This is a genomic window from Streptomyces sp. NPDC054794, assembly GCF_053611585.1.
The window spans coordinates 56,290-170,133 of the sequence record NZ_JBSHAQ010000005.1 but is presented as its reverse complement, the minus strand read 5'-3'; the positions used below and the strand labels follow the sequence as shown (position 1 = coordinate 170,133).

Below are 113,844 nucleotides of genomic sequence, written 5' to 3'. Positions count from 1 at the left end.
GGAGAACGCCGCCTCCAGGTCGTGCTGGGAGTACGTGCGGAACGCGACGTGCGTGTCCGTGGCCTCGACGCCCGGGATCTTGCTGATGCTGCCGGGGATGACCTCGGCCAGGTCCTCGTGCTGCTGGACCCGGACCATGGCGATCAGGTCGTAGGTGCCGGTGACGGAGAAGACCTCGCTGACGCTGTCCAGCGCGGCGATCTGCTCCGCGATCTCGGGGATCCGGTCCACGCTGGTCTTGATGAGCACGATCGCGGTGATCACGGCTGGTTCTCTCCCTCGGAGGCCGTCGCTGGGGCTCTCACCCTACTCGCGGTCCAGCTGGCCTGGTCGTTCTGCCGGGGGTCCGGGGGTTGTCCCCCGGGAAGACACGGCAGTCGCCCGTCCGAAACGCACCCACGCGAAGACGAAGCCCAGCGAGAAGCCCACCAGGTGCGCGAGGTAGGCCACCCCGGGCCCCTGGGGAGCGCGGCCCGCCGCCAGCCACTGCAGGGCCACCCAGAAGGGCAGCACGACCCAGGCGGGGAAGCGCAGCGGGAGGAAGAACAGGAACGGGAGGAGACTGGTGACACGGGCTCCGGGGAACAGGTACAGGAAGGCGCCGAGGACCGCCGAGATCGCCCCGGAGGCGCCGACCAGCGACTGCTCGGCGGTGGCGTTGGCGGCCGCGTAGCCGAGCAGGGCCAGATATCCGCAGCAGACGTAGAAGAGGGTGAACTGCACGCGGCCCATCCGTTCCTCGGTCATCGCCCCGAAGACGTAGAGGAAGAGCATGTTGCCGAGCAGATGCACCCAGCTGCCGTGCACGAACAGGGCCGTGATGGGGGTGAGGGCCTCCCGGGCGGGGCCGTCGAACAGGTCCGCGGGCACGACACCCCAGTGCCGGAAGTACGCCCGCTGCGTCGCGAGCAGCGCGTCGCCGGAGCCGTACGCCGGATTGAGCCCGGATGCCGGGCCGGTCACGAAGACCAGGCAGCACAGGGCGATGAGGGCGTACGTCATCGGCGCCGGGGAGGTCCGGATCGCCCTGAGGGTCCTGCCGGTCGCCGTGCTCCAGTTGCGGATCATGAACACAGAGCATGACGTAACGGGACGCACTGGCACAGACCGCCTCGCCGCCGTGGACAGACGGGCGACGAGTACCCGCCAGGCCGTAGGGTTACGAGCCACACGCGCCGGGCAGACGGCGCGTCACGGACACAGAAGGAAGCGAAGAGCCACGATGCCGGTTCCCCTGCCGACCACCACGACACGTTGGCGCTGCACCCTCTGCGGCAACCTCACCCGCTTCGACGTGACGCGCTCGTCGAAGGTCGTCGAGTACGTCCATCTCGACCTGGCCGGTGAGCCGAAGGTCGAGGAGCGCGAGGTGGTCAGTGAGACCATCGAGTCGGTCCGCTGCCGCTGGTGCAACGCGGTGGACCAGGTGGAACTCGTGGACAGGCCGGGCGCCGACTCCTGAGCAGGAGCGGCCCGCACAGGTGATGGGGTGTGACGGATGGTGGAGACCACGGGCGGGGGGCCGGGCGACGGCACCGCCGAGGTGCTTGACCGTCCGCTGCCCGACGGTGTGCGACGCAGGGTCGTGCAGATCGTCTCGGACGGTTTCGGCGGGCTGACCGTCGGCGAACTGCCCGCCCAGTTGCGGCAGTACGCCCGGTTCGCCCCGAACCGACGGGCCAAGTTCGCGGGCAACGCCATGGCCGCGGCCCTGGAGACCGACCCGCTGTTCCGGCAGCGCATCGGCGAGAAGCTGAGAGAGGCCCAGCCGGAACTCACCGGCGCTCTCGACTCCGGCTCGCCGCCCCCGGCCGCGGACCCGCTCGACGTGGCGGCCGCGGCCTATGTACTGCGCCCCACGGGCTGGGTGAAGCTGGTGACCGCGGCCGGCGAGGAGGCCCAGCGCGCGGACGCCGAGCGCGCCGACGAGGAGAGTCGGGCCGAACTGGAGCGGCTGCGCGAGGAGCTGGACCGGGCCCGCGAGCAGATCCGGGCCGAGACGGAGCGGCTGCGCGTCGAGCTGGAGTCGGCGAAGAAGGAAGCGGAATCGCTTCACCGCAAGCTGCGTGCGGCCCTGAGCGACGTGAAGCGCGGCGAGGCGGCGCTGCGCAAGGCGCACGGCGAGATGGAGGCCGTCCGCACGGAGGGGCACGCGCAGGTCTCGGCCGCCGAGAGCGAGAACCGGCGGCTCAAGGCCCGTCTGGGGGAGGCGGAGGCCACCCTGGAGGCCACCCGCCGGGCGGCCCGTGAGGGACGCAGCGTCGAGGACATGCGGGTGCGGCTGCTGCTCGACACCGTCCTGGACGCGGCCCAGGGTCTACGCCGGGAGCTGGCCCTGCCGCCCGTCTCGGTGCGCCCGGCCGAGACCGTGGACGCGGTCGAACCGGGACGAATGACCCCGAAGGACATCGCCGCACGGGCGCTGTCCGACAGTGATCCGGCCATTCTCGACCAGCTTCTCGCCCTGCCGCAGGCGCACTTGGTGGTCGACGGCTACAACGTCACCAAGACCGGCTATCCGCAGATGCCGCTGGAGAAGCAGCGGCTGCGGCTGCTCGGCCAGCTCTCGCAGCTCGCCGCGCAGACCGGCGCCGAGGTCACGTGCGTCTTCGACGGCGCCGAACTGGCCGCGCCCGTCCTGCTGGCGCCCCCACGGGGCGTCCGGGTGCTCTTCTCCAAGCCGGGCGTCACCGCCGACGAGCTCATCCGCCAGCTGGTCCGCGCGGAGCCGCCGGGCCGCCCGGTGATCGTCGTCTCGACCGACCGCGAGGTCGCCGACGGGGTCGCCAAGGCCGGTGCCCGACCTGTCGCTTCTGCGGTACTTCTCAAGCGACTGTCCTGAACGTTCAACGCGCATACGCGATGACCGAATTGGTCGAATCGTTGCTCGACGTAGCGTCAATCAGGGATCACCGCATGTGAGTTCTGTGCAAAGAATGGATTGCGGGACAGGATTTTTTGGTGTGAGGATTTGAACTGATCACAGCAAGGTCACTAGGGTCTGGGCTCGAACCTCCACACGGGTGATCACTCAAAAGAAGGAGCCCGTCTCCGTGGCGTCCCACCGTCGACCCAAGCAGCCGAGCCGCACGCGCGTGACCGTGCTGACCACCGCAGCCGCCGCTGCCGTCGCCCTGAGCGCGAACGCCGCCAACGCGGCACCGAGCGAGAAGCTCAGCAAGGACGAGGTCAAGGCAAAGGTCGACAAGCTCTACGAGCAGGCGGAGCAGGCCACCGAGAAGTACAACGGGGCCAAGGAGAAGCAGGAGAAGCTCCAGAAGGAGATCTCCACCATCCAGGACAACGTGGCCCGCGGCCAGGAGGACCTCAACAAGCTGCGCGACGGCCTGGGTTCGATGGCCACCGCCCAGTACCGGTCCGGCGGCATAGACCCGTCCCTCCAGCTCTTCCTCTCGTCCGACCCGGACGACTACCTCGACAAGGCCTCCACGCTCGACCAGTTGAGCGGCCAGCAGGTCGAGGCCCTGAAGAAGATTCAGGACAAGCAGCGCGAACTGGCCCAAGAGCGGACGGAAGCCACCGACAAGCTCAAGGACCTCGCCTCCACCCGCACCGAGCTGGGCAAGAAGAAGAAGGAAGTCCAGGGCAAGCTCGCCGAGGCGCAGAAGCTGCTCAACACCCTGACGGCCAAGGAGAAGGCGGCGCTCGCCGCCGAGCAGAGCCGCGCCAGCCGCTCGTCCACCCAGCGCGTGGACCTCGGCAACGACTCCTCCGCCTCCGACCGGGCCGCCGCGGCCTTCTCCGCCGCGCAGGCCCAGATAGGCAAGCCGTACGTCTACGGCGCCACCGGCCCCTCCTCCTTCGACTGCTCGGGCCTGACCTCCTACGCCTACGCGCAGGCCGGCGTCTCCATCCCGCGCACCTCCCAGGCCCAGGCGGGCATCGGCACCCGCCTCTCCATGAGCCAGCTCCACGTCGGCGACCTGGTGTTCTTCTACGGCGACCTGCACCACGTCGGCCTCTACGCGGGCAACGGCCAGGTGCTGCACGCCCCGCACACCGGTGCCGTCGTGCGCTACGAGGCGATCGGCAACATGCCGTTCCAGTTCGGCGTCCGCGTCTGACCCTGCGGCTGCCGCCCGAACGGGCGATTCGCGACAACCGAAACTGACTCCACGCCCCGCCGGTGACCTGCGTCATCGGCGGGGCGTCGCGCTGTGCGGCCGCTGTGGCCTTTGGACGGTGTGTGTCCGTGCGGCTACTGTCTGGCGAGCTTTCGAGCAGTCAGACGTCCGCCAGCGGAAGGAGCGCGGCTTCCCGTGGGGTTCCATCGCCGCCTTGTACCGTCCGGGTTCGACCGGGGCGCAGTCGCCCTGTGCGTGTTGTCCGCGGCCGCCGCCTTCGGCGCCGTACCGGCGAGCGCCGCTCCGCACACCGACACGCGTGCCGAGGTGGACCGCCTCTACACGGAGGCCGAGCGGGCGACCCAGGCCTACGACAGGGCCGGGGAGCGCGCGGGCGCGCTGCGCCGGGAGGTGGGCCTGGCGCAGGACCACATCGCCCGGCAGCAGGAGCGCATCAACACCATGCGGGAGGCGCTCGGTTCGCTGGCCGGCGCCCAGTACCGCTCCGGCGGCATCGATCCCACCGTGGCCCTGCTCTTCTCCGACGACCCGGCCGACTACCTCGACAAGGCGTCCACCCTCGACCGGATCGGCGCCCGTCAGGCGGCCGAGCTCAAGGAGCTCCGGTCGGCCCTGCGCCAACTCGCCCAGGAGCGCTCCGAGGCCGCCGGGAAGCTCGCCGAGCTGGAGAAGAGCCGGACGGCGGTCGCCACGCACAAGCGGACCGTGGAGCAGAAGCTCGCCAAGGCCCGAAGGCTGCTCAACTCCCTGCCGAACGAGCAGCGTGCCGCCTACGAGCGGGCCTCGCGCGACGGCCGCCTGCACTTCCCCGACGTCTCGGGCGTGGTCGCCCCGGACGCCCGGTCCGCGGCGGCTCTCGCCGCAGCCCGCTCCGCGCTCGGCCGCCCCTACGTCTGGGGCGCCAACGGCCCCTCCGGCTTCGACTGTTCGGGCCTGATGCAGTGGTCGTACGAGCATGCCGGGATCCAGCTGCCGCGCACCTCGCAGGAGCAGCGGTACGCCGGTCGGCAGGTCCCGCTCTCCCAGGCCCGGCCCGGCGACCTCGTCGTCTACCGCTCCGACGCCAGTCATGTGGCGATGTACGTGGGCAACGGCCAGGTGATCCACGCCCCCTATCCCGGCGCCGCGGTCCGCTACGACCCGGTCGGGATGATGCCCGTCTCGTCGGTCACCCGGGTCTGACCCCGCCGCGGGCCGTACGATCGGGAAGTGGCTGGTCGTAGACGGGCGTGGCGTTCCGCGGTGGCGGGGCTCTGTCTGCTGTTCGTGCCCCTGGCCGGCTGCGGCGGGCGGCCCACGGCCGACACGGCGCGCACCGAGGTGCAGCAGGTGCTCGACCGCCGGGCGGCGGCGCTGCTCGGCCACGACGAGACGGCGTACGGCCGCACGGGCACGCGCGCCCCGTACGAGAACGTCCGCTCCGTCCCGCTGGCGTCCTGGAGATACCGGCTGACCGGCCTGCACCGCGACGGCTCCGCCGCCACCGCCGACGCCGAGCTCAGCTACCGCGTCGGCGGCTACGACCGGGCCCCGGTCACCGCCGCCCGCACGCTCGGCCTCAGCCGCACCGCCGACGGGCACTGGTACGTCGCCTCGGACCGGCCCGCGAAGAAGGCCGACGAGCTGTTGTGGGACCAGGGCGAGGTCACGGCCGTCAAGGGCGAGCACAGCCTGATCCTCGGGGTCGGACAGACCGGCAACACGCTGCGCGGGTACACGGCGCTGGCCGACCGTGCGGTGCCGGCCGTGTCGCAGGCGTGGGGCACGGACTGGGCACGGCGGGTCGTCGTGCTCGTACCGGACTCCCTGGAGGACATGGCGGGCCTGCTCGGCTCGCCCGCCTCCTCCTACCGCGGGATCGCCGCGGTCACCACCGGCGAGGCGGGCGGCTCGGGCAGGGCGCCCGCGGACCGGATCGTCGTCAACCCGGAGGCGTACGCCCTCCTCGGCGCCACCGGCCGGCAGGTCGTGCTCACCCACGAGGCGACCCATGTGGCCACCCGCGCGGACACGACCGCGGCCACCCCGCTGTGGCTCTCCGAGGGCTACGCCGACTGGATCGGCTACCTCGGCACGGGCCGTACGGCGGTCCAGGCCGCGCCCGAGCTGGCGCGCGCCGTCCAGGAGGGCAAGGTGCCCCAGCAGCTGCCGCCGGACCGGGCCTTCGGCTTCAGTGGTGAGGCCACCAGGCTCGCCCAGGCCTACGAGAGCGGCTGGCTGGCCTGCCGGATGATCGCCGACCACTGGGGCGAGGTCCGGCTCGGCGAGTTCTACCGCGCCGTCGGCGAGCACGGGAAACGGGCGGGCGCGGTCGAGGAGGCGTTGCGCAAGGTGCTCGGGACGACGCCGGAGGAGTTCACCGAGCGGTGGCGCGACTACCTGAGCGCCCAGCTGGACTGAGCGCGCCGCGGGCTCAACGGGACCGGGAGAGTTCCTCGATCGCCTCGCGCAGCCACGCCCGCTCCGCCGCGCCCGTCGCCCGCGCGACCCGCAGCATGCCCTGCCGGAACAGGTCCCCGGCCTCCTCGGCCCGTACGGGCCGTCCGTCCCGGTAGAAGAAGCTCGCCGGGGTCTCCAGGAAGTCCAGGCGGCGGCGCAGCAGGGCGGCCTGCTCCGTCCGGTCCGGCAGGTGCCGCAGGAAGGCCGGCACCGTGTTGAAGGCAGTGGGGGAGCACCGGCGCCGCTGCGCGTCACCTTGCTCGGCACGGCCGTCCAGCTGCCGCTCGCGTACGTCCTGTCCGCGCTCGGCCTGCCGGGGATCTGCCTCGCGCCGGCGCTCGCGGCGGCGGTGCAGTGCGCGGCCGTAGCGGTGCTGCGGCGGCGGGCCCGGCGTCAGGAGGAGACCGGGCTCTCCTTCGTACGGGCGGCCTGAGGCGGCACGGGGATCACCGGAGCCCCGGAGCCGGTGGAGCGCCACAGCCGCCGGGCCGCCAGGACGCCGGCGACGGCCAGCAGGCCGTTGCGCAGGGCGAGGAGGCCGACGCCGTACACGTCGCTGGACACGACGTGCGCGAAGCCCGCCGGGAACTCCAGGACCGTGACGAGGGCCGCGGCGAGCAGCAGGAGGGCGGGCGGGCGCATCCGGCTCTCCCGGTGGCACAGGCAGACACCGGCCAGACCGATCAGCCACACCAGGTACTGGGGGCTGATCACCCGGCTGGTGACCGTGAACAGCAGCACCGCCGTGAAGGCCGCGTCCGCGAGCGTGTGCGGCTCGAAGCGGGTCGCCCGCAGCCGCCACAGCAGCAGCCAGCCGAGGGCCGCGCCGGCGAGCGCGAGGGCGGCCGTGCTCACCGCGCTCACGTACGGGCCGAGGAACTCCACCGAGCCGTAGTTGAGCAGCACCTCGCCGCTCCAGCCGAAGTGCCGGGCCACGTGGAAGACCAGCGCGCCCACCGACTCCACCTCGGTGCCCCGGTCGCGCTGGAAGGCGAGGAAGGCGAAGGCCCCGGGCATGGCGGTGGCGAACAGCGCGGCAAGCGCGCCCGCGGTCACCGCCGCCGCGGACCACGCCCCTCGCCGCACGACCCCCACGAGCAGCAGCGCCGGCCACACCTTCACCATCGCCCCGAAGCCCGCCAGCGCCCCCATCACCCGCGGGTGCCGGGCCCCCGCGAGCAGCGCGGCCACCGCCACCGCGGTCACCAGCACGTCGTAGCGGGCGTACACGGTCGGGCCGAGCAGCGGGACGCCCACGATCCACACCCAGGCGCCGTGCGGGCTGCGGCCGGGGCGCCGACCCGCGGACAGCAGCGCGCACAGCACGGCCAGGTCGGCGAGGAGGGTCAGGACGAAGAAGGCGATGGCGTAGTCGAGGAAGGGCAGCAGGGCGGGGGAGAGGATCGCGAGCGCGGCGGCCGGCGGGTACTGCCAGGTGACGTCGTCCAGGGGGAAGGTGCCCTGGCGGAGCGTCTCGTACCAGCCCTGGTAGATCACCCAGACGTCGGTCGTGACGTCCACGCCCGGGAAGACGAACACCCGCAGGACGTAGAGCAGCAGGACCGTCCGGGCGGCCGCCCAGACCACCAGCGGCAGGACCAGGGACCGTGCCGCGCCCGCTCTCGCCACCTGATCCCCTGTCGTCGGTCCGCCTGGGTGCGGCCACATGATCCCCCGCGCACCTGTGCGAGGCCCGTGAGGCGCGGCCGACGGCTCCCCCGAGCGGTCGGTCACCCGGGTTGGGTAGGGTCGGCGACGATGCACAAGACCCTGATCGTGACCAACGACTTCCCGCCCCGGCCGGGCGGCATCCAGGCGTTCCTGCACAACATGGCGCTGCGGCTGGACCCGGACCGGCTGGTCGTCTACGCCTCCACCTGGAAGCGGAGCCGGGAGGGCGTCGAGGCCACGGCCGCGTTCGACGCCGAGCAGCCCTTCACGGTCGTACGGGACCGGACGACGATGCTGCTGCCCGCGCCCGAGAAGACCCGGCGGGCGGTCGGGCTGCTGCGCGAGCACGGCTGCACGTCGGTGTGGTTCGGGGCGGCCGCGCCGCTCGGGCTGATGGCGCCGGCTCTGCGCAGGGCCGGCGCCGAGCGGCTGGTGGCCACCACCCACGGGCACGAGGCCGGGTGGGCCCAGCTGCCCGCCGCGCGGCAGCTGCTGCGCCGGATCGGGGAGTCCACGGACACGATCACCTATCTCGGCGAGTACACGCGCTCGCGGATCGCCACCGCGCTGACCCCGCAGGCGGCCGCCCGCATGGTGCAGCTGCCGCCCGGCGTGGACGAGAAGACCTTCCACCCGGAGTCGGGCGGCGCCGAGGTGCGCGAGCGGCTCGGGCTGACCGAGCGGCCGGTCGTCGTGTGCGTCTCCCGGCTCGTGCCGCGCAAGGGCCAGGACACGCTGATCCGGGCCATGCCGCTCATCCTGGCCAAGGAGCCGGACGCGGTGCTGCTGATCGTCGGCGGCGGGCCCTACGAGAAGGACCTGCGCCGACTGGCGCGGGAGACCGGGGTCGCCGCCTCCGTGCGCTTCACCGGCGCCGTCCCCTGGTCGGAGCTGCCCGCCCACTACGGCGCCGGGGACGTCTTCGCCATGCCCTGCCGGACCCGGCGCGGCGGCCTCGACGTCGAGGGGCTGGGGATCGTCTACCTGGAGGCCTCCGCCACCGGGCTGCCCGTCGTCGCCGGCGACTCCGGCGGGGCACCCGACGCGGTGCTCGACGGCGAGACCGGATGGGTCGTCCGCGGCGGCTCGCCGGGGGACGCCGCCGACCGCATCGTCACCCTCCTCGGGGACGCCGAGCTGCGCCGCCGGATGGGCGAGCGGGGACGGCAGTGGGTCGAGGAGAAGTGGCGCTGGGATCTGCTGGCGGAGAAGTTGAAGGCGCTGCTGTAGACATTGCTGTCGCGCGGCTCTAGGCGGAAGGAGAAAATCCGCCCATGCTGCGCACATGACAGCAAAACTGATGCAGCGTCAGCTGACTAGACGTCACATCCTCGGCATGGTCGCCCTGCAGACCGCCGCCGCGGCCGGTCTCACCCGCATCGGCCTCCAGTCCGCGCAGGCCGCCGAACCGGCCGCCACCGACAACGCCCCCGCCATCGTGGTGGGTTCGGGCTACGGCGGCGCGGTCGCCGCCCTCCGCCTCGGCCAGGCCGGCATCCGCACCCTCGTCCTGGAGATGGGCCGGCTCTGGAACACCGCCGGCTCCGACGGCAAGGTCTTCTGCTCCACCAGCGCCCCGGACCAGCGCTCCATGTGGTTCCGGACGCGCACCGAGGCACCGCTGGCCACCTTCCTGTGGCTGGACCTCGTCAACAAGGACATCGGCGCCTACCCCGGCGTGCTCGACCGCGTGCACTACGCCGACATGTCCGTGTACGTCGGGCGGGGTGTCGGCGGCGGCTCCCTGGTCAACGGCGGGATGGCGGTCACCCCGCTCCAGTCGTACTTCACCGAGCAGTTCCCGACCGTGGACGCCCCGGAGATGTACGGCACGTACTTCCCCCGCGCCCGCTCCATGCTCGGCGTGAACACCGTCGATCCGTCCTGGTTCGAGTCGACCGAGTGGTACAAGTTCGCCCGCACCTCACGCAAGGCCGCCGGCAACGCGGGCCTGAAGACCACCTTCGTGCCGAACGTCTACGACTTCGGCTACATGCAGCGCGAGGCGGCCGGCACCGCCACCCGGTCGGCGCTCGGCGGGGAGGTCATCTACGGCAACAACTACGGCAAGCGCAGCCTCGACAAGACGTACCTCGCCGCCGCGCTCGGCACCGGCAACGTCACCATCCACACGCTGGAGAAGGTGCGCGCCGTCAGCCGGGCGAGCGACGGGACGTACGTCCTGACCGCCGACCGGATCGACAACACCGGCAAGGTCGTCGAGACCAAGCAGTACGGCTGCACGTACCTGTTCCTCGGCGGCGGCAGCCTGGGCACCACCGAACTCCTCGTCCGCGCCCGGGACACCGGCACCCTGCCCGACCTGAACGCCTCCGTGGGCGCCGGCTGGGGCACCAACGGCAACACCATGCTGGGGCGCGCCAACCACGTCTGGGACACGGTCGGCGCCAACCAGGCGACCATGCCGGTGCTCGGCATCGACGACTGGGCCAACACCGCCAACCCGGTCTTCGCGGAGATCGCCCCGCTGCCCATGGGCTTCGAGCACTGGGTCAGCCTCTACCTGGCGATCACCAAGAACCCGGAACGGGCGTCGTTCACCTACGACGCGGCCTCGGGCTCGGTGAAGCTCGGCTGGACGGCGGCGCAGAGCGCGGTCTCGGTCGGCATGGCCAAGAAGCTGTTCGACCGGATCAACTTCGCCAACGCCACGATCTACCGGTACGACCTGTTCGGCTCGACGAGCAAGATATTCGCCGACGACTTCACGTACCACCCCCTGGGCGGCTGCGTGCTGGGCAGGGCGACCGACGACTACGGGAGGGTGAAGGGCTACTCGAAGCTGTACGTCACCGACGGCTCGCTGGTGCCCGGCTCGATCGGGGTGAACCCGTTCGTCACCATCACCGCGCTCGCCGAACGCACGATGGCGCGGGTCCTCGTCGAGGACACCGCGCCATGACGCGCCGTCAGGGGTCGCCCTACTTCTGGTAGAGCGCCTCGATCTCGGCCGCGTAGTCCTTCGCCACCACGGTGCGCTTGAGCTTCAGGGACGGCGTGAGGTGGCCCGACTCCTCCGTGAACTGGGAGGACAGAATGCGGAACTTCCGCACCGATTCCGCCTTCGACACCGCGGCGTTGCCGTCGTCGACCGCCGTCTGGATCGCCGCGATCAGATCCGGGTCGTCACGCAGCGACGCCGCGGTGGAGCCCGTGGGCTTGCCGTGCTCGGCGGCCCAGCGGTCCAGGAACTCCTCGTCGACGGTGACCAGCGCGCCCACGAACGGCCGCCCGTCGCCCACCACCATGCACTCCGCGACCAGCGCGTGCGCCCGGATACGGTCCTCGATCACGGCCGGGGCGACGTTCTTGCCGCCCGCGGTGACGATGATCTCCTTCTTGCGGCCGGTGATCCTGAGATAGCCGTCCTCGTCGAGGGTGCCGATGTCACCGGTGTGGAACCAGCCGTCGGCGAGCGCCTCCGCACTCGCGCCCGGGTTGTTCCAGTACTCCTTGAACAGGTGCTCGCCGTGCAGCAGCACCTCGCCGTCGTCCGCGATCCGCACCACCGAGCCCGGCAGCGGCTGGCCGACCGTGCCGATCTTCTGTCGGTCCCAGGGGTTGAACGCGGTCGCCGCGCAGGACTCGGTCAGACCGTAGCCCTCCAGGACCGTGAAGCCGATGCCCCGGAAGAAGTGGCCCAGGCGCTCGCCCAGCGGGGCGCCGCCGGAGATGGCGTACTCGCCCCGGCCGCCGAGCACCGCGCGCAGCTTGCTGTAGACGAGCTTGTCGAACGTCTTGTGCTTGATCCGCAGGCCGAGGGACGGACCCGACGGGGTGTCCAGCGCCTTGCTGTAGGCGATCGCCGTGTCGGCGGCCTTGTCGAAGATCTTGCCCTTGCCGTCCGCCTGGGCCTTGGCGCGGGCCGAGTTGTAGACCTTCTCGAAGACGCGCGGGACGCCCAGGATCAGCGTCGGCCGGAACGCGGCCAGCTCGTCGGTGAGGTTCTTGATGTCCGGGACGCAGCCCAGCTTGATCGGCGCCATCATCGGCGCGACCTGCACCAGGCGGCCGAAGACGTGCGCCAGCGGCAGGAACAGCAGGACCGAGCACTCGCCGGTGCGGAACAGCGGGCGCAGCCGCTCGACGATGTTGCCGCACTCGGCGAAGAAGGCGCGGTGGGTGAGCACACAGCCCTTGGGGCGGCCGGTGGTGCCGCTCGTGTACACGATGGTCGCCGGGTCGTCGGCCTTCGCCAGCGAGCTGCGCTCCTCGACCGTCGCGTCCGCGACGTCCTGACCGAGCCGTCCGAGCTCCGCCAGCCCTCCGGCCTCGATCTGCCAGACGTTCTTGAGCGTGGGCAGCCGGTCGCGCACCGACTCGACGGCGGCCGCGTGGCTGTCCAGCTCCACGAGCGCGGCGGTCGCGCCCGAGTCGCCGAGGATCCACTGCACCTGCTCCGGGGAGCTGGTCTCGTACACCGGCACGGTGACCGCGCCGGCGCTCCAGATCGCGAAGTCCAGCAGCGTCCACTCGTAGCGGGTGCGGGACATCAGCGCGACCCGGTCGCCGGGTCGCACGCCGGAGGCGATGAGGCCCTTGGCGGCGGCTCGCACCTCGGCGAGGAAGACGGTCGCCGCCACGTCCTGCCAGGCACCGTCCACCTTGCGGGCGATGACGGCGACGTCGGGATGCTGCGCGGCGTTTCTGCGGACGATGTCGGTCAGATTGCCGTCCGCAGGGACCTCGTACAAAGCCGGAAGGCTGAACTCGCGCAAGTCTGCTGCTCCTCATAGGGCGCCGGCGCCACGACGTTGTGCGATGCGACGGTGCGGTCCACGGCTCGGGCTCGTGCTCGAAAGTCCGCCACGAGCCACGCGGGCTCGTTGGTTGAATTCCAGAGCACGATGGGACTGCCCGGACGTTACCCGCCGGTATGGCTTCTTCGACAGGGGGTCCCGGCGAGATGTTCGCTGCGTCACACAGGTTGGTGTTCCTTGGCGTACGGTAGTCCACGCCCTTCCTGACTGGCCAGTAACCGCAGGTCCGGTCGCCACTGTTCACCTGGCCCGCACACCCCTACCCTTGATCACCATGGCACCTACACCCGTCGGCAACCGCAGGACACGCGTCCATGTGGTCAGTGATGTGCACGGCAACGCCCGTGACCTGGCCCGGGCCGGCGACGGCGCCGACGCCCTGATCTGCCTGGGTGACCTGGTCCTCTTCCTGGACTATGCCGACCACTCGCGCGGCATCTTCCCGGACCTGTTCGGGACGGCGAACGCCGACCGCATCGTGGAGCTGCGCACCGCCCGCCGCTACGAGGAGGCGCGCGCGTTCGGGGCCCGGCTGTGGGCGGGCATCGGCAACGACCGGGCCGCCGCGATCGAGGGGGCGGTGCGCAAGCAGTACGCCGAGATGTTCGCCGCGTTCCCGGCCCCGACGTACGCCACCTACGGCAATGTCGACATGCCGCCACTGTGGCGGGAATACGCCGCGCCGGGCACCACCGTCCTGGACGGTGAGCGGGTGGAGATAGGCGGCTGGACCTTCGGCTTCGTCGGCGGCGGGCTGAAGAGCCCGATGCGGACGCCGTACGAGATCAGCGACGAGGAGTACGCCGCGAAGATCGAGGCAATCGGCGAGGTCGACGTGCTGTGCACGCACATACCGCCGGAGGTGCCGGAGCTGGTCTACGACACGGTCGCGCGCCGCTTCGAACGCGGCAGCCGCGCCCTGCTGGACGCCATCCGCCGCACCCGGCCCCGCTACTCGCTCTTCGGGCATGTCCACCAGCCGCTGGTGCGGCGGATGCGGATCGGGGCGACCGAGTGCGTGAACGTGGGGCACTTCGCCGGGACGGGTACACCCTGGGCGCTGGAATGGTGAACGCCCCATGCGTGGACGGGGTGAATGCGGCTGGTCGGGCGCGCGGTAGCCTTCACGCTGCACACACGTGCGCACGCCGCGCACGGCGACCTGACTAACGGCCCGCATCTGGAGGAGCCACGGCGATGGCGGAACACACCAGTTCGAGCATCACGATCGAGGCGGCTCCGGCCGACGTCATGGCGGTGATCGCCGACTTCGCCCGCTACCCGGACTGGACCGGCGAGGTGAAGGAGGCCGAGGTCCTCAAGACCGACGACCAGGGCCGCGCCGAGCAGGTCCGCCTCGTCATGGACGCCGGCGCCATCAAGGACGACCAGACCCTCGGCTACACCTGGACCGGGCAGAACGAGGTCTCCTGGACCCTGGTGAAGTCCCAGATGCTGCGCTCCCTGGACGGCTCCTACCTCCTCAGGCCCGCGGGCGCCGGCGCCACCGAGGTGACCTACCAGCTCACCGTCGACGTCAAGATCCCCATGCTCGGCATGATCAAGCGCAAGGCCGAGAAGGTCATCATCGACCGCGCGCTGGCGGGCCTGAAGAAGCGCGTGGAGTCGGGCGAGAAGTAGGGCGAGAAGCGGGGCGGCGTCCGGGCCTTCCGCGCGAAGGTACCGTTCACCCTCATGCGCACCATCCTGATCACGGGCCCCGGCGGATCCGGACGTACGACCGTTGCCGCTGCCACCGCGCTGCGGGCCGCGCGCGAGGGCAGCGAGACCCTCGTGCTCAGCGCGGACCGCACGGACACCCTCGGGGCGGCGCTGGGCGCGGCGACTGGACCGGTTCCCGGCCCGGTCGCCCCGCGCCTGACGGCCTGGCGCCCGGACGCGACCGAACGGTTCCGCGACGACCTCGCCGCCTTCCAGGAACGCGCCTCCGGCGTCCTCGACCTGCTCGGCGCCGCGCGCCTGGACGCCGAGGAGGTCACCCCGCTGCCCGGGGCCGAGGAACTGTCCTTCCTGCGGGCCCTGCGCGACGCCGCCCTCTCCGAGCGCTACGACCTCCTGGTCGTCGACCTCCCGCCCACCGCGCAGGCCCTCGCCCTGCTCGCCCTCCCGGAGGAGCTGCGCCGCTATCTGCGCCGGCTGCTCCCGCCGGAACGGCAGGCGGCCCGCGCCCTGCGTCCCGTCCTCGGCCGTCTCGCCGGCGTCCCGATGCCCGCCGAGTGGCTCTACGAGACGGCGGCCCGCTGGGACCTCGAACTGGCCGCCGTGGAGGCCGTCCTCACCGATCGCCGCACCGCCGTGCACCTCGTCGCCGAACCCGGCCCGGCCGGCGCCGACGCCGTCCGCACCGCCGGCCTCGGCCTCGCCGTGCGCGGCCTGCGCCCCGAGAGCCTGGTCGCCAACCGCGTCCTGCCCGAGAGCGCCGCGGACGGCTGGCTCGCCTCGCTCGTCGCCCAGCAGCGCAAGGCCCTCGCCGACTGGCAGGAGACGTACGACGTCCACGCGGTCGCCCACCTCGGCCGCGATCCGCACGGCGGCGACGACCTCGCCGCCCTCGCCGTGCCCGGCGTCAACCCGGCGGCCACCCCGGTCGAGTGGCCGGTCACCGACCGGATCGCCGAGGACGGCGTGCTCGTCTGGCACCTCCCGCTGCCCGGCGCGATACGCGACGAACTCGACCTCGTCCGGCGCACGGACGAGCTCGTCCTCACGGCCGGCCGGTTCCGCCGGATCGTCCCGCTGCCGTCCGCCCTGCGCCGCTGCACCGTCGCGGGCGCCGCGCTGCGGGACGGCGAACTGCGCATCCGCTTCGCCCCCGACCCCGAGCTGTGGCCGCGGGAGAAGTGATTCCACCTCGCCCCGCGCCGGAGGGACGAGGGAGTCCGCTCCGCGGGCGGTGAACCACGTACGCCCATTCGGGTAACGTCGTAGAGACGAACCGTAGTCAGGAGTCCGTCATGAGTGAAGAGCACCCCACACCTGACGCCACCGCGGCGGACGACGACGTGCGGGTGACCGACGAGGACGCCTGGGCCAAGGCCTGTGCCGAGGACCTGGAGGCCGAGCGGTCTCGCCGCCGTGCCGAGTACGGGACGCCCCCGGGCTCGGCCGCGGAGGAACTGCGCAAACTCGTCGACGCCGTCGCCGACAAGCTGTCCGGCCTCCAGAACCCGCTCCTCGGGGCGGTCGCCGGGCCCGCCGCCCAGCAGGTGGTGCGGCAGGTCGTGCAGCAGGCCAAGGCCGCCGTCGAGCCCGTCATAGAGCGCAACCCGGACGTCTTCGACCATCTCGCGGCGGCCGGCAACGAACTGCTGGCGGCCTACCGCTCGGCGGTCCAGAACCAGGAACGCCGCTGGGCCTCCGGCCCGACGGACCTGAAGGACGACGGGAACCACGGCAAGGACCGGGGCGAGGGCACCGGCCCCGGCGAACACATCGACTTGGACTGACAGCCCCCTCGGGTACGGTTGGCCGTAGCGGGGCTCGACCGAAACTGAGGGATTCATGGGACTCACCATCGGCGTCGACATCGGCGGCACGAAGATCGCGGCCGGCGTGGTCGATGAGGAAGGCAACATCCTCTCGACCTTCAAGGTGCCGACCCCGGGCACGCCGGAGGGCATCGTGGACGCCATCGCCTCCGCGGTGGAGGGCGCGCGCGCCGGGCACGACATCGTCGGCGTGGGCATCGGTGCGGCCGGATACGTGAACCGGCAGCGCTCCACCGTCTACTTCGCCCCCAACATCGACTGGCGCCAGGAGCCGCTCAAGGCGAAGGTCGAGGCCCGCGTCGGCCTCCCGGTCGTCGTGGAGAACGACGCCAACGCGGCCGCGTGGGGCGAGTACAAGTTCGGCGCCGGCAAGGGCCACCGCAACGTCATCTGCATCACGCTCGGCACCGGCCTCGGCGGCGGCATCATCATCGGCAACAAGCTGCGCCGCGGCCACTTCGGCGTGGCCGCCGAGTTCGGCCACATCCGGATGGTCCCGGACGGCCTGCTGTGCGGCTGCGGCTCGCAGGGCTGCTGGGAGCAGTACGCGTCCGGCCGCGCCCTGGTCAGATACGCCAAGCAGCGCGCCAACGCCACCCCCGAGTCCGCCGAGATCCTGCTCGGCCTCGGCGACGGCACCCCCGAGGGCATCGAGGGCAAGCACATCTCCATGGCCGCCCGCCAGGGCGACCCGGTCGCCGTGGACTCCTACCGTGAGCTCGCCCGCTGGGCCGGCGCCGGCCTCGCCGACCTGGCCTCCCTCTTCGACCCCTCCGCGTTCATCGTCGGCGGCGGCCTCTCCGAAGAGGGCGAACTGGTCCTCGACCCCATCCGCAAGTCGTACAAGCGCTGGCTGGTCGGCGGCAACTGGCGCCCGGTCGCCGATGTGATCGCCGCCGAACTGGGCAACAAGGCGGGCTTGGTCGGAGCGGCAGACCTGGCCCGGGAGCCGGACCCGATCATGTAGCACCACTTTTCGACACACGCTGACTGTGCCTACCTCAGGGGCGCGGGGAACTGCGCGACAAGCCACGACGAACCGTCAGTCGCGCACACACCTCGCGCCCCGAGCTACTGGGCGTACATTGATCCACATGGCGCTGCTCCCCAACTCCCGCACGGAGCCCGACGGTTCCGCAGTCGTCCGCGTCCTCAGCTACAACATCCGCTCGATGCGCGACGACACCACCGCCCTCGCCCGCGTGATCACCGCCTGCGCCCCCGACCTGGTCCTGATCCAGGAGGCCCCCCGCTTCTTCCGCTGGCGCAAGAAGCTCGCCCGGCTCGCGGCGGCCTCGGGCCAGGTCCTCCTGACCGGCGGCGCCACCGCGGCCGGACCGGCGATCCTGTGCTCCCTGCGGGCGACCGTGGAGCGGACCGAGGACGTCCTTCTCCCGCTCACCCCCGGCCTGCACCGACGCGGCTTCGCCACCGCCGTCGTCCGCATCGCCGGCGCCCGCCTCGGCGTCCTCAGCTGTCATCTCAGCCTGCAGAAGGACGAGCGCCACGAGCAGGCCGGCATGCTCCTCGACCGGCTGGCCGGAATGCACGCGGAGCACGCCGTCGTCGGCGGCGACCTCAACGAGCGCCCCGACGGCCCCACCTTCCGGCGCCTTGCCGAGGGCCTCCAGGACTGCCGGGCCGCCGCCCCCTGGGGCGGCGAATACACCTCCACCCCCGCCGAACCCCGCCAGCGCATCGACGCGATCTTCGCGACGAAGGGCGTAGAGGTCCTGGGCTGCGGGGTCCCGCTCGATCACCCCGGCATCACCGAGACAGACCTGAGGGCGGCCACGGACCACCTCCCGGTCCTGGCCGCCCTCAGAATTCCCGCGGCGTGAGGCCGTAGGACGCCGCATGCCCGCGGCGCCGGCCGGCCGCCTCGCTCAGACGACCGCGCCCCGCCCCGGATCGTCGTCCCCGTCGTCGTCCGTCTTCATGCGCGTGACCAGCGTGACGAAACCGCCGAGGAAGCCGCCGATGCCGAGCGTCGCCAGCCACCACGTCATGTCCCAGCCGAGCAGCACGGCCAGCAGGAGCAGGATCGGACCGCCCACCACGCCCAGCCAGGCGAACTTGGCGGTCGTGTCGGCGGCGGGCAGCGGCGGCGGCTCGGGCGGCACGAAGTGGCCCTCGTCGTCCTCGTCGAAGTCGTCGTCGGACGGCTCCGGCGCCGTGTAGTCGCGCGGGCCCACGCCGGGCGCGAAGGACACGGAGCTGCCCAGCGGCCCGGCGGGCTCCCCCTTGGGGTCCTTGCCGTCCGCGGCGTCCTTGCCGTCCGGGGCGTCCTTGCCGTCCGTGGCGCCCTTGTCGTCCGTGGCGCCCTTGGCGTCCGCGCCGTCCTCGGTCGTGTCCGTTTCGGGCAGCACGAGATCCTCGACCGGCCTGTACGGCCGGGCGCCCGGCGGGTCCGGCGGCTCCGCGCCGTACCCGGCGACGATCGCCGCCCAAGCGGCCTCCTCGTCGAAGGGCACACCCTTCTCGTCCGGCTCGCGATCCTCGCGGTCGGAGTCGTGCTCAGCCAACTGCGGCCGTCCCTTCCTTGCCGACACTGGGTGCGAGCCGGCCGATGAAGGCGAGGCTCTCCTCGAAGATCCGGTCCGCGTCATGGTCCAACGTCGCCACGTGGTAACTCTGTTCCAGCACGACCTCCGTTACGTCCGTGGAAGACACCCGGCTCAGGATGCGGACCGAGTCGGCGGGCGGCACCACATGGTCCTGCGCGCTGTGCAGGAGCAGCAGCGGCTGGGTCACCTGCGGCAGCTCACCGTCCAGCATGCGGAAGAAGGACCGCAGCGAGTGGACGGCGTGCAGCGGCACCCGGTCGTAGCCCACCAGTGCGGCGCCCCCCTTCGCGATGTCGCTGGCGATGCCCTTCGTCGTACGCACCAGGTGCCGGGCCACCGGCAGGGCGTACGCGGCGAAGCCGTGCACCTTGTTCGCCGGATTGACGAGCACCACGCCGTCGACGGCCGCACCGTGCTTCGCCGCCAGCCGCAGGGCCAGTGCCCCGCCCGCCGACAGGCCCGCCACGAACACCCGCGCGCAGCGCTCGCTCAGCAGGCGCAGCTCGCGGTCCACCTCCGCGTACCAGTCCTGCCAGCCCGTGAGCTGCATGTCCTCCCAGCGCGTGCCGTGCCCGGGCAGCAGCGGCAGCGACACCGTCAGCCCGTGCGCGGCATGATGCTTCGCCCAGGGGCGCAGCGACTGCGGCGAGCCGGTGAAGCCATGACAGAGGAGAACACCCACCTCCCCGCCCTCGTGGCGGTACGGCTCGGCTCCGGGGAGAACCGGCACTTTTCGGTCTCCTGTCCATGAGTGGGGCGTGAACGACACCAGATGTGCTTCACCGTACGCGACCGCACTGACACCGACCAGGGCCGTCGGTCCCATTGCCCGCACTCCGGGTTAAGGTCTGACCGACGGAAACAGGAGGCACTCGGTTGTTGTACGGCACGATGAAGGTCGCCATCGGGGGACCGCTGAAGGTCGCCTTCAGACCCTGGGTGGAAGGCCTGGAGAACATTCCCGCCGAGGGCGCCGCCATCCTGGCGAGCAATCACCTCTCCTTCTCGGACTCGTTCTTCCTGCCGGCGGTCCTCGACCGCAAGGTCACCTTCATCGCGAAGGCGGAGTACTTCACGACGCCCGGCGTGAAGGGCCGGCTGACGGCGGCCTTCTTCAAGGGCGTCGGCCAGCTCCCGGTGGACCGTTCCGGCGCCCGCGGCGCGGGCGAGGCGGCGATCAAGAGCGGCATAGAGGTCCTGGAGCGCGGAGAGCTGTTCGGCATCTACCCGGAGGGCACCCGCTCGCCCGACGGCCGCCTGTACCGGGGCAAGCCCGGCGGCCTCGCGCGCGTGGCCCTCGCCACCGGCGCTCCGGTCATCCCGGTCGCGATGATCGACACGGAGAAGATCCAGCCGCCCGGCAAGGTCGTCCCGAAGCTGATGCGGCCCGGCATCCGCATCGGCAAGCCGATGGACTTCACCCGCTACCAGGGCATGGAGCACGACCGCTTCGTGCTGCGCGCGGTGACCGACGAGGTCATGTACGAGATCATGAAGCTGTCCGGGCAGGAGTACGTCGACATCTACGCGACCGCCGCCAAGCGGCAGATCGCGGACGCGGCGAAGGCCTCCAAGGAGGCCGAGAAGGCGGAGAAGAAGAAGGCCGAGTCCTAGACAGGAGTCCCGGGCAGGGAGGTCCGGGACCGGCGCGAGTGAGCCGTAGGGGCGCGCCGGTGTCGAGGGCGCGAGCGCGCGGAGGCCCGAAGGGCTGAGCACGGTTGCGCCCTCGACACCGGCTGGAGCGCCCCGGAGGTGAACGAGCCAAAAATGGGGGGTGCGGGGGGAATGCCGAAGCGCGAGAAGGTCATGAGGATGTCGGTCGAGCTGCCGCTGTGGCGTGCGCTCACCGCCTACCGGGTCCTGACGATGCTGTACGCGGTCGGCCTGTTCGCCTCCGCCTACCACGAGTACGACCGCCCCGTCGTCTGCATCGTCTACTACGCCGTCCTGTGCGTCTGGACGCTCGCCACGCTGCCCCGGGTGCAGAACGCGGTGGCCTGCACCAAGCGCTTCCTCGCCGTCGACCTGGCGATCGCGCTCACCGGCATCGTCCTCACCCCGTGGGCCGTCACCGACCACCACATCTCCCGCGGCGGCCCCACCCTGCCGTCGATATGGACGGCCGGCTCGGTCCTCGCCTTCGCCCTCAAGGGCGGCTGGCGCTGGGCCGCGCTCGCCTCCACGCCCGTCGCCGCCGCCAACCTGATCGAGCGCGGCCACCCGGCCCGCGACACCGTCCACAACGTGATCCTGGTCTGGGTCGCCTCCATCGCCATCGGGTACGTCGTGGAGGTCGCCCGGGCCTCCGAGCGCACCCTCGCCCGCGCCCTGGAGATCGAGGCCGCGACCCGGGAGCGGGAGCGGCTCGCCCGCGACATCCACGACAGCGTGCTGCAGGTGCTGGCGATGGTGCAGCGGCGCGGCGCGGTCATCGGCGGCGAGGCGGCCGAGCTGGGCCGCATGGCGGGGGAGCAGGAGGTGGCGCTGCGCGCGCTCGTCTCCGGCGGTCTGCTGCCCGTGCCGCGCATGTCGGAGGACGCGTCCGAGGGGGCGGTCGTACGGGCCGTGGAGGAGCCCGACGATCCCACCGGCCCGGTCGACCTGCGCACCCTGCTCGTCCCGTACGTCGGTGCCCGGGTCAGCCTCGCCGAGCCGGGCGCCCCGGTGCCACTGCCGTCCGCCGCCGCGCGGGAGCTGGCCGCCGCCGTCGGCGCCGCACTGGACAACGTCCGCCGGCACGCGGGGGAGGGCGCCCGGGCCTGGATCCTGGTCGAGGACGAGCCGGACGAGATCGTGGTGACCGTCCGGGACGACGGCCCCGGCATCCCGGAGGGCCGGCTCGCCCAGGCCGAGGGCGAGGGACGGCTCGGGGTGGCCCAGTCGATCCGGGGACGGCTGCGCGACCTGGGCGGCAGCGCCGAACTGATCTCGGTGCCGGGGCAGGGCACGGAGGTCGAACTGAAGGTACCGAAGGACGCGACGAAGACGCGGGGGAAGGCGGAGCAGCGATGAGTGAGCGACGGGACCCGATCAGGGTCATGGTGGTCGACGACCACCCCATGTGGCGGGACGCGGTCGCCCGGGACCTGACCGAGTCCGGCTTCGAGGTGGTCGCCACCGCCGGGGACGGCGAGCAGGCGGTGCGCCGCGCCAAGGCGGCCGCGCCGGACGTCCTGGTCCTGGACCTCAACCTGCCGGCCAAGCCCGGCGTGCAGGTGTGCAAGGAACTGGTCGGCGCCAACCCGGCGCTGCGCGTCCTGGTGCTGTCGGCGAGCGGCGAGCACGCCGACGTGCTGGAGGCGGTGAAGTCGGGCGCGACCGGGTATCTGCTCAAGTCCGCCTCGACGGAGGAACTCCTGGACGCGGTGCGCCGGACGGCCGTCGGCGACCCGGTGTTCACGCCCGGCCTCGCCGGTCTGGTCCTCGGCGAGTACCGCCGGCTGGCCTCCGAGCCCGCGCCCGCCACGGACGCGGGCGAGCCGGACGCGCCCCGGCTGACCGACCGCGAGACCGAGGTACTGCGGCTGGTCGCCAAGGGGTTGAGCTACAAGCAGATCGCCGAACGTCTGGTCATCTCGCACCGCACGGTCCAGAACCACGTCCAGAACACCCTCGGCAAGCTCCAGTTGCACAACCGGGTGGAACTCGTGCGGTACGCCATCGAGCGCGGCCTCGACGACGCGTAGAGCCCGTCGCGACCGTCAACCAACCGCCCCGCATTTCACCGGAATTGCCCTTCCCGCCCATCCCTGTGTGACCGGGATCACCATTAGCGTGACCTTCATCAGGCAACCGCGGCGAAGGGACTTTTCCATGCGGGTCGGAGTACTGACCGGAGGCGGCGACTGCCCCGGGCTCAACGCCGTCATCCGGGGCGTCGTACGCAAGGGCGTACAGGAGTACGGCTATGACTTCGTCGGCTTCCGGGACGGCTGGCGGGGACCCCTCGAAGGCGACACCGTCCGCCTCGACATCCCGGCCGTGCGCGGCATCCTGCCCCGCGGCGGCACCATCCTCGGCTCCTCGCGGACGAACCCGCTGAAGCAGGAGGACGGCATCCGCCGCATCAAGGAGAACCTCGCCAAGCACGAGATCGGGGCACTCGTCGCGATCGGCGGCGAGGACACCCTGGGCGTTGCCGCGCGGCTGTCCGACGAGTACGGCATGCCGTGCGTCGGCGTACCGAAGACCATCGACAACGACCTGTCCGCCACCGACTACACCTTCGGCTTCGACACCGCCGTCGGTATCGCCACCGAGGCCATCGACCGGCTGCACACCACCGCCGAGTCCCACATGCGGGTCCTGGTCTGCGAGGTGATGGGCCGGCACGCCGGCTGGATCGCCCTGCACTCCGGGCTCGCGGGCGGCGCCAACGTCATCCTCATCCCCGAGCAGCGCTTCGACCTCGACCAGGTCTGCGCCTGGATCACCTCCCGCTTCAAGGCGTCCTACGCCCCGATCGTGGTCGTCGCCGAGGGCGCCATGCCGAAGGACGGCGACGTCGTGCTCAAGGACGGGTCGCTGGACTCCTTCGGACATGTGCGCCTGTCCGGTGTCGGCGAGTGGCTGGCCAAGGAGATCGAGAAGCGCACCGGCAAGGAGGCCCGGACCACCGTCCTCGGGCACATCCAGCGCGGCGGCACCCCGAGCGCCTTCGACCGCTGGCTCGCCACCCGCTTCGGCCTGCACGCCATCGACGCCGTCCGCGACGGCGACTTCGGCAAGATGGTCGCCCTGCGCGGCACCGACATCGTCCGCGTCCCGATCGCCGAGGCCACGGCCAAGCTGAAGACCGTGGACCCGAAGCTGTACGAGGAAGTCGGCGTGTTCTTCGGCTGAACCGGGCCGGCCGATCCAGGGCCCGCCGCTCAGCGCCGGTCGGCGAAACCCGGTCCGTCCGGCGCTGTGCCCGCCCCGCGCAGCCGGCCGATCAACTCCCGCACGATCACCGCCCCGTTCAGGGTCAGCACCGACTCCGGGTGGAACTGCACCCCGGCGAACCCGGGACCCCGCAGCGCGTGCACCTCCCCGTTCGCGGCACGGCCGACCTCCACGCCGTGCGCCGCCAGCTCCCGGAAGACCTCCTCGTCGCAGCGCGCCACGAAGCTGTTGTAGAAGCCGACGGTCTCGGCCCGCCCGAACAGATCGACCGACGTCTGCGCCCCCTGGTACGGCACCTCCTTGCGTACGATCTCCAGCCCCAGCTCGGCCGCGATCAGCTCGTGCCCGAGGCAGACGCCGAGGACGCCGTACCGGTGCCCCCTGATCACCTCGGCGGTCAGCTCCCGCAGGAGCCGCATCTTGGGATCGGCCAGGTCGGACGGGTCACCGGGGCCGGGGCCCAGGACGACCGGGCCCTCGTGCCCGAGCACCGCCGCGCGCAGCCCCGGCTCGTCGTAGCGCCGGACGGTCACCCCCAGTCCGCTCGACCGCAGCACGTGCGCGAGCATCGCCGTGAAGGTGTCCTCCCCGTCGACGACGAGCGCGTGGCCGTCCAGGGCCTCGGACCGCTCCTGCATCCGCAGCCAGAACGGGGCGAGCGAGGCCCGGCGTCCGTCCAGCGCCGCCCGCACCCGCGGGTCGTCGGCCAGCCGGGGGCGGGTGTGCTCCCCACGGGGCCGGGAGGGCCGTACGCCCAGCGCCGCGAGCACGCCCGCCGCCTTGGCGTGCGTCTCCGCCACCTCGCCCACCGGATCCGACCCCCGGACCAGGGTGGCGCCGACCGGCACGCGCAGCCGCCCGGCCGCGTCGATGTCGGCGGTACGGATCAGGATGGGGGAGTCGAGGGTCTGGGCGCCGCCGGAGTCACGGCCGATGAGGGCCAGCGCGCCCGCGTAGTAGCCGCGGCCCCCGACTTCGTGCCGCTCGATGACCCGGCAGGCGTTCTGCACCGGCGAGCCGGTCACCGTGGCGGCGAACATGGTCTCCTTCAGGACCTCCCGCACGTCCAGGGAGGACTTGCCGCGCAGCTCGTACTCGGTGTGCGCGAGGTGCGCCATCTCCTTCAGCCGCGGGCCGATCACCACCCCGCCCATGTCGCCGACCGTGCACATCATCTTGAGCTCCTCGTCGACCACCATCGACAGCTCCTCGATCTCCTTGCCGTCGGCGAGGAAGCCCAGCAGGTGCTCGGGGGTCGGGCCGCCGTCCGGGTAGCGGTACGTGCCGCTGATCGGGTTCATCACGACCGTGCCGCCGGACATCCGCACGTGCACCTCCGGGCTCGCCCCGACCAGCGTCCGCCCACCCGTCTCCCGCCCCCGCCCTTCCACGGAAGGCCCTTCGGGCCCCTTTCCATTTCCGGTGTGGACGACGAAGGTCCAGTACGCGCCCCGCTCGCCCTCCAGCAGCCGCCGGAACAGCGCGAGGGCGTCCGCCCGGCCGAACCCGGGGATCTCACCCTCGTACGTCCGACGGATCACGAAGTTCGCGCCCTCGCCCCGCCCGATCTCGTCGCGCAGCACGCGGCCGACGATCTCGCCGTACTCCTCGTCGCCCACGTCGAAGCCACCGCCCTCGACCCGCACGTCGTGCGCGGGCAGCTGCGCCAGGGCGTCGGCCAGGGACAGGGTGTGGGTCTCCTGGGGGATCAGCACCGCCAGCGGTGTCCCGTCGTCACGGACGTCGAAGCCGCGTTCGCGGATCTGCCGGAAGGGAACGAGCGCGAGGCCCTCGTCGGGCAGGTCGGCCAGCCGCTCGTGCGTGGTGACCGGGCCCAGGAACACCTCCACGGTGTTCTCGTCACGGCCCGGGGTGCGGCGGCGGAGCAGGGCGAAGGGGCGTGGGTCGTGCAGCAGGTCCATCAGGTTCATGGGTCGGTGATCCTTCTCGGTCTTCTTGACGGAGAGGAACGACCCCGGAAAACGCCGAAGGCCGCCCCTCGGGCGGCCTTCGCGAAGTCTTGCGTACGCGCAGTCAGTGGGCCGCCGGATGAGCGGTCCACCACCAGTTCTGGGTCGAAAGCGCGAACATGCCAGGCACCCTACCGCATGTCCGCAGTGCGTACTCGGTGTCTCATTTGCTGGGCATCGGCAGGAAGCCGGCACGGCACCCCGTAATGTTGATGACGTGACCGTGAACGCTAAGACCAGCGCGAGCGCTGGCAACACCTGGCGAAACCTGCCCGCGGCGCAGCAGCCCGAGTACCCCGACGCCGAGGCTCTGCGCGCAGTCGTTGCGGAGCTGGAGTCGTATCCGCCGCTCGTCTTCGCGGGCGAGTGCGACCAGCTGCGCGCCCGGATGGCGGCCGTCGCCAAGGGAGAGGCGTTCCTCCTCCAGGGGGGTGACTGCGCCGAGGCCTTCGACGCGGTGTCCGCCGACCACATCCGCAACAAGCTCAAGACCCTGCTCCAGATGGGCGCCGTGCTCACGTACGCCGCGTCCGTGCCCGTGGTGAAGGTCGGCCGCATCGCCGGCCAGTACTCCAAGCCGCGCTCCAAGCCGACCGAGACCCGCGACGGCGTCACCCTCCCGGTGTACCGCGGCGACTCCGTCAACGGCTTCGACTTCACCGAGGCGAGCCGGATCCCGGACCCCGAGCGGCTGAAGCGGATGTACCACGCGTCCGCGTCGACGCTGAACCTGGTGCGCGCCTTCACCACCGGTGGCTACGCCGACCTGCGCCAGGTGCACGCCTGGAACCAGGACTTCGTCCGGTCCTCCCCGTCGGGCCAGCGCTACGAGCAGCTCGCGCGCGAGATCGACAACGCGCTGAACTTCATGCACGCCTGCGGCGCGGACCCGGAGGAGTTCAAGACCGTCGAGTTCTTCTCCTCGCACGAGGCGCTGCTGCTCGACTACGAGTCCGCCCTGACCAGGACCGACTCCCGCACGGGCCGGCTGTACGACGTCTCGGCGCACATGGTGTGGGTCGGTGAGCGCACCCGGCAGCTGGACCACGCGCACATCGAGTTCGCCTCGAAGATCCGCAACCCGCTCGGCATCAAGCTCGGCCCGTCCACGACGGCCGAGGAGGCGCTGCGCTACATCGACCGCCTCGACCCCGAGCGCGAGCCGGGCCGGCTGACCTTCATCGTCCGCATGGGCGCCGACAAGATCCGCGACAAGCTCCCCGAGCTGGTCGAGAAGGTCACGGCGTCCGGCGCGACGGTGGCCTGGGTGACCGACCCGATGCACGGCAACACCTTCGAGGCGGCCTCCGGGCACAAGACCCGTCGCTTCGACGACGTGCTCGACGAGGTCAAGGGCTTCTTCGAGGTCCACAAGGGGCTGGGCACCCACCCGGGCGGCATCCACGTCGAGCTCACCGGTGACGACGTCACCGAGTGCGTGGGCGGCGGCGACGAGATCTTCGTCGACGACCTGCACCAGCGCTACGAGACGGCCTGCGACCCGCGTCTGAACCGCAGCCAGTCCCTCGACCTGGCGTTCCTGGTCGCGGAGATGTACCGGGACCAGTGACGGGTTCGCCTGTCGACAGAAGCTGAAGTGGGGCGGGGATCACATACGATCCGCGCCCCACTCCTCTTTTGCCGTTCCCGTGGGATGGGTAAGGTTAGGTTAGCCTCACCGATCAATCGGGATGGGCAAGACTGATCGATCCCGTCGGGAGGTGAATCCGCGTGTACGTCTGCAGCTGCTTCGGCGTGACAGAGGCGCAGGTCAAGAAGCACGCGGAGGACGGGGCCTGCACCCCCCGCCAGATCGCCTCCGCCTCCAAGGCCGGCACGGACTGCGGCTCGTGCGTGCGGCGCATCCAGTCGATCCTCGGCCGCGGCACCTGCCCCCGCCGTGAGCTGGCCGACCAGGGCAGGCCGGTCCTCTCCGACCTCCCGTCGGCGGACCTCGAAGAGGCCGCCTAGCTCTCCGGCTGTTCGATCAGCTGGGCCAGATAGAGCGCCTCGCCGAGCTTCTCCAGCAGGTCCAGCTGGGTGTCGAGGTAGTCGATGTGGTGCTCCTCGTCGGCCAGGATCGACTCGAAGATGTTCGCGGACGTGATGTCGCCCTTCTCGCGCATCACCTTGATACCGCGCTTGAGCCGGTCGATCGCCTCCAGCTCGATCTCGCGGTCCGCCTCGAACATCTCCTTCACGGTCTGTCCCACCCGCACATGGAACAGCCGCTGGTAGTTGGGCAGCCCCTCCAGGAACAGGATCCGGTCGGTCAGCACCTCGGCGTGCTTCATCTCGTCGAACGACTCGTGCCGCGTGTACTTCGCGAGCTTGTACCAGCCGAAGTTGTCCTGCATCTTCGCGTGCAGGAAGTACTGGTTGATCGCGGTGAGCTCACCGGTGAGCTGCTCGTTGAGGAATTCGATGACCTCGGGGTCGCCCTGCATCGCAGAGGCTCCTTCCGCCTGGGAGGAATGGGGAGGTTGCGGCGGAATGATTGCACCGGCTCCGAAGATCGTCCAGTAAGTGCGTACTTAGTAAGTAAGTCCTTTGTTGTTGCGACTTGTCCGATTCAAAGTCTGCCTGGTCAGATGCACTGCTCCGGGTCTGTCAGGATGGAGTCATGGGTCATCCGGTGGAGCGCGCGTCTGGAGAATCCGGAGAGGCCGTACCGTCCGTGCTTCCGCCGGGACAGCGACTGCAGCGGGGCTGGCCGGTCACTCACTACGGCCCGGTGCCCAAGTTCCGGCCCGAGCGCTGGGAGTTCAGGGTCTTCGGCGCCACCGCCGACGGCGAGAAGCACTGCTGGAACCACGAGGAGTTCACGGCCCTGCCGTACACCACCGTCGTGGCCGATCTGCACTGCGTGACGAAGTTCAGCATGCTCGGCGCCGAATGGGGCGGCATCCCGGCCCGGACCATCCTGGAGAGCGCTCCGCCCGCCCCGAACGTCACCCATGTGATGGTCTGGGCCGAGTACGGCTTCAGTTCGAACCTGCGCCTGGCGGACTTCGATGCCGACCGCACGCTCTTCGCCACCCACAAGGACGGTGAGCTCCTCACCGCCGAGCACGGCTTCCCGGTCCGCCTCGTGGTGCCTCATCTGTACGCCTGGAAGGGCCCCAAGTGGGTCCGCGGCGTCGAGTACATGACCGCCGACCGCCGCGGCTTCTGGGAGGAGCGCGGCTACCACAACATCGGCGACCCCTGGCAGGAACAGCGCTACTCCTACCAGGAGGAGCCCGGGGACGGCCCCGAGCTCTGACGTCCCGGCCGACCGCCCGCGGCGGTCGGTGCGGTCAGTGGTGGTACTGGTGCACCACCGCATGGCCCTTGCCCCGGCCGATCGTCCACTTGTTGACCGGCGTCGTGACCACGAAGGCCACCGCGAGCGAGATCGCCAGCGAGGCCCAGAACAGCAGGTCGGACAGCTGGGCGTCCATGGCGTTCGGCCAGAACAGGATCACGCCGTTGTCGATCAGCTCCATCACGGCGATGGACAGGGTGTCCGCGGCCAGCGCGACCCTGAAGGCGGTGCGGAAGTCGACGCCCGCCTTCAGGACGCCGCGCAGTGTCAGCGAGTAGCCGAAGAAGAACGCGAGCACGATCGCCAGGACGGTCGTCGGCAGGTTGCCCCAGCCGAGCGCCGTGCCGATCACCATGCCGAGCACCTCGCCGATGGCGCAGCCGGTGAGGCAGTGCAGCGTGGCCTGCGCGGCCATGGACCAGGAGGCGGAGCCGGCCGCGCCGTGGTGCGCGTGCTCCTCGTGAGCGTGGTGGAGAGCGTGTTCCGTGTGCGTCTCATGTGCTTCGTGTTGCATGAGAGGTCCCCCAATGCCCGATGACGGTTCCTGCACCGGACAAGAACCGTATACCCCCCAGGGGTATTCCTCGGCGCATCAGGAATCGCGCAGTTTCTTCAGTCGCTCCACGTCCGCCGCGTGCCCCTCCTTGCCCCCGGGCGTCTCGATGATCAGCGGTACGCCCTCGGTCGCGGGGTGGGCCATCAGCGCGCGGAAGGGATCCTCACCGATGTGACCGGCGCCGATGTTCTCGTGCCGGTCCTTGTGCGCGCCGACCACGTCCTTGGAGTCGTTGGCGTGGATCAGCTTCAGCCGCCCCTCGCCGACCGTCTCCACGAGCAGGTCCAGCGTCCGGTGCATGCCCGACGGCCCGGTCAGATCGTGCCCGGCGGCGAAGATGTGACAGGTGTCCAGGCACACGCCCAGCCGGGGATGCGCGTCCAACGCCTCGAAGTACGGCCCGAAGTCCCAGGTGCGGGAGCACAGCGAGGCCCCCTGGCCCGCGGTCGACTCCAGCAACAGGAACGGGTCGTCGTCGTGGGTGAGCTCGTCCAGCAGCGGCAGCAGGTACTCGCGCACCTGCTTCAGCGCCACCGACCGCTCGCGCCCGCCCGTCGCGCTCCCGGTGTGCACGACCACACCGAGGGCGCCGATCTCGCGGCCCCGCCGCAGCGAGTGCCTGAGCGACTCCACCGACTTCTCCACGGTCGCCGCGGTGTGCGAGCCGAAGTTGATCAGGTAGGGGGCGTGCACGTACGCCGGGATCCCCTCGGCCGCGCACGCCGCCCGGAACTCCTCGTCCTGCCGAGGGTTGCCGACCGGGGTGGCCCAGCCGCGCGGGTTGGCGACGAAGACCTGCACGGTCTCGGCCTTGAGGTCACGGGCGTAGGACAGGCCCACGGAGTGGAGTCCGCCGGCCACCGGCACATGGCCGCCGACGGGATTGCGGGAAGGGCCGGGGGCGGCACCGGACTGCTGACTGCTCACCCGTTCAGGGTGTCATGCGGGCCGCCGCCCGAGGTCACCGGATGGTGATCGTGATCGTCGACCCCTTGGGCGCCGTGGCGCCGCCGTCCACCGACTGCTTCTTCACGGTGTCGCCGAACAGCCCGAGCAGCCCGCGGTCCACATCGACCTCGAAACCGGCGTCCTGAAGCGTCCGCTTCGCGTCGTCGACGCTGTCGCCGACCACGTCCGGAACCTCGATCATCTCCGGGCCCTTGGAGAGCGTCAGGGTCACCGTGTCGCCCTCGGCCGCCTCGCTGTCGCCCTTGGGCGTCTGCAGAGCGACCTGCCCCTTGTCGTACTCGGAGTTGACCCGCTGCGGGGCGATCTTCACCTGGAGACCGGCGTCCTGGAGGTCCGACCGCGCGCTGTCCAGGTCCTCGCCGGTGACGTCCGGGACGTCGACCGGGCTGCCCTTGCTGACGACGAGCGCGATCGCCGAGCCCGCGTGCCGCTTGGTGCCGGCGCCGGGCTCGGTACGGATCACCGTGCCCTTGTCGACGCTGTCGCTGAACTCCCGGGTCACCATGCCCGGCTCCAGCGCGTTCTTCTTCAGCAGGTCCTGCGCCTTGTCGAGCCGTCGGCCCGTCAGGTCCGGGACCCGCACGATCTCGGGGCCGAGGGAGATGGTGAGCGTCACGGAGTCGTTGCTGCGGATCCGGGCGCCGGCCTTCGGGTCGGTCCTGATGACCGTCCCGCGCTTGACCGTGTCGTTGTACTCGCGCTCGACCCGCTTGACGTCGAGCCCGTCCTTCTCCAGCCGCTCCTTCGCCTGCGCCTCGGTCTTCGCCAGCAGCGGCGGAACCCGGGTGAACTGGCCCGAGTTGATGTACCAGACACCGGCGCCGACCCCGAAGACCACCAGCACGGCCGCGATCACCGTCACGAGCCCGCGCCGGGGCCGCGACAGCCGCCGCGGCGGGGCGGGCGGCGCCTCCAACCGGCTGGTCCGGTCGACCCCGGCGCCCTCCACGCCCGCGTGGTCGTCGACCGGGTTGACCGGCAGCAGCCGGGGCACGGTCAGCGAGCGCGGGATCACGCTCGTCCGGTCCTGGGCGCTGTCGTGCTCGGCGGAGATCGCCTGCGGCGGCACGGCGTCCAGCTGGGCGTCGCTGAGTCCCGCGCGGGCCTCCCGCACCAGGGCGAGCAGCGCCACGGCGTCCTGCGGCCGGATGTCCGGGGTGCGCGCGGTGGCCGCGGCGACCAGCTCGTCCAGCGCGTACGGCAGCCCCGGCACGGTGGCCGAGGGCGGCGGCACGTCCTCGTGGATGTGCTTGTAGAGCACCTGGGCCGGGGAGTCCCCGGCGTGCGGCTTCCCGCCGGTCAGCATCTCGTACAGGACGACACCGCAGGCGTACACGTCGACCCGGGGGTCGGCGGTGCCGTGCTCGATCTGCTCCGGCGCGAGATACGACACGGTCCCGAGCACGGCACCGGTGGTGCTGGTCACCGTGTCCACGGACCGCACGAGCCCGAAGTCGGCCACCTTGACCCGGCCGTCGTCCCCTATGAGGACGTTCTCGGGCTTCATGTCCCGGTGCACGAACCCGGCGCGGTGCGCGGCGCCGAGCGCGGCGAGCACCGGCTCCAGGATGTCCAGCGCGGCCCGCGGCTGCAGCGCCCCGCGGTCGCGCAGCACGTCGCGCAGGGTGCACCCGGCGATGTACTCCATGGCGAGATACACGTACGACCCGTCGGTGCCCTGGTCGAAGACCTGCACGACATTGGGGTGCGCCAGCCGGGCGACGGACTTCGCCTCCCGGATGAACCGCTCGACGAAGGAGCCGTCGGCCGCCAGCGTCGGGTGCATCACCTTCAGCGCGAGGACCCGGTCCAGGCGGGTGTCCAGGGCCCGGTAGACCGTGGCCATGCCACCGACCGCGATCCTCGCGTCGACGCGGTAACGGCTGTCGAGCACCTGCCCGACGAGCGGGTCCTGAAGGGTCGTATCCACGCAGGTGAGTGTACGAGCCGAGACCGACACACCCGCCCGTTGCGCCGCACGGGGGACGGAATGCAGCAGACCTGTGACTGTTGCGCGACGGGAAGCCACCCGAAGGCGGCGCTGGGGCCTCTCGTTTGGATCATGCCGGCCTGATCCAAACGAAAGACCCTAGAAGGCCGGGCGCTCGGGATCCAGGTGGGCGCGGCCCTCGGTGGGGGAGGAGGCCTCGGCGAAGTGGCGGGGCGGGATGCGGCCCGCCCGCCGTGCCAGCCGCCCCGCCTCCACCGCGTGCCGCATCCCCTCCGCCATCAGCACCGGCTCCTGCGCCCGGGTCACGGCCGAGGCGAGCATCACGCCCGCGCAGCCCAGCTCCATCGCCAGCGCCGCGTCCGAGGCCGTACCCGCCCCCGCGTCCAGGATCACCGGCACGCGCGCGTGCTCGACGATCAGCTGGAAGTTGTGCGGGTTGCGGATACCGAGCCCGGACCCGATGGGCGAGCCGAGCGGCATGACCGCGGCACAGCCCACGTCCTGAAGCTTCCGGGCCAGGACCGGGTCGTCATTGGTGTACGGCAGCACCGTGAAACCGTCGTCCACCAGGGTCTCGGCGGCCTCCAGCAACTCGATCGGGTCCGGCAGCAGGGTCCGCTCGTCGGCGATGACCTCCAGCTTGATCAGATCGGTTCCGAGCGCCTCCCGGGCCAGCCGCGCCGTCAGCACGGCCTCGCCCGCGGTGAAACACCCCGCCGTGTTCGGCAGCACCCGGATGCCGAGCCGTTCCAGCACCGACAGCACGGACCCGTGCACCGCGGGATTGACCCGCCGCATGGCCACCGTGGTCAGCTCCGTGCCGGAGGCAGCCAGCGCCCGCTCCAGGACGTCGAGGCTGGGCGCACCGCCCGTGCCCATGATCAGCCGGGACGAGAAGGTCATGCCCGCGAGGACAAAGGGATCGTCGGCCATGGGTCAGCCTCCTTGCACGGCGGTGAGGACTTCCACGCGGTCCCCCTCGGACAGGGCCGTGGCGGACCACTGCGCGCGCGGGACGACGGTTTCGTTCAGCGCGGCGGCCACCCCGGACGGCGCCGGGGTGAGGGACCGCACCAGGGTGTCGAGAGCGGTGCCGGGCGCGATCTCCCGGCGCTCGCCGTTGACGGAGATGCTGACGGAGTGGGTCATGCGGGCTGCTCCGTGAGGACGGCGCCGAAGCGCTGGGGCGTGAAGGGGCGGGCCACCTCCGGGAGTTCACCGGTGGCCAGGACGTGCGCCATGGCGTCACCGGTGACCGGCGTGAGCAGCACGCCGTTGCGGAAGTGCCCGGTGGCCAGCAGCAGCCCGTCCAGGAGGGTGGGGCCGAGCAGCGGCGCGTTGTCCGGGGTACCGGGCCGCAGCCCGGCCTGCGTCTCGGTCAGCGGCAGTTCGGTGATCCCCGGGACCAGTTCGTGGGCGTCGCGCAGCAGCTCGTACACACCGCCCGCGGTCACCGTCGTGTCCCAGCCCAGCTCCTCGCTGGTCGCCCCCACGACCAGCTCGCCGTTCTCCCGGGCCACCAGGTAGACGTGGCTGCCGCGCACCACGGCCCGCACGGTGCGGCTCAGGAACGGTGCGTACCGCCGCGGCACGGTCAGCCGCACCACCTGGCCCTTCACCGGCCGCACGGGAGGCAGCACCTCGTCCGGCACACCCGCGAGCCGACCGCTCAGGCTGCCGGCCGCGAGCACCACCTGGTCCGCGCCCAGCGCGGTGTCGTCCGTCGTGGTGACGCCGGCCGCCCGGCCGCGTACCACGTCGAGCCGGTCCACCCACGCGCGGTGGAACACCACGCCCGTCCGCTCGCAGGCGTCCACCAGGGCGGCCGCCAGCCGCCGCGGGTCGATCTGGTGGTCGCCGTCGACCCGCAGCCCGCCGCGCACACCCGGCGCGAGCATCGGTTCGAGGCGGCGGCAGTCCCGCCCGGACAGCCACTCGGCGTCCAACCCCGACCGCAGCTGCAGGGCGTGCAGTTCGCGCAGATGGGCACGGTCGTCGGCGTCCAGCGCGACGGCCAGGGTGCCGCAGCGACGGTAGCCGAGGTCACGGCCGGTCAGGTCGGTGAGTTCGGCCGCGAAGTCCGGGTAGCGGCGGGCCGACTCCAGGTTCAGCCCGAGCAGCGTCTGCTCGCCGTAGTGCAGTTCGGTGACCGCGGCCAGCATCCCGGCCGCCACCTGGGCGGCCCCGCCGCCGGGCTCCGGGTCCACCACGGCGGTGGCGAACCCGCGTTGCGCCGCCCGCCAGGCCGTGACCAGGCCGATGATTCCGCCCCCGATGACGAGGACGTCTGACGTACGTGACGACATGGGCGTCCAGCCCCTCCCTTCGCCGGCATGACCCGGATCAGGTTCGTACGGTCGGAGGCCGCCAGCCTCCCTCTCAGCCCGGTGCGTCCGGGCTCCCGCGAGTGCTTGTACGTTGGCCACCCTAGCCCGTGGCGTTTTCCTCAGTAAGGGAGCCTCCGTTCATGGCCCGCTCGCTCGACGGTCTGATCCTCGCCCCCGTCGCGGATCAAGCCCCAGGTCAGGTGGGTACCCGCACCCGGTTCGCGTACCACGAGAAGAACGGCGAGATCTGGGCCGACTACGCGGGCGGCGACGTCGTGCGCGGGCACCTCGTGGGTACCCGGCAGGGCGACCGGCTCGACTTCCGGTACGTCCAGCTCAAGCACGACGGGACCACCTCGTCCGGGCACTGCGTCTCGACGGTCGTCGAACTGCCCGACGGCCGGGTGCGGCTCGACGAGAGCTGGGAGTGGGAGTCGGGGCCCGGCAGCGGCACGAGCGTCGTGGAAGAAGTCGCCGCGGAAGAGGCCGTTGTGGAGCACGTCACTCGGCCTGAGCGCTGACTGACGGTTCGTCAGTTGTCTATGGTGATCAGGTGAGCGAGCAGACGCAGCAACACAGCAGGTCACAGGGGCGGCGCGTGGTCGTCGTCGGCGCGGGCATGGCCGGGGTGCAGACCGCGGTGGCCCTGCGGGAACAGGGCTTCACCGGCACCGTCACCCTGATCGGCGCGGAGCCGCACCAGCCGTACGACCGGCCGCCCCTGTCCAAGGCCGTGCTGCTCGGCAAGGCCGAGGGCTCCGCCTTCGAGGTGGACTTCGATGCGCTCGGCATCGACCTCCGGCTGGGCCGCGAGGCGCTCGGCGTCCGCCCCGGCGACCACGAACTGGACACCGAGGCCGGTCCCGAGCCGTACGACGTCCTGGTCCTCGCGACCGGTGCTGAACCGATTCGGCTGCCCGGTGCGGAGGGCGTCCCCGGGGTGCACCTGCTGCGCACCCTGGACGACGCCGAACGGCTGCGGCCGGTGCTCGCCCGGCAGCACGACATCGTGGTCGTCGGCGCGGGCTGGATCGGCGCCGAGTTCGCCACGGCGGCCCGCGAGGCCGGCTGCGCGGTGACCGTCGTCGAGGCCGCCGACCGCCCACTGGCGGGAGCACTCCCCGCCGAGGTGGCCGCGCCGATGACCGCCTGGTACGCCGACAGCGGCGCCGAGTTGCGCACCCACGCGCGCGTGGCGCGCGTCGAGCCGGGCGCGGTGCTGCTCGACGACGGCACGCGGCTGCCCGCCGGCGCCGTGGTCGTCGGCATCGGCGCGCGCCCCGCCACCGCATGGCTGGCGGACTCCGGCATCGAGCTGGGCGACCGGCGCGAGATCGTCGCCGACGACCACCTGCGCACCTCGGCCCCGGACGTGTACGCGGTCGGCGACTGCGCCTCCTTCCCGTCCCGGCGGTACGGCGAGCGGCTGCTGGTCCACCACTGGGACAACGCGCTCCAGGGCCCGCGCACGGTCGCCGCCAACATCATCGGCGAGGCCCCGGCGGTCTACGACCCGGTCCCGTACTTCTGGTCGGAGCAGTTCGGCCGCTTCGTGCAGTACGCCGGTCACCACCCGGCGGCCGACACCCTGCTGTGGCGCGGCGACCCCGCGGGCCCCGCCTGGTCCGTGTGCTGGCTGCGCGAGAACCGGCTGGTCGCCCTGCTGGCGGTGGGCCGGCCCCGCGACCTGGCCCAGGGCCGACGGCTCATCGAGGCCGCCGCGCCGATGGACCCGAACCTGCTCACCGATCCGGCCCGGCCGCTGAAGTCCGCCACGGTTGCGTCATGAAAACCCCAGGTTGGACGGGTCCGGCTTCCGACTGTCAGTCCGGGATGGCAGGCTGTTGCCGTGACCGAGATTGACGCAAAGATTGATGTTCTCGTCCCCGCCTGGCTCACCCTCCCCGACATCGCCGAACAACTCGGCGTCGAGGTGACACGTGTGCGGCAGCTGGTCAAGGAGGGCCAGCTCGTCGCCGTACGCCGGGGCGAGAACCGAGCACTGCACGTCCCTGCCGCCTTCATCGACGGGGACAAGGTCGTCAAGGGCCTGTCCGGGACCCTGACGCTCCTGAGGGACGACGGTTTCACGGTGGAAGAGATGATCGAGTGGCTCTTCACCCCCGACCCGACCCTGCCCGGCACCCCCGCGCAGGCCCTGAGCGAGAATCGCGGCACGGAGGTGAAGCGCCGGGCCCAGGCGCTCGCCGTCTGAACCGAACACCGTCCGGCTCACGGGCCGCGGCCCACCGCGGGCCCGGGTCACGCCGTGCGCGGCCCGGGCCACGGCTCGCCGCGGCCCCTGAGCCACCGCCACAGCACCGACAACGGGGGAGACACGCATGCCCGACACCGCCCGCGCCCGGCTCGCCGACGCCCGCGTCTACCTGTGCACCGACGCCCGCAGACGCCAGGGCGACCTGCCGGAGTTCCTGGACGCGGTCCTGGCCGGCGGTGTCGACATCGTGCAGCTGCGCGACAAGGGCATGGAGGCGGCCGAGGAGCTGGACCACCTGGAGGTCTTCGCCGACGCCTGCGCCCGGTACGGCAGACTGCTCGCGGTCAACGACCGCGCGGACGTCGCCCACGCCACCGGCGCCGACGTGCTGCACCTGGGCCAGGGAGACATCCCGGTGCCCGCGGCCCGCGCGATCCTCGGCGACGACGTGCTGATCGGCCGGTCCACGCACGCCGCGTCCGAGGCGCAGGCCGCCGCCGTCCAGGAGGGCGTGGACTACTTCTGCACCGGGCCGTGCTGGCCCACCCCCACCAAGCCGGGCCGCCACGCCCCCGGCCTGGACCTGGTCCGCCACACGGCCTCGCTGGGCACCGACCGCCCCTGGTTCGCCATCGGCGGCATCGACCTCGGCAACCTCGACGAGGTGCTGGAGGCGGGCGCCCGCCGGGTGGTGGTGGTCCGCGCGATCACCGAGGCCGACGACCCGGGAGCGGCGGCGGCCCAGTTCGCCAAGCGGCTCCGGCACGCGGAGTAACCCCCGCGCAGCGGCCCGCATGTCCCCCTCCTGTCCGATTCCTGTCCAAGGAGTGGACAGGAAGTCGGCAATTCGGGCAATTTGCCGCCGCTCGGTTGGGGGACCGACCACCCCTGGCTAACCTGCCGGTATGGCCCTCGGAACCGCATCGACCAGGACGGATCGCGCACGTACCGTGCGTGACATCCTGGGCACCGGCAAGACGACGTACTCGTTCGAGTTCTACGCGCCGAAGACCCCCCAGGGCGAGCGGAACCTGTGGAACGCCCTGCGGCGGGTCGAGGCCGTGGCTCCCGACTTCGTCTCCGTCACGTACGGCGCCGGCGGCTCCACCCGGGCCACCACGGTCAAGGAGACCCAGCAGATCGTCGTCGACACGACGCTGACCCCGGTCGCCCACCTCACCGCGGTCAACCACTCCCTCGCCGAACTGCGCAACATCATCGGCCAGTACGCGGACGCCGGGATCCGCAACATGCTCGCCGTGCGCGGCGACCCGCCCGGCGACCCGATGGGCGACTGGGTGGCACACCCCAGCGGGCTGACCTACGCGGCCGAACTCGTCCGGCTCATCAAGGAGTCGGGTGACTTCTGCGTGGGCGTCGCCGCCTTCCCGGAGATGCACCCGCGCTCCTCGGACTGGGACACCGACGTCGCGCACTTCGTCGACAAGTGCCGCGCGGGCGCCGACTACGCCATCACGCAGATGTTCTTCCAGCCGGAGTCGTACCTGCGGCTGCGCGACCGGGTCGCGGCCGCCGGCTGCGAGACCCCGGTCATCCCCGAGATCCTGCCGGTCACCAGCGTGAAGATGCTGGAGCGGCTGCCCAAGCTCAGCAACGCCGTATTCCCGGCGGCCCTGAAAGAACGGATCCTCACAGCGAAAGAGGATCCGGCGGCGGTACGCTCCATCGGTATCGAATTCGCCACGGAGTTCTGCGCGCGGTTGCTGGCCGAGGGAGTGCCCGGACTGCACTTCATCACGCTCAACAACTCGACGGCACCGCTGGAGATCTACGAGAACCTGGGCCTGCACCACCCCCCGCGGGCCTAGACCAGCCGCACCAAAATACGACACACTGCGTAGCGGTCACTGGGAGAGGGGCGTACATGGGCTTGACGGTCCTCTACATCGCGTTCGGAATCGTTGCGCTGTGGCTGCTCGGCGAGGTGCTGCTGCAGTACAAGGCGCGTCTGCGCTGGCGGCTGCTCGCCTTCGCGGGCTTCGTCGGCGTCGTGCTCGGTGTCCTGGTTCCGTCGGTCGTCGTGATCGGACTGGGCGCCGCCGCCTTCGCGATCGGCCAGACCTACGTCACGCTGTCGTTCCGCCGCGGGTTCGCCTCCGGCTGGGCGGTCAACCGTCCCGACGCGGGCGGCAGCAAGCGCCGCCGCGGCGAGCCGGACCACCAGGACCCGACGCTCGAGGTCTCCGACCTGGAGGCCGAGGGCGGCTACGACGACCGGGACGGCTACGGCCGCGACGACGCCGCGTACGGCGACGACGACTACGACCGCGACGACGTGTTCACGCCCTCCGGCGCCGCCCAGCCCACCGCGGCCGAGGCGACCGCCGTCTACGCGCCGCAGCCCCTCCCGGACGACACCGGCTCCTACGGCATATACGGCGACTCCGCCTACGCCTCCGCCGGCCAGTCCCAGTCCCAGTCGCAGGGCCAGGCCTACGCGGCCACCGCCCAGGGCACCGACCAGACCTACGCGTACGACTACTCCGGCTACGGCCAGCAGCAGTACGGCTACGACACCACCGGCCAGCAGCAGTACGCCAACTACTCCGACCCGTACATCGGCACCCAGACCTACGGCGCCGGGTACGACACCTCCTACGGCGGCCAGCAGTCCTACGGGCAGCAGTCCTACGGCCAGGACCAGTACGCCACCGGCGGCTACGGCGAGACGACCCCGGCCGGCGGCGTCTGGGTCCCGCAGCAGCGCACCGACGAGACCTACGGCGGCGAACTCCCGGCCGAGCAGCCCTACCCGTACCAGGGCAACCAGCAGCAGCCGGGCAACGGGTACGACGAGCAGTACCGTTTCTGAACGCCCCGGCTCACTGTGAGCCGCGGAACTTCGGCCCCTCCACGATCAGTCCGGCCACCAGCGCGCCCGACATGCCGGCGTGCGGCAGACCGCCGCCCGGGTGCGACCAGCCGCCCACACTGAACAGGCCCTCGATCGCCGTGCCGTTGGCCGGATACAGGGCTGTCTCCGCGGCGGCCAGCGCGGGCGGCGGGACGGCGCCGCCCACGGCCCCCGTCTCCCGCTCGGTGTCCACGGGCGTACGGACCTCGCGCCACAGCGTCCGCTCACGCAGCCCCGGGACCGCGCGCTCGGCGGCGGCGACCATCCGGTCCGCGAAGGCGTCGGCGGCACCCGGCGCCGCCCAGTCGTACCCCGTCCCGGACGGCACCGTCGCCGTCAGCACCACGGACTCGTGCGCCGCGTCGGGGCGCAGGGCCGGGTCGTCCGGGCGGTGGACCCGGACCGTGGGCCGCTCGGGACCCACCCCGGTCGCGAACTCGCCGAGCTCGCCCTCGGCGTCGGGCGAGTGCACCACGGTGAGGTGGGCCGCGTCCGGCTGCCGCCCTCCGCGCAGCGCGAGACACACCACCACACGGCCCGGGCGGTCGCCCTCCGCCCGCGGCCGCACGGCGTCCGCGCCGTACAGCTGCCGGCCCGCCATCAGCGTGCCCAGCCGCCCGGGGCCGGGGCCGACCACGAAGTCCGCCTCGGCCACCGTGCCGTCGGCCAGCTTCACCCCGGCGGCCCGGCCGTCCTTGTCCACGATCCCGGTGACCTCGGCGCCGAAGACGAACTCGACCCGCCGCTTCTCGCACCGCTCGTGGACCGCGCGGGCCAGCTCCCGGATGCCGCCGCGCACGTACCAGGTGCCGAAGGCGTGCTCCATGTACGGCAGTATGGCGGCGCTCGCCGGAGCCGTCGCGGGATCGACGCCGTACGCGAGCGCGTAGCTGTCCAGCAGCGCGGCCAGCCGGCGGTCGCGCAGCTCCCAGGCGCCGATCTCGGCGAGCGTGGCCGCCCGGCGGGTGCGCAGCAGGCGCTTGTGCGGCACGGCCGGATAGGGCTCACGCTCGGTCAGGACCCGCCAGTCGGCCCACAGGGGCTCCTCCAGCAGAGGCCGCCGGGTGCGGTCCCAGGCCTCGCGGGCCCGCACCAGGAAGTCGCCCCAGCGCTGTCCCGCGCCCGCCCCGAGGGCCTCGTCCAACGCCGAGACCACCCCCGCGCGCGAGGCGTTCGGCAGGGACACGGCGGTGCCGTCCGCGAAGACGTGCCGGGACGACGGGTCGACCTGGACCAGCTCGACGCAGTCCTCCAGCGGTTCCTTGCCCGTCTTGACGAACAGATCGCGGTAGACGGCGGGCAGGGTCAGCAGACCGGGGCCGGTGTCGAAGCCGAACCCGTCCCGCTCGAACCGGCGCACCGCGCCGCCGTACGTCTCCGTACGCTCGTACACCACCACCCGGTGGCCCGCGACGGCCAGCCGGGCGGCGGCCGCCATCGCGCCCGTCCCGGCGCCGATCACCGCAATCCGTGCCATGACCGCGACTTTATCCGCCGCCACCGACAGTCCCGTCCGCGAGGCCCGGCGCCGAGGGGAGGCCGGGGGAGTACGAGGACGGGCGCGCCCGTCCCCAGGGGGCGGCGCGGTGCCGTGGGCCTGAGTGCGCAGGACTGAGTATCCGTACCTAGGCGCGGAGATGAGTACGCGCACGGATGGGGACCGGCCCGCGCGAACGAGACAGTGGAGGAACGGAAAGGGGCGCAGCGCCGGCACCGCCGACACGGGGCGGCGGAACGGAGCCCGCGCCCTTGTTCCGCTCCTTCCGCCGATCCGTCGGCGGAAGCGAGATTCGGGGAAACACGGGGGAACACGGGGACCGGGGGAGTCCGGAACGGGGGTTCCAACGGGAGGACCGTACGGAAGTACGGGAAGGAACGGGGGAGCACGACAGGCGCCGGTCCGACGGTGGCCCGCGGGGGACGCGGGCACGGCGGACCGGCGCTTTCGTGTGCACGCGCGCGTGGGGGGGCCGTGAAGCGTGCCCGGGCGGGCACCGCCCCGGCGGCTCAGCGCCTGCCGCTCACCCGGCCCTGGAGCAGGCGGGACAGCGCCGAGTGGACGTCGTCCAGGGAACGCTCCGGCTGGAACGACTTCCAGTCCAGCGCGGCCACCAGGACCATGCCGACCAGCGCGGCCGCCGTCAGCTGGACATCGATCTCCTCGCTGAACTCGCCGTTCGCCACGCCGTCGCGCAGCACGCCCTCCACGACGGCGACGGCCTCCTGCCGGACCACCATCAGCGTGGACTGCCAGGCCCGGTTGGTGCGCCACAGCTCCGCCACGTACAGCTGGGTGAAGGCCGGGTAGCGGTCGATGAAGACGAGCCCGGCGCGGACCATCGCGTCCAGCGCGTCGACCTTGCTGCCGCCCGTGCGCTCGGTCAGCTCGGCCGCCTCCCGCAGCGAGGCGGTGAGGAGCCCCACGCCGTGCCGCAGCAGCTCCTCGAAGAGGACCGACTTGCTCGCGAAGTTGTAGTAGACCGTGCCCTTCGCGACCCCGGCCCGCTCGGCGATCTCGTCCACGGTGGTGGCGGAGAAGCCCTGCTCGGCGATGAGCGTGACGGCGGCCTCGTAGAGCTTCTGCCGGGTGGCCTCGCGGCGGGTGCTGCCGCCGGACGTGGCGCTGCTGCTTTCCATGCCCCCGATTCTCACAGGAACGGGCTGCCCGGCGGACCCGGAACCGGGGGCCTCGGGCGAGGTCACAGGCTCAGTTCCGGGTGCAGCCGGTCCAGGGTCCACACCTGGCGGCGGCGGGCGGACAGCGCGGTGAGCGCCAGGGCACCGGCCGTGAAGGCGATCAGCACGGCGCAGGCCTGCCACACCGGACCGAGGCCGCCGCCCGTGATCAGCCGCCGCAGGGCCGCGACGACGTAGCTCATCGGCAGGAAGGGGTGGATCGCGTTGAAGAAGCCCGGGCTGGTCTGCACGGGATAGGTGCCGCCTGCCGAGGTGAGCTGGAGCATCAGCAGGGCGAGGACGAGGATCCGGCCCGCCGCTCCGAAGCGCGCGTTCAGCCACTGCACGAGCGCCGCGAAGCACGCCGTCACCAGGCACAGGAAGCCGACCGTCCCGGCCGCCCGCGCCATCTGCAGGCCGATGGCCCAGTGCAGGACGGACATCAGGGCCAGGGTCTGCACCACGCCGACCGTCACCACCGGCAGCCAGCCCGCCAGCGCGATCCGCCAGGCGGCCGAACCGGCCGCGAGGGCACGTCGGTTGAGCGGCGGGATCAGCATGTACGCCACCATCGCGCCCACCCACAGGGACAGCGGGATGAAGTAAGGGGCGAAGCCGGTGCCGTAGTTGGGCGCCTTGTGCAGGTCCTTGGCGGCGAGCTGGACCGGGTCGGCCATCACCCCGGTGCGCCGGTCGCGGTCCTGCCGGTCGTAGTCGGGGATCTGCCGCGCCCCGTCGTGCAGCCCGCCGGCCAGCTTTCCGGAGCCGTCGACCAGCTTGTACATGCCGCCGTTGAGGTCCTCGGCTCCGGTCTTGAGCTTGCCGACGCCCTCGTCCAGGTCGGTCGCGCCGGTTCTGGCCGTGCCGAGCCCGGTGTGCAGCTTCCTCGCGCCCGATGCCACCTTGCCGGCGCCGTCGTTCAGCTGGTTGATCCGCTTGACGGCGTCGTCGATGTCCTCGTACAGGTGCGGCGAGCGGTCGGCGAGCCCCTGGGCCTGCTCCTGGAGCGTGCTCAGGTTCGCGCGCAGCGTCTTCAGGTCCCCGTCCTGGTCGGCGATCAGGGTGTTGAGGTCGTCCGCGATCGTCGCGACGTCGGCGGCGGCCTCCTTGGCCTTCTTCAGGTCCGGGCAGATGACGTCGGGCAGCGTCGCGGTCTCGCAGCGCGCCGTGTAGACCTCGTTCAGCGTGGTGGAGGCCGCGTGGGCGGCCTTGGCGGCGGTCGGGGCGGTCTTCACCAGGACGTCGAGGTTGTGGCGGACCGCCTTGGCCGAGTCGGCGACCAGCTGGGCCGTGTCGCCGATGGTCTTCTCGTTGTCCTTCACGAACGGGCCGACCTTCGAGTGGACCCCGTTGACGTTGTCGGCCAGGGTCTGCGTGCCCTCGGCCACCCGCTTCGTGCCGTCCTCCAGGTCGCCCGCGCCCTTGTTGAGCTTCTTCAGGCCCTTGGCGAGCTTGCCGCTGCCGCTCTTGGCGTCCGTCAGGCCGTCGGCGAGGTCCTTGGAGCCCCGCTCGGCCTTCCCGATGCCGCCGCTCAGCTTGTCGGCGCCCTTCGCGGCCTTCACGGTCTCGCCGTGGATGTCGGAGAAGGAGATGAAGATCCGGTCCAGGAAGGACCGGGACGTCTTGGTGGACGCGGCCGTGCGCACCTCGCTGAACACGGTCCGGGAGATCTGCCCGACGATGTAGTTGTTGGCGTCGTTCGTCCGTACCTGGAGGGCGCCCGTCTCGGGAGAGCTGCCCGAGCTGGAGGCGACGCGCCGGCTGAAGTCGGTGGGCATGGTGAGCGAGAGGTAGTAGGTGCCGTCCTCGACGCCCCGGCGCGCCTCACGGGCGCTCACCTCGTGCCACTCGAAGGTGTCGCTGTCGCGCAGTCCCGCGACGATGTCGTCGCCCGCCGAGATCTTCTTGCCGGCCGCGGTCGCCCCCCGGTCGTCGTTCACGAGCGCCACGGGGATGCGGTCGAGTCGGCTGTACGGGTCCCAGAAGGACCACAGGTACAGGGCGCCGTAGAGCAGGGGGAGCACCGTGAGCGCGACCAGCGCGGCACGCGGCAGCTTCCCCCGGCCGAACCGCCTCAGCTCAAGCGCGGCCAGTCGCGACGAGCGCATCGCCGGCCTCCTTCCCGTTGTTGCCCTCGTCCGTCGTGTTCTTCTCGTCCGCGCCCGGCGCGTCTTCAGCGGCCGTCGTGTTCTTCTCGTCCGCGGCCGTGGCGTCCTGCGCGGCCGTGGCGTCGTCCGCGGACGCTCCGGTGCGCACGACGACGGCGCCCTCGGGGGCCTCGCTGCACACGGCGACGACCGTCGTCCCGGCGTCGGCCAGGGACTTCAGCAGCTTCCAGACCTCGACCCGCTCGGTGCCCGAGAGCTTCAGGTCGACGTCGTCCACGCCGAGCAACTGCGGGCGCCCGATGAGGGCCAGGGCGACGGAGAGCCGCAGCGCCTCCATCCGCTCCAGGTCCCGCACGGCAGTCCGGGAACCCTTGGGCAGGTCCTCCCGGTCGAGCCCGGCGGCGGCCAGCGCGGCCTCGATCCGCAGGCCGGCCTCCAGGGACCGCTCTCGGCGCGGCCGCAGCAGCGCGCGCAGCGAGTCCCCGAACCGCCGCTGCAGCAGCGCCCGTTCGCGCAGGTGCTCGCCGACCGTCAGGGCCGGGTCCAGGTCGGTGACCCCGGCGACATGGGCCAGCGCGCTGACGCGGCGCACCGCGGCCAGCTGCTTCGGCAGTCGTGCCCCGGCCACGGTCGCCGACCCCTCGGTGGCCTTCATACGGCCGGTGAGCGCGAGCAGCAGGCAGGTGCGGCCGGACCCGGACGGGCCCTCCACCGCGATCACCGCGCCGGGCGCGGCGTCGACGGTGATCCCGCGGAACGCCCAGCCGCGAGGCCCTTTGAGCCCCAGGCCCTCAGCTGTGACAGCGACGCCGTCCACGGACCCCCCTTATGTTTGAACCGACTGGTTTTGAACTGACTGGTCAGTGCAAAAACTAACCCGAACCTGCGATCGAAGCAAAAGCCCAGGTCAGAACGGATTGTCAGTGGCATACCTCACGATGGGCACATACGGCATCCCGTATCAGGGCATGCCGTCACCCAGACGACAGGAGGTTCGTCATGGCCAACTCGCCCGCAGCCGCCGCCCGTCGGCGCCGCGCCACCGGCCCTGCCCCCTCACTGAACGGCCCGGCGAGCGACGTGCACCCCGTGCTCCGCCGGGCCACGGCCCCGCCCGCCGCCCTCGACCTGCTCGCCCAGGCCCGTGCCGGACTGGACGAGGCCGCCGTCCTCGAAACCTCCAACGAGCGCTATGCGACGGCCCACCTGGCCGCCCTGCGCACCGCCGCCGCCGTCCTGGCCGCCCTCGGCCGCCCGGAGACCTCACCACGACGCCGCGCACGCATCCGCAGCGCCTGGGAAGTGCTCCCCGAGATCGCTCCCGAGCTCACCGAGTGGAGCGCGCTGTTCGCCGCCGGAGCCACGCGGCGCGCCCGCGCCGAGGCGGGCATCCAGGGCGCCGCCACCCGCCGCGACGCCGACGACCTGATACGGGACGTGGGGATGTTCGTCCGTATCGTCGAGCGCATGCTGGTGCTCCAGCCGGTCCTGCCCCAGCCCCGCCAGGACACGGACGGCACGCAGCCCGCGGAGGGCGCGCTGGGCGCGATGGGCCGGGCCACCGGAAGGGAGATGCCGGACGCGGGCTGATCACCCACGGACCATGTGAACGCGTCGGCGCGTCCGCCGCACGAGACGGACTCGGCAGCGCACCGGCGCGATGACCGGTCAGGGCACCGGAGGCAATAGGGTGGAGGGCGCCTGAGGCCTTCCCACCTCCCGTATCCCGGGCGGGGGAGGCACCCCCTTCGCGCCGCCGGGCAACAGGCGGTGCCGCGCCGAGGAGTCAACTGCCGTGTCGGACCCGATGCGCCCGCCCGTCTCCCATCACCACCCTCAACCGGCGTCGCTGCGCTCCGACCCCTCTCGGTCCCGCGCCTCTCTCCGTACCGCCGTGGTCTGGGAGGTCCTCCAGGACGCCCTCGACCGCCGCGTCAAGGCCACGGGTCGGGAGTCGCTGGACATCCTCGACACCGGAGGCGGCAGCGGCAACTTCGCGGTGCCCCTGGCCCGCCTCGGTCATCGCGTCACGGTCGTCGACCCCAGCCCCAACGCGCTGTTCGCGCTGGAGCGCCGGGCCGCCGAGGCCGGCGTCGTCGAGCGGGTCCAGGGCGTGCAGGGCGACGCCCACGGCCTCTTCGACGTGGTCGAGCGCGGCGGCTACGACGTGGTGCTGTGCCACGGCGTCCTGGAGTACGTGGACGACCCGGCCGAGGGCGTCCGCAACGCCGTGGCCGCGTTGCGCCCCGAGGGCGTCCTCAGCCTGCTCGCGGCCGGCCTCGGCGGCGCCGTGCTGGCCCGCGCCCTCGCCGGCCACTTCAAGGAGGCCAAGCAGGCCCTCGACGACCCGGCCGGCCGCTGGGGAGCGGGCGACCCCGTGCCGCACCGCTTCACCACCGAGCAGCTCACCGCGCTCGTCGAGGACGCGGGCCTCGCGGTGGGCGCCGTGCACGGCGTACGGGTCTTCGCCGACCTCGTTCCCGGCGTCCTCGTGGACACCGAGCCAGGAGCGCTCGACGCCCTGCTGAAGCTGGAGGCAGCCGCGGCGGAGAACCCGGCCTTCCATTCCGTCGCCACCCAGCTGCATGTGCTGGGCGAGACCCGGGGGACCGCGGAGGCCTGAGACGCCTCCCGAGGTGCGCCTGATCAGGGCCGTGGCGGCACATGGAGTACGCCACAGGCCCCCCGATCGAGGGGTTTGCGCCGTATGATCGAGGGAGACCGCCCGGCATGACGGGCCGGTCGCCGGGGAATGGAAGCCTCAGCGAGCCGGGTCGGCCATGGCGGGATTCCGGTTGGCCAATTGGCGTAGAGGGGCGGGTTTCACGGGGGCGATTCCCTGCCTATCCTGAAGGGACCCCCCGGGTCGCCCCGGCGACTGCACGATGAGGAGGATTCCGTGCCGCTCTCGGAGCACGAGCAGCGCATGCTCGAGCAGATGGAGCGAGCGCTGTACGCCGAAGATCCCAAGTTCGCTACAGCGCTTGAGGGAAACGGGCTGCGCACGTACACCCGACGTCGGGTCTACCAGGCGGTCGTGGGTTTCCTCGTAGGTATCGCGCTCCTCATGGCCGGAATGGTCGCACAGCAGATTTGGGTCAGCGTGGTGGGCTTCCTCGTCATGCTGGGTTGTGCGGTGCTCGCCGTAACGGGCTGGCGCAAGGCCCCCAAGCCGGGCGAGCAGCCCGCGGGTGCCCCGCAGCAGGGGCGCCGACAGGGGCGGCCGAAGCGCTCCATGATGGACCGCATCGAACAACGCTGGCAGCGCCGTCGAGACGAACAGGGCGGCCACTAGAGCCTCGCTCGCGCATCCGCAGTTCTGCGCAGACGCAGTGAAACGTACTGAGGGGTGACCACCCGGGTGGTCACCCCTCAGTACTGTGCCTGCGCCGGCGCCCGGCCTCAGCCCCGCTGTCCCGACGGCTTGCCCAGGGTCGGCCGGGCCGCCACGGCCCGGGCCCGCAGCGCCGTCCACCAGTCCGACACCGCCCACAGCACCCGTACGGCGGACCGCGGGGCGAACAGCGCCCGCGCCTGCGTACGGCGGCCGGCCGTGGTGCTCAACGCGCTGATCACCTGGCGCGCGTCCTGCGCGAGACCCGCCGTCGGACGCGGCCGGGGAGCGTAGAGGACCTGCTCCACCGCGTCCGCCACCCGGTGCACCGCGGCACCGGCCGCCGCGTCGAGATGCCCGAGCCGGACGATCCGGGCGGCCGCCTTGCGCGGGGTCTGCGACTCGTCCGGCGGGATGCCGAAGTCCCACGCGGTGTCGCTCAGTTCCTGCCAGACCGCCAGCGTGTGGGCCGCCGCGCCCTGCTCGGTGCGGGCATGGGCGCCCAGGCGTACGGCACGCAGCCGCAGCCGCCACATCAGCGGGGACAGCGGGATCGCCACGACGACCAGGCCGCCGAGGCCCCACAGCGCGTACTGCCACCAGTCCCGGCCGTCGTGATGCGTGAGCTGTGCCTCGGCCGCGGACGGGCTGGAGCACGCCTCCAGTTTGCGCTGCCGAGACGTGCAGCTCTCGCTCGGCGAGACCTGTGCCGGGGGCAGGGCGGCCGCCGACCGCGAGGGGCGCACGTCGTCCGGCTGGGAGTGGCCGGGCGTGTCCGACTGGGTGTACGGCGGCGCCGTGCCCCGGGTCGGGGTCGGCTCGAAGCGGGTCCAGCCCACGCCCTCGAAGTACAGCTCGGGCCAGGCGTGCGCGTCCGTCAGACCGACCGACACCGTCCCGTCCCCCTGCGGGGTGCCCGGGGCGAAGCCCACCGCGACCCGGGCCGGGATGCCCAGGGTGCGGGCCATCGCGGCCATCGCGAAGGAGAAGTGGACGCAGAAGCCCTGCTTCTTCTTCAGGAAGTTCGCTATGGCGCCACGGCCCCGGCCGACCTCCACCTTGGTGTCGTACTGGAAGCCGCCCGTCACGGCGAAGTAGTCCTGGAGCTTGACCGCCTCCTCGTAGTGGCTCGTCGCGCCCTTGGTGACCTCCTTGGCGGTCTTCGCCACGACCGACGGCAGCGAGGACGGCACCTTGGTGTAGTCGCGCTTCATCGCCGCCGCGGCCTCCGGCGCCGTGGCCAGCTGCTCCGCGGTCGGCTGCACGGACAGGCTGGTCACCTGGTACGTGGCGCCGCGGGTGTTCTGGCCGTGGTCGCCGACGAGCGTCATGCCCACCGGCTCGTAGCGCCACTTGCCGCCGATCTTCACGCTGCTCGGCGGGTACGGCATCGGCAGCCAGTCCTGGGCGTACCAGTCCGCCGCCGAGACGGTCGTCGTGACCGTCGTCCGCTTGATGTCGGGACCGAGACCGATCGGCGTGGGCAACTGCTTCGGTACGGCGACGATGTGCCGCTGGGACGGCTTCCAGGTGGTGCCGTCGAAGTCGTCCAGCGACACGATCCGCAGATACAGGTCCGAGATGTCGTTCGTGTCGCTCTTCAGCGACATGACCTGGCGGTTCTCGTTCACGTTCAGGCTGTCGCGCAGGGACACCAGGGGGTTGACCGCGGAGATCGTGCCACCGTTCCCGTTGCCCGCGCCCACGCCCGCTCCGGTGCCGTCGAGCAGGCCGCCCTGCATCGCCGGCAGCGCGAGCGGCACCGCCAGGGCGACACCGAGCGCGACCGCGCCGATGCGCCGGCCGGTACGGACCGGCGCCACGGCGCTGCCCTCCGGCCGGCCCGGGGTGCGCTGGGCCCCGCCGAAGACCCGGCCCCACTGGGCGAGCCGCTCCCGGCCCTCGGCGAGGAGCAGCATCAGATAGCCGGCCGCCGCGACCAGGAACCACAGCCAGTCAGCGGCGCCGTCGGACAGGCCGGCGGCGACGGAGTACAGCGCGAGCAGCGGCAGACCGGCCGGGGCCGCGCTGCGGAAGGTCACCGCGAGGGTGTCCACGAGCAGCCCGATCAGCAGCACGCCGCCGATCAGCATCAGCCGGATGCCGTCGGACACCGGGGCCGGGATCGCGTACTCCTGGACGTCGTTCGAGCCCTGCTGGAACAGGTCGGCGAAGTGACGGAAGGCGTCCGGGCCGGGGATCAGGCCGATGAGGGCGTGCTCCCGGGCGAAGACCAGGGTCAGCAGCATCAGCGTGACGAGGGCCTGCGCCGCCACGGTCAACGGCCGGGCCAGCGGCACCCGCCGGGTCGCGGCCCCCACCCCCGTCTGCACCGCGACCAGGAATGTCGCCTGCAACAGCCACGTGGGCTGGTCCACCAGCGGCAGCAGCGAACACGCCGCCATCAGTGTGGCCGCCGCCGCGCACAGCGACAGCCGCGCCCGCCCGCTCATGACAGTGCCTCCCCGCCGCTCACCGCGACCAGGCCCGAGCGCTCCCGGTCCGCCTGGCGCCACAGTTCGTTCAGCGAGGCGCCGCGCGGGACGCTCACCGCCGTCCAGCCCGCCTCGCGCAGCATGCGCAGGCGCTCGCCGTGCTGGCTGTTGGGGCCGGGCACGTCCGTCGGCTCCCGCATCCACGCGTCGGGGTCCAGCAGGAAGGCGACGGCGCCGCCGCTGCGCTGGCGCATCTTGGCGACCACCGCCGCCTGTTCGTCGTCGAGGTCGCCCAGGAAGGCGACCAGCAGTCCCTCGTTGCCGCCGCGCAGCACGTCGTAGGCCCGGGACAGGCCCGTGCCGTCCGAGTGGTCGATCACCGCGAGGGTGTCCATCATCAGTCCGGCCGCGTCCGCCGTCTCCTGGCTGGCGCCCGCGAAACCGTCGCCGCCCTCCCCGGGCACCGCGTTGCCGGTGTCGGTCAACAGACGCACCGAGAAGCCGCGTTCCAGCATGTGCACCAGGACCGACGCGGTCCCCGAGACGGCCCACTCGAACGCCGAGTCCGGGCCCGCGCCCGCGAAGGCGATGCCCCGGGTGTCGAGCAGGACCGTGCAGCGGGAGCGCTGCGGCTGCTCCTCCCGGCGCACCATCAACTCGCCGTAGCGGGCCGTGGAACGCCAGTGGACGCGGCGCAGGTCGTCGCCGTAGCGGTAGCCGCGCGGGATCACGTCGTCCTCGCCCGCCAGGGCCAGCGAGCGCTGCCGCCCGTCGCCGTACCCCTTCGCCTCGCCGCTGAAGCGGACCGGCGCCAGGGCATCCACGCGCGGGATCACGGTCAGGGTGTCGAACGTCGAGAAGGACCGGGTCAGTTCGCACATCCCGAACGGATCGGTCAGCCGCAGCTGGAGCGGGCCCAGCGGATAGCGGCCGCGCAGGTCCGAGCGGACCCGGTAGGACACCTCGCGGCGGCCGCCCGGCTCCACCCGGTCCAGGACGAACCGGGGCCGCGGACCGAGGACGTACGGCACCCGGTCCTGGAGCATCAGCAGTCCCGTGGGCAGCCGCGAGACGTTGTCCATCCGCAGATGGACCCGGGCCTCGCTGCAGGCCGGTACCCGCGAGGGGGAGAGCCGGCGGCTGCCGGCCACCCGGTAGCGGGTGCGGTAGAGCACGCCCGCGCAGATCAGGGGCAGCGCGGCCAGCAGCATCCCGACCCGGAGCAGGTCGCTCTGGCCCAGCACGTACGCGCAGATCGCCGCGGCGACCCCGGCGGCCAGGAAGGAGCGCCCGCGCGTGGTCAGCCCGGCCAGGGCGGTACTGACGCCGCCTCTCTCCTCGCGGTCGGCCTCTGCCTGTCCGGTCCCCCCGACCGTCATCACAGCCTCCGCGGCGGCTGCGAGGGATAGGCCGGCGCGCCGCGGCCCAGGCCGCCGAAGCCGCTCTGCTGCTGCGGCGCGGCGGGCACCGGGATGCGCTGGAGGATCTCCTGGACCACCTGCTCCGACGTACGCCGGTTGAGCTGGGCCTGGGCCGTGGGCAGCAGCCGGTGCGCCAGGACGGCGACGGCGAGGGCCTGGATGTCGTCCGGCAGCGCGTACTCCCGGCCGCTCAGGGCCGCCGACGCCTTCGCCGCGCGCAGCAGGTGCAGCGTGGCGCGCGGGGAGGCGCCGAGTCTCAGGTCGGGGTGCGTGCGCGTGGCCGCGACCAGTTCCACCGCGTACCGCCGGACCGGCTCGGCGACGTGGACGGTCCGCACGGCCTCGATCAGCTTCACGACGTCGTGCGCGTGCGCCACCGGTTGCAGGTCCTCCAGCGGGCTCACCCCGCCGTGGATGTCGAGCATCTGCAGCTCGGCCTCGATGCTGGGGTAGCCCACCGAGACCCGGGCCATGAAGCGGTCGCGCTGGGCCTCGGGCAGCGGGTAGGTGCCCTCCATCTCGACCGGGTTCTGCGTGGCCACCACCATGAAGGGGCTGGGCAGTTCGTAGGTCTGCCCGTCGATGGTGACCTGGCGCTCCTCCATCGACTCCAGCAGCGCCGACTGGGTCTTGGGCGAGGCGCGGTTGATCTCGTCGCCGATCACGATCTGCGCGAAGATGGCGCCCGGCTTGAACTCGAAGTCCCGGCGCTGCTGGTCCCAGATGGACACGCCGGTGATGTCCGACGGCAGCAGGTCGGGCGTGAACTGGATGCGTCGCACCGAACAGTCGATGGACCGTGCCAGCGCCTTGGCGAGCATCGTCTTGCCCACGCCGGGGACATCCTCGATCAGAAGATGCCCCTCGGCGAGAAGTACGGTCAGCGAAAGCCGTACGACCTCGGGCTTGCCCTCGATCACTCCTTCCACCGAACTGCGGACACGCTCCACAGTGGCGGTCAGATCAGTGAGGCTCGCTCGATCGTCATAGGTCGTCACCCGGCCCTCCTCGGCCCGTTCTTACTCCGGGCCGTCGCTCTGCGATGCGGACCGGCCCACCCCGAAACACGGACACCACGCGGGAATGGTTCCGCGTGACGTCACTCCCGCATTCTTGCCGCCGTTACCGATTCGTGTCACTCGACTGTGGACAACTGCCCGCACTATGTCGGACTTACGGCCTTTTCGACCGGCCTTTCGGCGTCGGACGGCGGGATGTCCTCGGGGCGCGGGGCCGGTCCGGAGCCGGTCAGGCCGGGTCGATCTCGCGCAGCAGACCCGTCCTGACGTCGAACACGAAGCCGCGCACGTCGTCGGTGTGCAGCAGGAACGGCGAGGTGCGCACCCGCTGCATGGACTGCCGTACGTCCTGGTCCACGTCCCGGAAGGACTCCACGGCCCAGGCCGGGCGCTGGCCCACCTCCATCTCCAGTTCGACCCGGAATTCCTCGGTGAGGGACTCCAGGCCGCAGCCGGTGTGATGGATCAGGACGACGCTGCGGGTGCCGAGCGCCCGCTGGCTGATCGTCAGGGAGCGGATCACGTCGTCGGTGACCACGCCGCCCGCGTTGCGGATGGTGTGGCAGTCGCCGAGTTCGAGGCCGAGCGCGGCGTGCAGGTCGAGCCGGGCGTCCATGCAGGCCACGACGGCGACGTGCAGAACGGGACGGGCGTCCATCCCGGGGTCGGTGAAGGCGGCGGCGTACCGCTGGTTGGCCTCTACCAGGCTGTCCGTGACGGTGTCGTCGCGGGTTATGGCGCCTTCGGGCCCGGCGGGAACTGCTGCAGAAGTCGTCATGGTGACGACGTTACTGTTCACCGGCGCTCTGGTCCTGCTGTGAGAGTGGACAAAGAACGTCATCGTGGCTTGTTGTGAGGTACCCCACACGGAGGGCAAACATGGGCCGGACGGGTGAACAGCGCCGAAATCGCGCTCCGGCCGAGGTGCGGTGCGCGACGCGCAGGCCGGTTGATTGACCGCGAGACAGGGTGGACTAAAGTGACGCGAAGCGGGAGGCGAGGCTCTCCCTGCTGGACTGACTTCCACCGGAGACCCCGGCACCCGCCCGGACCGTCTCCCCACGTGCGCGGCGCGTACGTACGGCTCGGCCTCCTCCCGCTCCCGGTCGGCTGACGCTTCCGGCGCCGGCAGGCCTCCCCTTCACCGAGCGGGTGGGGACCCGGCGGTGCGTGCGGCCGCGCCGGACCTGAGAGGCCCCCTTGAGCCAGAGTCGACACGTCCCGGTGATGCTCCAGCGGTGCCTGGATCTGCTGGCACCCGCCCTGGAGCGGCCCGGAGCGGTGGTCGTCGACTGCACCCTGGGCCTCGGCGGACACAGCGAGGCGCTGCTCACCCGGTTCCCCGAGGCCCGTCTCGTCGCCCTCGACCGCGACAAGGAGGCCCTGCGGCTGTCCGGCGAGCGGCTCGCGCCCTTCGGCGAGCGGGCCACCCTGGTGCACGCCGTCTACGACGAGCTCCCCGACGTACTGGACCGGCTCGGCATCCCGCGCGTGCGGGGCGTGCTGTTCGACCTCGGCGTCTCCTCCATGCAGCTCGACGAGGCCGACCGCGGCTTCGCCTACGCCCAGGACGCCCCCCTCGACATGCGCATGGACCAGACGACCGGCATGAGCGCCGCCGAGGTCCTCAACACCTACCCGCCCGGTGAGCTGGTGCGGATCCTGCGCGCGTACGGGGAGGAGAAGCAGGCCAAGCGGATCGTCGGCGCGATCGTGCGCGAGCGCGAGAAGGAGCCGTTCAGCAACAGCGCGCGGCTCGTCGAGCTGATCCGGGACGCGCTGCCGCAGGCCGCCAAGCGCACCGGCGGCAACCCGGCCAAGCGCACCTTCCAGGCGCTGCGGATCGAGGTCAACGGAGAGCTGTCCGTTCTGGAGCGGGCGATCCCGGCCGCGGTCAAGACGCTCGACGTGGGCGGGCGGATCGCCGTGCTGTCGTACCACTCTCTGGAGGACCGCCTGGTCAAGCAGGTGTTCGCGGCCGGTGCCGCGTCCACCGCGCCGCCCGGACTGCCGGTCGTGCCCGAGCGCTACCAGCCCCGGCTCAAGCTGCTCACGCGCGGTGCCGAACTTCCCACCGAGGAAGAGGTCGCCGAGAACCGCCGGGCGGCTCCGGCGCGGCTGCGCGGGGCCCAGCGAATCAGGGAAGACGTCGTATGAGGTGCGTGAGCGAGCGCGGTCCGGGGACTCTCCGGAGGGCATGTGAGTAGGAAACCCGAACTGAAGGGGAGGGCCGCCCGCCTCGCGCGGCTTCTGCCGGCCAGGTCCGCACAGGCGGCGAAGACGCCGTTCGTCCTCCTCGTCGTCCTGCTCCTCGGCGGCGGTCTGATCGGGCTGCTCGTGCTGAACTCGGCACTCAGCGAAGGGGCGTTCCAACTCGACGACCTGCGCAAGCAGACGAAGAACCTCACCGACGAACAGCAGGCCCTGCAGCGGGACATCGACGCCTACTCCTCCCCCGACGCCCTCCAGCGCCGCGCCCGTGAGCTCGGCATGGTCCCCGGCGGCGACCCGGCCTTCCTCGCCCCCGGCGGCACCGTCAAGGGCGTCCCCAGCCCCGCCGCCCTGCGGCCCACCGCGACCACCCCCCTCGCCCCCGAGGCGATCACCGCCCCGCCGCGCTCCATGGCCGCGACAGCGACCACCACCGCGACCACCGGCGCGAACGCGACCACCGGCGCGCCCCCCGCATCCCCGGCCGCCACCACCGCCGCGCCCCCTGCCTCCTCGGCACCGGCCGCCCCTCAGCCCGCCACGACGACGACCCCCGGCAGGTGACGGAAGTGTCCGACAGGGAACCCCCGCGCCGTCGCGTCCCCGGCCCCGCGCGGCCGCCACGACCCCGCGGTGCCGGGCAGCGGCGGCCCGGGCCGGGGGCCAAACCCGCCGCCCGCCGGCCGAGCGGGGCGCGACCCGCGGGTCCGCGCCCGCTGCGGCTGGGCAGCACGCGGCCCCGGCTGCGCATGGTCAGCCTCGCGCTGACCCTGGTGATGATCGCGTTCGTCGTGCGGTTGCTGCAGGTCCAGGCCGTGGACGCCAGCGCCTACGCCGCCAAGGCCGAGCAGAACCGGTACGTGGTGCACACCCTGGCCGCCGAGCGCGGCGGGATCACCGACCGCAACGGCGTCGCCCTCGCGATCAGCGAGGACGCGTACGACATCACGGCCGACCCGACCATGTTCACGCGCAAGCAACTGGGCATCGACGACGGCCCCGAGCAGGCGGCCGCGCTCCTGGCGCCGATCCTCGGACAGGACCAGCCCGAGCTGGTCGAGAAGCTCAGGCCCGCCAACAAGGACCTGCGCTACGTGAAGCTGGCCGGCCGGCAGACCCCGCAGGTCTGGAACCAGATCAAGGACCTGAGGAGCGCGCTCGCCAAGAAGGCGGGCACCGACAGGACCACCGCCAACGTCCTCGCCGGCGTCTTCTCCGACCCCAGCAGCAAGCGCGTGTACCCGAACGGCGAGCTCGCCGCCGGGATACTGGGCTGGGTCAACGCCGAGGGCAAGGGCGGCGGCGGCATCGAGCAGCAGCTGAACAAGACGCTGTCCGGCAAGGAGGGCAAGGTCCGCTACGCCCAGGCCGGTGGCCGCCAGGTGCCCACGGTGGGCTCCACCGAGACCCCCGCCGTGCCCGGCTCCGACGTCGAGCTCACCATCGACCGCGACATCCAGTGGGCCGCCCAGAACGCCATCACCGAGCAGGTCAGGAAGTCCAAGGCCGACCGCGGCTACGTGATCGTCCAGGACACCCGCACCGGCGAGATCCTCGCCATGGCCGACTCGCCCGGCTTCGACCCCAACGACCTGTCCAAGGCCGACTCCGCGGCGATGGGCAACGCGGCCCTGCAGGACGCCTACGAGCCCGGCTCCACCGCGAAGGTCATGTCGATGGCGGCCGTTCTGGAGGAGAACGTCGCCACCCCGCTCACCCACGTCGTCGTACCCAACCGGCTGCACCGCGGCGACCGCCTCTTCCAGGACGACGTCGACCACGCGACCTGGAACCTCACGCTCAACGGCGTGCTCGCCAAGTCCAGCAACATCGGCACCATCCTGGCCGCGGGCGAGCTCGGCAAGAACCAGGCGCAGGCCAACAAGGTCCTCTACTCCTATCTGCGCAAGTTCGGCATCGGGAGCTACTCGGGACTCGGCTTCCCCGGCGAGACCCGGGGCATCCTCGCGCCCGCCGACAAGTGGTCGACGTCGCAGCAGTACACGATCCCTTTCGGCCAGGGCATGTCACTCAACGCGATGCAGGCCGCCTCCGTCTATTCGACGATCGCCAACGGCGGCGTCCGCGTCGAGCCCACGCTCGTGCGCGGCACCAAGGGGGCCGACGGGCTCTTCGCACCGGCCCGCAAGCCCGGCACCACAAGGGTGATCAGCGCCAAGACGGCCCGGACCCTGGCCCAGATGCTGGAGTCGGTCGTGGACGACGAACAGGGCACCGGCATCAAGGCCCGCATCCCGGGCTACCGGGTGGCGGGCAAGACGGGCACGGCCAACCGCGTGGATCCGGCCACCGGCAGGTACCGCGGCTACACCTCTTCCTTCGCCGGATTCGCACCCGCGGACAAGCCGCGCATCACCGTCTACTGCGCCATCCAGAACGCCACCAAGGGCAGCTACTTCGGCGGCCAGATCTGCGGACCCATCTACAAGCAGGTGATGGAGTTCGCCCTGAAGACCCTCCAGATCCCGCCGACCGGCGCCCGGGCCGCGAACCTCCCGGTCGCCTACAAGCCCTGATCAGCACCTCGGAACACCACCAGGAACGAGCTCGTGACAACGATCACCCCCGATCCCGGCAACGACGGCGCCCGAGGCCCCTCGTCCGTCCGTCCCTCACCGCCGCCCCCGGCCGGCCGCGCTGCGAGCGGGCCCCTTTTTAGCTCAGGAGCGGGTGCGCCCGGTACGCTCACCGCCGTGCCACACGCTGATCACTCCCAAACCACCCAGAAGGGCGCTTCCGTGACCTACCCGGGACCGCCACGACCGGTTCAGGTCTCCGCCACACCCCTCGCGGAGCTCGCCGATCAGCTGGGTGCCGCCACGCCGGACACGGCCGCCGACGTCACGGGCATCACCCATGACTCGCGCGCCGTCCGCCCCGGCGACCTGTACGCAGCCCTCCCCGGCGCGCGCCTGCACGGCGCCGACTTCGTCACCCAGGCCGCCGGCCTCGGCGCGGTCGCCGTGCTGACCGACCCGACGGGCGCCGAGCGCGCCGCCGCGACCGGCCTGCCGGTCCTGGTGGTCGACGATCCGCGCGGACGGATGGGCGAACTGGCGGCCACCATTTACGGCCACCCCGGTCGTGATCTGCTCCAGATCGGCATCACCGGCACGTCCGGCAAGACCACCACGGCCTACCTGATCGAGGGCGGCCTGCGCAGGACCCGGACGACCGGCCTCGTCGGCACGGTCGAGATGCGCATCGGCGACGAGCGCATCAAGTCCGAGCGCACCACCCCCGAAGCCACCGACCTCCAGGCCCTGTTCGCCGTCATGCGCGAACGCGGCGTCGAGGCGGTCGCCATGGAGGTCTCCAGCCACGCCCTGGTCCTCGGCCGGGTCGACGGCTGCGTCTTCGACATCGCCGTGTTCACCAACCTCAGCCCGGAACACATGGAGTTCCACTCCGACATGGAGGACTACTACCGGGCCAAGGCACAGCTGTTCACGCCGGAGCGCAGCAGGCTCGGCGTGATCAACCTGGACGACGAACACGGCCGCCGGCTCGCCGCGGAGGCCTCCGTGCCGGTCGTCACCTTCTCCGCCGAGGGACACCCGGACGCCGACTGGCGCGCCCAGGACGTCCACATCGGCCCCATGGACTCCACGTTCACGATCCTGGGCCCCCAGGGCGAGCGGATCTCCGCCAAGTCGCCGCTGGCGGGGACCTTCAACGTGGCGAACACCCTCGCCGCCGTCGTCGCGCTCGCCGCGGCCGGCCTCGACGCGCAGACCGCCGCCGACGGCATCGGCGCCGTACCGGGCGTCCCCGGCCGCCTGGAGCGCGTGGACGCCGGGCAGCCCTACCTCGCGGTCGTCGACTACGCCCACAAGACCGACGCGGTCGAATCGGTCCTCAAGGCCCTGCGCAAGGTCACCAAGGGCCGGTTGCACGTGGTCCTCGGCTGCGGCGGCGACCGCGACCGGACCAAGCGCGCCCCGATGGGCGCCGCCGCGGCCCGGCTCTCCGACACGGCCGTACTGACCTCCGACAACCCCCGCTCCGAGGATCCGCTCGCGATCCTCGCGACCATGCTCGAAGGCGCCGCGTCCGTGCCCGCGCACGAGCGAGGCGAGGTGCTCCTGTTCGAGGACCGGGCCGCCGCCATCGCCGCCGCCGTCGGCCGCGCGCACCCCGGTGACACCGTGCTGGTCGCGGGCAAGGGACACGAGCAGGGCCAGGACATCGCCGGCGTGATCCGTCCCTTCGACGACCGCCAGGTGCTCCGCGAAGCTATCCAGAAGACTCAGGGATGAACTTGTGATCGCCCTCTCTCTCGCCGAGATCGCAGAAGTCGTCGGCGGGCAGACGCACGACATACCGGATCCCTCCGTGCGGGTCACCGGACCGGTCGTCCGTGACTCCCGCGAAGTGGTGCCCGGCAGCCTCTTCGTCGCCTTCGTCGGTGAACGCGTCGACGGCCACGACTTCGCGGGGCAGGTGGTGCAGGCGGGCGCGGTCGCCGTTCTGGCATCGCGCCCCGTCGGCGTGCCCGCGATCGTGGTCGAGGACGTCCAGACGGCCCTGGGCGCCCTCGCCCGGTACGTCGTCGCGCGGCTCGGCGCCACCCTCGTGGCCCTCACCGGCTCCGCCGGCAAGACCAGCACCAAGGACCTCATCGCGCAGGTCCTGCGGAGCAAGGCGCCGACCGTGTTCACGCCGGGCTCGCTCAACAACGAGATCGGGCTGCCGCTCACCGCCCTGACCGCCACCGAGGAGACGAAGTTCCTCGTGCTGGAGATGGGCGCCCGCGGCATCGGCCACATCCGCTACCTCGCCGACCTCACCCCGCCGAGGATCGGCCTGGTGCTCAACGTCGGCACCGCCCACATCGGCGAGTTCGGCGGCCGCGAGCAGATCGCCCAGGCGAAGGGCGAACTCGTGGAGGCCCTGCCCGCGGCGGCGGACGGCGGCGCGGCGATCCTCAACGCCGACGACCCATTGGTCCGGGCCATGGCCTCCCGTACCAAGGCGAAGGTGATCCTTTTCGGAGAGTCGGCCGAAGCGGACGTACGCGCCGAGAACGTGCGACTCACGGACACCGGACAGCCCGCCTTCAGGCTTCACACACCCTCCGGTGCAAGCGATGTGACCATGCGCCTGTACGGTGAGCACCACGTGTCGAACGCGCTCGCCACGGCCGCCGTCGCCCATGAGCTGGGCATGTCCGCGGAAGAGATCGCCACCGCGCTCTCCGAGGCGGGCTCCCTCTCCCGCTGGCGCATGGAGGTCACCGAGCGCCCGGACGGCGTGACCATCGTCAACGATGCCTACAACGCCAACCCCGAGTCCATGCGAGCCGCGCTGCGCGCGCTCGCGGCCATGGGCAAGGGGCGGCGCACGTGGGCGGTGCTCGGCAAGATGGCCGAGCTCGGGGACGAGGCGCTCGCCGAGCACGACGCGGTCGGACGGCTCGCCGTCCGGCTCAACGTCAGCAAGCTCGTCGCGGTCGGGGGCAGGGAAGCGTCCTGGCTGCAACTGGGCGCATATAACGAGGGTTCGTGGGGTGAGGAGTCGGTGCACGTGTCCGACGCACAGGCGGCGGTCGACCTGTTGCGCAGCGAGCTGCGCCCAGGAGACGTCGTACTCGTGAAGGCGTCCCGTTCGGTGGGTCTGGAGAGCGTTGCGCAGGCGCTGCTCGACTCCGGTGCCGAGGGTGAGGTTGCCGCCCGATGATGAAGCAGATCCTGTTCGCAGGAGTCATTGGTCTGTTCCTCACCCTGATCGGCACCCCGCTGCTGATCAAGCTGCTCGCGCGCAAGGGCTACGGTCAGTACATCCGCGACGACGGTCCGCGTGAGCACGCCAGCAAGCGCGGTACGCCGACCATGGGTGGTATCGCCTTCATCCTGGCGACGATCGCCGCGTACTTCCTGTCCAAGGTGATCACGGGCAAGCCGCCGACCTACTCCGGCGTGCTGGTGCTCGGCCTGATGTTCGGGATGGGCCTGGTCGGCTTCCTGGACGACTACATCAAGATCGTCAAGCGACGTTCGCTGGGTCTGCGCGCCAAGGCGAAGATGGCCGGCCAGCTGCTCGGCGGTATCGCCTTCGCCGTGCTCTCGCTCCAGTTCGCGGACGCGCGCGGCAACACGCCGGCCTCCACCAAGCTGTCGTTCATCACCGACTTCGGCTGGACGATCGGCCCGGTGCTGTTCGTGGTCTGGGCGCTGTTCATGATCCTGGCGATGTCGAACGGCGTGAACCTCACCGACGGTCTGGACGGTCTCGCCACCGGCGCCTCCGTCCTGGTCTTCGGCGCCTACACGTTCATCGGCGTCTGGCAGTTCCAGGAGTCCTGCGCCAACGCGCAGACCCTGACCAACCCCAACGCCTGCTACGAGGTGCGCGACCCGCTCGACCTCGCGGTCGTCTCCTCCGCGCTGATGGGCGCCTGCCTCGGCTTCCTGTGGTGGAACACCTCGCCCGCCAAGATCTTCATGGGTGACACCGGTTCGCTCGCGCTCGGCGGTGTGCTCGCGGGCCTCGCGATCTGCTCCCGTACCGAGCTGCTGATCGCCATCCTCGGCGGCCTGTTCGTCCTCATCACGATGTCGGTCGTCATCCAGGTCGGCTCCTTCAAGCTCACCGGCAAGCGCGTCTTCCGGATGGCGCCACTCCAGCATCACTTCGAACTCAAGGGCTGGTCCGAAGTCCTTGTGGTGGTCCGATTCTGGATCATTCAGGGAATCTGTGTAATCGTCGGACTCGGCCTCTTCTACGCGGGATGGGCAGCGGACAAGTGACCTCCTCGGTGTCTTCCGGGTCCTACGACTTCCAGGGCAAGCACGTCACCGTCGCCGGGCTCGGCGTCTCCGGCGTCCCGGCGGCCAAGGTGCTGCACGGACTCGGAGCGCGGGTCACCGTCGTCAACGACGGCGACGACGCACGCGCGCGTGCCCAGGCCGCCGAACTGGAGGCGCTCGGCATCACCGTGCGCCTCGGCGACGGGGCGACCCTGCCGGAGGGCACCGAGCTCATCGTCACCGCGCCCGGCTGGAAGCCGGACAAGCCGCTGTTCACGGCGGCGGCCGAGGCGGACGTACCGATCTGGGGCGACGTCGAGCTGGCCTGGCGGCTCCGGGGGCCGGACGCCGCCCCATGGCTGGCCGTCACGGGCACCAACGGCAAGACCACGACCGTCCAGATGCTCGCCTCCATCCTGAAGGCGGCGGGCCTGCGCACGGCCGCCGTCGGCAACATCGGCGTCTCGCTCCTCGACGCCGTCCTCGGCGAGGAGGAGTACAGCGATCTCGATGTACTGGCCGTCGAGCTCTCCAGCTACCAGCTGCACTGGGCGCCGTCCCTGCGCGCCCACTCGGCCGCCGTGCTGAACCTGGCGCCCGACCACCTCGACTGGCACGGCTCCATGGAGGCGTACGCCGCCGACAAGGGCCGTATCTACGAGGGCAATCGGGTCGCCTGCGTCTACAACGTCGCCGACAAGCTCACCGAGGACCTGGTGCGCGAGGCGGACGTCGAAGAGGGCTGCCGGGCCGTCGGGTTCACGCTCGGCACGCCCGGCCCGTCCCAACTCGGTGTCGTGGACGGCATCCTGGTCGACCGCGCCTTCGTGGAGAACCGGCACAAGAACGCTCAGGAGCTGGCCGAGGTCTCCGACGTCAACCCGCCGGCCCCGCACAACATCGCCAACGCCCTTGCCGCGGCGGCCCTCGCGCGTGCCTTCGGGGTGCCCGCCTCGGCCGTACGGGACGGACTGCGGGCCTTCACCCCGGACGCCCACCGCATCGCGCACGTGGCCGACCTGGACGAGGTGGCGTACGTCGACGACTCCAAGGCCACCAACACCCACGCGGCGGAAGCCTCGTTGGCGGCATATGAGTCGATCGTATGGATTGCGGGTGGTCTGGCGAAGGGCGCGACCTTCGACGAGCTCGTCGCCAAGTCGGCGAAGCGGCTTCGCGGCGTCGTGCTCATCGGCGCCGACCGCGCCCTGATCCGCGAGGCCCTCGCGCGACACGCGCCGGAAGTACCCGTCGTCGACGTCGACCGGACCGACACTGGGGCGATGCTCCAGGCGGTGACGGAGGCGAAGCGGCTGGCGGTCGCCGGCGACACGGTGCTCCTCGCACCGGCCTGCGCCTCCATGGACATGTTCACCAACTACAACAAGCGCGGTGACGCGTTCGCGCAGGCGGTTCGCGAACTCGGAGCCTGACCCGGCCGCCCGCCGGGCGACCTCGGGAGGGACGCGTGGGATCGTCAAGTCCGACGTACAGGGGAGGCGACGATGCCCAGTAGCCGGACCGGGGGCCGGGCGCCCGCGCAGCGGGCCGTCAAGCGGCCCGCCGCCCCCCGCCCACCGCGCGACAATCCCCTGCGACGCGCCCTCATCCGTGCCCGCAAGGCCTGGGACCGGCCGCTGACCGCCTACTACCTGATCCTCGGCGGCAGCCTGCTGATCACCGTGCTGGGCCTGGTCATGGTCTACTCGGCCTCGCAGATCACCGCGCTCCAGCTGTCGCTGCCGGGGTCCTACTTCTTCCGCAAGCAGTTCCTCGCGGCGGCCATCGGCGGCGGACTGCTGTTCGCCGCCTCCCGCATGCCGGTGAAGCTGCACCGGGCGCTCGCCTACCCGATCCTGGCCGGCGCCGTCTTCCTGATGGTCCTGGTGCAGGTGCCGGGGATAGGAATGGCGGTCAACGGCAACCAGAACTGGATCTCCCTCGGCGGCTCCTTCCAGATCCAGCCCAGCGAGTTCGGCAAGCTCGCGCTGGTGCTGTGGGGCGCGGACCTGATCGCGCGCAAGCAGGAGAAGAAGCTGCTGACCCAGTGGAAGCACATGCTGGTGCCGCTGGTGCCGGTCTCCTTCCTGCTGCTCGGGCTGATCATGCTCGGCGGCGACATGGGCACGGCGATCATCCTCACCGCGGTCCTGTTCGGCCTGCTGTGGCTGGCGGGCGCCCCGACCCGGCTGTTCGTCGGCGTGCTCTCGGTCGCCTCCGCGATCGGTGTGATCCTCATCAGGACCAGCCCCAACCGCATGGCCCGGCTCGCCTGCATCGGCGCCACCGAGCCGAAGTCCGGCGTCGCCGACTGCTGGCAGGCCGTGCACGGGATCTACGCGCTCGCCTCCGGCGGACTCTTCGGATCCGGTCTCGGTGCGAGTGTGGAAAAATGGGGCCAACTCCCCGAAGCCCACACCGACTTCATCTTCGCCGTCACCGGTGAGGAACTGGGCCTGGCAGGGACGCTGTCGGTGCTCGCCCTCTTCGCGGCTCTAGGCTATGCGGGTATCCGCGTGGCCGGACGCACGGAGGACCCCTTCGTGAGGTATGCCGCGGGAGGCGTGACCACCTGGATCACCGCCCAGGCGGTGATCAACATCGGTGCGGTGCTCGGTCTGCTGCCGATCGCCGGTGTCCCCCTCCCGCTGTTCTCCTACGGAGGATCCGCCCTGCTGCCGACCATGTTCGCCATCGGGTTGCTGATCGCCTTCGCGCGCGACGAGCCCGCTGCGCGGGCGGCGCTTGCCATGCGGCAACCTCGTTTTGGTAGAAAGCGGGGGGCTGGGGGCTCAGTGGTGACACGGGGCCCCCGGAGATGGAACACGATGCGACGGCGTGCCTCAGGGGCGCGTTCGTCCGGAGAGCGGTGAATTTCGGTGCATGTCGTACTCGCCGGTGGGGGGACCGCCGGCCACATCGAGCCCGCGCTCGCCCTCGCGGACGCCCTGCGCAGGCAGGACCCCACCGTGGGGATCACGGCCCTGGGCACCGAGCGCGGCCTGGAGACCAGGCTCGTCCCGGAGCGCGGCTATGAGCTGGCGCTGATCCCGGCGGTCCCGCTGCCCCGCAAGCCCACCCCCGAGCTGATCACCGTCCCGGGCCGGCTGCGCGGCACGATCAAGGCGGCCGAGCAGATCCTGGAGCGCACCAAGGCGGACGCCGTGGTCGGCTTCGGCGGCTACGTCGCCCTGCCCGGCTACCTCGCCGCCAAGCGCCTCGGCGTGCCGATCGTGATCCACGAGGCCAACGCGCGCCCCGGTCTGGCCAACAAGATCGGCTCCCGGTACGCGGCCCAGGTCGCCGTCTCCACGCCCGACAGCAAGCTGCGAGGCGCGCGCTACATCGGCATCCCGCTGCGGCGCTCCATCGCGACCCTGGACCGGGCCGCCGTGCGTCCCGAGGGCCGCGCCCGCTTCGGCCTGGACCCGAACCTGCCCACGCTGCTCGTCTCCGGCGGTTCGCAGGGCGCCCGCCGCCTCAACGAGGTGGTCCAGCAGGTTGCTCCCTGGCTCCAGCAGGCCGGCATCCAGATCCTGCACGCGGTCGGCCCGAAGAACGAACTGCCGCAGGTGCAGCAGATGCCGGGGATGCCTCCGTACATCCCGGTAAGTTACCTGGATCGGATGGACCTCGCGTACGCCGCGGCCGACATGATGCTCTGCCGCGCGGGCGCGATGACCGTCGCCGAGCTCTCCGCCGTCGGACTCCCGGCCGCCTATGTCCCGCTGCCCATCGGCAACGGCGAACAGCGGCTGAACGCCCAGCCGGTGGTCAAGGCCGGCGGTGGCCTGCTGGTCGACGACGCGGAGCTGACGCCCGAGTGGGTCCAGCAGAATGTCCTGCCCGTGCTCGCCGACCCGCACCGGCTGTACGAGATGTCCCGTGCCGCCAGCGAGTTCGGCCGCCGCGATGCCGACGACCTGCTCGTCGGCATGGTGTACGAGGCCATCGCCTCGCGCCGTTAGGACCGTATGACGAAAGGGCAGTGAGCGTGGCCGGACCGACGACCGCCGAGCGCGGTGAACGCCAGCAGGAGTCGTCCGGCCCGCCGCTCGTCCGGCGTTTGAGAAACCCCCGCTTTCGTATGATCGTCATTCTGGCCGTCGCCCTCGTGCTCCTCGGCGGCGGTTCCGTTTGGGTGTTGTACGGCTCCGCGTGGACGCGCGTGGAGCAGGTGGCGGTGTCCGGGACGCGCGTGCTGACGCCGGCGCAGGTGCGCCAGGCCGCCGACGTACCGGTCGGGGACCCGATCATTTCCGTCGACACCGATGCCATCGAGGCCCGACTCCTCCGGAAATTGCCCCGAATTGACGCGGTTGAGGTCGTCCGTTCCTGGCCTCATGGAATCGGGCTGAAAGTGACCGAGCGCACTCCGGTTCTCCTTGTCCAAAAGGATGGAAAGTTCATCGAAGTGGACGGCAAGGGTGTCCGTTTCGCCACGGTTTCGCGGCCGCCGAAAGGCGCCCCGACCCTTGAATTGACCGTGTCCCGCTCGGGTTCGTCCGCCGCGAGCCTGCGGCGTTTCGGGTCGGACCGGCTCGTGCGGGAGGCGGTGCGGGTCGCCCGCGCCATTCCGGCCGCCGTCGCGCGCGACACCCGGGTCGTCAAGGTCCGTTCATACGACGACATCTCGCTGGAGTTGGGCGGCGGCCGCACGGTCGAGTGGGGCAGCGGCGAGAACGGCCACGCCAAGGCCCGGACCCTCACCGCCCTGATGAAAGCTGCGGCGGGCGCACGGCACTTCGATGTCAGTGTCCCCACCGCCCCTGCGTCATCAGCGAGTTGACGCACATCAGCGCAGGCCAGCACCCTGGTTGGGCACCGCTATGGCTGATCACATAGGGTGAAAAGAAAAACGGGAGGTTCGGCGTGTTCGTTGAACGTGCGCCACTTGTCGACTTAGTGTCCTGTTCAGAAGACTTCAAGGAACAGACACACTGGTAACCCTAAACTTCAGCGTTAGGGTTCGGGTCGGCACTCGGACCGTCCCATTCGGCATCAGTCGTCGGAGCGCGGGGACCCGCGAGACGACGGCAACGTAATTCGAGGCGAGAGGCCTTCGACGTGGCAGCACCGCAGAACTACCTCGCAGTCATCAAGGTCATCGGTGTCGGCGGCGGTGGTGTCAATGCCATCAACCGGATGATCGAGGTCGGTCTCAAGGGCGTCGAGTTCATTGCCATCAACACGGACGCGCAAGCGCTGTTGATGAGCGACGCCGACGTCAAACTCGACGTCGGCCGTGAACTCACCCGCGGACTCGGCGCAGGAGCCAACCCGGCCGTCGGCCGCAAGGCCGCCGAGGACCACCGCGAGGAGATCGAGGAGGTCCTCAAGGGGGCCGACATGGTCTTCGTGACGGCCGGTGAAGGCGGCGGCACCGGCACCGGCGGCGCGCCCGTCGTGGCCAACATCGCGCGCACCCTGGGCGCCCTCACCATCGGCGTGGTCACGCGCCCGTTCACCTTCGAGGGACGGCGTCGCGCCAACCAGGCCGAGGACGGCATCGCGGAACTGCGCGAAGAGGTCGACACCCTCATCGTCATCCCGAACGACCGGCTGCTGTCCATCTCGGACCGCCAGGTCTCGGTCCTGGACGCCTTCAAGTCGGCCGACCAGGTCCTGCTCTCCGGTGTCCAGGGCATCACCGACCTCATCACCACCCCCGGACTGATCAACCTCGACTTCGCCGACGTCAAGTCGGTCATGTCCGAGGCGGGCTCGGCCCTCATGGGGATCGGCTCGGCCCGCGGCGACGACCGCGCGGTGGCCGCCGCCGAGATGGCGATCTCCTCGCCGCTCCTGGAGGCCTCCATCGACGGCGCCCGGGGCGTGCTGCTCTCCATCTCCGGCGGCTCCGACCTCGGCCTGTTCGAGATCAACGAGGCCGCCCAGCTGGTCAGCGAGGCCGCCCACCCCGAGGCCAACATCATCTTCGGCGCGGTCATCGACGACGCACTCGGCGACGAGGTCCGGGTGACCGTGATCGCCGCCGGCTTCGACGGCGGCCAGCCGCCGGCCCGCCGGGACAACGTCCTCGGCTCGGCCTCCACCTCCTCCCGCCGCGAGGAGCCGGCCCCGGTGCGGCAGCCGGATCGTCCGTCCTTCGGCTCGCTCGGCAGCGTGACCCCGAAGGAGGAGCCGGAGCCGACTCCGGTCGCGGTCAACGAGCCCCCGGTCCTCCCGCAGGTTCCGCCGCCGGCGCCGCGCAGCTACTCGGACAGCGCGGTCGAGGAGCTGGACGTGCCGGACTTCCTGAAGTGATAGGACAGCGCGACACCGTGAACGGCGCGCACTTCGCCTTCACCGACAGGTGGGGCGGGGTGAGCGCCGTTCCGTACGAGGAGCTCAACCTGGGCGGGGCCGTCGGTGACGACCCCGCCGCCGTACGGGCCAACCGCGAGGCGGCGGCCGGATCCCTCGGGATCGATCCGGGCCGGGTGGTCTGGATGAACCAGGTGCACGGCGCCGACGTGGCCGTGGTGGACGGACCCTGGGGGGACCGGCCCGTGCCGGAGGTCGACGCGATCGTCACCGCCCGGCCCGGTCTGGCCCTCGCCGTCCTCACCGCCGACTGCGTGCCGGTCCTGCTCGCCGACCCCGTCGCCGGGGTCGCGGCCGCGGCCCACGCGGGTCGGCCCGGGCTGGTCGCAGGCGTCGTCCCCGCGGCGGTCCGCGCGATGATGGAACTGGGCGCCGAGCCCTCCCGGATCGTCGCCCGCACCGGCCCCGCCGTCTGTGGTCGGTGTTACGAGGTGCCGGACGTGATGCGCGCCGAGGTGGCCGCCGTGGAGCCGGCGGCGCACTCCGAGACGAGCTGGGGTACGCCGGCGGTCGACGTGAGCGCCGGGGTGCACGCGCAGCTCGAACGGCTCGGGGTGTGCGACCGGGTGCAGTCGCCGGTGTGCACGCTGGAGTCGCGTGACCACTTCTCCTACCGCCGCGACCGCACCACCGGGCGGCTCGCGAGCTATGTGTGGCTGGACTGATGGGGCATGACGGATCGTAAGGCTGAACTCGCCGGAAATCTGGCGAAGGTGGACGAACGCATCGCCGCCGCGTGTGCGGCCGCCGGACGCAAGCGGGAAGAGGTGACCCTGATCGTGGTCACCAAGACCTACCCGGCGAGCGATGTGCGGATCCTGTCCGAACTCGGCGTGCGCCATGTGGCCGAGAACCGGGACCAGGACGCGGCACCCAAGGCCGCCGCTTGCTCGGATCTGTCCCTTAATTGGCACTTTGTCGGTCAATTGCAGACCAACAAGGTGCGATCCGTGGTCGGTTACGCGGATGTCGTGCAGTCCGTCGACCGGGCCCGGCTCGTCGCGGCTCTTTCGAAGGAGGCCGAGCGCGCCGGGCGCGAGGTGGGGTGCCTCATCCAGGTGGCCCTCGACGCGGGCGCGAGCGGGCGAGGGGAGCGGGGCGGCGTGGCGCCCGGCGGAATCGAAGAGTTGGCCGACCTCGTCGCCGACGCCGCGGGACTGCGGCTCGACGGGTTGATGACGGTCGCTCCGCTCACGGGGGAGTACGCGGGACGCCAACAGGCGGCGTTCGAGCGGATGATGGATTTGTCGACCGACGTGCGCCGAGCCCATCCGGCTGCGAACATGGTGTCCGCGGGGATGAGTGCGGACCTCGAACAGGCCGTGGCGGCCGGAGCGACACATGTACGCGTCGGCACCGCGGTACTCGGAGTCCGCCCCAGGCTCGGGTAACGTCGCCAAGAAGTCGGACCACAGCAGAAAATATGGTCAATGCCGCCGAAAGGTGGCGCAACGACCGCGTGGATCGCAGGACTTGGCAGTCGCCAGTCGATCCACCACAGAGCGGAGGACTCAGAGCATGGCCGGCGCGATGCGCAAGATGGCGGTCTACCTCGGCCTCGTGGAGGACGATGGGTACGACGGCCGCGGATTCGACCCCGACGACGACTTCGAGCCCGAACTGGACCCGGAGCCCGAGCGAGACCACCGACGGCACGAGCCGTCACACCAGTCGCACGGTGCACACCAGTCCCAAAGGGGCGAATCGGTGCGAGTGGTACAGCCTCCGGCGCCACGCGAACCGGTGTCGCATTCCGCTTCGCTGCCCGCTGAATCCGGGCGTCCGGCGCGGATCGCGCCCGTGGCGTCCATCACACAAGAACGTCAGTCCCTGGAGAAGAACGCACCGGTGATCATGCCCAAGGTCGTGTCGGAACGAGAGCCGTACCGGATCACCACGCTTCACCCCCGGACCTACAACGAGGCCCGTACCATCGGGGAACACTTCCGTGAGGGCACCCCTGTGATCATGAATCTGACTGAGATGGATGACACAGATGCGAAGCGACTTGTCGACTTTGCGGCGGGATTGGTGTTTGGTCTTCACGGCAGCATCGAGCGGGTGACGCAGAAGGTGTTCCTGTTGTCGCCTGCTAACGTCGATGTCACGGCGGAGGACAAGGCCCGCATCGCAGAGGGCGGGTTCTTCAACCAGAGCTGAGACGCAAGGCCGGAAAAGCACTACCCAGCAGCACGGAAACAGGGGAGAGGGAAGCACGGGTCATGAGCGTGGTCCTGGATGTCATCTACATCGCGCTGATGTGCTTCCTCATCGTGCTGATCTTCCGGTTGGTCATGGACTACGTCTTCCAGTTCGCCCGCTCATGGCAACCCGGCAAGGCGATGGTGGTCGTTCTGGAGGCCACCTACACTGTCACCGATCCACCGCTCAAGCTTCTGCGGCGGTTCATCCCGCCGCTGCGTCTCGGGGGCGTGGCGCTCGACCTGTCCTTCTTCGTACTGATGATCATTGTTTACATCCTGATCTCGATCGTGAGCCGGCTGTGAGCGATGTGAACTACCGTCTTGCCGATGCCGACGACTACGTTGAGGTGAAGAGATGCCGTTGACCCCCGAGGACGTGCGGAACAAGCAGTTCACGACCGTCCGCCTCCGAGAAGGCTATGACGAGGACGAGGTCGATGCCTTCCTCGACGAGGTCGAAGCCGAGCTGACCCGCCTGCTCCGCGAGAACGAGGACCTGCGCGCCAAGCTGGCCGCGGCTACGCGTGCTGCTGCCCAGAACCAGCAGAACATGCGCAAGCCCCCGGAGCCGCAGGACCAGGGACCGGGCATGCCTCAGCAGGGGATGCGAGGTCCCGGCGCTCCGGTGCCCGCCGGCATATCGGGCCCGCCGCAGCAGCAGATGGGTGGCCCCATGGGTGGTCCGCCCCAGCTGCCGAGCGGCGCCCCGCAGCTGCCCGCCGGTCCCGGCGGTCAGGGCGGCCCGCAGGGTCCCGGTCCGATGGGTCAGGGCCCGATGGGTCAGGGTCCGATGGGTCAGGGTCCGATGGGTCAGGGCCCGATGGGTGGCCAGCCGCCCATGCAGCAGATGGGTGGTCCGATGGGCGGCCCCATGGGCGGTCCGATGGGCGGCCCCGGTCAGGGCCCCGGTGGCGACAGCGCCGCCCGTGTCCTCTCGCTGGCCCAGCAGACCGCCGACCAGGCGATCGCCGAGGCTCGTTCCGAGGCCAACAAGATCGTCGGCGAGGCCCGCAGCCGCGCCGAGGGTCTGGAGCGTGACGCCCGCGCCAAGGCCGACGCCCTGGAGCGGGACGCGCAGGAGAAGCACCGCGTCGCGATGGGCTCCCTGGAGTCCGCTCGCGCCACGCTGGAGCGCAAGGTCGAGGACCTGCGCGGCTTCGAGCGCGAGTACCGCACGCGACTGAAGTCGTACCTGGAGTCGCAGCTGCGTCAGCTGGAGACCCAGGCCGACGACTCGCTCGCGCCGCCGCGCACCCCGGCCACCGCCTCCCTGCCGCCGTCCCCGGCGCCCTCGATGGCTCCGGCCGGTGCCGGTGCCCCGTCCTACGGTGGCAACCAGACGATGGGTGGCCCCCCGATGCCGCCGGCCCCGTCGTACGGCGGCCAGCAGCAGATGTCCCCGGCGATGACCCAGCCGATGGCTCCGGTCCGTCCGCAGGGCCCCGGCCCGATGGGCCAGGCTCCCTCGCCGATGCGTGGGTTCCTGATCGACGAGGACGACAACTGACGGCCGGCACGGTCAGTAGTACGCCGTAGGCATCGGCAGCGTTCAGGGCGGGACCCCGGACTTCGGTCCGGGGTCCCGCCCTTTTTACGCGTGTTGCGGCCGATGTCGGCCGGGGCCGGACGCACAGCGCCCCGGGAGCGCCGACCCGGGAACCGTAGAAGCGCAGAAACGGGTCGGGGCCCGGCCCTCGTGAGAGGACCGGGCCCCTAGGAGCCTGGTGACTACGCCTTGCGCAGACGGAACGTGAGCGACAGGCCCTCGTCCGTGAACGTCTCGCCGTAGCTGTCGTCCGCCTCGCCCTGGGCGAAGTCGGTCGCCAGGACCTCGTCGGCGATCAGCTCGGCGTGCTCGCCCAGCGCCGCGACGACCGCCGGGTCCGTGGAGGTCCAGCGCAGCGCGATGCGGTCGGCCACGTCGAGGCCGCTGTTCTTGCGGGCCTCCTGGATCAGCCGGATCGCGTCACGCGCGAGACCCGCCTGGCGCAGCTCCGCCGTGATCTCCAGGTCGAGGGCGACCGTGGCACCGGAGTCGGACGCCACCGACCACCCCTCGCGCGGGGTCTCCGTGATGATCACCTCGTCTGGGGCGAGCGGGACCGTCTCACCGTCGACCTCCACCGACGCCGTGCCCTCGCGCAGCGCCAGGGACAGCGCGGCCGCGTCGGCGGCGGAGATGGCCTTGGCCACGTCCTGGACCCGCTTGCCGAACCGCTTGCCCAGGGCGCGGAAGTTCGCTTTGGCGGTGGTGTCCACCAGGGAACCGCCGACCTCGGACAGCGACGCCAGGGAGCTGACGTTCAGCTCCTCGGTGATCTGCGCGTGCAGCTCGCGGTCGAGGGACTCGAAGCCCGCGACCGCCACCAGGGCGCGGGACAGCGGCTGGCGGGTCTTGACGCCCGACTCCGCGCGCGTGGCGCGGCCGAGCTCCACCAGGCGGCGGACCAGGACCATCTGCTTCGACAGCTCCGGGTCGATCGCCGACAGGTCCGCCTCGGGCCAGGACGCCAGGTGCACCGACTCCGGGGCGCTCGGGGCCACCGGCACCACCAGGTCCTGCCAGACCCGCTCGGTGATGAACGGGGTCAGCGGGGCCATCAGCTTGGTGACCGTCTCGACGACCTCGTGCAGGGTGCGCAGCGCGGCCTTGTCGCCCTGCCAGAAGCGGCGGCGCGAGCGGCGGACGTACCAGTTCGACAGGTCGTCGACGAACGCCGACAGCAGCTTGCCTGCGCGCTGGGTGTCGTACGCCTCCAGCGCCTGCGTCACCTGGTCGGTGAGCGCGTGCAGTTCGGAAAGGAGCCAGCGATCGAGAACGGGCCGCTCGGCCGGGGCCGGGTCGGCCGCGGACGGGGCCCAGTTCGACGTGCGCGCGTACAGGGCCTGGAAGGCGACCGTGTTCCAGTAGGTGAGGAGCGTCTTGCGGACGACCTCCTGGATGGTGCCGTGGCCGACGCGACGCGCCGCCCACGGGGAGCCGCCGGCCGCCATGAACCAGCGCACCGCGTCCGCGCCGTGTTGGTCCATGAGCGGGATCGGCTGCAGGATGTTGCCCAGGTGCTTGGACATCTTGCGGCCGTCCTCGGCGAGGATGTGGCCGAGACACACGACGTTCTCGTACGACGACTTGTCGAAGACCAGCGTGCCGACGGCCATCAGCGTGTAGAACCAGCCGCGGGTCTGGTCGATCGCCTCGGAGATGAACTGCGCCGGGTACCGGCTCTCGAACAGCTCCTTGTTCTTGTACGGGTAGCCCCACTGCGCGAACGGCATCGAACCCGAGTCGTACCAGGCGTCGATGACCTCGGGCACGCGCGTGGCCGTCTTCCCGCAACCGTCATGACGGCAGGCGAAGGTGACGTCGTCGATGTACGGGCGGTGCGGGTCGAGGGCGGACTGGTCGGTGCCGGTCAGCTCGGTCAGCTCCGCGCGGGAGCCGACGACCGTGAGGTGGTCGTCCTCGCAGCGCCAGATCGGCAGCGGGGTGCCCCAGTAGCGGTTGCGGGACAGCGCCCAGTCGATGTTGTTGTTCAGCCAGTCGCCGAAGCGGCCGTGCTTGACCGTCTCCGGGAACCAGTTGGTCTTCTCGTTCTCTTCGAGGAGGCGGTCCTTGACGGCCGTCGTGCGGATGTACCAGGACGGCTGCGCGTAGTAGAGCAGCGCGGTGTGGCAGCGCCAGCAGTGCGGGTAGCTGTGCTCGTACGGCAGGTGCTTGAAGAGCCGGCCGCGCTGCTGGAGGTCCTCGGTGAGCTTTTCGTCCGCCTTCTTGAAGAAGACGCCGCCGACCAGCGGGACGTCCTCCTCGAAGGTGCCGTCCGGGCGGACCGGGTTGACCACCGGCAGACCGTACGCGCGGCAGACCTTGAGGTCGTCCTCACCGAAGGCCGGGGACTGGTGCACCAGACCCGTACCGTCCTCGGTGGTGACGTACTCGGCGTTCACCACGTAGTGGGCGGGCTCGGGGAACTCCACGAGCTCGAACGGACGTTGATACGTCCAGCGCTCCATCTCGGCGCCGGTGAAGCTCTGGCCGGTGCGCTCCCAGCCCTCGCCGAGCGCCTTCTCGACCAGCGGCTCGGCGACGACGAGCTTCTCCTCGCCGTCCGTCGCGACGACGTAGGTGACCTCCGGGTGCGCGGCCACCGCCGTGTTGGAGACCAGGGTCCAGGGGGTCGTCGTCCACACCAGGAGCGCGGCCTCGCCGGCGAGCGGACCGGAGGTGAGCGGGAAACGGACGTACACGGACGGGTCGACGACCGTCTCGTAGCCCTGCGCCAGCTCGTGGTCCGACAGGCCGGTGCCGCAGCGCGGGCACCAGGGGGCGACGCGGTGGTCCTGGACCAGCAGGCCCTTGTCGAAGATCTCCTTGAGCGACCACCAGACCGACTCGATGTACTCGGGGTCCATCGTGACGTAGGCGTCGTCGAGGTCGACCCAGTAGCCCATGCGGGTCGTCAGGGCGGCGAAGGCGTCGGTGTGGCGGAGCACGGACTCACGGCACTTGGCGTTGAACTCGGCGATGCCGTACGCCTCGATGTCCTGCTTGCCGGAGAAGCCGAGCTCCTTCTCGACCGCCAGCTCCACCGGCAGGCCGTGGCAGTCCCAGCCGGCCTTGCGGGCCACGTGGTAGCCGCGCATGGTGCGGAAGCGGGGGAAGACGTCCTTGAAGACACGCGCCTCGATGTGGTGGGCGCCGGGCATGCCGTTGGCGGTGGGCGGGCCCTCGTAGAACACCCACTCCGGGCGGCCCTCGGACTGCTCCAGGCTCTTGGCGAAGATCTTCTGCTCGCGCCAGAAGTCGAGCACGGCGTGCTCAAGCGCGGGCAGGTCGACCTGGGCGGGTACCTGGCGATACGTCGGCGCTGTCATCTGCGAGCTTCCTCCAACGGACTTTCTGCCTTCCGTCGGAGGGACGAGAGCCGTATCTGCTACGTACGCCGTGTGCGGCGCGCTCCCGCGGTACCACCCTCCTTGGCCCGCCGTACGCCGTACGCGCCGGTGAGCCCCCTCATTGGGGTCGCGAAGCCGGTTCTACCGGCCCCCGGGCCTTCCCTGGGGCTTTCTTCCGGCGGCTCCGGGGTGATCTTCGCGTCGCGCTCGCCCCCGGGCTCCCACCGTCCCCGGGTCGCTCTGGGCTGCGTACGCCGCTACTCGTCCCCATCCACGCTTTTCGCTCCGCCCAGTGTACGGCGCGCCGGGGACAGCGGCCGACCGGATTTCCGGGTGCGGGTGCCGGGGAGCCCGGCTGGTGGCAGGATGCCCCAAATGGCGAGGTACGCGTGTTCGGATCCTGGGATGCCGGGCTCGGCGGATTACCCGGCGGGGAGCTGGGCACAACGGATGCAGGCTTGCGGAGCGGCATGCGCGAGCCGGGCGAATCGGGCGGTGCGTCCCGTTGCCGCGGGACTCAAGTCGATTTATCGTCCCAGCACGATTCGCGAGCAAGATCACAATATGTGAAGGGGCCGCGGCCATGGTGGCGAAAAAGACCGCCGTACAGCAGTCGGCGTCCAGCGGGGCCAGGGCCACGGCGGCCTCCGGCGGTGCGGATGCCCCCGGCGCGGTCAAGGACGTAGGGGGGAAGAAGAGCACGGCCCGGTCGGGCGGGAAGAAGAACGCCCGGGCGGAGGGCGCCGTCGCGGAGAGCGCGGCCAAGGGGAACGGCGGCGCCGGGAAGGCCGCAGTGAGGAAGCCGGCGGCCGAGAAGAAGTCCGCCGCCGGGAAGGCGGCCGGGAAGACCGTCGCCGCGGCCACGGCCGCGAAGAGAACCGCGGCGAAGGAGACGGTCGCCAAGGGGAAGGCGGCCGAGGAGACGGTGGCCGAGGCGACGGCGGCGAGCCAGGAGGCCGCCGATCGGAAGGCCGTCCCCAAGAACGCGAAGAGCACCAAGAGCACCAAGAGCGCGAAGAGCACCAAGAACGCCAAGAGCACCAAGAACGCGAAGGACACGAAGAACCCGAAGAAGACGGATGCCGAGGAGGTCGCCTCCGGCGACGGCACCCCCAAGGGCGCGAGCAGGAAGAGCACGGCCAAGAAAGCGGGCGCGGCGCGGGCCGCGAAGCAGACGGGAGCCACGACGGTGGTTGCGAAGAAGACTCCTGGCACGGCCACGGCGGCGAAGACCGCCGTCCCCAAGGCACGGGTCGCCGCGGCGGCGGAGCCCGGCGAGCTCGCGGTGCGCCCGGGCGAGGACCCGTGGACCCCCGAGGAGGTCGAGGAGGCGCGCTCCGAGCTGCTGTCCGAGGGGGCGCGGCTGCGCGCCGAGATCACGTCCTCCGAGGAGTCCATCGCCGGCCTGATGCGGGACTCCGGGGACGGTGCCGGAGACGACCAGGCGGACACCGGTACGAAGAACATCACCCGCGAGCACGAGATGGCGCTGGCGGCCAACGCGCGCGAGATGCTCGTCCAGACCGAGCGCGCCCTGCAGCGGCTGGACGCGGGCACGTACGGCCTGTGCGAGATCTGCGGCAACGCCATCGGCAAGGCCCGTATGCAGGCCTTCCCGAGGGCAACCTTGTGCGTCGAGTGCAAGCAGAAGCAGGAACGTCGCTCCTGAGCAGGTGGGTCGTCCGGGGCGTGCCGTACGCTCGTCCTCAGTCAGGCACCTAGGTTGAGGGACTCACGTGACAGAGGCGGAGCGCATCATCGGTACGCCGGACACCCCGGAGGACAGCGGCGAGCGGCCGGCGGCGGCTGGGGCGGCCTCCGCGTCCGGTGCGGCGTCCGGTGCGGACGAGCGGGAGAGCGCGGCCGAGCGGCCCCGGGGCAGGCGCCGGATCGCGGTGCTGTTCGCGGTGGCGGCCTTCGCGTACGCCCTCGACCTGATCAGCAAGATGCTCGTGGTCGCGAAGCTGGAGCACCACGCGCCGATCAAGGTCGTGGACGGCTGGCTGGAGCTCAACGCCATCCGCAACCCGGGGGCGGCCTTCGGCTTCGGCGAGGCCTTCACGGTCATCTTCACGGTGATCGCGGCGGCCGTGATCGTGGTGATCATCCGCCTGGCCCGCAAGCTGTACAGCCTGCCCTGGGCGATCGCGCTCGGCCTGCTGCTCGGCGGGGCGATCGGCAACCTCACCGACCGGATCTTCCGTACGCCGGGGCTCTTCGAGGGCCAGGTCGTCGACTTCATCGCGCCCAAGGGCTTCGCGGTCTTCAACCTCGCCGACTCGGCGATCGTCTGCGGCGGCATCCTGATCGTGCTCCTGTCGTTCCGCGGGCTCGACCCGGACGGGACCGTCCACAAGGACTGAGGTGTCCGACAAGGACTGAACCGTCCCCCAGGGGCTGAGGGGGGCGGAGGGCGCGTTGACGGTCCGGTCGGACCCGTCCGGCATACTCGTCGGGTGAGCACGATTCCCGAGATCCGTACCCTGCCCGTACCCGACGGCCTGGAGGGCGAGCGCGTCGACGCCGCCATCTCCCGCATGTTCGGCTTCTCCCGTACGAAGGCGGCGGAGCTGGCCGCCGCTGGCAAGGTGCAGGTCGACGGCGCCGTGGTCGGCAAGTCCGAGCGGGTCCGCGGCGGGGCCTGGCTGGAGGTCGAGATGCCGCAGGCGCCCGCTCCGGTGCAGGTGGTGGCCGAGCCGGTCGAGGGCATGGAGATCGTGCACGACGACGATGACGTGGTCGTGATCGTCAAGCCGGTCGGCGTGGCCGCGCACCCGTCGCCGGGCTGGAGCGGCCCGACCGTGATCGGCGGCCTGGCCGCCGCCGGCTACCGGATCTCGACCTCGGGCGCCGCCGAGCGTCAGGGCATCGTGCACCGCCTCGACGTCGGCACGTCGGGCCTGATGGTGGTCGCCAAGTCCGAGTACGCGTACACCTCGCTCAAGCGCCAGTTCAAGGAGCGCACGGTCGACAAGCGCTACCACACGCTCGTCCAGGGCCACCCCGACCCGACCAGCGGCACCATCGACGCCCCCATCGGCCGCCACCCCAACCACGACTACAAGTGGGCGGTCACGGCCGAGGGCAAGCCCTCGGTGACCCACTACGACCTCATCGAGGCCTTCCGCGCCGCCTCCCTGCTCGACGTGAAGCTGGAGACGGGCCGCACCCACCAGATCCGCGTCCACATGTCCGCCCACCGCCACCCGTGCGTGGGCGACCTGACCTACGGCGCCGACCCGACGCTCGCCAAGCGGCTGCGCCTGACCCGCCAGTGGCTGCACGCCGTCCGGCTCGGCTTCGAGCACCCCGGGGACGGGCAGTGGGTCGAGTTCGCGTGCGACTACCCCGAGGACCTGCAGCAGGCGCTGGAACAGGTCCGCGAGGAGACCTGGGCATGAGCGCCGGGTACACGGTCCGGATCGTCGAGGACCTGACCGACCGCGAGGCGTGCTTCGCGGTGCGCAAGGAGGTCTTCGTCGTCGAGCAGAACGTCCCCGAGGACATCGAGTACGACGAGTACGACGCGGTCGCGGTGCACGTGCTGGCGGTCCGGGAGGACGGCGTACCGCTCGGCACCGGGCGGCTGCTGTACGGCCAGGAGGCCGCCGCCAGGACCGGCGGTGACCCCTCGCTGGGCGCCCTGGGGCGGCTCGCCGTCACCCCAAAGGCGCGCGGACTGGGTGTCGGCGTCGCCCTGGTGCGGGTCATCGAGGCGGCGGCCCGCGCGCGTGGCCTGACGGCGGTCGACCTCCACGCCCAGACGCAGGCCCTGGGTTTCTACGAGCGACTCGGCTACGAGGCGTACGGCCCGGAGTACCCGGAGGCGGGGATCCCGCACCGGGCGATGCGCCGCGCCCTGTAGCGGCGGCGCCGAAAGGGCCGGTCAGAAGGGTCGCGTGGCAGGCTTGAGGCCTGCTGTGTGACCCGTCGACTCCCGGAGCGCCCGCCGTGGATCAGCTGGCCCTGTTGTTCGTGTTGCTGCTCGGGGCCCTGATCAGCGTGCCGGTGGGGGACCGGTTCGGACTGCCCGCGCCGGTGCTGATGACGCTGTTCGGGATCGTTCTCGCGGTGCTCGACTTCGTGCCGAACGTGAACATCCCGCCGGAGCTGATCCTGCCCACGCTGCTTCCGCCGTTGCTCTACGCGGCGGTGCGGCGCACCTCCTGGCGTCAGTTCGCCGCGAACAAACGGCCGATCTTCCTGCTGGCCGTGGCCCTGGTGTTCGTCACCACGATCTGCGTGGCGGCCGTCGCCCACGCGATCGTGCCCGGGCTGCCGGTCGCCGCCGCCGTGGCGCTGGGCGCGCTGGTCGCCCCGCCCGACCCGGTCGCCGCCACGGCCGTCGCCGGGCAGCTCGGGCTGCCGCGCCGGTTGGTGTCGATCCTGGAGGGCGAGGGGCTGTTCAACGACGTCACGGCGATCGTGCTGTACCACGTGGCGATCGCCGTCGTCGTCAGCGGCTCGTTCTCGCCCTGGCAGGCCGGACTGGACCTGGTGCTGTCCGCGGTGGTCGCGCTCGCCGTGGGGCTCGCCCTCGGCTGGGGCGCGAACAAGCTGCTGGACCTGTTGGACGACGCGACCCTCCAGATCGGCCTGACCCTGCTGGTGCCGTACGTGTCGTACGTGATCTCGGAGGAGCTGCACGGGTCCGGGGTGCTCGCCGTGCTCACCACGGCGCTGTTCCTCGCCGAGTACGCCCTCGACGCCGACGACGTGATGACCCGGCTCGCCGGGCACGCCTTCTGGGACATCGTCGACACGCTGGTCACCGGCGTGGCGTTCGGGCTGATCGGGCTCGAACTGCACAACGCGATCCGGACGGCCTCCGGGCGCTGGCCCGACCTGCTCGGCTGGGCGGCCACGATCGTCGTCGTGGTGCTGCTCGTACGGCTGGTGTACCTGCTGCCCGCGACCTGGCTGACCAAGCGGCTGCACGCCCGGCGGGACCACGACGAGGACATCCCGATGAGCTGGCGGGAGACCGTCGTCATGTGGTGGGCGGGGATGCGCGGGGTGGCCTCGGTGGCGCTGGCGCTGGCCATTCCGCTGCGGACCTGGGACGGGTCGCCCTTCCCGGACCGCGACGAGATCGTGTTCATCGCCTTCGGGGTGATCATGTCGACGCTGGTGCTCCAGGGGCTGACTTTGCCGTGGCTGGTGAAGCGGCTGCGGGTACGGGCCGACACCGAGCGGGAGAAGGAGTTCGAGAAGGAGCTGGCGGTGCGGGCGGCGAAGGCGGCGCGGGGGAGGCTGACGGAGATCGAGGAGGTCGAGGAGCTGCCGGAGGAGCTGTCCGAGCAGATGCACCGGCGGGCCTTCGACATCGGCCTGCGGATCAGCCCGGACCTGGGCGAGGAGGAGCGGCGGGAGGCCCATCAGCAGCGGGTGCGGCGGCTGAGGCGGGTACGGCAGATCCAGAACGAGATGCTCAGCGCGGCGCGGCACGAGGTGCTCGCGGCGCGGAGCGAGCCGGGGGCGGATCCGGAGATCGTGGACCGGGTGCTGCGGCATCTGGACGTACGCAGCCTGAAGTGAGCTCGGGTGAGTTCGCGTGATCTCCACCGTGACCCTGCGGGGCGGCGGTCATATGAACACATGGCGGTTGTGGATATCCGCAGGCCCGGTCCGCGTTCCGCTCGTACTCTCGGATCATGGCTCGCAACATTGTGATCAGTGGTGGCGGTACGGGAATCGGGCTGGCGGCCGCGCAGGCGTTCGCGGCGGACGGGGATCAGGTGCTGCTGCTCGGGCGGCGCGCCGAGGTGCTGGAGAAGGCCGGGGTGCCGGGGGCGCTCACCCGTGCGGCCGACCTTCGTGACCCGGCGGACGTGCGGGGCGTGGCCCGGTTCGTCGCCGAGCGGCTCGGCACCGTGGACGTGCTCGTGCACAGCGCCGGGGGCAACGGAGGCCTCGAACCCGAGGACGGCGGCGAGGACGCGCTCGACGCCGTCGCGCACGACTGGACGGTCAACTTCCGGCTCAACACCCTGACCTCCGTGCTGCTCACGGAGGCGCTGAAGGAGCGGCTGGCGGAACCGGGCGGCCGGGTGCTGTTCCTGAGCTCCATAGCGGCCTACCGCGGGTCGGGCAGCGGGGCCTACGCGGCGTCCAAGGCGGCCCTCCATCCGTATGCCCATGATCTGGCCCGGCAGCTGGGCCCGCGCGGCATCACCGTGAACGTGGTGGCGCCGGGGTACATCGAGGACACCGACTTCTTCGGCGGCCCGATCGAGGAGGCGCGGCGGGAGCGGCTCGTCGACGAGACCGCGACCGGCCGGGCCGGGACGCCCGGGGACGTCGCCGCCACCCTGCACTGGCTGGCCTCCCCGGGCGCCGGGCACATCACCTCGCAGATCATCCAGGTCAACGGCGGAGCCGAACGAGGGCACTGACGAGCGGCGGGGTCAGCCCCGGCCCGTCCGGGGCTGCTCGGGCAGGCGCCGCGTCCCCGCGCCGTCGAGGGAGGGGAGGTGGCCGGGCGGCAGCACCGCGTCCGCCGTGTTGACCCGGGGCAGGGCGTAGGGATGCTCCGCGCACAGCCAGCCGATCATCTGTTCACGGACCGTGACCCGGACCTTCCACACGTCGTCCGCGTCCTTGGCGGTGACCAGCGCGCGGACCTGGAGGGTGTTCGGCGTGGAGTCGGTGACCGCGAGCCCGTAGTCGCGGCCGTCCCAGGCCGGGCACTCGCGCAGGAGGTCCCGGAGCTTCTCGCGCATCAGCTCGATCGGCGCGGTGTGGTCGAGGTGCCAGTAGACGATGCCGGTCATCTGCGGGGTGCCGCGCGACCAGTTCTCGAAGGGTTTGGAGGTGAAGTACGACACCGGCATGGTGATCCGGCGCTCGTCCCAGGTCCGTACGGTCAGGAAGGTCAGCGTGATCTCCTCGACCGTGCCCCACTCGCCGTCCACCACGACGGTGTCGCCGATCCGCACCATGTCGCCGAAGGCGATCTGCAGCCCGGCGAACAAGTTGGAGAGCGTGGACTGGGCGGCCACACCGGCGACGATGCCCAGGATTCCGGCGGAGGCCAGCAGGGACGCGCCGGCCGCGCGCATCGCCGGGAACGTCAGCAGCATCGCCGCGGCGGCGACCACGCCGACGACCGCCGCCACCACGCGCATGATCAGCGACACCTGGGTGCGGACCCGGCGGACTCGGGCCGCGTCGTGGTGGACACGGGCATAGCGGGTGTACGTCGTCTCGACGATCGCCGCCGCGATCCGGATCATCAGCCAGGCCACCGACCCGATCAGCACCAGTGTCAGCGTCCGGCCGATGCCGACCCGGTGGGCCTCCAGCAGCTGCGCCTGGTCGTAGGAGCCTCTGAGCAGGGCCGCGCACAGCATCAGCTGGTAGGGGATCCGGGCGCGGCGCAAGAGGCCCCACAGGGGCGTCTCGTTGTGCCGTTCGTCGGCCTTGCGCAGCAGCAGATCGGTGGCCCAGCCGATGAGCAGCGTGAGGACGACGGCACCGCCGACCACGACGAGAGGGCGCAGTACGTTCTCCATGCCTCCGAACGTAACCGGCATCGGGCGGTGATGAACATGTGTGTTCGCGAGCGGAGTGGGTACGGCCGCGGTGCGGCACTGACGTATCCGGCTGGCACCATGGCCCCATGAACATCATGCTCTTTCACTCGACCTATGGCCTCAGGCCCGCGGTGCGCGCCGCGGCGGACCGGTTGCGGGCCGCGGGCCACGAGGTGTGGACGCCGGACCTGTTCGCGGGGCGCACGTTCGAGACGGTCGAGGACGGCATGGCGTTCAAGGACGAGATCGGCAAGGACGAACTGCTGAAGCGAGCCGTCCTGGCGGCGGCGCCCTATTCGGAACGGGGGCTGGTGTACGCGGGGTTCTCGCTCGGTGCCTCCGTCGCGCAGACCCTGGCGCTCGGCGACGAGAAGGCGCGCGGGCTGCTGCTCCTGCACGGCACGTCGGACATCGCGCCGAACGTCTCGGTGGACGACCTGCCGGTCCAGCTGCACGTGGCCGAGCCGGACCCGTTCGAGACGGACGACTGGCTCGGCTCCTGGTACCTGCAGATGGGCAGGCTGGGCGCGGACGTCGAGGTCTACCGGTACGCCGGGGCCGGCCACCTCTACACCGACCCCGAGCTGCCGGACTACGACGAGGAGGCCGCCGAGGCCACCTGGCGGGTGGCACTCGGCTTCCTCGACAGTCTGCGGACCGCCTAGCGCGGACCCCCTGGCGCGGACCGGCTGGTCGGCGGCTGCCGCCGGCTCAGCCCGGGAAGCACTCCTTGGGGTTGTGCACCAGCGACATGAAGTGCCCGGAGTACACCCAGGACGTCGGCTTCGAGTCGTAGATCCGGAACCACAGGGCCCCCGAGGGGGTGTGGCGGGTCGAGCACTGGATGCGCAGGGTCGTGTTGAACGGCTCCGTACGGAACTTGTGCGACGAGGAGTTGGGCTCCGCGTAGATGGGGGCACCGCCCCTGTCCAGCACGGTCAGATTGACGAAGGCCGGTGCTGCCGAGGCCTCCGTCGCCTGAGCGACGGAGGCGAGTCCGGCGAGCGTCATGGCAGCGGCAATCGTCGCGGTCTTCTTCAAGACACCTTGGGGGGTGGCCATGTGACTCCAATCATGAACAGACCTGGCGGGCCGCCAGGTAGGGCGACCCGCCAGTGTGTTCGACGCCGGAAAGATCTTCTCGGTTGCTCCGGGCGTTGATCTCTTTACACAGGGTTGTAAGTACGCTCGACCTTCTGCGTGCCGCTGCGCGTACTGTACGAACGCGACCAGGACGAGGTGGCGTTCGGGTTCGTGCGGTCGGACAGGACGTAGTAGTCCATCTGCGCGCGGTCGGCGGTGATGTCCAGGACGCCGTAGCCGTGGCGGTCGGTGTCGACCCAGTGGACGTGCCGGTTGGCGGCGCGGATGAGCGGCGAGGCGATCGCGGTGAGGGTGCCCTCGGGGACCTTGACGATGTCGTCGAGGTTGTCGGAGGTGACCGAGGTGACCACGAACTCCGTGGCGGCCGAGGCCGAGAACGGGTAGGTGCCCGCGTCCACCGGCACGTCGTTGGCCCACGCCATGTGGATGTCACCGGTCAGGAAGACGGTGTTGCCGATGGCGTTGGAGCGCAGGTGGGCCAGCAGCTCGCGGCGGTCGTCGGTGTAGCCGTCCCACTGGTCGGTGTTGGCGGCGATGCCCTCCTGCGGCAGCCCGAGCAGCTTGGCCAGCGGCTTGAACAGGTCGGCGGAGAGGGAGCCGAAGGAGAACGGCGAGATCATCACCGAGTTGCCGACCAGCCGCCAGGTGGTGTCGGAGGCCTTCAGGCCGGCCTTCAGCCAGTCGAGCTGCGCGCGCCCCGTGATGGTGCGCTCCGGGTCGTCGACCGAGCCGTTGCCGACCTTGACCTGCTGGGAGCGGAAGGACCGCAGGTCCAGCAGCGAGAGGTCGGCGAGCTTGCCGAAGCGCAGCCGGCGGTAGGTGGTGCCGGCGATCGCCGGGCGGACCGGCATCCACTCGAAGTAGGCCTGCTTGGCGGCCGCCTGACGGTCCTTCCAGGCGCCCTCGGCGCCCTCGGTGTGGTTCTCGGCGCCGCCGGACCAGGAGTCGTTGGCGAACTCGTGGTCGTCCCAGATCGCGATGACGGGCGCCTTGGTGTGCAGGGCCTGCAGGTCCGGGTCGGTCTTGTACTTGCCGTGCCGGGTGCGGTAGTCGGCGAGCGTGAGGATCTCGTGGGTGGGCGCGTGCTGCCGCACGACGGTGTCGCGCGTGCCGTACTCGCCGGTGCCGTACTCGTAGATGTAGTCGCCGAGGTGCAGCCAGGCGTCGAGGTCGCCCCGGGCCGCGAGGTGGCGGTAGGAGGAGAAGTAGCCGGCCTCCCAGTTGGCGCAGGAGACCACGCCGAAGCGCAGGCCCGACACGGCCGCGTCCGCCGCCGGCGCGGTGCGGGTGCGCGCCACCGGGGAGTCCGTGCCGCCTGCCGAGAAGCGGAACCAATAGGTGGTGGCCGGGGCCAGGCCGCGTATGTCGGCCTTGACCGTGTGGTCGGAGGCGGCCTTCGCGGTCGTGGAGCCCTTGGCGACGACGTTCGTCAGCGCGTTGTCCGTGGCGACGACCCAGCTCACCTCGGTGTCCGGGCCGAGCCCGGAGCCGGGTATCGCCTCGGCGGTGGGGGTCACGCGGGTCCACAGCAGGATGCCGTCGGGCAGCGGGTCGCCGGAGGCGACGCCGTGCAGGAAGGCGGGGGCCTGGCCGACGGCGCGGGCGGGCAGCGCGGCGGCGAGCGGGCCGGCCAGAACAGCGGTCGCCGCCGCGGCCTTGACGACCGTACGGCGACGGGGCGAGAGGGAGTTGATGCCCTCGGAGGATCGGTTTCGACTGGTCACGACCGATCAGGTTACTGATCGGTATGATCGAGAGCGGGCGAACTCGTAAAGTTCGCCCGCTCTTCATTCGACGGTGGGTATCTGACCCGTTGTCAGCCCTTGAGGGCCGCGTTCACCGCCGAGTTGAACTCGGAGACCGTCCAGGGCTGGTTGGGGTCCGAGGTCGTGAGCGTCTTGCCGTCCATGACGAAGCTCGGGGTGCCCGTGACGCCGTCCTTGTTGGTGTCCCAGGTCTTCGACATCGCCAGTGCCCAGGCGTCGTAGGTGCCCTTCTTCACCGCGGTCTGGAACGCGGTGTTGTTCTTCAGGGCGGGGACGGTGTTCGCGATCTTGATGAGGTAGTCGTCGCTCTTGAACTTGTCGTCCGTCTCCTCCGGGTGCCACTGCTTCGAGTACAGCGCCGTCTTGTACTCGAGGAATGCCTCCGGGCTGACGTTCAGCGCGGCGCCCATGGCGCTCGTCGCGTTCTTGGAGCCCTCGCCGCGCGAACCGATCTTGCCCTTGCTCAGCGAGTCACCGTCGAGGAACGTACCGCCGATGTACTGGATCTTGTACTTGCCGTCGTCGATGTCCTTCTTCACCGTCGAACCGACGGTCTGCTCGAACGCGGCGCACACCGGGCAGCGCGGGTCTTCATAGACCTTGAGGGTCTTCTTCGCGGTGTCCTTGCCGATGACGACGGTGGTGCCGTCGGTGCCCGTGGTGTGGGCCGGAGCGACGACCTTGTCGCCCTTCAGCCCCTCCCAGTAGCTGGGCTTGTTGGCCTGGACGACGGCGTAGCCGATGCCGCCCGCCGCGGCCAGGACGGCCACGACCGAGGCGGCCACGATGACCTGCCGCTTGATCTTGGCGCGCTGGGCCTGCTTCTCGCGCTCCAGGCGCAGCCGCTCACGGGCCGCCGTCTTCGCCGCCTGGCTGTTCCGCTTGCTCATATTCGTGATCTCCATATGGGACGCGCACATGCCGTACGCGGGATACGTGTGGGGGACTGGTCTTGCTCACTGCGCTCGCCCCGAAAGGGGGCCGGCGGAACCGCTCAGGCCGGGGCCAGGGCGGGGGAGCAGGAGCACGGCGGTCCACGCCGTCCCAGGGAGTGCACGAGGATCAGTTCGCGGGCGGCGGCGGTGCGCGGCGCGAAACGCGGCAGCCGGCGCACCGGGGCCGGCCGGACCGCCGCCACGGCGGCCACCGCCACCAGCAGCGGACGGAAGGTGGTCGCGGCCATCGCACGCAGCAGCTGGGTCAGCGCCCGCTCGCCGCGACGCAGCCAGACGGCGGCGAGCAGGCCGACGCCGACGTGCGCGGCGAGCAGCAGCCAGGCGGCGCCCGGGTCGGCGTGCGCCAGCAGCGTGGGGACGCGGCCGCCGCCGGTCACCTGGGCCAGCGGGGTGCCCACCGAGCCGCCCCGGCACAGCACGTCGAGGCCGACCGCGCGCAGGGGGCCGGCGATCGGGCCGCCCGCCCTGCCGTAACAGGCGTGCTGGCCGGTGGTGAACACGGTGTCGGCGGCCAGCTCCAGCGGGATCAGCAGCACCGCGATGCGGCCGAAGCCGCGCTCGCGGCCCGCCAGTGCGTACGCCGTGACGAAGACGCCGACGGCGACCGCGGCCACGGTCGTCAGCGGCAGCGGAGCCCGTGACAGCAGGACGTGCGACGCGGTGCTGAGCGTCACGACGAAGGCCGTGAACAGCGCCGCGCGCACGGCTCTGAGCTGGGTTCCGGATATGTCCATGGCGTGGAGAGTCTGTCACGGACTCGGGTAAGGCTCCCTTAAAAGGTCCCTGCGAGTCCGGGACGGCCCGAGTCCGGGGCGGTCACAGCCCCGGAATCCGGCCGTTGCGGAACAGGTCGAGGAAGATCTGGTGGTCGGCACGCGCGCGTGCGCCGTAGCTGTGCGCGAACTCGGTCAGCAGGTCCGCGAAGCCCTCCTCGTCGGCCGCGATCGCCGCGTCGATGGCGCGCTCCGTGGAGAACGGCACCAGGGACTCGCCGGAGGTGTCGTCCGCCGCCGCGTGCATGGTGGCGGTGGCCCGGCCCAGGTCGGCGACGACGGCCGCGATCTCCTCCGGGTCGTCGATGTCGCCCCAGTCCAGGTCCACGGCGTACGGCGAGACCTCGGCGACCAGCTGGCCGGCGCCGTCCAGCTCGGTCCAGCCCAGCCACGGGTCGGCGTGCGCCTGCAGGGCGCGCTGGGAGATCACCGTGCGGTGGCCCTCGTGCTGGAAGTACTCCGCGATCGCCGGGTCCGTGATGTGCCGGGAGACGGCCGGGGTCTGGGCCTGCTTGATGTAGATCACGACGTCGTTCTCCAGGGCGTCGCTGTGGCCCTCCAGGAGGATGTTGTACGACGGCAGGCCCGCCGAGCCGATCCCGATCCCGCGGCGCCCCACGACGTCCTTGACCCGGTAGGAGTCCGGGCGGGCCAGGGAGGTCTCCGGCAGCGTCTCCAGGTAGCCGTCGAAGGCGGCCAGCACCTTGTAGCGGGTGGCGGCGTCCAGCTCGATGGAGCCGCCGCCCGGCGCGAAGCGGCGCTCGAAGTCGCGGATCTCGGTCATCGAGTCCAGCAGCCCGAACCGGGTCAGCGAGCGGGCGTCACGCAGCGCGTCCAGGAGCGGACCCTGCGCGGTGTCCAGCGTGAACGGCGGCACCTCGTCCCTCTTGGCGCCGGTGGCCAGCGCGTGGATGCGCTCGCGGTAGGCGCCCGCGTACACCCGCACCAGCTCGGTGATCTGCTCGTCGCTGAGCGCCTTCGCGTACCCGATGAGGGCGATGGAGGCGGAGAAGCGCTTCAGGTCCCAGGTGAAGGGGCCGACGTACGCCTCGTCGAAGTCGTTGACGTTGAAGACCAGGCGGCCGTTGGAGTCCATGTACGTGCCGAAGTTCTCCGCGTGCAGGTCGCCGTGGATCCACACGCGCGAGGTGCGCTCGTCCAGGTACGGGCCGCCGCGCTTCTCGGCGTCCGCGTCGTGGTAGAAGAGGCACGCCGTGCCCCGGTAGAACGCGAAGGCCGAGGCCGCCATCTTCCGGAACTTCACGCGGAACGCGGCCGGGTCGGCGGCCAGGAGCTGGCCGAAGGCGGTGTCGAAGACGGCGAGGATCTCCTCGCCGCGCTGCTCGTCGTTGAGCTGGGGTGCCGACATCGCTGGGTGCCTCCTGGTGCGGATGGTGCTCGGATGGTGCGGGACAGGTGGGGCGGACGGGGCGTCAGACCGCACGGGTCGTCCGCTTTCCTCCAACGCATGAAGGTACGCGCGAGTGCCCGGCGAGTGTCAGTGCCGGGGCATAGACTTCGACGCTGTCCCCCAGACTGTCCGCAGTCGGTCCACAGCCGGTCGGAAGATCGTCGACGCACGTTTCCTTTGGAGGCCGAAACCGTGTCAAAGCCGCCCTTCACGCACCTGCACGTCCACACCCAGTACTCGCTGCTGGACGGTGCCGCGCGGCTCAAGGACATGTTCAACGCCTGCAACGAGATGGGCATGACGCACATCGCCATGTCCGACCACGGCAACCTCCACGGCGCGTACGACTTCTTCCACACCGCCCAGAAGGCCGGAATCACCCCGATCATCGGGATCGAGGCGTATGTCGCGCCCGAGTCCCGGCGCAACAAGCGCAAGATCCAGTGGGGCCAGCCGCACCAGAAGCGCGACGACGTCTCCGGTTCGGGTGGTTACACCCACAAGACGATGTGGGCCGTGAACAGGACGGGCCTGCACAACATCTTCCGGCTCTCCTCCGACGCCTACGCCGAGGGCTGGCTGCAGAAGTGGCCCCGGATGGACAAGGAGACCATCGCCCAGTGGTCCGAGGGCATCGTCGCCTCCACCGGCTGCCCCTCCGGCGAACTCCAGACCCGGCTGCGCCTCGGCCAGTACGACGAGGCCCTCAAGGCCGCCGCCGACTACCAGGACATCTTCGGCAAGGACCGCTACTTCCTGGAGCTGATGGACCACGGCATCGAGATCGAGCACCGGGTCCGCGACGGCCTGCTGGAGATCGGCAAGAAGCTCGGCATCCCGCCGCTGGTGACGAACGACTCGCACTACACGTACGCGCACGAGGCGGGCGCCCACGACGCCCTGCTGTGCATCCAGACCGGCAAGAACCTCTCCGACCCGGACCGCTTCAGGTTCGACGGCACCGGCTACTACCTGAAGTCCACGGACGAGATGTACGCCATCGACTCCTCGGACGCCTGGCAGGAGGGCTGCGCCAACACGCTCCTCGTGGCCGAGATGGTCGACACCACCGGCATGTTCGAGAAGCGCGACCTCATGCCCAAGTTCGACATCCCCGAGGGCTACACCGAGGTCACCTGGTTCAAGGAGGAGGTCCGCCGGGGCATGGAGCGCCGCTTCCCCGGCGGCATCCCCGACGACCGCCAGAAGCAGGCCGAGTACGAGATGGACGTCATCATCTCGATGGGCTTCCCCGGCTACTTCCTCGTGGTCGCCGACTTCATCATGTGGGCCAAGAACAACGGCATCGCCGTCGGCCCCGGCCGAGGTTCCGCGGCCGGCTCGATCGTCGCCTACGCCATGGGCATCACCGACCTCGACCCGATCCCGCACGGCCTGATCTTCGAGCGGTTCCTCAACCCTGAGCGCATCTCGATGCCCGATGTCGACATCGACTTCGACGAGCGTCGGCGCGTCGAGGTGATCAGGTACGTGACCGAGAAGTACGGCGCCGACAAGGTCGCCATGATCGGCACCTACGGCACCATCAAGGCCAAGAACGCGATCAAGGACTCCGCGCGCGTGCTGGGCTACCCGTACGCGATGGGCGACCGCCTCACCAAGGCCATGCCCGCCGACGTCCTCGGCAAGGGCATCCCGCTCTCCGGCATCACCGACCCGCAGCACCCGCGCTACAGCGAGGCCGGCGAGATCCGCGGGATGTACGAGAACGAGCCGGACGTGAAGAAGGTCATCGACACCGCGCGCGGTGTGGAGGGCCTCGTCCGGCAGATGGGCGTGCACGCCGCCGGCGTGATCATGTCCAGCGAGACCATCACCGAGCACGTCCCGGTCTGGGTCAGGCACACCGACGGCGTGACCATCACGCAGTGGGACTACCCGAGCTGCGAGTCGCTCGGCCTGCTGAAGATGGACTTCCTGGGCCTGCGCAACCTCACGATCATGGACGACGCCGTCAAGATGGTGAAGGCCAACAAGGGGATCGACATCGACCTCCTGGGCCTGCCGCTCGACGACCCGACGACCTTCGAACTGCTGCAGCGCGGCGACACCCTCGGCGTCTTCCAGTTCGACGGCGGCCCCATGCGCTCGCTGCTGCGTCTGATGAAGCCCGACAACTTCGAAGACATCTCCGCCGTGTCGGCCCTGTACCGCCCGGGCCCCATGGGCATGAACTCCCACACGAACTACGCGCTGCGCAAGAACAAGCAGCAGGAGATCACGCCGATCCACAAGGAGCTGGAGGAGCCCCTCGAAGAGGTCCTGGCCGTCACCTATGGCCTGATCGTCTACCAGGAGCAGGTGCAGAAGGCCGCGCAGATCATCGCCGGCTACTCGCTCGGCGAGGCCGACATCCTCCGCCGCGTCATGGGCAAGAAGAAGCCCGAGGAACTGGCGAAGAACTTCACCATCTTCCAGGCCGGCGCCCGCAAGAACGGCTACAGCGACGAGGCCATCCAGGCCCTGTGGGACGTCCTGGTCCCGTTCGCCGGCTACGCGTTCAACAAGGCGCACTCGGCCGCGTACGGACTGGTCTCGTACTGGACCGCCTTCCTGAAGGCGAACCACCCCGCCGAGTACATGGCGGCCCTGCTGACCTCGGTCAAGGACGACAAGGACAAGTCGGCGATCTACCTCAACGAGTGCCGCCGCATGGGCATCAGGGTGCTCCCGCCGAACGTCAACGAGTCCGAGGCGAACTTCGCCGCCCAGGGCGACGACGTGATCCTCTTCGGCCTCTCCGCCGTCCGCAACGTCGGCACGAACGTCGTCGAGTCGATCATCAAGAGCCGCAAGGCCAAGGGGAAGTACGCCTCCTTCCCCGACTACCTCGACAAGGTCGAGGCGGTGGTCTGCAACAAGCGCACCACGGAATCGCTGATCAAGGCCGGCGCCTTCGACGAGATGGGGCACACCCGCAAGGGCCTCACCGCGCAGTACGAGCCGATGATCGACAACGTGGTCGCGGTCAAGCGCAAGGAGGCCGAGGGGCAGTTCGACCTCTTCGGCGGGATGGGCGAGGAGACCACCAGCGAGCCCGGCTTCGGCCTCGACGTCGTCTTCGGCGAGGACGAGTGGGAGAAGACCTACCTGCTCGCCCAGGAGCGGGAGATGCTCGGTCTCTACGTCTCCGACCACCCGCTCTTCGGCCTGGAGCACGTGCTGTCCGACAAGGCCGACGCGGGCATCTCCCAGCTCACCGGCGGCGAGCACGCGGACGGCGCGGTGGTCACCATCGGCGGCATCATCTCCGGCCTGCAGCGCAAGATGACCAAGCAGGGCAACGCCTGGGCGATCGCCACCGTCGAGGACCTCGCGGGTTCCATCGAGTGCATGTTCTTCCCGGCGACCTACCAGCTCATCTCGACCCAACTCGTCGAGGACGCGGTCGTGTTCGTCAAGGGCCGCCTCGACAAGCGCGAGGACGTACCGCGGCTCGTGGCGATGGAGCTGATGGTTCCCGACCTCTCCAACGCGGGCACCAACGCCCCCGTGATCCTGACCATCCCGGCCACCAGGGTCACCCCGCCCATGGTCAGCCGCCTCGGTGAGATCCTCAGCCACCACAAGGGCGACAGCGAGGTCCGCATCAAGCTCCAGGGCCCGCGCAAGACGACGGTGCTCCGCCTCGACCGGCACCGGGTGAAGCCGGATCCGGCGTTGTTCGGTGACCTGAAGGTCCTCCTCGGACCCTCCTGCCTGGCGGGCTGACCCGCACCGACACCGAGGGGCGCACCTTGAGCGGGTGCGCCCCTCGGCTGTGCCTGGGCTTCAACAGCCCTGCCGGACTACGGGAGTCCGAACGCGCGGGCCTCAGTTGTGGCCGAAGCGCTTCTGCTGCTTACGAGCAACATCCGCCGGGCTGCCCTGCGAGTGCGTGATCGGGGACTCGTGGGCCTCCGTCGACGACCGGTGCGCCTGCTCCTGAGCCTGCTCGGCCTGCGAGGCGCGGTTCTGCGGGCCACCCTGCTTGCGGTTCTTGTTCTTGGCCATGGTGATCTGCCTCCTGAGGGGGATCTAGGGGCCAGGGCCGCCATCAGATTCACATAGCCTGACTAGTGTCGCATGTCGGATAATTACCCTCTGTGACAGGGTTGGTCGAAGAGTGGGCCCCGGAAACGCCACGCCGAAGATCGAGTTCGGGCCGTTAACCCCCGCGTGGTCGGGCAGACTCGAAGCAAGCCCGAAGCAAACCTCCCGGGAAGAGGGTGAGTCGTGTGGACCGCTGCATCGTCCTGGTGGACGCCGGGTATCTGCTGGGGGCCGCCGCCAGCCTCCTCGCCGGTGAGCCCTCACGCTCGCGCATCACCGTCGACCACACCGCGTTGATCCAGGCGCTGCGCGAACGCGCCGAGGCCGACACGGAGCGTCCGCTGCTGCGCATCTACTGGTTCGACGGCGCCCCGGACCGCGTCCCCCAGCCGGAGCACCGCCGCCTGCGTGTGATGCCCCGGGTCACCGTCCGGCTCGGCGCCCTCACCCGCAGCGACGGACGCTGGGCGCAAAAGGGCGTGGACGCCGCCATGCACGCCGAGCTGACCGAGCTGGCCCGCAACCGTGCCTGCTCGGACGTCGTCCTCGTGACCGGCGACGGCGACCTGCTGCCCGGCATGATGGCCGCCAAGGAGCACGGCGTCGCCGTCCACCTGTGGGCCGTACAGGCCGCCGACGGCGACTACAACCAGTCCGAGGACCTGGTCGCCGAGGCCGACGAGCGGCGCGTCCTGGACCGTACATGGATCACCCAGGCGGTCCGGGCCAAGGAGCTCACCGGCATCTGCGCGCCGCCGCCCGTGCCGCGCCCGGAGATCGCCGCGATCCTCTCCGCCCCGCTGCCCGAGTCCGCACTCGGCACCGCCACCGAGCGGCCCGCCGAGGAGGGCGAGCACGCGCCGGCCGCCGCCGGGTCGCAGAACGGCGCCCAGCAGCGGATGCCCGCGCCCAAGGGCGTGCCCACCCCCAAGGACCTCGCCGCGCTGCGCGCCCCCGGCGCCCAGCCCGTCCAGCACCCCGCGACCGCCACCCTGCGCTGGTCCTCCGACAAGGGCTGGGTGGACCGGCCCGGCGTGCCCGCCGAGCCGCCGGAGGCCGCCTCCATGCCGACGCTGGCCCAGCTGACCACCGCCGAGCAGCGGTGGGCCGACCGGGAGGAGGACATCACGACGGTCGGCGGCGACCCGTACGAGGTGGGGCAGGTCTTCGCGCGGCGCTGGATCTCCCGGCTCGGCGACCAGAGCCATCTGCAGCGGCTGTCCGCCATGTACCCGCGGATCCCGCACCGCATCGACGGCGAGCTGCTGCGCTATGCCGCCCGCTTCGGCCTGCTCGCCCACAAGGACGACCAGATCGACGAGCACGACCGCTATGCCATCCGCGCGGGTTTCTGGCGCGAGATCGACGTACCCACGGCAGCGGAACAGGCCCCCGCCGGGGAGTGAACCCTCCTGGGCGCCCCCAAGGGCGAGTAAAGGTCCCGGACCCCGTACCCTCGTCCTTTGTGAGTACGCGCGCGGCACAGGCACTTCGGCAGTCCGGGGACGTCGTGTGCGCGGTGCGCGGACTGACCAAGACCTATCCGGCCGTCAAGGCCCGGCGCGGGGCGCCGGGGGCGGCCGAGGTGTTGGCCACCGACGCGGTGGAGCTGGACGTCGGGCGCGGCGAGATCTTCGGACTGCTCGGACCGAACGGCGCCGGCAAGTCCACCCTCGTACGGCAGCTGACCGGGCTGCTGCGGCCGGACCGCGGCAGTGTCGAGATCCTCGGCCACGACATCGTGCGCCACCCCGAGCGGGCCGCGCGCCTCCTCGCCTACCTCGGCCAGGAGTCCACCGCCCTCGACGAGCTGACCGTGTCCCTGGCCGCGGAGACCACCGGGCGGCTGCGCGGACTGGACCTCCGGCAGGCGCGAGCCGAGCGGGACGCCGTCCTCGACGAACTGGGCCTCACCCCGATCGCCGGGCGCGCCCTGAAGAAGCTGTCCGGCGGACAGCGCCGGCTCGCCTGCCTCGCCGCCGCCCTGGTCGGCGAGCGGCCGCTGCTCGTGCTCGACGAGCCGACCACCGGCATGGACCCGGTGGCCAGGCGCGCGGTGTGGGCGGCCGTCGACCGGCGGCGGGCCGAGCGCGGGACGACCGTGCTGCTGGTCACCCACAACGTCATCGAGGCCGAGACCGTCCTCGACCGGGTCGCCGTCCTCGACCGGGGCCGGGTCATCGCCTGCGACACCCCCGCCGGGCTGAAGGAACGGGTCTCCGGCGAGGTGCGTGTCGAGCTGGTCTGGCGGGAGGGGCCGCCGCTGGACGTCCCCGAGGTCGCCGTGCTGCGGGACCGCGCCGTTCAGGCCGGACGGCGCTGGACGTTGCGGCTCGCGCCCGAGGAGGCCCGCGCCGCCGTCGCCACGGTGACCGGCGGGGCCGCGTTCGCGGCCCTGGACGACTTCACGCTCGCCACGCCCAGCCTGGAGGACGTCTACCTGGCGCTGGGTGGCGCGGCACGACAGGGACTGGTGAAGGCGTGAGCGCACGGATCGCCGGATGCGTAGGGGACGGTGTGAGGGCCGTACGGAAGAGGAGCAGCTCCAGGTGAGTGTCGTACCCGCCGAGGTTCTGCCGGGCGGCGCCCTGGCCGTGGAGGACGCGGCCGGCGGCGCCGCCGAGCTCGCGCCGGCCGCCCGGTTCTGGCCGTCGCTGGTGGCCGTCTACCGTGCGCAGCTGTCGCGCGCGCGGGTGGCGCGGATCCCGCTGCTGTTCGTGGCGACCTTCCAGTCCGTCGGAATCATGATCATGATGCGCGGGGTGGTGGACACCCGGCCCGAGGCCCAGTCCGTGGTGGCGGGGTCCTCGGTCGTGGTCGTCGCGTACGTCGCGCTGAACCTGCTCGCCCAGTACTTCGGGCAGCTGCGGGCCAGCGGCGGGCTCGACCACTACGCCACGCTGCCGGTGCCGCCGGCCGCGGTGGTGCTGGGGGCGGCGGGGGCGTACGCCTCCTTCACCGTGCCGGGGACGCTGGTGACGGCGGTCTTCGGCTGCGTGCTGTTCGGGCTGCCCCTGACGAACCTGTGGATCCTCACCCTGGTGATCCCGCTCGCGGGCGCCGCGCTCTCCGGCCTCGGAGCGGCCTGCGGGCTGCTCGCGTCGCGGCCGGAACTGGCCACGCTGCTCGGCCAGTTGGGCATGTCGGCGGCGCTGCTGCTGGGCGTGCTGCCGCCCGACCGGATGCCGGAGCCGGTGCGCCTGGCCCGGGACCTGCTGCCCTCCACCTACGGCGTGGAGGCCTATGCCCGGACCTTCGGGGCGCGGCCCGACTGGGCGTTCGTGGGTGCTGACCTGGGTGTGTGCGCGGGAGTCGGAGTGGTCTCGCTGGCCGTGGCGACCTGGGCGTACCGGCGGGCCGCCGTCCGGTGACGCGCGGCACCGGCCGACCTGGCACGATGTCAGGGTGACCGCACCGTTGACTCCGCCACCGCCGCCGCATGACCAGACCCCGCAGCAGGACTGGCAGGCGCCGCCGCCCGCCGGCGTGCACGAGGGCGCGTACGAACAGGACGGTCCCGGGATGAAGACGGAAGTGCGGGAGGCCGCCGTGATCACGATCGCGGTGGCGCTCGGCGGAGCGCTGCTCGGGCTGCTGTGGGTGTGGCTGGCTCCCCGTGTGCCGCTGGTCGGGGACCAGGTGGGCAACGGCTGGGTCGTCTACATCAAGGACACCGAGGGGGAGCAGGCGATCGGGGTGGACGGAACGTTCACGCTGCTCGCGCTCGGCTTCGGCGTGGTCAGCGCGGTCGTCGTCTTCCTCGCGCGGCGGCACGGGGGTGTGCCGCTGGTGGTGGCGCTGACGGCCGGCGGACTGCTCGGCTCGCTCCTCGCCTGGCGGATCGGGGTGTGGCTCGGCCCGGCCCAGGACGTCATCGCCCACGCCAGGGCCGCCGGCAAGGGCGTGACCTTCTCGGCGCCGCTCAAGCTCGGCGCCAAGGGAGCGCTGCTCGCGTGGTCGGTGGCCGCGCTGCTGGTCCACCTGGGCCTGACGGCCCTGTTCGGCCCCCGCGACCCGGACCCCTACGACCAGGGCCCCTACCCGCGGGACGGGTACGGCGCGCCGCTGGCCTGAGATTGCGTAGAAGCCCGGGACGGCTACGACCTCCCTGAGGGTCTGTCCTCCCGGTCATGTCGGCGTGGGCGCGGCCCTACGCCGGTCGCCTCCCGTGGTTCGAGCGGCCCTTCTTGACGCGCCACTTGCGTTTCCGGGTTTTCTTCGACATGTCCCTCGTAATTAACCGAGGACCGGGCGTTCGTCGAGGGGTCACGCACGCCCGATGGGGGCCAACACCGCCTGGGTGAGCGTGGCGAGGTCGCCGGGGGAGAGCTCGACCTCCAGGCCGCGGCGGCCCGCCGAGACGCAGATCGTCCCGTGCGCGGACGCCGACGCGTCCAGGACCGTGGGGAGCTTCTTGCGCTGGCCCAGCGGGGAGATGCCGCCGCGCACATAGCCCGTGGTGCGCTCCGCGAGCGCCGGATCCGCCATCGCCGCGCGCTTGCCGCCGACCGCCGTCGCGAGGGCCTTGAGATCGAGGGAGCCGGCCACGGGGACCACGGCCACGGTCAGCGCGCCGTCGACGTCCGCCACCAGCGTCTTGAAGACGCGGTCGGGGGAGACGCCCATGGCCTCGGCCGCCTCCTCGCCGTAGGAGGGATGGCCGGGGTCGTGGTCGTAGGCGTGGACCGTGTACGCGACGCCGGCCGTCGTCAGGGCCACCGTCGCGGGCGTGCCGCCGGCCTGCGTCTGCTTCTTCGACTTCTTCGCCACGGGGATCCGGCCTCAGTTCAGACTCGTCGGGCCGCGCGTCAGGTCCGACGCGGGCAGGGACGGCAGGTTACGGATGATCGCCGTCTCCGCGCGAAGGAGTTTCAGCGCGTCCCGCAGCCGCGAGGCCGTGTCGGGGGCCTGGAGCAGCCGCTGCTTCGTCGGCGTGTCCAGCATCATCGCCGCCGCCACCAGGTAGGAGACGACCGCCGGTTCGTCGGGCAGCTCCGCGCCCGTGGTCAGCGAGCGCTCCCGCGCACCGGCCAGCCGCTTCTGGTACTGGCGGAACGCGCGCAGCACGCCCTCGGCCAGCGCGCCCGCCCCGTCGCCCGGGGCCTCCGGCAGTTCCTCCAGCTCCGCCGTCAGGAACGGGCCGGACGTGTCCACCGACAGCAGCCGTACCCGGGTCGTCCCGGTCGCCAGCACCTCGAACGTCCCGTCGGCCCGCTCACGGATGGTCGCGGCGTCCGCCACGCAGGCCACCCCGTGGAAGGCCCGCAGGGGGTCGGCGCCGAAGCCGGCGGCCGGGCCGCGATCGGGCACGGCCGTCGGATCCGGCATGCCCGGCGCGCTGGGCGCCACCTCGTGGCCGTCGCGGATCGCCACGACGGCGAACCGGCGCGGCTCGTCCTCGGGGGTCTTCAGGAGTTCGCGCATCATGGCGCGATAGCGCTCCTCGAAGATGTTCAGCGGCAGCACGAGCCCCGGGAACAGCACCGAGTTCAGCGGAAAGAGCGGGAGACGGGCGGTGGTCACGGCGCCACAGCCTAATGGTCACCGGCGCGGACATGTCCGCCGTGCTCGGTCCGTGGTCGCCTCGGGGCCGGTACGGGGGCGCCGGGGGCCGCCGTCGTGAGCGCCTCACGCACCCGCAGGAAGTGTCCGAGCGGGTCGTCGGAGTCCCGGTCCCAGGGGAAGGACGTGGCGTACGGGCCGATCAGACGCAGCTGGGTGCGGGCGTCCTCCCAGCGCTCCAGGCGTACGAGGACGTACATCAGCTTGTTACGGATCGCGGCCGGGCAGGGGTCGGCCGCCGGGAACCGCGCGGAGAGCGCGATGGCCCGGTCGGCCGCCGCGTCCAGCCGGTCCCGCGGCACCTCGGGGCCGCAGCCGTCGGTCAGATAGCCGAGGGCCGCCCGCGCCGGCAGTGCCTGGATGAGCGAGTCCGCCGGGGCGTCCTGGGCGGCCAGGTCGGCGAAGTCGAAGCACGCGTGGTGGGAGCCGTGCCAGGAGGCGGCCAGGTAGCGCAGGGCGGCCACGTGGCAGCCGTAGTGGTGCGGGGCACGGCGGATCGCCGCCTCCCACAGCTCCTCGAAGTACTTGTGCCCGGCCTTCGAACCGCGCGCGTGGTCCAGGGCGATCCGCCACGGCACCGGGTCGAGGCCGTCGGCGCGCGCGGCGGCGGTGATGAGCGGGTTCAGCTCGCGCAGCAGCTCGGCCCGCGCCGGGGACCCCCAGGCCCGGTCCACCGCGAGCTGGGCGGTGACCAGCAGGACGTCCGGGTCGTGCGGGTCGGCGGCGGACCACCGGTCGAGCCATTCGGCGCGCGAGCGGGCGAACGCGGCGAGCCGCAGCACGTAACGGTCGCGGTTCTCCCACTCGGCGGCCGCCCGGACGCCCGAGAGCAGTTCGGCGGCCGGCCCGTGGTCGCCCCGGCCGGCCGCGACCAGCGCGGGGGCCAGACGGTCGTCGGGCGCGTCGAGAAACACCTCGTCACCGGCGGGGGGCGCGGCGAGGCGCAGGGGGGATGACGCCTTCCGTGCCAGGCGGAAGAGCGCGCGCAGCAGAGCCATGGTGTCAACCATTGAAAGACCGCAGGTCGGGGACGCGCCAGAGGGCAGAGGCAACCTGCGGAAAGTTGTACGTGCGGCGGTCAAGGCCGGGTAAAACGTGATGGTTCCACCACTGTTGGGTACCTGTCAGGCATGGGCGTACGGCGCGACCGAGTTCCTAGTTTCGCCGCAGCAGCCGCGTCGCCCCCGCCGCCACCGCCGTCGCCAGGATCCAGCCCAGCAGGATCAGCGCCGTGGACAGCCACTGCCAGACGGAGCTCATCTGCCACTGGCCCGCCTGGCCCAGGTCGATGACCGGCAGCAGCAGGTCCAGGGCGAGCAGTGCGGGGCTCCAGGGCAGGTGCGAGTCGCCGTTCGCCGGCGAATGCCCCGCGTGCGTGAAGGCGAACGCGCTCGTCGCCCACAGCACCGCCATCCACACGGCGGCCCGGCCCGGCCGGTACCCGTAGGCGACCACCATGTCCTGCAGATACCCCCAGACCTTCGGGACCAGCGGCAGCGTCTCGCGGCGGCGGCGCTGCTTGGCGAGCAGCACATGGCGCGCGTCCTCGTCCTCGCCGGCCGCCCGCAGCACGGTGGCCAGGCGCTCGTACGGCTCCGGGTTGTACTCGGCGGTGGCCGCCGAGACCCAGTCCAGGCGACGGGACAGCGGGAACGGCCCGTGCGGCACGAGGTTCTCGTAGGAGAAGCCGAGCATGTGCAGATTTCCGGGGTCCGGCCAGCTGTCCGCCCGGTCCACCAGGTTCACCACCCGCGCGCCCGACAGGACCACCTTGCCGCGCTGCGGCTTCTCCCCGAGGAAGCGCAGCTCGGGCACCTGTACACGGCGCATCGCCAGTTCCTGGTCGTCGGTGAAGGCGAACCGCGCCCGTTCGAGGTCGATCGCGTCGCCGACCCGCCCGTCGTCGAGCCGCACACCGCCCTGGCACTCGAACCGCTGGACGCGTGTCCCGCGCGCGGGTGTCGTGTTGCCCGCCATCGGGTTGCCCACGCCGGCCGGGGACAGGTACAGCGTGCGCCCGACGGTCAGCTGGGGGGCGTTCAGGGCCCGCCGGGTGTACGGGCTGGCCAGCCGGGCGCCGCGCAGGCTCAGCGAGACGCCGATCTTGGCGCTGCGCAGGCTCACCTCGCCGTGCGCCTCCAGCATGTCGGCCTGCAGGTCGTACCCCACGGTCAGGCCGTCCGCGCCGATCGAGCGGCCGTAGCGGTCCCGGTAGACGACCGCCTGGTTGATCAGCAGATCCGTGCCGATGTGCGCGTCGGTCAGCCGGATGCCGTTCTGGAAGCGGCAGCGCGGCAGGTGCAGGTCGCCCTCCGTGGTCACCCGGGCGGCCTCCAGGCGCGGCACGGAGCAGTTGACCATCCGTACGGTGTGGAAGCGCGCCTCGGGAAAGAGGACCTCCTTGTCGAAGCGGCAGCCCCGCAGCTCCAAGTACGGCACCACCGAGCCGCCCGCCAGGTCGAGGACGTCGGTGATCCGCGCGCCGACCAGCTTGAGGGACGCCACTCGGCCCGGGAGCGGCGGCGGCCCGTCGAGGAGCAGCCAGGCGACGATGCGCGCCCGCACGGTGCGCTCGGGTCCCCAGTCCTGTCCGCCGTGCGGATCGTCGGCGACGGCGTCCCCGGTGCTCAGGTCGTACACGCTGCCGTTGCGGAAGGCCTGCCACATGCCCGCCTCGGCGGCGGTCAGGTCGTCCGGCAGTTCTCCGGCACGGATGCCGGCCCCCTCGGTCACGGCTCCCCCTTCTTCCCCGTCTACTCGCGGGTTCGTCCGTCGGTACAGCGGTTCATGCCCGCTGTGTGACGCCGTGAACGCATGAGGTGAGGGAGATCTTCCGGGTTCCCGGCAGCGCTCGCCTGTTCCTGTCAGCGCCCGTCCACGTTCTGTATCAGCCATTGATACGCGCGGACGGTGCCGGACGCCGGTCTGAGAGAATTGGGCCTGTGATCTCCCGAATCGATCTGCGCGGCGACGCCCTTCCCGAGGGCCCCGCCCTGCGCGACCTGCTGCCCCGAGCCGACTTCGACGTATCGACCGCCCTGGAGAAGGTGCGTCCGATCTGCGAGGCCGTGCATCATCGGGGCGACGCGGCGCTGATCGACTTCGCCGAGAAGTTCGACGGGGTGCGGCTGGAATCGGTCCGGGTCCCGGCGCGGGCGCTGACCGACGCCCTGGACGGGCTCGACCCGGCCGTCCGCGCGGCTCTGGAGGAGTCCATCCGCCGCGCCCGCATCGTCCACCGCGAGCAGCGCCGTACCACCCGTACGACGCAGGTCGTGCCCGGCGGCTCCGTCACCGAGAAGTGGGTGCCGGTCGAGCGCGTCGGCCTGTACGCGCCCGGTGGCCGCTCGGTCTACCCCTCCTCCGTGATCATGAACGTGGTGCCCGCGCAGGAGGCCGGCGTCGAGTCGATCGCCCTGGCCTCCCCCGCCCAGGCGCCCGCTTTCGAAAATGATCCGGCCGGCGGACTGCCGCACCCGACGATCCTCGCCGCCTGCGCGCTGCTCGGCGTCGACGAGGTGTACGCCGCGGGTGGTGCCACCGCCGTAGCGATGTTCGCGTACGGCACGGAGTCCTGCCCGCCCGCCCGCATGGTCACCGGCCCCGGCAACATCTGGGTCGCCGCCGCCAAGCGCTTCTTCACCGGGAAGATCGGCATCGACGCGGAGGCCGGCCCCACCGAGATCGCGATCCTCGCGGACGAGACGGCCGACCCGGTGCACGTCGCCGCCGACCTGATCAGCCAGGCCGAGCACGACCCGCTGGCGGCGGCCGTGCTGGTCACGGACTCGACCGAGCTGGCCGACGCGGTGGACAAGGAGCTGGAGCCGCAGGTCGCGGCCACCAAGCACATCGAGGACCGCATCCGCCCGGCGCTCAGCGGCAGGCAGTCCGCGATCGTCCTGGTCGACGGCCTCGACGAGGGCCTCAGGGTGGTCGACGCGTACGGCGCCGAGCACCTGGAGATCCACACCGCCGACGCCGCCGCGGTCGCCGACCGGGTGCGGAACGCGGGCGCGGTCTTCATCGGCCCCTGGGCGCCGGTCTCGCTGGGCGACTACGCGGCCGGCTCCAATCACGTCCTGCCCACCGGCGGCTGCGCCTGCCACTCCTCCGGCCTGTCCGTCCAGTCCTTCCTGCGCGGCATCCACATCGTCGACTACACGAAGGACGCCCTGGCCGAGGTCGCGCACCACGTGGTGACGCTGGCGGAGGCGGAGGACCTGCCCGCGCACGGCGCGGCCGTCAAGGCGAGGTTCGGCTGGAAGGTACCGACGAGCAAGTGAGCTTCGGAATCGACGATCTCCCCGTACGGGACGAGCTGCGCGGCAAGTCCCCCTACGGCGCGCCCCAACTGGACGTTCCCGTACGGCTGAACACGAACGAGAACCCGTACCCGCTGCCCGAGCCGCTGGTCGAGCGGATCGCGGAGCGGGTGCGCGAGGCCGCCCGTGACCTGAACCGCTATCCCGACCGGGACGCGGTCCAGCTGCGCACCGAGCTGGCCAAGTACCTGACGAAGACCGGCAAGCACCCGCTCGGCATGGAGAACGTCTGGGCGGCCAACGGCTCCAACGAGGTCATCCAGCAGCTGCTGCAGACCTTCGGCGGACCGGGCCGTACGGCGATCGGCTTCGAGCCGTCGTACTCGATGCACGCGCTCATCGCGCGGGGCACCGGCACGGCCTGGATCTCCGGCCCGCGCGGCGAGGACTTCACGATCGACCTGGCGGCGGCCCGCCGGGCCGTCGAGGAGCACCGGCCGGACGTCGTCTTCATCACCACCCCCAACAACCCCACGGGCAACTCGGTCCCGCCCGAGACGGTCCTCGCGCTGTACGAGGCCGCGCAGGCCGTGAAGCCGACGATGGTGATCGTCGACGAGGCGTACATCGAGTTCAGCCACGGCGACTCGTTGCTGCCGCTGCTCGACGGACGGCCGTACCTCGTCGTCTCGCGGACCATGTCGAAGGCGTTCGGGGCGGCGGGCCTGCGCCTCGGCTACCTCGCCGCGCACCCGGCGGTCGTGGACGCCGTACAGCTCGTACGGCTGCCGTACCACCTGTCGGCGATCACCCAGGCGACCGCCCTGGCCGCCCTGGAGCACACCGACACGCTGCTGAAGTACGTCGAGCAGCTCAAGGCGGAGCGGGACCGGCTGGTGAGCGAGCTCAGGTCCATCGGCTACGACGTCACCGAGTCCGACGCGAACTTCGTGCAGTTCGGGCGGTTCGCGGACGCCCACGCCGCCTGGCGGAAGATCCTCGACCGGGGTGTCCTGGTCCGGGACAACGGCGTACCCGGGTGGCTGCGGGTCTCCGCCGGAACCCCGCAGGAGAACGAGGCGTTCCTCGACGCGGTACGTGACTTGCAGTGTTTTGTGGGGGACACCCCCACTCCCCCGAAGGAGCTGGACGCATGAGCCGCGTTGGACGCGTGGAGCGGACCACCAAGGAGACCTCGGTCCTCGTCGAGATCGATCTCGACGGCACCGGCAAGACCGACATCGCGACGGGCGTCGGCTTCTACGACCACATGCTCGACCAGCTCGGCCGGCACGGTCTGTTCGACCTGACCGTGAAGACCGACGGCGACCTGCACATCGACTCGCACCACACCATCGAGGACACGGCCCTCGCGCTGGGCGCCGCCTTCAAGCAGGCGCTCGGCGACAAGGTGGGGATCTACCGGTTCGGCAACTGCACGGTGCCGCTGGACGAGTCCCTCGCCCAGGTGACCGTCGACCTGTCCGGCCGCCCCTACCTCGTGCACACCGAGCCCGAGAACATGGCGCCGATGATCGGCGAGTACGACACGACGATGACCCGGCACATCCTGGAGTCCTTCGTCGCCCAGGCCCAGATAGCACTGCACGTGCACGTGCCCTACGGGCGCAACGCGCACCACATCGTGGAGTGCCAGTTCAAGGCGCTGGCCCGAGCGCTGCGCTACGCCAGCGAGCGCGACCCGCGCGCGGCAGGCATCCTCCCCTCCACGAAGGGCGCGCTGTAACCCATGAACGGTCTGTCCACCGTCCTGATCGTCGTCGGCCTCTTCCTCGTCGGCGGCATCATCTCCTTCGTGAAGCAGAAGATGCCGACGAGCCTGATCGTGCTGCTCTCGATCGGCGCCGCGATGTGCCTCGTCGCGGGTGTCATGCGGCTGGAGGTGTGGAATTGAGCGCACCCAAGAACGTCGTGGTCTTCGACTACGGCTTCGGCAACGTCCGCTCCGCCGAGCGCGCCCTCGCGCGCGCGGGGGCCGACGTCGAGATCACGCGTGACTTCGACAAGGCCATGAACGCCGACGGACTGCTGGTGCCGGGCGTCGGCGCCTTCGCCGCCTGCATGCGCGGCCTGCGCGAGGCCCGCGGCGACTGGGTCATCGACCGCCGGCTGTCCGGCGGCCGCCCGGTCATGGGCATCTGTGTCGGCATGCAGATCCTGTTCGCCCGCGGCATCGAGCACGGTGTTCAGACCGAGGGCCTCGACGAGTGGCCCGGCTCGGTCGAGCCGCTCCAGGCCGACGTCGTGCCCCACATGGGCTGGAACACCGTGGACGTGGCGGCCGGCTCCGAGCTGTTCGCCGGCCTCGACACGGACGCGCGCTTCTACTTCGTGCACTCCTACGCCGTCCACGACTGGACCCTTCAGACGCACAACGCGGCGATGCGGGCCCCCAAGGTGACCTGGTCGACGCACGGCAAGCCGTTCGTGGCCGCCGTGGAGAACGGCGCCCTGTGGGCCACGCAGTTCCACCCCGAGAAGTCCGGCGACGCCGGAGCCCAGCTCCTCACCAACTGGATCGGAACCCTGTGAGCAAGCTCGAACTCCTCCCCGCCGTCGACGTCCGCGACGGCCAGGCCGTCCGTCTCGTGCACGGCGAGTCCGGGACGGAAACGTCGTACGGCTCCCCGCTGGAGGCCGCCCTCGCCTGGCAGCGCTCGGGCGCCGAGTGGCTGCACCTGGTCGACCTGGACGCCGCCTTCGGCACCGGTGACAACCGCGAGCTGATCGCCGAGGTCGCGGGGGCGATGGACATCAAGGTGGAACTGTCCGGAGGCATCCGCGACGACGCCTCCCTGGCGGCCGCTCTGGCGACGGGCTGCACCCGGGTGAACCTGGGCACCGCCGCCCTGGAGACCCCGGAGTGGGTCGCCAAGGTCATCGCCGAGCACGGCGACAAGATCGCGGTCGGCCTCGACGTGCGCGGCACGACCCTGCGCGGCCGCGGCTGGACCCGGGACGGCGGCGACCTCTACGAGACGCTGGAGCGCCTCGACAAGGAGGGCTGCGCGCGCTACGTCGTCACCGACATCGCCAAGGACGGCACGCTCCAGGGCCCCAACCTGGAGCTGCTGAAGAACGTCTGCGCCGTGACCGACCGTCCGGTCGTGGCTTCCGGCGGCGTGTCGTCCCTGGACGACCTGCGCGCCATCGCCGAGCTGGTACCCCTCGGTGTCGAGGGCTCCATCGTCGGGAAGGCCCTGTACGCGAAGGCGTTCACCCTGGAAGAGGCCTTGGAGGCTGTGTCGTCATGACGTCCGATGCCGTACGGCGTGTGCAGAGCGGAAGTCCCTGGGAAGAGAGCTTCGGTTTCGCGCGCGCCGTCGCGGCGGGCGACCGTGTGCTGGTGGCCGGCACGTCGTCCTTCAAGGGCCGCGTGCTGTACGGCGAGGGCGACCCGTACGAACAGGCGAAGGTGGCCTTCGCCGCCGCGCTCGACGCGATCGCCGAGTTCGGGCTCGGTCCGGAGTCGGTGATCCGGACCCGGATGTACCTGTCCCATCTGAGGGACGTCGACGAGGCGGGCCGCGCCCACAAGGAACTGTTCGACTCCGTGCGCCCCGTCTCGACTTTGCTGGTCGTGGAGGGGTTCGTCGACCCGCGCATCCTGGTCGAAGTGGAATTGGAAGCCTTCCGGGGCTAGAGGCATTCAGAGGCATCGAAGGAGCCGTGGATTCATGACCCTGGCGGTCCGAGTCATCCCCTGCCTGGACGTGGACAACGGCCGGGTCGTCAAGGGCGTCAACTTCCAGAACCTGCGCGACGCGGGCGACCCCGTCGAGATGGCGAAGGTGTACGACGCCGAGGGCGCCGACGAGCTGACGTTCCTGGACATCACCGCGTCCTCGGGCAACCGTGAGACCACCTACGACGTGGTGCGGCGCACCGCGGAGCAGGTGTTCATCCCGCTGACGGTCGGCGGCGGCGTACGCACCGCCGAGGACGTCGACAAGCTGCTGCGCGCGGGCGCGGACAAGGTGGGCGTGAACACGGCCGCCATCGCCCGCCCCGAGCTGATCCGCGAGATCGCCGAGCGCTTCGGCCGTCAGGTGCTGGTGCTGTCGGTGGACGCGCGCCGCACCCCTTCCCACGACGGCTCGTCCGGCTCGTTCGAGGTGACCACCCACGGCGGCCGCCGCGGCACCGGGATCGACGCGGTCGAATGGGCGCACCGGGCGGCCGATCTGGGCGCGGGGGAGATCCTGCTGAACTCCATGGACGCGGACGGCACGAAGGACGGCTACGACCTGGAGATGATCGCGGCCGTGCGGGGGCACGTGAGCGTCCCGGTCATCGCCTCCGGTGGCGCGGGCCGGCTCGCGCACTTCCCGCCCGCCGTCGCCGCCGGCGCCGACGCGGTGCTCGCGGCCTCCGTCTTCCACTTCGGCGACCTGCGGATCGGCGAGGTCAAGCAGACGCTGCGGGAGGCGGGCCACCCGGTGCGCTGACGCCGCGCAGGGCCCGGGCCCCGGTCACCGGTGGTGGCCGGGGCCTTTTCGCGGGCGGATGCGAAAGGAAAGTTGCGCAAAATTCGTTGCGCAACACTTCTTTCGTATCTAGTCTCGGGGCATGGCGAGCGAAGAGAACCGTCGGATCACCGACGTGGGGACGCTGAAGGCCCTCGCACATCCGTTGCGGGCGAACCTGTACCGGCTGCTGTGCGTCGAGCGGGTGGCCACGGCGTCACAGCTCGCCGAGCACGTGGACGAGGCCGTGTCCCTGGTCAGCTACCACCTGCGCAAGCTCGCCGAGCACGGGCTGATCGAGGAGGCGCGGCCGCAGACCGCGGACGGACGAGAGCGCTGGTGGCAGCCCGCCTCGGACGGGGTGAGCATCCGCAACGAGGACTTCCGGGGCGAACCGGCGAAGGCCGCGGCCCACCTGGCGGCCACCCGCCTCTTCCACGACCAGCGCGCCGACCGCTACCACCGCTACCTGGACGAGCGCCCCACCTGGCCCGCCGAGTGGAACACCGCGTCCGTGGACAACGAGTCCTGGATGCGCCTGACCCCCGCGGAACTCACCGCGCTGAAGCGGGAGCTGGAGGCGCTCCTGCGCAAGTACGACGAGCAGGGCCGGGCCGCCGAAGAAGCGGGCGGCACCGAAGCGCGCCAACACGTCGCGCTGTACGTGTACGGGTTCCCCTTCCGCGTCTGAGAGAGGCCACCACCGTGACCGCCGTGTCCGAGACACCCGTCATACCCGTCGGACAGCACGCCCCGCACCGCCCCGCCCACCGCGACCCCAACGTGCTGCGCTGGCTCGGCGCCTACGCCTCCTCGATGGTCGGCGACAACGTCTACTACCTCGCCCTGGCCTGGGCCGCCGTACAGGCCGGGTCGCCCGCGCAGGCCGGGATCGTGATGTCGGTCAGCGCGCTGCCCCGGGCCGTGCTGATGCTGGCCGGGGGCGTGATCGCCGACCGGTGGGGGCCGCGCCGGGTCGTCATCGGCAGCGACGCGGTGCGTTGCGCGGCCGTCCTCGCGGTGGCCGCGCTGCTCTTCCTCACCAGCCCCGGCCTGTGGCCGCTGGCCCTGCTCGCCCTGGTCTTCGGCACCGTCGACGCCGTGTTCATGCCCGCCGTGGGCGCACTCCCGGCACGGATCACCGGCACGGACCAGCTGGCCCGCGTCCATGGCATGCGCGGCCTCGCGATCCGCTTCGCGAGCATCGTCGGCGCCCCACTCGGCGGCCTCGGCGTGGCACTCGGCGGCGCGGCGAGCGCGTTCGCCCTCGCGGGCCTCCTCATCTCGATATCGGTACCGCTGCTCATGTCGGTACGCGTCCGCGACCTGCCCGCCGCAGACGCTGCCGCCGCCCCTCGCGGCACCCCCTGGAGCGACCTGGCCGCCGGGCTGCGGTACATCCGTGGGCACCGGGTACTGGCACCGCTCATGCTGGCCATCGCCCTCGGTGACTTCGGGTTCGTCGGTCCGCTGAACGTCGGGCTGACCCTGCTGGCGGACCAGCGGGGCTGGGGCGCCTCGGGGATGGGCGCGGTGCTCGCCGGGTTCGGCGCCGGGGCCGGCGCCATCTCGCTGCTGCTGACCGTCCGGGGGCGGCTCCCGCGCGCGGGACTGGTGGCCGGGTACGCGATCCTCACGGGCTCCGTCGCGATCGGCGCCCTCGCCTTCGTCCCCTCACTCGCCGCGGCCGTCGGGGTCGCCCTGCTCGTCGGACTCCTCGCGGGCCTCAGCGGCGCCATGTGCGGCGCCCTGCTCCAGACCCAGTCCGACGCCGCCTACCTGGGCCGCGTCACCGCCGTCTCCGGCCTGGTCAGCCTCGGCCTCGCCCCGCTGAGCATGCCCGTCGCGGCCGCCGCGATCGAGGCCTGGGGACTCGGCCCGGTCTACGTCGTCAGCGCCGCCGTCTGCGGGCTCGGCGGCGTCGTCGCCCTGGCCGTCCCGGCCCTGCGCCGCGCCGAGCTGCCGCACTGACGCTCACCCCTTGGGCTGAGCCAGCTGCACCAGGTTGCCGCAGGTGTCGTCGAGCACGGCCGCGATCACCGGACCTTGCTCCTGCGGCTCGTGGGTGAACCGCACTCCCAGGCCCCGCAGCCGTTCGTACTCCGCACGGATGTCGTCCACGGAGAAGACGATGCACGGCAGCCCCGCCTCGTACAGCGCCCGGCGGTACGGCTCCGCGATGGGGCCGTCGCCCGGCTCCAGCAGCAGCTGGAGGTCCGGCTGGGCCCCGCCGGACGCGCCGACCGTGATGAACAGCGTGCCGCCGCCCAGGTCCAGACGAGTGCGGGTCTCGAAGCCGAGCACGTCCGTGTAGAAGGCATGGGCCTTCGCCACGTCGTCGACGTACACGCCGGTCATCGCGACCTTGATCATGGGGAGTCCTCTCAGATGCCCAGCTGCTTCGACTCGTGCAGCTTGGCGATCGCGTTCTCGTCGCCCTCCAGCTCCACCTTCGCCGCGTTCTGCCGGCCGAACACGAACAGCAGCAGCTCCGACGGCTCGCCCGTCACCGTCACGACCGGCGAGCCCCGGTGCGCGACGGCCGTCTGACCGTCCGGGCGCCGCAGCACCAGACCCGTCGGGGAACGCCGGCCCAGCAGGCGGGCGGTGCGCTCCAGACGGGACCACAGGGCGTCCTGGAAGACCGGGTCCAGCTCGCGAGGCGTCCAGTCGGGGTGGGCGCGGCGGACGTCCTCGGTGTGGACGTAGAACTCCACCGTGTTGGTCGCCTCGTCGATCTGCTTGAGCTGGAAGGGCGAGAACCGCGGCGGGCCGGTACGGATCAGCTGGATCAGCTCCTCGTACGGCTTCGCCGCGTACTCCTCCATCACCTTTTCGAGGCGCGGGGCGAGCGGCTTGATCAGAGCGCCCCCGGCGGCGTCCGGCCGGCGCTCGCGCACCACCACGTGCGCGGCCAGGTCACGGGTCCGCCAGCCCACGCACAGGGTCTCGGCGTCGGGGCCGGCGGTTTCCAAGAGGTCGGCGAACAGGAGCCGTTCACGCTTGGCGAAGGTCGACATACCGTCAGCCTACGACCAGGCCCCGGGTCCGCCCAGCGACACGGTGCCGTCCGCGCGGCCCCGGGTCCGCCCTGTGGACACGTCCGTCACTGTCGGTGCGGCGCGGCACAATGGCACCCATGACCAGTACGACCGGTACGCCCCGGCCCAGCAGCCTCGACCCGGAGATCGCCGTGCGCCTCACGCGCAGCGCCGACGGACTCCTCCCCGCCATCGCCCAGCAGTACGACACCGGAGAGGTGCTCATGCTCGGCTGGATGGACGACGAGGCGCTGCACCGCACGCTCACCACCGGCCGCTGCACGTACTGGTCGCGCAGCCGCCAGGAGTACTGGGTCAAGGGCGACACCTCCGGGCACGTCCAGTGGGTCAAGTCCGTCGCCCTCGACTGCGACGCCGACACCGTGCTGGTCAAGGTCGACCAGGTGGGCGCCGCCTGCCACACCGGCGCGCGCACCTGTTTCGACGAGGACGTCCTCCTCAAGGACGCCGATTCCGGCCCGGCCGCCCAGGATCAGTAAGGTCAGCCGCCATGGACCTCGAAGCGTTCCGCAAGCTCGCCACCGACCGCCGGGTCATCCCGGTCACCCGCAAGCTCCTCGCCGACGGCGACACCCCGGTCGCGCTGTACCGCAAGCTCGCCGCCGAGCGCCCCGGCACCTTCCTGCTGGAGTCCGCGGAGAACGGCCGCACGGCGTTTCAATGGTCTCGCTACTCCTTCATCGGCGTGCGCTCCGCCGCGACCCTGACCGCGCGGAACGGCCAGGCCCACTGGCTGGGCGCCCCGCCCGTCGGCGTCCCCGTCGACGGCGACCCGCTGGCGGCCCTGCGGGCCACGATCGAGACGCTGCACACCCCGCACCAGGAGGGCATGCCGCCCTTCACCGGCGGCATGGTCGGCTACCTCGGGTACGACATCGTGCGCCGCCTGGAGAAGATCGGCCCCGGCGAGCGGGACGACCTGAAGCTCCCCGAGCTGACCATGCTGCTCACCAGCGACCTGGCCGTCATGGACCACTGGGAGGGCTCCGTCCTGCTGATCGCCAACGCGATCAACCACAACGACCTCGACACCGGCGTCGACGAGGCGTACGCGGACGCCGTGGCCCGCCTGGACGCCATGGAGGCGGACCTGTCCCGGCCCGTCGCCCAGCCCCCCGCCGTCCTCCCGCCCTCCGAGCTCCCCGCCTACACGGCGCTGTGGGGTGGCCCCGACTTCCAGGAGGCCGTCGAGGACATCAAGGAGCGCATCCGCGCGGGCGAGGCCTTCCAGGTCGTCCCGTCCCAGCGCTTCGAGACGCCGTGCACGGCGAGCGCGCTGGACGTCTACCGGGTCCTCAGGGCGACGAACCCCTCCCCGTACATGTACCTGTTCCGCTTCGACGGATTCGACGTCGTCGGATCGTCCCCCGAGGCCCTCGTCAAGGTCGAGGACGGGCAGGCCATGGTCCACCCCATCGCCGGCACCCGGCACCGCGGCGCCACCCCGCAGGAGGACCAGGCCCTCGCCGACGAACTGCTCGCCGACCCCAAGGAGCGCGCCGAGCACCTGATGCTCGTCGACCTCGGCCGCAACGACCTCGGACGGGTCTGCGAGCCAGGCTCGGTCGAGGTCGTGGACTTCATGTCCATCGAGCGGTACTCGCACGTCATGCACATCGTCTCGACGGTCACCGGGCAGGTCGCCGCGGGCCGCACCGCCTTCGACGTCCTCACCGCCTGCTTCCCGGCGGGCACCCTCTCCGGCGCCCCCAAGCCCCGGGCGATGCAGATCATCGACGAACTCGAACCCTCCCGGCGCGGCCTGTACGGCGGCTGCGTGGGCTACCTCGACTTCGCGGGCGACTCCGACACGGCCATCGCCATCCGTACGGCCCTGCTGCGCGACGGCACCGCCTACGTCCAGGCGGGCGCGGGCATCGTCGCCGACTCCGACCCGGTCGCCGAGGACCAGGAGTGCCGCAACAAGGCGGCGGCGGTCCTCAGAGCCGTGCACACGGCCAACCGCCTGGGCACGTCGGGCCGGTAGGGCGAGTCTCACGCGAACCCCGGGTGACGGTTCGCCCGGGGTTCAGGCGATAGTGGACTACGTGACTGCTGTTCCTCACCCCCGTTCCGAAGCCGCTGGACCCGCGCGGGCCGGCCGCCGCAGCCTCGCCGTCGCCCTGTTGTGCGGTGCGCTCGGCGCGGCCGTGGCGCTGCTGGCCACCCGGCAGCGCTGGTCGGAAGGCACCGCGACGGTGGCCGGCGGCGCCTTCCCGCTGACCGCCAAGGGCAGCGACGTCACGGGCGTCCCCGCGGCCCTCGCCATAGTGGGCCTCGCCGCGCTCGTCGCCGTCTTCGCCGTCCGCCGGGCCGGCCGCCTCCTGGTCGCCGGGCTCCTCGCGCTCAGCGGCGTCGGCATCGTCGCCGCGGCGTTGACCGGCGCCTCCGACAGCTCCGCGCTGGACGACAAGGCCGCCCGGACCACCGGTGACACCTCCGCCACGGTCGCCGCGCTCTCCCACACCGCCTGGCCCTACGTCACGGCGGCCGGCGGTGCGCTGATCCTGCTCGCCGGGCTCCTCGCGCTGCGCTACGGCCGCCTGTGGCCCGCCATGTCGGGCCGCTACGAGCGCGGTACCACGCGCCCGCGCCGGACGGCCGCGGCCGCCGCCGACCCCGACCGCCCCGAGGAGCTCTGGAAGGCCCTGGACCGGGGCGAGGACCCGACCGGGGCGTGACCGCCGGGTCGCGGTCCGGTCGAGGTCCGGTCGGGATCCCGATGTGGCGAAACAGACGCGACCCGAGCTCACGGCAGCCACTCGCGTACTGGACAATGGACCGTGAGCGTCCGGCTCACACACGCAAAGCAACGAGCACGCAATCTGCACTGAGGAGCAAGCAATGGCGGGCAGCAGCCACGGACACACCCCGGCCGCCTGGACCGGTGTCACCATCGCCTTCATCGGTTTCTGCGTCGCGGGCGCGTTCATGGTGATGGCCCAGCCGCTGGGCTTCTGGGCCGGCATGGTCATCGTCGCGCTCGGCGGTGTCGTCGGCGCCGCCATGCGCTCCATGGGCCTCGGCCAGCCGAAGGAGGCCCACACCGCGGGCCACGTCGCGCCGGCCGCCACGCCGGAGCCCGTCGGCGTCGAGGGCTGATCGGTACGTCTTCCGCCTGAGGGGCGGTCCGGCACCACCGGGTGCCGGGCCGCCCCTCACGCGCGCGTGCGGCGGGTACGGGGCAGAATGCGAGGCGTGAACGCCGACAGTGCTCAGGGAGTGAGATCCCCCGCCGCCCTCGCGGGGCGGCTCGCCGTCCCCGTCGGCCTGCTCGCGGCCGCCGCCGGGGCCTTCGCGTACGTCGGGACCGTCGACCCCAACGAGCCCGGCCACTACCCG

The 113,844-nt window shown here is 71.5% G+C and carries 110 protein-coding genes, 1 pseudogene and 1 riboswitch (2 of these 112 cut by a window edge); of the genes and pseudogenes, 73 read left to right on the top strand and 38 right to left on the bottom strand.

Annotated elements, in window-relative coordinates; genetic code table 11:
- A protein-coding gene (locus ACWGKT_RS07170; protein WP_356140858.1) for an Lrp/AsnC family transcriptional regulator crosses the window boundary here: on the bottom strand, positions 1–264 show its 5' portion. It extends 18 nt beyond the left edge of the window; the window shows 264 of its 282 coding nt (coding positions 1–264); the start codon lies at positions 262–264; its stop codon lies beyond the left edge, outside the window.
- A gap of 42 nt (positions 265–306) precedes the next feature.
- A complete protein-coding gene (locus tag ACWGKT_RS07165; RefSeq protein WP_356140856.1) occupies positions 307–1,068 on the bottom strand; it encodes a rhomboid family intramembrane serine protease in 762 nt (253 codons plus the stop codon).
- Between the two features lie 154 nt (positions 1,069–1,222).
- Here ACWGKT_RS07165 and ACWGKT_RS07160 point away from each other — a divergent pair, with 154 nt between their 5' ends.
- The 5 genes from ACWGKT_RS07160 to ACWGKT_RS07140 all read left to right on the top strand — a co-directional run bounded on the left by ACWGKT_RS07160 (position 1,223) and on the right by ACWGKT_RS07140 (position 6,506).
- Positions 1,223–1,462 (top strand): hypothetical protein, encoded by a 240-nt coding sequence (locus tag ACWGKT_RS07160; protein WP_235454757.1) that lies wholly within the window; start codon positions 1,223–1,225, stop codon positions 1,460–1,462.
- Positions 1,463–1,498: 36 nt separating this feature from the next.
- Positions 1,499–2,842 carry an NYN domain-containing protein gene (locus ACWGKT_RS07155; RefSeq protein WP_453272817.1) on the top strand — a complete coding sequence of 448 codons (1,344 nt, stop codon included), beginning with the start codon at positions 1,499–1,501 and terminating at the stop codon, positions 2,840–2,842.
- Positions 2,843–3,053: 211 nt separating this feature from the next.
- Positions 3,054–4,085, top strand: a complete 1,032-nt coding sequence (locus tag ACWGKT_RS07150; protein WP_356140852.1) for a C40 family peptidase — start codon at positions 3,054–3,056, stop codon at positions 4,083–4,085.
- Positions 4,086–4,280: 195 nt separating this feature from the next.
- On the top strand, positions 4,281–5,288 hold the full coding sequence (locus tag ACWGKT_RS07145; RefSeq protein ID WP_356140850.1) for a C40 family peptidase: 1,008 nt from the start codon (positions 4,281–4,283) through the stop codon (positions 5,286–5,288).
- 27 nt (positions 5,289–5,315) lie between these two features.
- A complete protein-coding gene (locus tag ACWGKT_RS07140) occupies positions 5,316–6,506 on the top strand; it encodes a hypothetical protein (RefSeq protein WP_356140848.1) in 1,191 nt (396 codons plus the stop codon).
- A gap of 13 nt (positions 6,507–6,519) precedes the next feature.
- Here the strand turns inward: ACWGKT_RS07140 and ACWGKT_RS07135 are convergent.
- Positions 6,520–6,765 (bottom strand): annotated as a pseudogene (locus tag ACWGKT_RS07135) (PadR family transcriptional regulator); the annotation flags it as partial.
- On the opposite strand from ACWGKT_RS07135, the gene ACWGKT_RS07130 reads away from it, so the two are divergent.
- The gene (locus tag ACWGKT_RS07130; protein ID WP_453272895.1) at positions 6,736–6,978 is read left to right on the top strand and encodes a hypothetical protein; all 243 of its coding nucleotides are present in this window, start codon (positions 6,736–6,738) and stop codon (positions 6,976–6,978) included. The pseudogene ACWGKT_RS07135 and the gene ACWGKT_RS07130 sit on opposite strands and share 30 nt — an antisense overlap.
- Here the strand turns inward: ACWGKT_RS07130 and ACWGKT_RS07125 are convergent.
- On the bottom strand, positions 6,939–8,174 hold the full coding sequence (locus ACWGKT_RS07125) for a glycosyltransferase 87 family protein (RefSeq protein WP_453272816.1): 1,236 nt from the start codon (positions 8,172–8,174) through the stop codon (positions 6,939–6,941). The genes ACWGKT_RS07130 and ACWGKT_RS07125 overlap by 40 nt on opposite strands.
- 129 nt (positions 8,175–8,303) lie before the next feature.
- Here ACWGKT_RS07125 and ACWGKT_RS07120 point away from each other — a divergent pair, with 129 nt between their 5' ends.
- Positions 8,304–9,446: a glycosyltransferase family 4 protein gene (locus tag ACWGKT_RS07120; protein ID WP_453272815.1), complete on the top strand. Its 1,143-nt coding sequence runs from the start codon at positions 8,304–8,306 to the stop codon at positions 9,444–9,446.
- 55 nt (positions 9,447–9,501) lie between these two features.
- Positions 9,502–11,139, top strand: a complete 1,638-nt coding sequence (locus ACWGKT_RS07115) for a GMC oxidoreductase (protein WP_453272814.1) — start codon at positions 9,502–9,504, stop codon at positions 11,137–11,139.
- Between the two features lie 19 nt (positions 11,140–11,158).
- Here ACWGKT_RS07115 and ACWGKT_RS07110 read toward each other — a convergent pair whose 3' ends face one another.
- The gene (locus tag ACWGKT_RS07110; RefSeq protein WP_453272813.1) at positions 11,159–12,955 is read right to left on the bottom strand and encodes an AMP-dependent synthetase/ligase; all 1,797 of its coding nucleotides are present in this window, start codon (positions 12,953–12,955) and stop codon (positions 11,159–11,161) included.
- Between the two features lie 316 nt (positions 12,956–13,271).
- Here ACWGKT_RS07110 and ACWGKT_RS07105 point away from each other — a divergent pair, with 316 nt between their 5' ends.
- From ACWGKT_RS07105 to ACWGKT_RS07080, 6 genes are all read left to right on the top strand, one after another.
- Complete coding sequence (locus ACWGKT_RS07105) at positions 13,272–14,069, top strand: metallophosphoesterase family protein (RefSeq protein WP_235454749.1); 798 nt, start codon at positions 13,272–13,274, stop codon at positions 14,067–14,069.
- Between the two features lie 125 nt (positions 14,070–14,194).
- Complete coding sequence (locus tag ACWGKT_RS07100) at positions 14,195–14,638, top strand: SRPBCC family protein (protein ID WP_356140840.1); 444 nt, start codon at positions 14,195–14,197, stop codon at positions 14,636–14,638.
- Between the two features lie 54 nt (positions 14,639–14,692).
- Positions 14,693–15,862 (top strand): ArsA family ATPase, encoded by a 1,170-nt coding sequence (locus tag ACWGKT_RS07095; RefSeq protein WP_453272812.1) that lies wholly within the window; start codon positions 14,693–14,695, stop codon positions 15,860–15,862.
- A gap of 110 nt (positions 15,863–15,972) precedes the next feature.
- A complete protein-coding gene (locus ACWGKT_RS07090; RefSeq protein ID WP_453272811.1) occupies positions 15,973–16,464 on the top strand; it encodes a DUF5304 domain-containing protein in 492 nt (163 codons plus the stop codon).
- Between the two features lie 55 nt (positions 16,465–16,519).
- A complete protein-coding gene (locus ACWGKT_RS07085; protein WP_356140834.1) occupies positions 16,520–17,473 on the top strand; it encodes an ROK family glucokinase in 954 nt (317 codons plus the stop codon).
- Positions 17,474–17,600: 127 nt separating this feature from the next.
- Complete coding sequence (locus ACWGKT_RS07080) at positions 17,601–18,347, top strand: endonuclease/exonuclease/phosphatase family protein (protein ID WP_453272810.1); 747 nt, start codon at positions 17,601–17,603, stop codon at positions 18,345–18,347.
- Positions 18,348–18,392: 45 nt separating this feature from the next.
- Here ACWGKT_RS07080 and ACWGKT_RS07075 read toward each other — a convergent pair whose 3' ends face one another.
- Positions 18,393–19,031 carry a hypothetical protein gene (locus ACWGKT_RS07075; protein WP_453272809.1) on the bottom strand — a complete coding sequence of 213 codons (639 nt, stop codon included), beginning with the start codon at positions 19,029–19,031 and terminating at the stop codon, positions 18,393–18,395.
- Positions 19,024–19,803 (bottom strand): alpha/beta hydrolase, encoded by a 780-nt coding sequence (locus tag ACWGKT_RS07070; RefSeq protein ID WP_453272808.1) that lies wholly within the window; start codon positions 19,801–19,803, stop codon positions 19,024–19,026. The genes ACWGKT_RS07075 and ACWGKT_RS07070 overlap by 8 nt, the downstream gene beginning before the upstream one ends.
- A gap of 149 nt (positions 19,804–19,952) precedes the next feature.
- Here ACWGKT_RS07070 and ACWGKT_RS07065 point away from each other — a divergent pair, with 149 nt between their 5' ends.
- The 4 genes from ACWGKT_RS07065 (at position 19,953) to ACWGKT_RS07050 (ending at position 23,915) form a co-directional block, all read left to right on the top strand.
- A complete protein-coding gene (locus ACWGKT_RS07065) occupies positions 19,953–20,687 on the top strand; it encodes a lysophospholipid acyltransferase family protein (protein ID WP_356140988.1) in 735 nt (244 codons plus the stop codon).
- Positions 20,688–20,858: 171 nt separating this feature from the next.
- Positions 20,859–22,085 carry a MacS family sensor histidine kinase gene (gene macS, locus ACWGKT_RS07060; protein ID WP_453272807.1) on the top strand — a complete coding sequence of 409 codons (1,227 nt, stop codon included), beginning with the start codon at positions 20,859–20,861 and terminating at the stop codon, positions 22,083–22,085.
- Positions 22,082–22,759, top strand: a complete 678-nt coding sequence (locus tag ACWGKT_RS07055; protein WP_356140825.1) for a response regulator transcription factor — start codon at positions 22,082–22,084, stop codon at positions 22,757–22,759. The genes macS and ACWGKT_RS07055 overlap by 4 nt, the downstream gene beginning before the upstream one ends.
- A gap of 127 nt (positions 22,760–22,886) precedes the next feature.
- Complete coding sequence (locus tag ACWGKT_RS07050; protein WP_235454739.1) at positions 22,887–23,915, top strand: 6-phosphofructokinase; 1,029 nt, start codon at positions 22,887–22,889, stop codon at positions 23,913–23,915.
- A 29-nt stretch (positions 23,916–23,944) separates the two neighbouring features.
- Here ACWGKT_RS07050 and ACWGKT_RS07045 read toward each other — a convergent pair whose 3' ends face one another.
- Both ACWGKT_RS07045 and ACWGKT_RS07040 read right to left on the bottom strand, forming a co-directional pair.
- Positions 23,945–25,888: an anthranilate synthase family protein gene (locus ACWGKT_RS07045; RefSeq protein ID WP_453272806.1), complete on the bottom strand. Its 1,944-nt coding sequence runs from the start codon at positions 25,886–25,888 to the stop codon at positions 23,945–23,947.
- A 103-nt stretch (positions 25,889–25,991) separates the two neighbouring features.
- A complete protein-coding gene (locus ACWGKT_RS07040; protein ID WP_078912442.1) occupies positions 25,992–26,048 on the bottom strand; it encodes a trp operon leader peptide in 57 nt (18 codons plus the stop codon).
- A gap of 96 nt (positions 26,049–26,144) precedes the next feature.
- Between ACWGKT_RS07040 and ACWGKT_RS07035 the strand changes: the two genes are divergently transcribed.
- The gene (locus tag ACWGKT_RS07035) at positions 26,145–27,497 is read left to right on the top strand and encodes a class II 3-deoxy-7-phosphoheptulonate synthase (protein WP_356140821.1); all 1,353 of its coding nucleotides are present in this window, start codon (positions 26,145–26,147) and stop codon (positions 27,495–27,497) included.
- 161 nt (positions 27,498–27,658) lie between these two features.
- Positions 27,659–27,898: a (2Fe-2S)-binding protein gene (locus tag ACWGKT_RS07030; RefSeq protein WP_356140819.1), complete on the top strand. Its 240-nt coding sequence runs from the start codon at positions 27,659–27,661 to the stop codon at positions 27,896–27,898.
- Here ACWGKT_RS07030 and bfr read toward each other — a convergent pair.
- Positions 27,895–28,374, bottom strand: coding sequence for a bacterioferritin (gene bfr, locus ACWGKT_RS07025; RefSeq protein WP_356140817.1), 480 nt, complete (start codon positions 28,372–28,374; stop codon positions 27,895–27,897). The two genes, ACWGKT_RS07030 and bfr, sit on opposite strands and share 4 nt — an antisense overlap.
- 176 nt (positions 28,375–28,550) lie before the next feature.
- Here bfr and ACWGKT_RS07020 point away from each other — a divergent pair, with 176 nt between their 5' ends.
- Positions 28,551–29,192, top strand: a complete 642-nt coding sequence (locus ACWGKT_RS07020; RefSeq protein ID WP_453272805.1) for a sulfite oxidase-like oxidoreductase — start codon at positions 28,551–28,553, stop codon at positions 29,190–29,192.
- Positions 29,193–29,226: 34 nt separating this feature from the next.
- Here ACWGKT_RS07020 and ACWGKT_RS07015 read toward each other — a convergent pair whose 3' ends face one another.
- The 6 genes from ACWGKT_RS07015 to thiO form a co-directional block, all read right to left on the bottom strand.
- Positions 29,227–29,748: a DUF4396 domain-containing protein gene (locus tag ACWGKT_RS07015; protein ID WP_453272804.1), complete on the bottom strand. Its 522-nt coding sequence runs from the start codon at positions 29,746–29,748 to the stop codon at positions 29,227–29,229.
- Positions 29,749–29,826: 78 nt separating this feature from the next.
- A complete protein-coding gene (locus ACWGKT_RS07010) occupies positions 29,827–30,717 on the bottom strand; it encodes a deoxyribonuclease IV (protein WP_453272803.1) in 891 nt (296 codons plus the stop codon).
- Positions 30,718–30,751: 34 nt separating this feature from the next.
- Positions 30,752–32,689: a Stk1 family PASTA domain-containing Ser/Thr kinase gene (gene pknB / locus ACWGKT_RS07005; RefSeq protein WP_453272802.1), complete on the bottom strand. Its 1,938-nt coding sequence runs from the start codon at positions 32,687–32,689 to the stop codon at positions 30,752–30,754.
- Between the two features lie 159 nt (positions 32,690–32,848).
- The gene (locus tag ACWGKT_RS07000; RefSeq protein WP_356140808.1) at positions 32,849–33,643 is read right to left on the bottom strand and encodes a thiazole synthase; all 795 of its coding nucleotides are present in this window, start codon (positions 33,641–33,643) and stop codon (positions 32,849–32,851) included.
- Positions 33,644–33,646: 3 nt separating this feature from the next.
- Positions 33,647–33,859 (bottom strand): sulfur carrier protein ThiS, encoded by a 213-nt coding sequence (gene thiS, locus ACWGKT_RS06995; protein ID WP_453272801.1) that lies wholly within the window; start codon positions 33,857–33,859, stop codon positions 33,647–33,649.
- Complete coding sequence (gene thiO, locus ACWGKT_RS06990; protein WP_453272800.1) at positions 33,856–35,016, bottom strand: glycine oxidase ThiO; 1,161 nt, start codon at positions 35,014–35,016, stop codon at positions 33,856–33,858. The genes thiS and thiO overlap by 4 nt, the downstream gene beginning before the upstream one ends.
- Positions 35,014–35,125: riboswitch (TPP riboswitch) on the bottom strand. (Overlaps the previous gene by 3 nt.)
- 52 nt (positions 35,126–35,177) lie before the next feature.
- Between thiO and ACWGKT_RS06985 the strand changes: the two genes are divergently transcribed.
- The 6 genes from ACWGKT_RS06985 (at position 35,178) to ACWGKT_RS06960 (ending at position 40,088) form a co-directional block, all read left to right on the top strand.
- Entirely contained in the window at positions 35,178–35,558 is a 381-nt protein-coding gene (locus ACWGKT_RS06985; RefSeq protein WP_453272799.1) for a hypothetical protein, read from the top strand.
- 32 nt (positions 35,559–35,590) lie between these two features.
- A complete protein-coding gene (locus ACWGKT_RS06980; protein ID WP_453272798.1) occupies positions 35,591–36,826 on the top strand; it encodes an NAD(P)/FAD-dependent oxidoreductase in 1,236 nt (411 codons plus the stop codon).
- Positions 36,827–36,886: 60 nt separating this feature from the next.
- The gene (locus ACWGKT_RS06975) at positions 36,887–37,252 is read left to right on the top strand and encodes an Rv2175c family DNA-binding protein (protein WP_235454726.1); all 366 of its coding nucleotides are present in this window, start codon (positions 36,887–36,889) and stop codon (positions 37,250–37,252) included.
- 127 nt (positions 37,253–37,379) lie between these two features.
- Positions 37,380–38,030: a thiamine phosphate synthase gene (gene thiE / locus ACWGKT_RS06970; RefSeq protein WP_453272797.1), complete on the top strand. Its 651-nt coding sequence runs from the start codon at positions 37,380–37,382 to the stop codon at positions 38,028–38,030.
- A gap of 130 nt (positions 38,031–38,160) precedes the next feature.
- Positions 38,161–39,084, top strand: coding sequence for a methylenetetrahydrofolate reductase [NAD(P)H] (gene metF / locus ACWGKT_RS06965; RefSeq protein WP_453272796.1), 924 nt, complete (start codon positions 38,161–38,163; stop codon positions 39,082–39,084).
- Positions 39,085–39,140: 56 nt separating this feature from the next.
- Positions 39,141–40,088: an SCO2102 family sporulation regulator gene (locus ACWGKT_RS06960; protein ID WP_453272795.1), complete on the top strand. Its 948-nt coding sequence runs from the start codon at positions 39,141–39,143 to the stop codon at positions 40,086–40,088.
- A gap of 10 nt (positions 40,089–40,098) precedes the next feature.
- On the opposite strand, the gene ACWGKT_RS06955 is transcribed toward ACWGKT_RS06960, so the two are convergent.
- The 4 genes from ACWGKT_RS06955 to ACWGKT_RS06940 all read right to left on the bottom strand — a co-directional run bounded on the left by ACWGKT_RS06955 (position 40,099) and on the right by ACWGKT_RS06940 (position 45,731).
- Positions 40,099–41,607, bottom strand: a complete 1,509-nt coding sequence (locus tag ACWGKT_RS06955) for a phytoene desaturase family protein (RefSeq protein WP_453272794.1) — start codon at positions 41,605–41,607, stop codon at positions 40,099–40,101.
- Positions 41,608–42,137: 530 nt separating this feature from the next.
- Positions 42,138–42,767, bottom strand: coding sequence for a TetR/AcrR family transcriptional regulator (locus tag ACWGKT_RS06950; protein WP_356140790.1), 630 nt, complete (start codon positions 42,765–42,767; stop codon positions 42,138–42,140).
- Between the two features lie 62 nt (positions 42,768–42,829).
- Positions 42,830–44,914, bottom strand: a complete 2,085-nt coding sequence (locus tag ACWGKT_RS06945; RefSeq protein ID WP_453272793.1) for a YhgE/Pip family protein — start codon at positions 44,912–44,914, stop codon at positions 42,830–42,832.
- A complete protein-coding gene (locus tag ACWGKT_RS06940; protein ID WP_453272792.1) occupies positions 44,886–45,731 on the bottom strand; it encodes an ATP-binding cassette domain-containing protein in 846 nt (281 codons plus the stop codon). The genes ACWGKT_RS06945 and ACWGKT_RS06940 overlap by 29 nt, the downstream gene beginning before the upstream one ends.
- Positions 45,732–45,913: 182 nt before the next feature.
- Here ACWGKT_RS06940 and ACWGKT_RS06935 point away from each other — a divergent pair, with 182 nt between their 5' ends.
- From ACWGKT_RS06935 to ACWGKT_RS06925, 3 genes are all read left to right on the top strand, one after another.
- A complete protein-coding gene (locus ACWGKT_RS06935) occupies positions 45,914–46,504 on the top strand; it encodes an SAV_6107 family HEPN domain-containing protein (RefSeq protein ID WP_453272791.1) in 591 nt (196 codons plus the stop codon).
- A gap of 205 nt (positions 46,505–46,709) precedes the next feature.
- Positions 46,710–47,537 carry a methyltransferase gene (locus tag ACWGKT_RS06930; protein WP_356140782.1) on the top strand — a complete coding sequence of 276 codons (828 nt, stop codon included), beginning with the start codon at positions 46,710–46,712 and terminating at the stop codon, positions 47,535–47,537.
- Between the two features lie 276 nt (positions 47,538–47,813).
- Positions 47,814–48,209, top strand: a complete 396-nt coding sequence (locus tag ACWGKT_RS06925) for a DUF3040 domain-containing protein (RefSeq protein ID WP_235454716.1) — start codon at positions 47,814–47,816, stop codon at positions 48,207–48,209.
- Between the two features lie 107 nt (positions 48,210–48,316).
- Here the strand turns inward: ACWGKT_RS06925 and ACWGKT_RS06920 are convergent, their stop codons facing one another.
- From ACWGKT_RS06920 to ACWGKT_RS06905, 4 genes are all read right to left on the bottom strand, one after another.
- Entirely contained in the window at positions 48,317–50,701 is a 2,385-nt protein-coding gene (locus ACWGKT_RS06920; protein WP_453272790.1) for a transglutaminase TgpA family protein, read from the bottom strand.
- Positions 50,698–52,062: a DUF58 domain-containing protein gene (locus ACWGKT_RS06915; RefSeq protein ID WP_453272789.1), complete on the bottom strand. Its 1,365-nt coding sequence runs from the start codon at positions 52,060–52,062 to the stop codon at positions 50,698–50,700. The genes ACWGKT_RS06920 and ACWGKT_RS06915 overlap by 4 nt, the downstream gene beginning before the upstream one ends.
- On the bottom strand, positions 52,062–53,102 hold the full coding sequence (locus tag ACWGKT_RS06910) for an AAA family ATPase (protein ID WP_453272788.1): 1,041 nt from the start codon (positions 53,100–53,102) through the stop codon (positions 52,062–52,064). Before ACWGKT_RS06910 ends, ACWGKT_RS06915 begins: the two co-directional genes overlap by 1 nt.
- A 250-nt stretch (positions 53,103–53,352) precedes the next feature.
- Entirely contained in the window at positions 53,353–53,901 is a 549-nt protein-coding gene (locus tag ACWGKT_RS06905) for a beta-class carbonic anhydrase (RefSeq protein WP_453272787.1), read from the bottom strand.
- A 422-nt stretch (positions 53,902–54,323) separates the two neighbouring features.
- Here ACWGKT_RS06905 and rsmH point away from each other — a divergent pair, with 422 nt between their 5' ends.
- The 16 genes from rsmH to ACWGKT_RS06825 all read left to right on the top strand — a co-directional run bounded on the left by rsmH (position 54,324) and on the right by ACWGKT_RS06825 (position 72,142).
- Complete coding sequence (gene rsmH / locus ACWGKT_RS06900) at positions 54,324–55,280, top strand: 16S rRNA (cytosine(1402)-N(4))-methyltransferase RsmH (RefSeq protein ID WP_453272786.1); 957 nt, start codon at positions 54,324–54,326, stop codon at positions 55,278–55,280.
- 42 nt (positions 55,281–55,322) lie between these two features.
- Positions 55,323–55,898 (top strand): septum formation initiator family protein, encoded by a 576-nt coding sequence (locus ACWGKT_RS06895; RefSeq protein WP_453272785.1) that lies wholly within the window; start codon positions 55,323–55,325, stop codon positions 55,896–55,898.
- 5 nt (positions 55,899–55,903) lie between these two features.
- Positions 55,904–57,871, top strand: coding sequence for a peptidoglycan D,D-transpeptidase FtsI family protein (locus tag ACWGKT_RS06890; RefSeq protein WP_356140766.1), 1,968 nt, complete (start codon positions 55,904–55,906; stop codon positions 57,869–57,871).
- A 222-nt stretch (positions 57,872–58,093) separates the two neighbouring features.
- Positions 58,094–59,614: a UDP-N-acetylmuramoyl-L-alanyl-D-glutamate--2,6-diaminopimelate ligase gene (locus ACWGKT_RS06885; protein ID WP_453272784.1), complete on the top strand. Its 1,521-nt coding sequence runs from the start codon at positions 58,094–58,096 to the stop codon at positions 59,612–59,614.
- A gap of 4 nt (positions 59,615–59,618) precedes the next feature.
- The gene (locus tag ACWGKT_RS06880; RefSeq protein WP_235456424.1) at positions 59,619–61,034 is read left to right on the top strand and encodes a UDP-N-acetylmuramoyl-tripeptide--D-alanyl-D-alanine ligase; all 1,416 of its coding nucleotides are present in this window, start codon (positions 59,619–59,621) and stop codon (positions 61,032–61,034) included.
- Positions 61,031–62,104: a phospho-N-acetylmuramoyl-pentapeptide-transferase gene (gene mraY, locus ACWGKT_RS06875; RefSeq protein WP_453272783.1), complete on the top strand. Its 1,074-nt coding sequence runs from the start codon at positions 61,031–61,033 to the stop codon at positions 62,102–62,104. The genes ACWGKT_RS06880 and mraY overlap by 4 nt, the downstream gene beginning before the upstream one ends.
- Positions 62,086–63,537: a UDP-N-acetylmuramoyl-L-alanine--D-glutamate ligase gene (gene murD, locus ACWGKT_RS06870; RefSeq protein WP_356140758.1), complete on the top strand. Its 1,452-nt coding sequence runs from the start codon at positions 62,086–62,088 to the stop codon at positions 63,535–63,537. The genes mraY and murD overlap by 19 nt, the downstream gene beginning before the upstream one ends.
- Positions 63,538–63,609: 72 nt before the next feature.
- Positions 63,610–64,977: a putative lipid II flippase FtsW gene (gene ftsW / locus ACWGKT_RS06865; protein WP_453272782.1), complete on the top strand. Its 1,368-nt coding sequence runs from the start codon at positions 63,610–63,612 to the stop codon at positions 64,975–64,977.
- Between the two features lie 6 nt (positions 64,978–64,983).
- Positions 64,984–66,072, top strand: a complete 1,089-nt coding sequence (gene murG / locus ACWGKT_RS06860; RefSeq protein ID WP_356140754.1) for an undecaprenyldiphospho-muramoylpentapeptide beta-N-acetylglucosaminyltransferase — start codon at positions 64,984–64,986, stop codon at positions 66,070–66,072.
- Positions 66,073–66,098: 26 nt separating this feature from the next.
- Complete coding sequence (locus ACWGKT_RS06855) at positions 66,099–66,893, top strand: cell division protein FtsQ/DivIB (RefSeq protein ID WP_356140753.1); 795 nt, start codon at positions 66,099–66,101, stop codon at positions 66,891–66,893.
- A 278-nt stretch (positions 66,894–67,171) separates the two neighbouring features.
- Positions 67,172–68,371, top strand: a complete 1,200-nt coding sequence (gene ftsZ / locus ACWGKT_RS06850) for a cell division protein FtsZ (RefSeq protein WP_356140751.1) — start codon at positions 67,172–67,174, stop codon at positions 68,369–68,371.
- Positions 68,368–69,096: a peptidoglycan editing factor PgeF gene (gene pgeF / locus ACWGKT_RS06845; RefSeq protein ID WP_453272781.1), complete on the top strand. Its 729-nt coding sequence runs from the start codon at positions 68,368–68,370 to the stop codon at positions 69,094–69,096. Before ftsZ ends, pgeF begins: the two co-directional genes overlap by 4 nt.
- A gap of 6 nt (positions 69,097–69,102) precedes the next feature.
- On the top strand, positions 69,103–69,822 hold the full coding sequence (locus ACWGKT_RS06840) for a YggS family pyridoxal phosphate-dependent enzyme (protein WP_356140747.1): 720 nt from the start codon (positions 69,103–69,105) through the stop codon (positions 69,820–69,822).
- Positions 69,823–69,949: 127 nt separating this feature from the next.
- Positions 69,950–70,591: a cell division protein SepF gene (locus ACWGKT_RS06835; RefSeq protein WP_356140745.1), complete on the top strand. Its 642-nt coding sequence runs from the start codon at positions 69,950–69,952 to the stop codon at positions 70,589–70,591.
- Between the two features lie 62 nt (positions 70,592–70,653).
- On the top strand, positions 70,654–70,938 hold the full coding sequence (locus ACWGKT_RS06830) for a YggT family protein (protein ID WP_016435858.1): 285 nt from the start codon (positions 70,654–70,656) through the stop codon (positions 70,936–70,938).
- Positions 70,939–70,990: 52 nt separating this feature from the next.
- On the top strand, positions 70,991–72,142 hold the full coding sequence (locus tag ACWGKT_RS06825) for a DivIVA domain-containing protein (protein ID WP_356140742.1): 1,152 nt from the start codon (positions 70,991–70,993) through the stop codon (positions 72,140–72,142).
- Between the two features lie 221 nt (positions 72,143–72,363).
- Here the strand turns inward: ACWGKT_RS06825 and ileS are convergent, their stop codons facing one another.
- A complete protein-coding gene (gene ileS / locus ACWGKT_RS06820; protein ID WP_453272780.1) occupies positions 72,364–75,507 on the bottom strand; it encodes an isoleucine--tRNA ligase in 3,144 nt (1,047 codons plus the stop codon).
- A 604-nt stretch (positions 75,508–76,111) separates the two neighbouring features.
- Here ileS and ACWGKT_RS06815 point away from each other — a divergent pair.
- From ACWGKT_RS06815 to ACWGKT_RS06790, 6 genes are all read left to right on the top strand, one after another.
- Entirely contained in the window at positions 76,112–77,197 is a 1,086-nt protein-coding gene (locus ACWGKT_RS06815; protein ID WP_453272779.1) for a TraR/DksA C4-type zinc finger protein, read from the top strand.
- A gap of 67 nt (positions 77,198–77,264) precedes the next feature.
- On the top strand, positions 77,265–77,891 hold the full coding sequence (gene lspA / locus ACWGKT_RS06810) for a signal peptidase II (protein ID WP_453272778.1): 627 nt from the start codon (positions 77,265–77,267) through the stop codon (positions 77,889–77,891).
- Between the two features lie 93 nt (positions 77,892–77,984).
- A complete protein-coding gene (locus ACWGKT_RS06805; protein ID WP_235456443.1) occupies positions 77,985–78,929 on the top strand; it encodes an RluA family pseudouridine synthase in 945 nt (314 codons plus the stop codon).
- Positions 78,926–79,393 (top strand): GNAT family N-acetyltransferase, encoded by a 468-nt coding sequence (locus tag ACWGKT_RS06800; RefSeq protein WP_453272777.1) that lies wholly within the window; start codon positions 78,926–78,928, stop codon positions 79,391–79,393. Before ACWGKT_RS06805 ends, ACWGKT_RS06800 begins: the two co-directional genes overlap by 4 nt.
- A gap of 86 nt (positions 79,394–79,479) precedes the next feature.
- A complete protein-coding gene (locus ACWGKT_RS06795; RefSeq protein WP_453272776.1) occupies positions 79,480–81,066 on the top strand; it encodes a Na+/H+ antiporter in 1,587 nt (528 codons plus the stop codon).
- Between the two features lie 116 nt (positions 81,067–81,182).
- Positions 81,183–81,923, top strand: a complete 741-nt coding sequence (locus tag ACWGKT_RS06790) for an SDR family NAD(P)-dependent oxidoreductase (protein WP_453272775.1) — start codon at positions 81,183–81,185, stop codon at positions 81,921–81,923.
- 12 nt (positions 81,924–81,935) lie between these two features.
- Here ACWGKT_RS06790 and ACWGKT_RS06785 read toward each other — a convergent pair whose 3' ends face one another.
- Positions 81,936–83,042: a mechanosensitive ion channel family protein gene (locus tag ACWGKT_RS06785; protein WP_356140730.1), complete on the bottom strand. Its 1,107-nt coding sequence runs from the start codon at positions 83,040–83,042 to the stop codon at positions 81,936–81,938.
- 107 nt (positions 83,043–83,149) lie between these two features.
- Between ACWGKT_RS06785 and ACWGKT_RS06780 the strand changes: the two genes are divergently transcribed.
- Positions 83,150–83,728, top strand: a complete 579-nt coding sequence (locus ACWGKT_RS06780; protein WP_453272774.1) for a dienelactone hydrolase family protein — start codon at positions 83,150–83,152, stop codon at positions 83,726–83,728.
- 46 nt (positions 83,729–83,774) lie between these two features.
- Here the strand turns inward: ACWGKT_RS06780 and ACWGKT_RS06775 are convergent, their stop codons facing one another.
- The 5 genes from ACWGKT_RS06775 to ACWGKT_RS06755 form a co-directional block, all read right to left on the bottom strand.
- On the bottom strand, positions 83,775–84,125 hold the full coding sequence (locus ACWGKT_RS06775; protein ID WP_356140727.1) for a hypothetical protein: 351 nt from the start codon (positions 84,123–84,125) through the stop codon (positions 83,775–83,777).
- Between the two features lie 104 nt (positions 84,126–84,229).
- The gene (locus ACWGKT_RS06770; RefSeq protein ID WP_453272773.1) at positions 84,230–85,891 is read right to left on the bottom strand and encodes an alkaline phosphatase D family protein; all 1,662 of its coding nucleotides are present in this window, start codon (positions 85,889–85,891) and stop codon (positions 84,230–84,232) included.
- A 92-nt stretch (positions 85,892–85,983) separates the two neighbouring features.
- Positions 85,984–86,823 (bottom strand): thioredoxin domain-containing protein, encoded by an 840-nt coding sequence (locus ACWGKT_RS06765; protein WP_453272772.1) that lies wholly within the window; start codon positions 86,821–86,823, stop codon positions 85,984–85,986.
- A gap of 104 nt (positions 86,824–86,927) precedes the next feature.
- Entirely contained in the window at positions 86,928–87,623 is a 696-nt protein-coding gene (locus ACWGKT_RS06760; protein WP_453272771.1) for a hypothetical protein, read from the bottom strand.
- 82 nt (positions 87,624–87,705) lie between these two features.
- Complete coding sequence (locus tag ACWGKT_RS06755; RefSeq protein ID WP_356140719.1) at positions 87,706–89,031, bottom strand: DUF2252 domain-containing protein; 1,326 nt, start codon at positions 89,029–89,031, stop codon at positions 87,706–87,708.
- Between the two features lie 234 nt (positions 89,032–89,265).
- Between ACWGKT_RS06755 and dnaE the strand changes: the two genes are divergently transcribed.
- Entirely contained in the window at positions 89,266–92,805 is a 3,540-nt protein-coding gene (gene dnaE, locus ACWGKT_RS06750; protein WP_453272770.1) for a DNA polymerase III subunit alpha, read from the top strand.
- Between the two features lie 102 nt (positions 92,806–92,907).
- Here the strand turns inward: dnaE and ACWGKT_RS06745 are convergent, their stop codons facing one another.
- Positions 92,908–93,087 carry a hypothetical protein gene (locus ACWGKT_RS06745; protein ID WP_356140715.1) on the bottom strand — a complete coding sequence of 60 codons (180 nt, stop codon included), beginning with the start codon at positions 93,085–93,087 and terminating at the stop codon, positions 92,908–92,910.
- A 224-nt stretch (positions 93,088–93,311) separates the two neighbouring features.
- Between ACWGKT_RS06745 and ACWGKT_RS06740 the strand changes: the two genes are divergently transcribed.
- The 4 genes from ACWGKT_RS06740 to ACWGKT_RS06725 all read left to right on the top strand — a co-directional run bounded on the left by ACWGKT_RS06740 (position 93,312) and on the right by ACWGKT_RS06725 (position 97,200).
- Entirely contained in the window at positions 93,312–94,532 is a 1,221-nt protein-coding gene (locus ACWGKT_RS06740; RefSeq protein ID WP_356140713.1) for an NYN domain-containing protein, read from the top strand.
- A 104-nt stretch (positions 94,533–94,636) separates the two neighbouring features.
- Entirely contained in the window at positions 94,637–95,611 is a 975-nt protein-coding gene (locus ACWGKT_RS06735; RefSeq protein WP_453272889.1) for an ABC transporter ATP-binding protein, read from the top strand.
- A gap of 64 nt (positions 95,612–95,675) precedes the next feature.
- The gene (locus ACWGKT_RS06730; RefSeq protein WP_453272769.1) at positions 95,676–96,497 is read left to right on the top strand and encodes an ABC transporter permease; all 822 of its coding nucleotides are present in this window, start codon (positions 95,676–95,678) and stop codon (positions 96,495–96,497) included.
- A 34-nt stretch (positions 96,498–96,531) separates the two neighbouring features.
- The gene (locus ACWGKT_RS06725; RefSeq protein WP_453272768.1) at positions 96,532–97,200 is read left to right on the top strand and encodes an AAA family ATPase; all 669 of its coding nucleotides are present in this window, start codon (positions 96,532–96,534) and stop codon (positions 97,198–97,200) included.
- Between the two features lie 192 nt (positions 97,201–97,392).
- Here the strand turns inward: ACWGKT_RS06725 and ybaK are convergent, their stop codons facing one another.
- The 4 genes from ybaK to ACWGKT_RS06705 form a co-directional block, all read right to left on the bottom strand.
- Positions 97,393–97,896 (bottom strand): Cys-tRNA(Pro) deacylase, encoded by a 504-nt coding sequence (gene ybaK / locus ACWGKT_RS06720; protein WP_356140707.1) that lies wholly within the window; start codon positions 97,894–97,896, stop codon positions 97,393–97,395.
- 12 nt (positions 97,897–97,908) lie between these two features.
- On the bottom strand, positions 97,909–98,649 hold the full coding sequence (locus ACWGKT_RS06715; protein WP_453272767.1) for an LON peptidase substrate-binding domain-containing protein: 741 nt from the start codon (positions 98,647–98,649) through the stop codon (positions 97,909–97,911).
- An 11-nt stretch (positions 98,650–98,660) separates the two neighbouring features.
- The gene (locus tag ACWGKT_RS06710) at positions 98,661–99,698 is read right to left on the bottom strand and encodes a hypothetical protein (protein WP_453272766.1); all 1,038 of its coding nucleotides are present in this window, start codon (positions 99,696–99,698) and stop codon (positions 98,661–98,663) included.
- A 145-nt stretch (positions 99,699–99,843) separates the two neighbouring features.
- Complete coding sequence (locus ACWGKT_RS06705) at positions 99,844–101,421, bottom strand: oxidoreductase (RefSeq protein WP_356140701.1); 1,578 nt, start codon at positions 101,419–101,421, stop codon at positions 99,844–99,846.
- Positions 101,422–101,630: 209 nt separating this feature from the next.
- Here ACWGKT_RS06705 and hisD point away from each other — a divergent pair, with 209 nt between their 5' ends.
- From hisD to ACWGKT_RS06655, 10 genes are all read left to right on the top strand, one after another.
- Positions 101,631–102,974, top strand: coding sequence for a histidinol dehydrogenase (gene hisD, locus ACWGKT_RS06700; protein ID WP_356140699.1), 1,344 nt, complete (start codon positions 101,631–101,633; stop codon positions 102,972–102,974).
- Positions 102,971–104,110, top strand: coding sequence for a histidinol-phosphate transaminase (locus ACWGKT_RS06695; protein WP_356140698.1), 1,140 nt, complete (start codon positions 102,971–102,973; stop codon positions 104,108–104,110). The genes hisD and ACWGKT_RS06695 overlap by 4 nt, the downstream gene beginning before the upstream one ends.
- The gene (gene hisB, locus ACWGKT_RS06690) at positions 104,107–104,700 is read left to right on the top strand and encodes an imidazoleglycerol-phosphate dehydratase HisB (protein ID WP_100825690.1); all 594 of its coding nucleotides are present in this window, start codon (positions 104,107–104,109) and stop codon (positions 104,698–104,700) included. Before ACWGKT_RS06695 ends, hisB begins: the two co-directional genes overlap by 4 nt.
- Positions 104,701–104,703: 3 nt before the next feature.
- On the top strand, positions 104,704–104,868 hold the full coding sequence (locus ACWGKT_RS06685) for a hypothetical protein (protein WP_046729563.1): 165 nt from the start codon (positions 104,704–104,706) through the stop codon (positions 104,866–104,868).
- Positions 104,865–105,506, top strand: coding sequence for an imidazole glycerol phosphate synthase subunit HisH (hisH, locus tag ACWGKT_RS06680; protein ID WP_356140695.1), 642 nt, complete (start codon positions 104,865–104,867; stop codon positions 105,504–105,506). Before ACWGKT_RS06685 ends, hisH begins: the two co-directional genes overlap by 4 nt.
- Positions 105,503–106,228 carry a bifunctional 1-(5-phosphoribosyl)-5-((5-phosphoribosylamino)methylideneamino)imidazole-4-carboxamide isomerase/phosphoribosylanthranilate isomerase PriA gene (gene priA / locus ACWGKT_RS06675; RefSeq protein WP_235456479.1) on the top strand — a complete coding sequence of 242 codons (726 nt, stop codon included), beginning with the start codon at positions 105,503–105,505 and terminating at the stop codon, positions 106,226–106,228. Before hisH ends, priA begins: the two co-directional genes overlap by 4 nt.
- A complete protein-coding gene (locus ACWGKT_RS06670) occupies positions 106,225–106,617 on the top strand; it encodes a Rid family hydrolase (protein WP_235456480.1) in 393 nt (130 codons plus the stop codon). The genes priA and ACWGKT_RS06670 overlap by 4 nt, the downstream gene beginning before the upstream one ends.
- A 34-nt stretch (positions 106,618–106,651) precedes the next feature.
- Positions 106,652–107,422: an imidazole glycerol phosphate synthase subunit HisF gene (gene hisF, locus ACWGKT_RS06665; RefSeq protein ID WP_356140691.1), complete on the top strand. Its 771-nt coding sequence runs from the start codon at positions 106,652–106,654 to the stop codon at positions 107,420–107,422.
- 121 nt (positions 107,423–107,543) lie between these two features.
- The gene (locus ACWGKT_RS06660; protein ID WP_453272765.1) at positions 107,544–108,131 is read left to right on the top strand and encodes an ArsR/SmtB family transcription factor; all 588 of its coding nucleotides are present in this window, start codon (positions 107,544–107,546) and stop codon (positions 108,129–108,131) included.
- A 23-nt stretch (positions 108,132–108,154) separates the two neighbouring features.
- Complete coding sequence (locus ACWGKT_RS06655; RefSeq protein WP_453272764.1) at positions 108,155–109,411, top strand: MFS transporter; 1,257 nt, start codon at positions 108,155–108,157, stop codon at positions 109,409–109,411.
- A gap of 3 nt (positions 109,412–109,414) precedes the next feature.
- Here the strand turns inward: ACWGKT_RS06655 and ACWGKT_RS06650 are convergent, their stop codons facing one another.
- Entirely contained in the window at positions 109,415–109,813 is a 399-nt protein-coding gene (locus ACWGKT_RS06650; protein WP_453272763.1) for a VOC family protein, read from the bottom strand.
- 11 nt (positions 109,814–109,824) lie between these two features.
- Complete coding sequence (locus ACWGKT_RS06645; protein WP_453272762.1) at positions 109,825–110,460, bottom strand: TIGR03085 family metal-binding protein; 636 nt, start codon at positions 110,458–110,460, stop codon at positions 109,825–109,827.
- A 119-nt stretch (positions 110,461–110,579) separates the two neighbouring features.
- On the opposite strand from ACWGKT_RS06645, the gene hisI reads away from it, so the two are divergent.
- From hisI to ACWGKT_RS06620, 5 genes are all read left to right on the top strand, one after another.
- Positions 110,580–110,981, top strand: coding sequence for a phosphoribosyl-AMP cyclohydrolase (gene hisI, locus ACWGKT_RS06640; RefSeq protein WP_453272761.1), 402 nt, complete (start codon positions 110,580–110,582; stop codon positions 110,979–110,981).
- An 11-nt stretch (positions 110,982–110,992) separates the two neighbouring features.
- Complete coding sequence (locus ACWGKT_RS06635; protein ID WP_453272760.1) at positions 110,993–112,489, top strand: anthranilate synthase component I; 1,497 nt, start codon at positions 110,993–110,995, stop codon at positions 112,487–112,489.
- Between the two features lie 52 nt (positions 112,490–112,541).
- Positions 112,542–113,183: a TIGR02234 family membrane protein gene (locus ACWGKT_RS06630; protein ID WP_453272759.1), complete on the top strand. Its 642-nt coding sequence runs from the start codon at positions 112,542–112,544 to the stop codon at positions 113,181–113,183.
- Between the two features lie 163 nt (positions 113,184–113,346).
- Complete coding sequence (locus ACWGKT_RS06625) at positions 113,347–113,604, top strand: HGxxPAAW family protein (RefSeq protein WP_356140677.1); 258 nt, start codon at positions 113,347–113,349, stop codon at positions 113,602–113,604.
- 87 nt (positions 113,605–113,691) lie between these two features.
- Positions 113,692–113,844, top strand: partial view of a DUF2752 domain-containing protein gene (locus tag ACWGKT_RS06620; RefSeq protein ID WP_453272758.1) — the start only. The gene runs 291 nt beyond the window's last position; 153 of the gene's 444 nt are visible here — the first part of the coding sequence; its start codon is at positions 113,692–113,694; its stop codon lies off the right edge, out of view.

Coding starts and splice junctions, on each gene's coding strand:
- ACWGKT_RS07165 (WP_356140856.1), bottom strand. CDS start 1,068: ATGATCCGCAACTGGAGCACGGCGACCGGCAGGACCCTCAGGGCGATC.
- ACWGKT_RS07160 (WP_235454757.1), top strand. CDS start 1,223: ATGCCGGTTCCCCTGCCGACCACCACGACACGTTGGCGCTGCACCCTC.
- ACWGKT_RS07155 (WP_453272817.1), top strand. CDS start 1,499: ATGGTGGAGACCACGGGCGGGGGGCCGGGCGACGGCACCGCCGAGGTG.
- ACWGKT_RS07120 (WP_453272815.1), top strand. CDS start 8,304: ATGCACAAGACCCTGATCGTGACCAACGACTTCCCGCCCCGGCCGGGC.
- ACWGKT_RS07115 (WP_453272814.1), top strand. CDS start 9,502: ATGACAGCAAAACTGATGCAGCGTCAGCTGACTAGACGTCACATCCTC.
- ACWGKT_RS07105 (WP_235454749.1), top strand. CDS start 13,272: ATGGCACCTACACCCGTCGGCAACCGCAGGACACGCGTCCATGTGGTC.
- ACWGKT_RS07100 (WP_356140840.1), top strand. CDS start 14,195: ATGGCGGAACACACCAGTTCGAGCATCACGATCGAGGCGGCTCCGGCC.
- ACWGKT_RS07095 (WP_453272812.1), top strand. CDS start 14,693: ATGCGCACCATCCTGATCACGGGCCCCGGCGGATCCGGACGTACGACC.
- ACWGKT_RS07090 (WP_453272811.1), top strand. CDS start 15,973: ATGAGTGAAGAGCACCCCACACCTGACGCCACCGCGGCGGACGACGAC.
- ACWGKT_RS07085 (WP_356140834.1), top strand. CDS start 16,520: ATGGGACTCACCATCGGCGTCGACATCGGCGGCACGAAGATCGCGGCC.
- ACWGKT_RS07080 (WP_453272810.1), top strand. CDS start 17,601: ATGGCGCTGCTCCCCAACTCCCGCACGGAGCCCGACGGTTCCGCAGTC.
- macS (WP_453272807.1), top strand. CDS start 20,859: ATGCCGAAGCGCGAGAAGGTCATGAGGATGTCGGTCGAGCTGCCGCTG.
- ACWGKT_RS07055 (WP_356140825.1), top strand. CDS start 22,082: ATGAGTGAGCGACGGGACCCGATCAGGGTCATGGTGGTCGACGACCAC.
- ACWGKT_RS07050 (WP_235454739.1), top strand. CDS start 22,887: ATGCGGGTCGGAGTACTGACCGGAGGCGGCGACTGCCCCGGGCTCAAC.
- ACWGKT_RS07045 (WP_453272806.1), bottom strand. CDS start 25,888: ATGAACCTGATGGACCTGCTGCACGACCCACGCCCCTTCGCCCTGCTC.
- bfr (WP_356140817.1), bottom strand. CDS start 28,374: ATGCAGGGCGACCCCGAGGTCATCGAATTCCTCAACGAGCAGCTCACC.
- ACWGKT_RS07020 (WP_453272805.1), top strand. CDS start 28,551: ATGGGTCATCCGGTGGAGCGCGCGTCTGGAGAATCCGGAGAGGCCGTA.
- ACWGKT_RS07015 (WP_453272804.1), bottom strand. CDS start 29,748: ATGCAACACGAAGCACATGAGACGCACACGGAACACGCTCTCCACCAC.
- ACWGKT_RS07000 (WP_356140808.1), bottom strand. CDS start 33,643: ATGGCCGACGATCCCTTTGTCCTCGCGGGCATGACCTTCTCGTCCCGG.
- thiS (WP_453272801.1), bottom strand. CDS start 33,859: ATGACCCACTCCGTCAGCATCTCCGTCAACGGCGAGCGCCGGGAGATC.
- thiO (WP_453272800.1), bottom strand. CDS start 35,016: ATGTCGTCACGTACGTCAGACGTCCTCGTCATCGGGGGCGGAATCATC.
- ACWGKT_RS06985 (WP_453272799.1), top strand. CDS start 35,178: ATGGCCCGCTCGCTCGACGGTCTGATCCTCGCCCCCGTCGCGGATCAA.
- thiE (WP_453272797.1), top strand. CDS start 37,380: ATGCCCGACACCGCCCGCGCCCGGCTCGCCGACGCCCGCGTCTACCTG.
- metF (WP_453272796.1), top strand. CDS start 38,161: ATGGCCCTCGGAACCGCATCGACCAGGACGGATCGCGCACGTACCGTG.
- ACWGKT_RS06960 (WP_453272795.1), top strand. CDS start 39,141: ATGGGCTTGACGGTCCTCTACATCGCGTTCGGAATCGTTGCGCTGTGG.
- ACWGKT_RS06955 (WP_453272794.1), bottom strand. CDS start 41,607: ATGGCACGGATTGCGGTGATCGGCGCCGGGACGGGCGCGATGGCGGCC.
- ACWGKT_RS06950 (WP_356140790.1), bottom strand. CDS start 42,767: ATGGAAAGCAGCAGCGCCACGTCCGGCGGCAGCACCCGCCGCGAGGCC.
- ACWGKT_RS06945 (WP_453272793.1), bottom strand. CDS start 44,914: ATGCGCTCGTCGCGACTGGCCGCGCTTGAGCTGAGGCGGTTCGGCCGG.
- ACWGKT_RS06935 (WP_453272791.1), top strand. CDS start 45,914: ATGGCCAACTCGCCCGCAGCCGCCGCCCGTCGGCGCCGCGCCACCGGC.
- ACWGKT_RS06920 (WP_453272790.1), bottom strand. CDS start 50,701: ATGAGCGGGCGGGCGCGGCTGTCGCTGTGCGCGGCGGCGGCCACACTG.
- ACWGKT_RS06915 (WP_453272789.1), bottom strand. CDS start 52,062: ATGACGGTCGGGGGGACCGGACAGGCAGAGGCCGACCGCGAGGAGAGA.
- ACWGKT_RS06905 (WP_453272787.1), bottom strand. CDS start 53,901: ATGACGACTTCTGCAGCAGTTCCCGCCGGGCCCGAAGGCGCCATAACC.
- mraY (WP_453272783.1), top strand. CDS start 61,031: ATGATGAAGCAGATCCTGTTCGCAGGAGTCATTGGTCTGTTCCTCACC.
- murD (WP_356140758.1), top strand. CDS start 62,086: ATGGGCAGCGGACAAGTGACCTCCTCGGTGTCTTCCGGGTCCTACGAC.
- ftsW (WP_453272782.1), top strand. CDS start 63,610: ATGCCCAGTAGCCGGACCGGGGGCCGGGCGCCCGCGCAGCGGGCCGTC.
- ACWGKT_RS06840 (WP_356140747.1), top strand. CDS start 69,103: ATGACGGATCGTAAGGCTGAACTCGCCGGAAATCTGGCGAAGGTGGAC.
- ACWGKT_RS06835 (WP_356140745.1), top strand. CDS start 69,950: ATGGCCGGCGCGATGCGCAAGATGGCGGTCTACCTCGGCCTCGTGGAG.
- ACWGKT_RS06830 (WP_016435858.1), top strand. CDS start 70,654: ATGAGCGTGGTCCTGGATGTCATCTACATCGCGCTGATGTGCTTCCTC.
- ACWGKT_RS06825 (WP_356140742.1), top strand. CDS start 70,991: ATGCCGTTGACCCCCGAGGACGTGCGGAACAAGCAGTTCACGACCGTC.
- ileS (WP_453272780.1), bottom strand. CDS start 75,507: ATGACAGCGCCGACGTATCGCCAGGTACCCGCCCAGGTCGACCTGCCC.
- ACWGKT_RS06815 (WP_453272779.1), top strand. CDS start 76,112: ATGGTGGCGAAAAAGACCGCCGTACAGCAGTCGGCGTCCAGCGGGGCC.
- ACWGKT_RS06800 (WP_453272777.1), top strand. CDS start 78,926: ATGAGCGCCGGGTACACGGTCCGGATCGTCGAGGACCTGACCGACCGC.
- ACWGKT_RS06790 (WP_453272775.1), top strand. CDS start 81,183: ATGGCTCGCAACATTGTGATCAGTGGTGGCGGTACGGGAATCGGGCTG.
- ACWGKT_RS06785 (WP_356140730.1), bottom strand. CDS start 83,042: ATGGAGAACGTACTGCGCCCTCTCGTCGTGGTCGGCGGTGCCGTCGTC.
- ACWGKT_RS06780 (WP_453272774.1), top strand. CDS start 83,150: ATGAACATCATGCTCTTTCACTCGACCTATGGCCTCAGGCCCGCGGTG.
- ACWGKT_RS06775 (WP_356140727.1), bottom strand. CDS start 84,125: ATGGCCACCCCCCAAGGTGTCTTGAAGAAGACCGCGACGATTGCCGCT.
- ACWGKT_RS06765 (WP_453272772.1), bottom strand. CDS start 86,823: ATGAGCAAGCGGAACAGCCAGGCGGCGAAGACGGCGGCCCGTGAGCGG.
- ACWGKT_RS06760 (WP_453272771.1), bottom strand. CDS start 87,623: ATGGACATATCCGGAACCCAGCTCAGAGCCGTGCGCGCGGCGCTGTTC.
- ACWGKT_RS06755 (WP_356140719.1), bottom strand. CDS start 89,031: ATGTCGGCACCCCAGCTCAACGACGAGCAGCGCGGCGAGGAGATCCTC.
- ACWGKT_RS06745 (WP_356140715.1), bottom strand. CDS start 93,087: ATGGCCAAGAACAAGAACCGCAAGCAGGGTGGCCCGCAGAACCGCGCC.
- ACWGKT_RS06710 (WP_453272766.1), bottom strand. CDS start 99,698: ATGGTTGACACCATGGCTCTGCTGCGCGCGCTCTTCCGCCTGGCACGG.
- hisB (WP_100825690.1), top strand. CDS start 104,107: ATGAGCCGCGTTGGACGCGTGGAGCGGACCACCAAGGAGACCTCGGTC.
- ACWGKT_RS06685 (WP_046729563.1), top strand. CDS start 104,704: ATGAACGGTCTGTCCACCGTCCTGATCGTCGTCGGCCTCTTCCTCGTC.
- ACWGKT_RS06670 (WP_235456480.1), top strand. CDS start 106,225: ATGACGTCCGATGCCGTACGGCGTGTGCAGAGCGGAAGTCCCTGGGAA.
- hisF (WP_356140691.1), top strand. CDS start 106,652: ATGACCCTGGCGGTCCGAGTCATCCCCTGCCTGGACGTGGACAACGGC.
- ACWGKT_RS06660 (WP_453272765.1), top strand. CDS start 107,544: ATGGCGAGCGAAGAGAACCGTCGGATCACCGACGTGGGGACGCTGAAG.
- ACWGKT_RS06650 (WP_453272763.1), bottom strand. CDS start 109,813: ATGATCAAGGTCGCGATGACCGGCGTGTACGTCGACGACGTGGCGAAG.
- ACWGKT_RS06645 (WP_453272762.1), bottom strand. CDS start 110,460: ATGTCGACCTTCGCCAAGCGTGAACGGCTCCTGTTCGCCGACCTCTTG.
- hisI (WP_453272761.1), top strand. CDS start 110,580: ATGACCAGTACGACCGGTACGCCCCGGCCCAGCAGCCTCGACCCGGAG.
- ACWGKT_RS06635 (WP_453272760.1), top strand. CDS start 110,993: ATGGACCTCGAAGCGTTCCGCAAGCTCGCCACCGACCGCCGGGTCATC.
- ACWGKT_RS06625 (WP_356140677.1), top strand. CDS start 113,347: ATGGCGGGCAGCAGCCACGGACACACCCCGGCCGCCTGGACCGGTGTC.